Annotated in this window: 105 protein-coding genes and 4 pseudogenes (2 of these 109 running past the window's edge); 47 read left to right on the top strand and 62 right to left on the bottom strand. The window is 62.4% G+C overall.

The window, feature by feature from the left end; translation table 11 throughout:
• Positions 1–434, top strand: partial view of a transcriptional regulator gene (locus tag BB029_RS14375; protein WP_027603534.1) — the 3' portion only. 193 nt of this gene lie to the left of the window's left edge; 434 of the gene's 627 nt are visible here — the last part of the coding sequence; the start codon falls outside the window, past its left edge; the stop codon is at positions 432–434.
• A 221-nt stretch (positions 435–655) separates the two neighbouring features.
• Here BB029_RS14375 and BB029_RS14370 read toward each other — a convergent pair whose 3' ends face one another.
• Entirely contained in the window at positions 656–1,432 is a 777-nt protein-coding gene (locus tag BB029_RS14370; protein WP_065939684.1) for an ABC transporter substrate-binding protein, read from the bottom strand.
• A 264-nt stretch (positions 1,433–1,696) separates the two neighbouring features.
• Here BB029_RS14370 and BB029_RS14365 point away from each other — a divergent pair, with 264 nt between their 5' ends.
• Positions 1,697–3,379: an AMP-binding protein gene (locus tag BB029_RS14365; protein ID WP_065939683.1), complete on the top strand. Its 1,683-nt coding sequence runs from the start codon at positions 1,697–1,699 to the stop codon at positions 3,377–3,379.
• Between the two features lie 47 nt (positions 3,380–3,426).
• Here BB029_RS14365 and BB029_RS14360 read toward each other — a convergent pair whose 3' ends face one another.
• Both BB029_RS14360 and BB029_RS14355 read right to left on the bottom strand, forming a co-directional pair.
• Positions 3,427–4,701: a glucarate dehydratase family protein gene (locus BB029_RS14360; RefSeq protein ID WP_065939682.1), complete on the bottom strand. Its 1,275-nt coding sequence runs from the start codon at positions 4,699–4,701 to the stop codon at positions 3,427–3,429.
• On the bottom strand, positions 4,698–6,065 hold the full coding sequence (locus BB029_RS14355; protein WP_065939758.1) for an MFS transporter: 1,368 nt from the start codon (positions 6,063–6,065) through the stop codon (positions 4,698–4,700). Before BB029_RS14355 ends, BB029_RS14360 begins: the two co-directional genes overlap by 4 nt.
• A 106-nt stretch (positions 6,066–6,171) precedes the next feature.
• Here BB029_RS14355 and BB029_RS14350 point away from each other — a divergent pair, with 106 nt between their 5' ends.
• On the top strand, positions 6,172–7,074 hold the full coding sequence (locus BB029_RS14350) for a LysR family transcriptional regulator (RefSeq protein ID WP_065939681.1): 903 nt from the start codon (positions 6,172–6,174) through the stop codon (positions 7,072–7,074).
• Positions 7,075–7,222: 148 nt separating this feature from the next.
• Here BB029_RS14350 and BB029_RS14345 read toward each other — a convergent pair whose 3' ends face one another.
• A complete protein-coding gene (locus tag BB029_RS14345) occupies positions 7,223–9,052 on the bottom strand; it encodes a methyl-accepting chemotaxis protein (protein ID WP_371914622.1) in 1,830 nt (609 codons plus the stop codon).
• Between the two features lie 489 nt (positions 9,053–9,541).
• Here BB029_RS14345 and BB029_RS14340 point away from each other — a divergent pair, with 489 nt between their 5' ends.
• The 5 genes from BB029_RS14340 (at position 9,542) to BB029_RS14320 (ending at position 14,560) form a co-directional block, all read left to right on the top strand.
• Positions 9,542–10,000 carry a (2Fe-2S)-binding protein gene (locus tag BB029_RS14340; RefSeq protein WP_065939679.1) on the top strand — a complete coding sequence of 153 codons (459 nt, stop codon included), beginning with the start codon at positions 9,542–9,544 and terminating at the stop codon, positions 9,998–10,000.
• On the top strand, positions 10,000–12,231 hold the full coding sequence (locus tag BB029_RS14335) for a molybdopterin cofactor-binding domain-containing protein (protein ID WP_065939678.1): 2,232 nt from the start codon (positions 10,000–10,002) through the stop codon (positions 12,229–12,231). Before BB029_RS14340 ends, BB029_RS14335 begins: the two co-directional genes overlap by 1 nt.
• A 16-nt stretch (positions 12,232–12,247) precedes the next feature.
• On the top strand, positions 12,248–13,588 hold the full coding sequence (locus tag BB029_RS14330; protein ID WP_065939677.1) for a cytochrome c: 1,341 nt from the start codon (positions 12,248–12,250) through the stop codon (positions 13,586–13,588).
• Between the two features lie 339 nt (positions 13,589–13,927).
• The gene (locus BB029_RS14325) at positions 13,928–14,209 is read left to right on the top strand and encodes a BrnT family toxin (RefSeq protein ID WP_027603524.1); all 282 of its coding nucleotides are present in this window, start codon (positions 13,928–13,930) and stop codon (positions 14,207–14,209) included.
• 3 nt (positions 14,210–14,212) lie between these two features.
• The gene (locus BB029_RS14320; protein WP_027603523.1) at positions 14,213–14,560 is read left to right on the top strand and encodes a BrnA antitoxin family protein; all 348 of its coding nucleotides are present in this window, start codon (positions 14,213–14,215) and stop codon (positions 14,558–14,560) included.
• Between the two features lie 41 nt (positions 14,561–14,601).
• Here BB029_RS14320 and BB029_RS14315 read toward each other — a convergent pair.
• Positions 14,602–14,760 (bottom strand): annotated as a pseudogene (locus BB029_RS14315) (C4-dicarboxylate transporter DctA); the annotation flags it as partial.
• A 170-nt stretch (positions 14,761–14,930) separates the two neighbouring features.
• On the opposite strand from BB029_RS14315, the gene BB029_RS14310 reads away from it, so the two are divergent.
• Positions 14,931–15,182: a hypothetical protein gene (locus BB029_RS14310; RefSeq protein WP_065939757.1), complete on the top strand. Its 252-nt coding sequence runs from the start codon at positions 14,931–14,933 to the stop codon at positions 15,180–15,182.
• A 72-nt stretch (positions 15,183–15,254) separates the two neighbouring features.
• On the opposite strand, the gene BB029_RS14305 is transcribed toward BB029_RS14310, so the two are convergent.
• The 6 genes from BB029_RS14305 to pstS form a co-directional block, all read right to left on the bottom strand.
• Positions 15,255–15,863 carry a hypothetical protein gene (locus tag BB029_RS14305; RefSeq protein ID WP_065939675.1) on the bottom strand — a complete coding sequence of 203 codons (609 nt, stop codon included), beginning with the start codon at positions 15,861–15,863 and terminating at the stop codon, positions 15,255–15,257.
• Complete coding sequence (locus BB029_RS14300; protein WP_065939674.1) at positions 15,863–16,561, bottom strand: hypothetical protein; 699 nt, start codon at positions 16,559–16,561, stop codon at positions 15,863–15,865. The genes BB029_RS14305 and BB029_RS14300 overlap by 1 nt, the downstream gene beginning before the upstream one ends.
• A gap of 55 nt (positions 16,562–16,616) precedes the next feature.
• On the bottom strand, positions 16,617–17,378 hold the full coding sequence (gene pstB / locus BB029_RS14295) for a phosphate ABC transporter ATP-binding protein PstB (protein ID WP_010210300.1): 762 nt from the start codon (positions 17,376–17,378) through the stop codon (positions 16,617–16,619).
• Between the two features lie 76 nt (positions 17,379–17,454).
• Positions 17,455–18,366, bottom strand: coding sequence for a phosphate ABC transporter permease PstA (pstA, locus tag BB029_RS14290; protein ID WP_027603518.1), 912 nt, complete (start codon positions 18,364–18,366; stop codon positions 17,455–17,457).
• The gene (pstC, locus tag BB029_RS14285; RefSeq protein WP_027603517.1) at positions 18,366–19,331 is read right to left on the bottom strand and encodes a phosphate ABC transporter permease subunit PstC; all 966 of its coding nucleotides are present in this window, start codon (positions 19,329–19,331) and stop codon (positions 18,366–18,368) included. Before pstC ends, pstA begins: the two co-directional genes overlap by 1 nt.
• A gap of 74 nt (positions 19,332–19,405) precedes the next feature.
• Entirely contained in the window at positions 19,406–20,434 is a 1,029-nt protein-coding gene (pstS, locus tag BB029_RS14280; protein WP_027603516.1) for a phosphate ABC transporter substrate-binding protein PstS, read from the bottom strand.
• Between the two features lie 188 nt (positions 20,435–20,622).
• On the opposite strand from pstS, the gene ppk2 reads away from it, so the two are divergent.
• Entirely contained in the window at positions 20,623–21,540 is a 918-nt protein-coding gene (gene ppk2, locus BB029_RS14275; protein ID WP_065939673.1) for a polyphosphate kinase 2, read from the top strand.
• Between the two features lie 210 nt (positions 21,541–21,750).
• Here the strand turns inward: ppk2 and BB029_RS14270 are convergent, their stop codons facing one another.
• The 9 genes from BB029_RS14270 to BB029_RS14230 form a co-directional block, all read right to left on the bottom strand.
• Positions 21,751–23,550, bottom strand: a complete 1,800-nt coding sequence (locus BB029_RS14270) for a glycosyl hydrolase family 28 protein (RefSeq protein WP_065939672.1) — start codon at positions 23,548–23,550, stop codon at positions 21,751–21,753.
• A gap of 192 nt (positions 23,551–23,742) precedes the next feature.
• Positions 23,743–24,654, bottom strand: a complete 912-nt coding sequence (gene kdgD / locus BB029_RS14265; RefSeq protein ID WP_065939671.1) for a 5-dehydro-4-deoxyglucarate dehydratase — start codon at positions 24,652–24,654, stop codon at positions 23,743–23,745.
• A gap of 197 nt (positions 24,655–24,851) precedes the next feature.
• Positions 24,852–25,628 (bottom strand): ABC transporter ATP-binding protein, encoded by a 777-nt coding sequence (locus BB029_RS14260; protein WP_065939670.1) that lies wholly within the window; start codon positions 25,626–25,628, stop codon positions 24,852–24,854.
• An 11-nt stretch (positions 25,629–25,639) separates the two neighbouring features.
• Positions 25,640–26,479 carry an ABC transporter ATP-binding protein gene (locus tag BB029_RS14255; protein WP_027603511.1) on the bottom strand — a complete coding sequence of 280 codons (840 nt, stop codon included), beginning with the start codon at positions 26,477–26,479 and terminating at the stop codon, positions 25,640–25,642.
• A 14-nt stretch (positions 26,480–26,493) separates the two neighbouring features.
• Positions 26,494–27,411: an ABC transporter permease gene (locus tag BB029_RS14250; RefSeq protein ID WP_027603510.1), complete on the bottom strand. Its 918-nt coding sequence runs from the start codon at positions 27,409–27,411 to the stop codon at positions 26,494–26,496.
• A 42-nt stretch (positions 27,412–27,453) separates the two neighbouring features.
• Positions 27,454–29,064: an ABC transporter substrate-binding protein gene (locus BB029_RS14245; RefSeq protein ID WP_065939669.1), complete on the bottom strand. Its 1,611-nt coding sequence runs from the start codon at positions 29,062–29,064 to the stop codon at positions 27,454–27,456.
• 45 nt (positions 29,065–29,109) lie between these two features.
• Positions 29,110–30,147, bottom strand: coding sequence for an ABC transporter permease (locus BB029_RS14240; RefSeq protein ID WP_027603508.1), 1,038 nt, complete (start codon positions 30,145–30,147; stop codon positions 29,110–29,112).
• 20 nt (positions 30,148–30,167) lie between these two features.
• The gene (locus tag BB029_RS14235) at positions 30,168–31,778 is read right to left on the bottom strand and encodes an ABC transporter substrate-binding protein (protein WP_065939668.1); all 1,611 of its coding nucleotides are present in this window, start codon (positions 31,776–31,778) and stop codon (positions 30,168–30,170) included.
• 72 nt (positions 31,779–31,850) lie between these two features.
• Positions 31,851–33,005: a mandelate racemase family protein gene (locus tag BB029_RS14230; protein WP_065939667.1), complete on the bottom strand. Its 1,155-nt coding sequence runs from the start codon at positions 33,003–33,005 to the stop codon at positions 31,851–31,853.
• Positions 33,006–33,364: 359 nt separating this feature from the next.
• Between BB029_RS14230 and BB029_RS14225 the strand changes: the two genes are divergently transcribed.
• Both BB029_RS14225 and BB029_RS14220 read left to right on the top strand, forming a co-directional pair.
• Positions 33,365–34,090 carry an oligogalacturonate-specific porin KdgM family protein gene (locus tag BB029_RS14225; protein ID WP_065939666.1) on the top strand — a complete coding sequence of 242 codons (726 nt, stop codon included), beginning with the start codon at positions 33,365–33,367 and terminating at the stop codon, positions 34,088–34,090.
• Positions 34,091–34,171: 81 nt separating this feature from the next.
• Positions 34,172–35,005 (top strand): NAD(P)-dependent oxidoreductase, encoded by an 834-nt coding sequence (locus BB029_RS14220; RefSeq protein ID WP_065939756.1) that lies wholly within the window; start codon positions 34,172–34,174, stop codon positions 35,003–35,005.
• On the opposite strand, the gene BB029_RS14215 is transcribed toward BB029_RS14220, so the two are convergent.
• Positions 34,945–35,724 (bottom strand): FadR/GntR family transcriptional regulator, encoded by a 780-nt coding sequence (locus BB029_RS14215; RefSeq protein WP_065939665.1) that lies wholly within the window; start codon positions 35,722–35,724, stop codon positions 34,945–34,947. The genes BB029_RS14220 and BB029_RS14215 overlap by 61 nt on opposite strands.
• 220 nt (positions 35,725–35,944) lie before the next feature.
• Between BB029_RS14215 and BB029_RS14210 the strand changes: the two genes are divergently transcribed.
• Positions 35,945–36,808, top strand: a complete 864-nt coding sequence (locus BB029_RS14210) for a sensor domain-containing diguanylate cyclase (protein WP_065939755.1) — start codon at positions 35,945–35,947, stop codon at positions 36,806–36,808.
• A 62-nt stretch (positions 36,809–36,870) separates the two neighbouring features.
• Here BB029_RS14210 and BB029_RS14205 read toward each other — a convergent pair whose 3' ends face one another.
• The 6 genes from BB029_RS14205 to hpaA form a co-directional block, all read right to left on the bottom strand.
• On the bottom strand, positions 36,871–38,319 hold the full coding sequence (locus tag BB029_RS14205) for an amidase (RefSeq protein WP_065939664.1): 1,449 nt from the start codon (positions 38,317–38,319) through the stop codon (positions 36,871–36,873).
• Positions 38,320–38,321: 2 nt separating this feature from the next.
• Entirely contained in the window at positions 38,322–39,554 is a 1,233-nt protein-coding gene (locus BB029_RS14200) for an MFS transporter (protein ID WP_065939663.1), read from the bottom strand.
• 10 nt (positions 39,555–39,564) lie between these two features.
• Positions 39,565–40,497 (bottom strand): transporter, encoded by a 933-nt coding sequence (locus BB029_RS14195; RefSeq protein ID WP_065939662.1) that lies wholly within the window; start codon positions 40,495–40,497, stop codon positions 39,565–39,567.
• A gap of 68 nt (positions 40,498–40,565) precedes the next feature.
• Positions 40,566–41,546, bottom strand: coding sequence for a helix-turn-helix domain-containing protein (locus tag BB029_RS14190; protein ID WP_065939661.1), 981 nt, complete (start codon positions 41,544–41,546; stop codon positions 40,566–40,568).
• Between the two features lie 167 nt (positions 41,547–41,713).
• Positions 41,714–42,136 (bottom strand): homoprotocatechuate degradation operon regulator HpaR, encoded by a 423-nt coding sequence (hpaR, locus tag BB029_RS14185; protein WP_027603497.1) that lies wholly within the window; start codon positions 42,134–42,136, stop codon positions 41,714–41,716.
• 173 nt (positions 42,137–42,309) lie between these two features.
• Entirely contained in the window at positions 42,310–43,215 is a 906-nt protein-coding gene (gene hpaA / locus BB029_RS14180) for a 4-hydroxyphenylacetate catabolism regulatory protein HpaA (protein ID WP_065939660.1), read from the bottom strand.
• A 161-nt stretch (positions 43,216–43,376) separates the two neighbouring features.
• Here hpaA and BB029_RS14175 point away from each other — a divergent pair, with 161 nt between their 5' ends.
• The 8 genes from BB029_RS14175 (at position 43,377) to hpaI (ending at position 50,711) form a co-directional block, all read left to right on the top strand.
• Positions 43,377–44,045, top strand: a complete 669-nt coding sequence (locus BB029_RS14175; protein WP_065939659.1) for a fumarylacetoacetate hydrolase family protein — start codon at positions 43,377–43,379, stop codon at positions 44,043–44,045.
• The gene (locus BB029_RS14170) at positions 44,042–44,812 is read left to right on the top strand and encodes a fumarylacetoacetate hydrolase family protein (protein ID WP_065939658.1); all 771 of its coding nucleotides are present in this window, start codon (positions 44,042–44,044) and stop codon (positions 44,810–44,812) included. The genes BB029_RS14175 and BB029_RS14170 overlap by 4 nt, the downstream gene beginning before the upstream one ends.
• A 5-nt stretch (positions 44,813–44,817) precedes the next feature.
• Entirely contained in the window at positions 44,818–46,278 is a 1,461-nt protein-coding gene (hpaE, locus tag BB029_RS14165; protein ID WP_065939657.1) for a 5-carboxymethyl-2-hydroxymuconate semialdehyde dehydrogenase, read from the top strand.
• A 148-nt stretch (positions 46,279–46,426) separates the two neighbouring features.
• On the top strand, positions 46,427–47,284 hold the full coding sequence (gene hpaD / locus BB029_RS14160) for a 3,4-dihydroxyphenylacetate 2,3-dioxygenase (protein ID WP_065939656.1): 858 nt from the start codon (positions 46,427–46,429) through the stop codon (positions 47,282–47,284).
• A 45-nt stretch (positions 47,285–47,329) separates the two neighbouring features.
• Entirely contained in the window at positions 47,330–47,722 is a 393-nt protein-coding gene (locus tag BB029_RS14155) for a 5-carboxymethyl-2-hydroxymuconate Delta-isomerase (protein WP_065939655.1), read from the top strand.
• Positions 47,723–47,773: 51 nt separating this feature from the next.
• Entirely contained in the window at positions 47,774–49,078 is a 1,305-nt protein-coding gene (locus tag BB029_RS14150; protein WP_065939654.1) for an MFS transporter, read from the top strand.
• Between the two features lie 12 nt (positions 49,079–49,090).
• The gene (gene hpaH / locus BB029_RS14145) at positions 49,091–49,894 is read left to right on the top strand and encodes a 2-oxo-hept-4-ene-1,7-dioate hydratase (protein ID WP_053139661.1); all 804 of its coding nucleotides are present in this window, start codon (positions 49,091–49,093) and stop codon (positions 49,892–49,894) included.
• Positions 49,895–49,907: 13 nt separating this feature from the next.
• Positions 49,908–50,711 (top strand): 4-hydroxy-2-oxoheptanedioate aldolase, encoded by an 804-nt coding sequence (gene hpaI, locus BB029_RS14140; protein WP_065939653.1) that lies wholly within the window; start codon positions 49,908–49,910, stop codon positions 50,709–50,711.
• A gap of 41 nt (positions 50,712–50,752) precedes the next feature.
• Here the strand turns inward: hpaI and hpaR (BB029_RS14135) are convergent, their stop codons facing one another.
• On the bottom strand, positions 50,753–51,175 hold the full coding sequence (gene hpaR, locus BB029_RS14135; RefSeq protein ID WP_027603487.1) for a homoprotocatechuate degradation operon regulator HpaR: 423 nt from the start codon (positions 51,173–51,175) through the stop codon (positions 50,753–50,755).
• Positions 51,176–51,414: 239 nt separating this feature from the next.
• On the opposite strand from hpaR (BB029_RS14135), the gene BB029_RS14130 reads away from it, so the two are divergent.
• From BB029_RS14130 to BB029_RS14105, 6 genes are all read left to right on the top strand, one after another.
• Positions 51,415–52,713: an FAD-binding oxidoreductase gene (locus BB029_RS14130; RefSeq protein ID WP_027603486.1), complete on the top strand. Its 1,299-nt coding sequence runs from the start codon at positions 51,415–51,417 to the stop codon at positions 52,711–52,713.
• 31 nt (positions 52,714–52,744) lie between these two features.
• Positions 52,745–53,110 carry a cupin domain-containing protein gene (locus BB029_RS14125; RefSeq protein ID WP_027603485.1) on the top strand — a complete coding sequence of 122 codons (366 nt, stop codon included), beginning with the start codon at positions 52,745–52,747 and terminating at the stop codon, positions 53,108–53,110.
• Positions 53,111–53,167: 57 nt separating this feature from the next.
• Positions 53,168–53,827 carry a LuxR C-terminal-related transcriptional regulator gene (locus tag BB029_RS14120; protein WP_065939652.1) on the top strand — a complete coding sequence of 220 codons (660 nt, stop codon included), beginning with the start codon at positions 53,168–53,170 and terminating at the stop codon, positions 53,825–53,827.
• 85 nt (positions 53,828–53,912) lie between these two features.
• Complete coding sequence (locus tag BB029_RS14115) at positions 53,913–54,734, top strand: molybdenum cofactor biosynthesis F family protein (protein ID WP_065923951.1); 822 nt, start codon at positions 53,913–53,915, stop codon at positions 54,732–54,734.
• Positions 54,727–55,527, top strand: coding sequence for an SDR family NAD(P)-dependent oxidoreductase (locus BB029_RS14110; RefSeq protein WP_065939651.1), 801 nt, complete (start codon positions 54,727–54,729; stop codon positions 55,525–55,527). Before BB029_RS14115 ends, BB029_RS14110 begins: the two co-directional genes overlap by 8 nt.
• Complete coding sequence (locus tag BB029_RS14105) at positions 55,520–56,290, top strand: SDR family oxidoreductase (protein WP_065939650.1); 771 nt, start codon at positions 55,520–55,522, stop codon at positions 56,288–56,290. The genes BB029_RS14110 and BB029_RS14105 overlap by 8 nt, the downstream gene beginning before the upstream one ends.
• Positions 56,291–56,313: 23 nt before the next feature.
• On the opposite strand, the gene BB029_RS14100 is transcribed toward BB029_RS14105, so the two are convergent.
• From BB029_RS14100 to BB029_RS14085, 4 genes are all read right to left on the bottom strand, one after another.
• A complete protein-coding gene (locus tag BB029_RS14100) occupies positions 56,314–56,943 on the bottom strand; it encodes a TetR/AcrR family transcriptional regulator (RefSeq protein WP_065939649.1) in 630 nt (209 codons plus the stop codon).
• A gap of 15 nt (positions 56,944–56,958) precedes the next feature.
• On the bottom strand, positions 56,959–57,921 hold the full coding sequence (gene feaR, locus BB029_RS14095; RefSeq protein WP_065939648.1) for a transcriptional regulator FeaR: 963 nt from the start codon (positions 57,919–57,921) through the stop codon (positions 56,959–56,961).
• Positions 57,922–58,037: 116 nt separating this feature from the next.
• On the bottom strand, positions 58,038–58,658 hold the full coding sequence (locus BB029_RS14090) for a DUF3156 family protein (protein ID WP_065939647.1): 621 nt from the start codon (positions 58,656–58,658) through the stop codon (positions 58,038–58,040).
• Positions 58,603–60,102, bottom strand: a complete 1,500-nt coding sequence (locus BB029_RS14085) for an APC family permease (RefSeq protein WP_065939646.1) — start codon at positions 60,100–60,102, stop codon at positions 58,603–58,605. The genes BB029_RS14090 and BB029_RS14085 overlap by 56 nt, the downstream gene beginning before the upstream one ends.
• Positions 60,103–60,393: 291 nt before the next feature.
• Here BB029_RS14085 and BB029_RS14080 point away from each other — a divergent pair, with 291 nt between their 5' ends.
• Complete coding sequence (locus BB029_RS14080; protein WP_065939645.1) at positions 60,394–61,722, top strand: hypothetical protein; 1,329 nt, start codon at positions 60,394–60,396, stop codon at positions 61,720–61,722.
• Positions 61,723–61,767: 45 nt separating this feature from the next.
• Here the strand turns inward: BB029_RS14080 and BB029_RS34255 are convergent.
• Both BB029_RS34255 and BB029_RS34250 read right to left on the bottom strand, forming a co-directional pair.
• A pseudogene (locus BB029_RS34255) lies at positions 61,768–62,055 on the bottom strand (methyl-accepting chemotaxis protein); the annotation flags it as partial.
• A gap of 9 nt (positions 62,056–62,064) precedes the next feature.
• Positions 62,065–62,307 (bottom strand): annotated as a pseudogene (locus BB029_RS34250) (PAS domain-containing protein); the annotation flags it as partial.
• Between the two features lie 684 nt (positions 62,308–62,991).
• Between BB029_RS34250 and BB029_RS14070 the strand changes: the two are divergent.
• The 4 genes from BB029_RS14070 (at position 62,992) to BB029_RS14055 (ending at position 67,310) form a co-directional block, all read left to right on the top strand.
• A complete protein-coding gene (locus BB029_RS14070; RefSeq protein WP_065939643.1) occupies positions 62,992–63,969 on the top strand; it encodes a helix-turn-helix transcriptional regulator in 978 nt (325 codons plus the stop codon).
• Positions 63,970–64,101: 132 nt separating this feature from the next.
• A complete protein-coding gene (locus tag BB029_RS14065) occupies positions 64,102–64,983 on the top strand; it encodes a transporter (protein WP_141696544.1) in 882 nt (293 codons plus the stop codon).
• Positions 64,984–65,005: 22 nt separating this feature from the next.
• Positions 65,006–66,169, top strand: a complete 1,164-nt coding sequence (locus tag BB029_RS14060) for an MFS transporter (RefSeq protein ID WP_065939642.1) — start codon at positions 65,006–65,008, stop codon at positions 66,167–66,169.
• 34 nt (positions 66,170–66,203) lie between these two features.
• Positions 66,204–67,310, top strand: coding sequence for a class II histone deacetylase (locus BB029_RS14055; protein ID WP_065939641.1), 1,107 nt, complete (start codon positions 66,204–66,206; stop codon positions 67,308–67,310).
• Positions 67,311–67,360: 50 nt separating this feature from the next.
• Here the strand turns inward: BB029_RS14055 and BB029_RS14050 are convergent, their stop codons facing one another.
• Positions 67,361–68,293 (bottom strand): p-hydroxyphenylacetate 3-hydroxylase reductase component, encoded by a 933-nt coding sequence (locus BB029_RS14050; RefSeq protein WP_065939640.1) that lies wholly within the window; start codon positions 68,291–68,293, stop codon positions 67,361–67,363.
• Between the two features lie 56 nt (positions 68,294–68,349).
• A complete protein-coding gene (locus BB029_RS14045) occupies positions 68,350–69,519 on the bottom strand; it encodes a p-hydroxyphenylacetate 3-hydroxylase oxygenase component (protein WP_065939639.1) in 1,170 nt (389 codons plus the stop codon).
• Positions 69,520–69,782: 263 nt separating this feature from the next.
• Between BB029_RS14045 and BB029_RS14040 the strand changes: the two genes are divergently transcribed.
• The 3 genes from BB029_RS14040 (at position 69,783) to BB029_RS14030 (ending at position 73,449) form a co-directional block, all read left to right on the top strand.
• Positions 69,783–71,270 carry an aldehyde dehydrogenase family protein gene (locus BB029_RS14040; RefSeq protein WP_065939638.1) on the top strand — a complete coding sequence of 496 codons (1,488 nt, stop codon included), beginning with the start codon at positions 69,783–69,785 and terminating at the stop codon, positions 71,268–71,270.
• A gap of 137 nt (positions 71,271–71,407) precedes the next feature.
• Entirely contained in the window at positions 71,408–72,469 is a 1,062-nt protein-coding gene (locus BB029_RS14035) for an aromatic ring-hydroxylating dioxygenase subunit alpha (RefSeq protein ID WP_065939637.1), read from the top strand.
• A gap of 29 nt (positions 72,470–72,498) precedes the next feature.
• Positions 72,499–73,449 (top strand): PDR/VanB family oxidoreductase, encoded by a 951-nt coding sequence (locus BB029_RS14030; RefSeq protein WP_065939636.1) that lies wholly within the window; start codon positions 72,499–72,501, stop codon positions 73,447–73,449.
• 6 nt (positions 73,450–73,455) lie between these two features.
• Here BB029_RS14030 and BB029_RS14025 read toward each other — a convergent pair whose 3' ends face one another.
• The 6 genes from BB029_RS14025 to BB029_RS14000 all read right to left on the bottom strand — a co-directional run bounded on the left by BB029_RS14025 (position 73,456) and on the right by BB029_RS14000 (position 81,545).
• A complete protein-coding gene (locus tag BB029_RS14025; RefSeq protein ID WP_065939635.1) occupies positions 73,456–74,169 on the bottom strand; it encodes a GntR family transcriptional regulator in 714 nt (237 codons plus the stop codon).
• Positions 74,170–74,236: 67 nt separating this feature from the next.
• On the bottom strand, positions 74,237–75,979 hold the full coding sequence (locus BB029_RS14020) for an acyl-CoA dehydrogenase (protein ID WP_065939634.1): 1,743 nt from the start codon (positions 75,977–75,979) through the stop codon (positions 74,237–74,239).
• Between the two features lie 35 nt (positions 75,980–76,014).
• On the bottom strand, positions 76,015–77,256 hold the full coding sequence (locus BB029_RS14015; protein WP_065939633.1) for a thiolase family protein: 1,242 nt from the start codon (positions 77,254–77,256) through the stop codon (positions 76,015–76,017).
• Positions 77,253–79,127: a feruloyl-CoA synthase gene (locus BB029_RS14010; protein WP_065939632.1), complete on the bottom strand. Its 1,875-nt coding sequence runs from the start codon at positions 79,125–79,127 to the stop codon at positions 77,253–77,255. Before BB029_RS14010 ends, BB029_RS14015 begins: the two co-directional genes overlap by 4 nt.
• A 62-nt stretch (positions 79,128–79,189) precedes the next feature.
• Positions 79,190–80,638 carry an aldehyde dehydrogenase gene (locus BB029_RS14005; protein WP_053139707.1) on the bottom strand — a complete coding sequence of 483 codons (1,449 nt, stop codon included), beginning with the start codon at positions 80,636–80,638 and terminating at the stop codon, positions 79,190–79,192.
• 76 nt (positions 80,639–80,714) lie between these two features.
• Positions 80,715–81,545, bottom strand: a complete 831-nt coding sequence (locus tag BB029_RS14000) for a p-hydroxycinnamoyl CoA hydratase/lyase (RefSeq protein ID WP_010567568.1) — start codon at positions 81,543–81,545, stop codon at positions 80,715–80,717.
• A 213-nt stretch (positions 81,546–81,758) separates the two neighbouring features.
• Here BB029_RS14000 and BB029_RS13995 point away from each other — a divergent pair, with 213 nt between their 5' ends.
• The gene (locus tag BB029_RS13995) at positions 81,759–82,247 is read left to right on the top strand and encodes a MarR family winged helix-turn-helix transcriptional regulator (RefSeq protein WP_065939631.1); all 489 of its coding nucleotides are present in this window, start codon (positions 81,759–81,761) and stop codon (positions 82,245–82,247) included.
• Positions 82,248–82,252: 5 nt separating this feature from the next.
• On the opposite strand, the gene BB029_RS13990 is transcribed toward BB029_RS13995, so the two are convergent.
• The gene (locus tag BB029_RS13990; RefSeq protein ID WP_065939630.1) at positions 82,253–83,578 is read right to left on the bottom strand and encodes an OprD family porin; all 1,326 of its coding nucleotides are present in this window, start codon (positions 83,576–83,578) and stop codon (positions 82,253–82,255) included.
• On the opposite strand from BB029_RS13990, the gene BB029_RS33790 reads away from it, so the two are divergent.
• On the top strand, positions 83,577–83,705 hold the full coding sequence (locus tag BB029_RS33790; protein ID WP_256558265.1) for a hypothetical protein: 129 nt from the start codon (positions 83,577–83,579) through the stop codon (positions 83,703–83,705). The genes BB029_RS13990 and BB029_RS33790 overlap by 2 nt on opposite strands.
• Before the next feature lie 181 nt (positions 83,706–83,886).
• Positions 83,887–85,095 (top strand): 3-(3-hydroxy-phenyl)propionate transporter MhpT, encoded by a 1,209-nt coding sequence (gene mhpT, locus BB029_RS13985; protein WP_065939629.1) that lies wholly within the window; start codon positions 83,887–83,889, stop codon positions 85,093–85,095.
• On the opposite strand, the gene BB029_RS13980 is transcribed toward mhpT, so the two are convergent.
• From BB029_RS13980 to BB029_RS13970, 3 genes are all read right to left on the bottom strand, one after another.
• A complete protein-coding gene (locus BB029_RS13980; RefSeq protein ID WP_065939628.1) occupies positions 85,073–86,020 on the bottom strand; it encodes a transporter in 948 nt (315 codons plus the stop codon). The two genes, mhpT and BB029_RS13980, sit on opposite strands and share 23 nt — an antisense overlap.
• 81 nt (positions 86,021–86,101) lie before the next feature.
• Positions 86,102–86,869 (bottom strand): coniferyl-alcohol dehydrogenase, encoded by a 768-nt coding sequence (locus BB029_RS13975; RefSeq protein WP_065939627.1) that lies wholly within the window; start codon positions 86,867–86,869, stop codon positions 86,102–86,104.
• A gap of 37 nt (positions 86,870–86,906) precedes the next feature.
• On the bottom strand, positions 86,907–88,382 hold the full coding sequence (locus tag BB029_RS13970; RefSeq protein WP_065939626.1) for a benzaldehyde dehydrogenase: 1,476 nt from the start codon (positions 88,380–88,382) through the stop codon (positions 86,907–86,909).
• Positions 88,383–88,652: 270 nt separating this feature from the next.
• Between BB029_RS13970 and BB029_RS13965 the strand changes: the two genes are divergently transcribed.
• Positions 88,653–90,407: a sigma-54-dependent Fis family transcriptional regulator gene (locus tag BB029_RS13965; RefSeq protein ID WP_065939625.1), complete on the top strand. Its 1,755-nt coding sequence runs from the start codon at positions 88,653–88,655 to the stop codon at positions 90,405–90,407.
• A gap of 98 nt (positions 90,408–90,505) precedes the next feature.
• A complete protein-coding gene (locus tag BB029_RS13960) occupies positions 90,506–91,117 on the top strand; it encodes a TetR/AcrR family transcriptional regulator (RefSeq protein ID WP_065939624.1) in 612 nt (203 codons plus the stop codon).
• A 26-nt stretch (positions 91,118–91,143) separates the two neighbouring features.
• Here the strand turns inward: BB029_RS13960 and BB029_RS13955 are convergent, their stop codons facing one another.
• The 4 genes and pseudogenes from BB029_RS13955 to BB029_RS13945 all read right to left on the bottom strand — a co-directional run.
• Positions 91,144–92,247: a polyamine ABC transporter substrate-binding protein gene (locus tag BB029_RS13955; RefSeq protein WP_065939623.1), complete on the bottom strand. Its 1,104-nt coding sequence runs from the start codon at positions 92,245–92,247 to the stop codon at positions 91,144–91,146.
• A 40-nt stretch (positions 92,248–92,287) separates the two neighbouring features.
• A complete protein-coding gene (locus BB029_RS13950; RefSeq protein ID WP_065939622.1) occupies positions 92,288–93,625 on the bottom strand; it encodes an alginate export family protein in 1,338 nt (445 codons plus the stop codon).
• Positions 93,626–93,724: 99 nt separating this feature from the next.
• A complete protein-coding gene (locus tag BB029_RS34245) occupies positions 93,725–93,826 on the bottom strand; it encodes a hypothetical protein (RefSeq protein ID WP_371914621.1) in 102 nt (33 codons plus the stop codon).
• Positions 93,820–94,866, bottom strand: a pseudogene (locus BB029_RS13945) (serine hydrolase domain-containing protein); the annotation flags it as partial. The gene BB029_RS34245 and the pseudogene BB029_RS13945, both read right to left, overlap by 7 nt.
• 390 nt (positions 94,867–95,256) lie before the next feature.
• On the opposite strand from BB029_RS13945, the gene BB029_RS13940 reads away from it, so the two are divergent.
• The gene (locus tag BB029_RS13940; protein WP_065926271.1) at positions 95,257–96,399 is read left to right on the top strand and encodes a polysaccharide lyase family 1 protein; all 1,143 of its coding nucleotides are present in this window, start codon (positions 95,257–95,259) and stop codon (positions 96,397–96,399) included.
• 52 nt (positions 96,400–96,451) lie between these two features.
• Here the strand turns inward: BB029_RS13940 and gspF are convergent, their stop codons facing one another.
• The 7 genes from gspF to gspG form a co-directional block, all read right to left on the bottom strand.
• Entirely contained in the window at positions 96,452–97,663 is a 1,212-nt protein-coding gene (gspF, locus tag BB029_RS13935; RefSeq protein ID WP_065939620.1) for a type II secretion system inner membrane protein GspF, read from the bottom strand.
• Positions 97,663–99,081: a type II secretion system ATPase GspE gene (gene gspE / locus BB029_RS13930; protein ID WP_065939619.1), complete on the bottom strand. Its 1,419-nt coding sequence runs from the start codon at positions 99,079–99,081 to the stop codon at positions 97,663–97,665. Before gspE ends, gspF begins: the two co-directional genes overlap by 1 nt.
• A gap of 139 nt (positions 99,082–99,220) precedes the next feature.
• Positions 99,221–101,551, bottom strand: coding sequence for a type II secretion system secretin GspD (gene gspD / locus BB029_RS13925; RefSeq protein WP_065939618.1), 2,331 nt, complete (start codon positions 101,549–101,551; stop codon positions 99,221–99,223).
• Positions 101,548–102,057 carry a type II secretion system protein GspM gene (gspM, locus tag BB029_RS13920; RefSeq protein WP_065939617.1) on the bottom strand — a complete coding sequence of 170 codons (510 nt, stop codon included), beginning with the start codon at positions 102,055–102,057 and terminating at the stop codon, positions 101,548–101,550. The genes gspD and gspM overlap by 4 nt, the downstream gene beginning before the upstream one ends.
• Positions 102,050–103,189, bottom strand: a complete 1,140-nt coding sequence (gene gspL / locus BB029_RS13915; RefSeq protein ID WP_065939616.1) for a type II secretion system protein GspL — start codon at positions 103,187–103,189, stop codon at positions 102,050–102,052. Before gspL ends, gspM begins: the two co-directional genes overlap by 8 nt.
• Positions 103,186–104,109 (bottom strand): type II secretion system minor pseudopilin GspK, encoded by a 924-nt coding sequence (gene gspK, locus BB029_RS13910; protein WP_065939615.1) that lies wholly within the window; start codon positions 104,107–104,109, stop codon positions 103,186–103,188. The genes gspL and gspK overlap by 4 nt, the downstream gene beginning before the upstream one ends.
• 8 nt (positions 104,110–104,117) lie before the next feature.
• Positions 104,118–104,567: a type II secretion system major pseudopilin GspG gene (gene gspG / locus BB029_RS13905; RefSeq protein WP_027603442.1), complete on the bottom strand. Its 450-nt coding sequence runs from the start codon at positions 104,565–104,567 to the stop codon at positions 104,118–104,120.
• A gap of 138 nt (positions 104,568–104,705) precedes the next feature.
• Here gspG and gspI point away from each other — a divergent pair, with 138 nt between their 5' ends.
• Positions 104,706–105,092, top strand: coding sequence for a type II secretion system minor pseudopilin GspI (gene gspI / locus BB029_RS13900; RefSeq protein WP_065939614.1), 387 nt, complete (start codon positions 104,706–104,708; stop codon positions 105,090–105,092).
• 4 nt (positions 105,093–105,096) lie between these two features.
• Here gspI and BB029_RS13895 read toward each other — a convergent pair whose 3' ends face one another.
• Positions 105,097–105,528 carry a type II secretion system protein N gene (locus tag BB029_RS13895; RefSeq protein ID WP_065939613.1) on the bottom strand — a complete coding sequence of 144 codons (432 nt, stop codon included), beginning with the start codon at positions 105,526–105,528 and terminating at the stop codon, positions 105,097–105,099.
• A gap of 68 nt (positions 105,529–105,596) precedes the next feature.
• On the opposite strand from BB029_RS13895, the gene gspH reads away from it, so the two are divergent.
• Both gspH and gspJ read left to right on the top strand, forming a co-directional pair.
• A complete protein-coding gene (gene gspH, locus BB029_RS13890; RefSeq protein ID WP_065939612.1) occupies positions 105,597–106,058 on the top strand; it encodes a type II secretion system minor pseudopilin GspH in 462 nt (153 codons plus the stop codon).
• Positions 106,055–106,660: a type II secretion system minor pseudopilin GspJ gene (gene gspJ, locus BB029_RS13885; RefSeq protein WP_065939611.1), complete on the top strand. Its 606-nt coding sequence runs from the start codon at positions 106,055–106,057 to the stop codon at positions 106,658–106,660. Before gspH ends, gspJ begins: the two co-directional genes overlap by 4 nt.
• Before the next feature lie 63 nt (positions 106,661–106,723).
• Here the strand turns inward: gspJ and BB029_RS13880 are convergent, their stop codons facing one another.
• Both BB029_RS13880 and BB029_RS13875 read right to left on the bottom strand, forming a co-directional pair.
• Entirely contained in the window at positions 106,724–107,467 is a 744-nt protein-coding gene (locus tag BB029_RS13880) for a YkgJ family cysteine cluster protein (protein ID WP_065939753.1), read from the bottom strand.
• A 275-nt stretch (positions 107,468–107,742) separates the two neighbouring features.
• Entirely contained in the window at positions 107,743–108,861 is a 1,119-nt protein-coding gene (locus BB029_RS13875) for an NADH:flavin oxidoreductase (RefSeq protein ID WP_065939610.1), read from the bottom strand.
• 102 nt (positions 108,862–108,963) lie between these two features.
• Between BB029_RS13875 and BB029_RS13870 the strand changes: the two genes are divergently transcribed.
• Positions 108,964–109,347 carry a helix-turn-helix domain-containing protein gene (locus BB029_RS13870; RefSeq protein ID WP_065939609.1) on the top strand — a complete coding sequence of 128 codons (384 nt, stop codon included), beginning with the start codon at positions 108,964–108,966 and terminating at the stop codon, positions 109,345–109,347.
• A gap of 254 nt (positions 109,348–109,601) precedes the next feature.
• Positions 109,602–111,029 (top strand): aldehyde dehydrogenase family protein, encoded by a 1,428-nt coding sequence (locus BB029_RS13865; RefSeq protein WP_065939752.1) that lies wholly within the window; start codon positions 109,602–109,604, stop codon positions 111,027–111,029.
• A 221-nt stretch (positions 111,030–111,250) separates the two neighbouring features.
• On the opposite strand, the gene BB029_RS13860 is transcribed toward BB029_RS13865, so the two are convergent.
• A complete protein-coding gene (locus tag BB029_RS13860) occupies positions 111,251–111,859 on the bottom strand; it encodes a TetR/AcrR family transcriptional regulator (RefSeq protein WP_065939608.1) in 609 nt (202 codons plus the stop codon).
• A gap of 78 nt (positions 111,860–111,937) precedes the next feature.
• On the opposite strand from BB029_RS13860, the gene BB029_RS13855 reads away from it, so the two are divergent.
• Complete coding sequence (locus BB029_RS13855) at positions 111,938–112,822, top strand: NmrA family NAD(P)-binding protein (protein ID WP_065939607.1); 885 nt, start codon at positions 111,938–111,940, stop codon at positions 112,820–112,822.
• A gap of 198 nt (positions 112,823–113,020) precedes the next feature.
• Here BB029_RS13855 and BB029_RS13850 read toward each other — a convergent pair whose 3' ends face one another.
• On the bottom strand, positions 113,021–113,772 hold the 3' portion of the coding sequence (locus tag BB029_RS13850) for a LysR substrate-binding domain-containing protein (RefSeq protein ID WP_065939606.1). Its footprint extends 166 nt past the window's final position; only the last 752 of its 918 coding nucleotides appear in the window; its start codon lies beyond the right edge, outside the window; its stop codon occupies positions 113,021–113,023.

Genomic DNA, 113,772 nt, shown 5'->3' with positions numbered 1-113,772 from the left:
ACGTCAGCGACGTGAATATCGGCCCCTACGAAAAGCTCAATTGGGACGGCCAGAAAATCCGCAGCCTGAGCACCGTGCTGCATGACCACACAGGGCGCCGGCTGGCGGTGCTGTGCATCAACCTGAATATCTCACTGTTCGAAAACGCCAAGGCCGCGCTGGACCTGTTCCTGTCGCCGAGCAAGCTGATCCCGCAACCGGACTCGCTGTTTCGCGATGACTGGCAGGAGCGCATCAACACGTTCCTGCATGCCTGGATGCGCGAGCGCCAGCTGAGCCTGAACCTGCTCACCCGTGACCACAAGCGTGAGCTGGTGCTGGCGCTGCATGCCGAAGGCGCGTTCAAGGGCAAGAGCGCCTCGAACTATGTGGCCAATGTGCTGGGCATGGGGCGGGCCACGGTCTACAAGCATTTGAAGGAGCTCAAGGGCTGATCAAATGTGAGAGGGGGCTTGCCTCAATGCCAGTCAGTTAAGGCTTTTTGTAGGAGCGAGCTTGCTCGCGAAAAACTCACAGGCGCCGCGTTCATTCAGGAAGCACGCGTTATCGTTGACGTTTTTCGCGAGCAAGCTCGCTCCTACAGGAGGCGATGTACGCTTAACTGACTGGCATTAGGGCTTGCCCTCTCCCACCACATTTTGCCCGCGTATGACGCTCAATCGCCGTAGATATCGGCCTTGAAGTACTGCTGTGAAATCTTCTGGTATTCCCCACTGGCGCGAATGCCGTCGATGGCGCTGTTCAGTTCGCTGACCAGCGCGGTATTGCCCTTGCGCACCGCGATCCCGGCGCCCTCGCCCACGTATTTCGGGTCCTTGAGTTCCGGGCCGACAAACCCATAGCCCTTGCCCCGAGGCATCTGCAAAAAGTCATTCAAGGGAATGGTGTCGGCAAAGATCGCATCCAGCCGGCCTGCCGCCAGGTCCATGTAGATCTCTTCGTTATTGCTGTAGCGCTTGACGTTGATGCCCTTGGGTTCGAACACCTCGGTGGCGTAACGGTCGGTGGTGGTGGCGCGCTGCACACCCACGGTCTTGCCCTTGAGGCTGGCGTACTGGTCATCCACCACGGCCCCGTCCCTCATCACCAGGCGCGAGGAGGTGAAGTAGTACTTATGGGAAAAATCCACCGACTTCTTGCGATCGTCATTGATGGTCATGGACGACAACGCCATGTCGATTTTCTTCACCTTGAGGGAAGGAATCAGGCCGTCGAACTCACCTTCGACCCACACACACTTGACCTTCATCTGCGCACACAGCGCATTGCCGATGTCGTAGTCGAAGCCGACGATCTTGCCCTCTTCGGTCTTGGACGCAAACGGTGGGTAAGCCGCTTCGATACCGATGCGCAGGGTTTTCTCGGCGGCCAGCAGCTGGCTGGAGGCGATCAGGCCCAAGGCCAGGGCGGTGATGAGGGAGAGTTTCTTCATGGTCGTGTCTCGCGAGTTGTTATTGGTTTTGGCAAGCGTGAAGAAAAAGCTGGAGCGGGATCTTTTGTACTTATAATTCCATACTGGACTTTTACGTATAACCCGTCAATCACTCCTCGCCAGCCCTTATCGCCCATGACTTTTTTGCACAACGCTCCGGTGTTTTTGAGCGTTTTGCTCTTATTTATGCGTGCCTATACTCGGTCCAGCCTCTCGATGCACCCGAGGGGTCAGTCCCCACAACAATAATTAAGGACACCGACCATGACCCAGTCCTTCCTGGCTGCCCGGGATTTCCTGCTCGCGCACCGCACCGACTACGCCACCGCCGCCCGCGACTTCCGCTGGCCGCAACTGGACGCCTTCAACTGGGCCCTGGATTACTTCGATGCCATGGCCGAGGGCAATGCCGCCGACGCGCTGTGGATCGTCGAAGAGGACGGCAGCGAGCAGCGCTACAGCTTCCAGCAACTGGCCGCGCGTTCCAACCAGGTCGCCAACCACCTGCGCGCCCTCGGTGTGCGGCGTGGCGAACGCGTGCTGCTGATGCTCGGCAACGATGTGGCGCTGTGGGAAACCATGCTGGCGGCCTTCAAGCTCGGCGCGGTGGTGATCCCCGCCACCGCCCTGCTCAACCCCGTAGACCTGCACGACCGCATCGAGCGGGGCCAGGTCCGCCACCTGGTGGTCGGCGCGGCGCATGTCGGCAAGTTCGAGAGCCTGGGCGAGGGTTGCAGCCGCGTATGCGTGGGGGCGGCGCCGACTGGCTGGGTCGCGCACAGCGCCGCCTTCGAATACCCCGAGCGGTTCGAGGTCGAGGGCCGTACCTTGGCCACCGACCCAATGCTGCTGTATTTCACCTCCGGCACCACTTCAAAACCGAAGATGGTGCTGCACAGCCACCAGAGCTACCCGGTCGGCCATCTGTCGACCATGTACTGGATCGGCCTGCAACCCGGCGACCTGCACCTGAACATCTCCTCGCCGGGCTGGGCCAAGCATGCCTGGAGCTGCCTGTTCGCGCCGTGGAATGCCGGCGCCTGCATCTTTATCCATAACGTCGCGCGGTTCAGTGCCCAGGCGTTGCTCGGCGCACTGGAGAAGTACCGGGTGACCAGCCTGTGCGCCCCGCCCACGGTGTGGCGCATGTTGATCCAGGAAGACCTGGCCAGCTACAAATCGCGCCTGAACCTGCGCGAACTGGTGGGCGCCGGTGAACCGCTGAACCCGGAGATCATCGAGCAGATCCAACAGGCCTGGGGCCTGCCGCTGCGCGACGGCTTCGGCCAGTCGGAAACCACCGCCCTGGTCGGCAATACGCCGGGCCAGTTGCTCAAGCCAGGCTCCATGGGCCGCCCGTTGCCGGGCTACCAGGTGGCTCTGCTGGACGCCGACGGCGTGCCGGGCACCGAGGGTGAAGTCGCCCTGCCTCTGGATATACGCCCACTGGGCCTGATGCTCTGCTACGAAGACAGCCCGGAGAAAACCGCCGAGGTGATGCGCGACGGTTACTACCGCACCGGCGACACGGCGCAGATCGACGCCGACGGCTACATCACCTTCGTGGGGCGCGCCGACGATGTGTTCAAGGCCTCCGACTACCGCATCAGCCCCTTCGAGCTGGAAAGCGCACTGATCGAACACCCGGCAGTGATGGAAGTGGCCGTGGTACCCAGCCCAGATCCGTTGCGCCTGGCGGTGCCCAAGGCGTTCCTGATCCTGGCCCATGACGCCCCGGGCAGTGCCGCGCTGGCACGCCACATCCTTGAGTTCGCCCGCGAGCATCTGGCGCCCTACAAGCGGGTGCGGCGGATCGAGTTTGTCAGCGAATTGCCCAAGACCATTTCCGGCAAAATCCGCCGGGTGGAGTTGCGACAGATGGAGGTGGTGCGGCGCCAGAGCGGCACACGGGGTGAACAGGAGCACTTCGAAGAAGATTTCAGCTAAAAAAAGCCCGGTGACGCAAATCACCGGGCAAAACGAAGCGACCAGCTTCAGAAACGCGGTTTGACGGTCTTCCAATCCGGTTGGTAGCGCTGCATCTGCTTCACGTCGTCGCGCTGGCGAATGCCGCAGCTGAGGTATTGGTCATGCAGCTTGCCCAGTTGATCAGGGTCCAGCTCCAGGCCCAGCCCCGGTGCGCGGGTGATCTTCACGCAGCCGTCGACAATTGGCAGTTTGCCGCCCTTGATCACTTCTTCGTCCGGTTCTTGCCAGGGGTAGTGGGTATCGCAGGCGTAGTCGAGATTGGGCACCGACGCGGCCACGTGGGCCATGGCCATCAGGCTGATGCCCAGGTGTGAGTTGGAGTGCATCGACACGCCCAGGCCAAAGGTCTGGCACATCTTCGCCAATACCTGGGTGTCGCGCAGGCCGCCCCAGTAATGATGGTCGGCGAGCACGATCTGCACGCTGTTCAGGGCCACGCTGCGGCGGAACTCGTCAAAATCGGTGACCACCATGTTGGTCGCCAGGGGCAGGCCGGTGCGTGTGTGCAACTCGGCCATGCCTTCCAGGCCGGGGGTCGGGTCTTCGTAATACTGCAGGTCGTCGCCGAGTAGTTCGGCCATGCGGATCGAGGTTTCCAGGGACCAGTTGCCATTCGGGTCAATGCGCAGCGGCACACCGGGGAAGGCCTTTTTCAAGGCCTTGATGCATGCCACTTCATGCTCAGGGTCCAGCGCACCGGCCTTGAGCTTGATGCTTTTGAAGCCATAGGTGTCGATCATCCGCCGCGCCTGGGCGACGATCTGTACTTCGTTGAGGGCTTCGCCCCAGCTGTCGGGTTTATAGGGCGAATCGATGTGCTCGGCGTACTTAAAGAACAGGTAGGCGCTGAACGGGATCCGGTCGCGGATCGCGCCGCCCAGCAGGTCCACCAGCGGCACATTCAATGAGTGCGCCTGCAGGTCGAGAAACGCCACCTCAAACGCCGAATAGGCATTGCTCACCGCCTTGCTCGCATGGGAACCGGGGGCCAGTTCGGCGCCGGCAATGCTTGCGGGTTTGTGCGCCGCCACGGTGGCCTGCACGATGGCGCGCAGGTGGTTGAGGTTGAACGGATCGAGGCCGATCAGTTGGTCCTTGACCTGTTGCTGGATCGCCAGCGCCGGGGCATCGCCGTAGCTCTCGCCAAGGCCGATGTAGCCGGTGTCGCTCTCGATTTCGATGATCGAGCGCAGCGCAAAGGCTTCGTGGATACCGCTGGCGTTGAGCAGCGGCGGGTCGCGAAACGCGATGGGGGTGACGGTGACGCGGACGATTTTCAAGAGGCGGCTCCCTGTGGGCCTGGACGCAAGGCGTGATGATGAGTAGTCGGTTTGGAGGTGGGCGGCACACCGGGCCGTGGTGCGGTGCGCGCAAAGAACACCACCACCGCGGCCACCAGCGAGGTCGCGGCCAGGCCGTACAGCCCGCCTTCAATCGAACCGGTGGTCTGCTCCAGCAGGCCGAAGGTGGTGGGTGCAACAAAACCGCCGAGGTTGCCGACCGAATTGATCAAGGCAATCACCGCCGCGGCGATGCGCGCATCCAGGTAACCCTGGGGGATCGGCCAGAACAGCGCCGAGGCGGCCTTGAAGCCAATCGCGGCAAAACAGATGGCGACAAACGCAAACACCGGCCCGCCGGTGGTGGACATGAACATGCCGACGGCGGCGATCACCAGCATCAGCGCCACCCACGCCTGCTGGTGTTTCCACTTGCTCGCCAGGGCAGCGAACCCATACATGGCGACGATGGAAATCAACCACGGGATCGAGTTGAACAACCCCACCTGGAAGTCGCCCAGGTTGCCCATTTTCTTGATCATGCTCGGCAGCCAGAACGTGGCGCCGTAGATGGTCAGGGCGATGGAAAAGTAGATAAAGCAGAACAGCGCGATCTGTTTGTCGGCCAGCAGCTTGAACATCGACGGCCGCACGCTCCGGGTGGCTTCGCGGGCCGTTTGCTCAAGCGCGATGGCCGTCACCAGCGCGTGTTTTTCTTCGGCGCTGAGCCACTTGGCCTGATGGGGATGGGACTGCAACCAGAACCACACAAACCCGCACAACAGGATGGAGGCAAAGCCCTCGATCAGGAACATCCACTGCCAGCCATGCAGGCTCAAGCCGCTGACGTTGAGCAACGCCCCCGACACCGGCCCGGAAATCACCGAGGCGATGGCCGAACCGCTGAGGAAAATCGCCATCGCCTTGCCGCGCTCGGCGGCCGGCAACCATTGGGTGAAGTAGTAGATGATGCCGGGGAAAAAACCGGCTTCGGCCGCGCCGAGCACGAAGCGCAGGATATAGAAGCTGGTTTCGCCTTGGACAAAGGCCATGGCCATCGCGGCCGCGCCCCAGGTGAACATGATGCGCGTCAACCAGGCCCGTGCGCCGTAGCGCTGCAGCAACAGGTTGGACGGTACTTCGAAGATCGCGTAACCGATGAAGAACAGCCCGGCGCCCAAACCATAGGCGGCGGCGCCAATGCCCAGGTCGGTCTCCATATGGCTGCGCACAAAGCCGATATTGACCCGGTCGATGTAATTGACGATGAACATCACCACGAACAACGGCAGTACATGACGCTTGACCTTGGCGGCTGCGCGGGCGAGCACGCTCGGGTCGGGCGGATTCTGGACGGTATCCAAGGGCAACTCCCACTCATTGTTTTTTTAGGGACGCACCGATGATGGACGCCGGGGATTGTTCCCGTCTAATCTAACTTGGCATTCGATTGATACCTGGATTAGATCAATGTTCGAACTGACACAACTGCGCTGCTTCACCACCGTGGCCACCGAGCTGAATTTTCGCCGCGCCGCCGAACGGCTGAACATGACCCAGCCGCCCCTCAGCCGGCAGATCCAATTGCTCGAACATCACCTGGGCGTGGAGCTGTTTACCCGCACCACCCGCAGCGTGGCCCTCACCGCCGCCGGGCGCGCATTTTTCATCGAGGCCCAGAACCTGCTGGAGCGCGCCCAGCAGGCAGCCGTGACCGCACGGCGTTTTGCCGAGGGCGATATCGGCACGGTGAATATCAGCTTCGTCGGCAGCGCGGTGTATGAGTTTTTGCCCAGGGTCATCGCCGAGGCACGGCTCAAGCAGCCCCAGGTCAGGATCGACCTCTCGGAGATGAACACCTACCAGCAATACGAAGCCCTGCGTGCGCGGCGCATCGACCTGGGTATCGTCCGCGCGCCCTTGCTGGAACCCGGTTATGCCACCGAATGCCTGGTGCGCGAGCCCTTTGTGCTGGCGGTACCGAGCAGCCATCGACTGGCCAATGCCGACAGCGTCAGCGTCCACGACCTCGACGCCCAGCCGTTCCTGATGTATGCCCATGCGGCCTACCCGCCGTTCAATGAACTGCTCACCGGCCTGCTGCGCTCGGCCCGTGTCGCCCCCGAATACGTACAGTGGCTGGGCTCGTCCCTGACCATCCTGGCCCTGGTCAATGCCGGCATGGGCTTGGCGCTGGTACCGCGCTGCGCCAGCAGCGTGGTGTTCAAGAACGTGGTGTTTCGCGATATCGACCTGGGCGAAGGCGCGCAAAGTGAACTGCACCTGATCTGGCGCGAGAACAATGACAACCCGGCATTCGCGATGTTGCTGGAGGGGATTCGCAGTGCGGTGCGTGACGGGTGGGCGGACTAATGGAACAGGCTTCGTCGAAATCAAAGCCTCGCCACAATCCATCCAACACCGCTAAACAACTGTGAGAGGGGGCTTGCTCCCGATAGCGGAGTGTCAGTCCCTGTAGAGGTCGACTGACCCACCGCCGTCGGAGCGGGCCGCCCTCGCCTCACGCCACTTTGAAACGATTGACCAGATCCTGCTGGTGCTCGGCCAAACGCGCCAATTCCTGGCTGGTGATTGCGGTTTGCTCGGCGCCGGCACTGACCTGGATGACCAGGTCGTTGATCTCGTTGACGTTACGGTTGATGTCTTCTGAAACCGCACTCTGCTCTTCGGCCGCCGAAGCGATCTGCAGGTTGCGATCACTGATACTGGCCACGCCTTCGGCGATCTCCAACAACAATTCACCCGCACGCTCGACCTTGCGCGCGCCGTCCTGGGCCTTGCCCAAGGTCTCCTGCATGGACGAACTCGCCCGATCGGAACCACTTTGCAGATTGCTGATCATCTGCTGAATATTCCCCGTGGACTCCTGGGTCTTCTGCGCAAGTACCCGCACCTCGGACGCCACCACGGCAAATCCGCGCCCATGATCCCCTGCCCGCGCCGCTTCGATGGCCGCGTTCAAGGCCAGCAGGTTGGTTTGCTCGGCAATGCCGCGAATGACGTCGAGCACGGAGGAGATCCCATCGCTCTCCTGTTTGAGCTCGCCAATGATCAGCGCGGTGTCCTCGGCCTGCCCGGAGAGCTGGCGGATCAGGGTGATGGTGCCTTCGATCTCGGCACGTCCTTGGGTGGTGCTGGTATTGACCCGTTGCGACAGTTGCGCCGCATCGTTGGTGCTGTGGGCCACCTCGCGCACGGTGGCGCTCATCTGGTTGATCGCCGTGGCCACCAGTTCAGTGCTTTGGCGCTGCTGCTCGACGCTTTGGCTGGTCTGCATCGTCACCGTGGAAGACTCCTCCGCCGCCGTTGCAACCTGTGCGGTGGCGTTGCCGATTTCCTGCACCACGCCACTGATCTCTTGCGCCATGCGGTTGAGGTTGCGCGAGATCTGACCGAATTCATCCTTGCTGTCATAAGTCGCCCGCGCGCTGAGATCGCGCTGTGCCAGGTCATTGAGCACGCGGTTGAGGTCGCGCACCGCCGAATCGATCATGCGGATGATCAGCCAGGACAACACCGCCACCGCCAGCAGGGACACGATCACCGCGCCAACTGTCAGCCACAGGGCGCGGCGGGCGTCATCCCGCTCGTGCATCGCCAGGCTGCTGACACTTTGGCCCAGGGCTTCCTCCACCTGGCTCATCAGGTCAATGCGTTGGGTAGAGGTTTCAAACCAGGCTTCGGGTTTGATCCCCAGCGCCTGCCCCATCGGCACCTCAAACGCCAGGCGCTGCAACTTGGCGACTTCGACGGCGGCAGGTTGCTGCATTTGCGTATCGAACTGCGCAAGCGACGCCGCGGGTGCCTTGCGCCGGAATGCATCGTAATAGGCGCCGAACTCGCCCAGGTTGCGGCTGAAGCGCGACAACAGCGCTTCATCGAAATGCCCCTGGGCGAAGACCAGGCCCAGCACCACGCGCTCGCGCCCGGCCCGCTCTTTCATTTCGATAAATTGATTGAGGGCCCCCAGGGCGTAGACGATGGTCGCGTTGTTGACGCTCGCTTCCAGGGAATGGGTGTAACCGGTCAGCACTTGAATGATCTCGGTATACCGTGCGCCGGATTCGGTGCTGTTGATGCTCAGTTTATCGACCTGCCCACGCATCGCCGGCAACTGGTCCAGGGCCCGCAGGACGTTGTCCAGGTTCGCACCGCCGGAGGTGGACAAACCGCGCACCACCTCGACGGCCGCGCTGGAGTCCCTGCGCATCTGCACCATCCGCTCGCCCATGGACTTGCCGCCACTGCCGAGGAACACGCCACTGGCACCACGCTCACGCTGCAAGGTGGTAATCAACTGGCTCAACTTCTGGGCGGTGGCGCTGGCCATCACCGTGGTGTTCATGTCGCGCAGCGTTTTGTAGTTGTCCACCACAAACACGCCGGCCAGGGTCAGGAACCCGAGCATGGGCAGCAGCAGAATCAACAACAGTTTCAGACGCAGCGGAGCGTTCTTAAGCATTTCCCTAAAGCCTCATGTCCATGGATCAGACTGGCGCCTGTCACGCCAAGATAGTGGCGCCATAATATCACCCATGAAAACGGCGCTACCGCTCTCGGACGGTCATCTGGAGCCAATAGGGGGTTGTACTGACCCAGATCAATAAACCCTCACAAACCAATCGGCTGCCGGCCCCTGTGTTGATCGAGCACCTTGCTTGACTGACTCAATCCTCTCGAATACTTGCCTGATCCTCCGAATGTTCGGTTTTTTCGTAGATGGCCCTTGTGCCCTGATCTAGAGTTCGACAATGGGCGCCCATCGCCTTTCTTATAAGAAACACGCCATCCCGACCGATGATCAGCAGGTGAGCCAGCCATGGAATTACGCATCAACCAAAAAACCTATCAGGTCGACGCCGACGCCGACACGCCGCTGCTGTGGGTGATCCGCGATGACCTGGGGCTGACCGGCACCAAGTACGGCTGCGGCCTGGCCCAATGCGGCGCCTGCTCGGTGCTGGTGGACGGCAATGTCGTGCGTTCGTGCGTCACGCCGGTGGCCGGGGTGGTCGGGCGTGAGATCACCACCATCGAGGCCATCGAAGCCGATGAAGTGGGCAAGCGGGTGGTCAGTGCCTGGGTCGAGCATCAGGTGGCGCAATGCGGTTACTGCCAGTCCGGGCAGGTGGTGGCAGCCACCGCGCTGCTCAAGCACACCCCCGCGCCGACCACTGCGCAGATCGACGCGGCCATGGTCAACCTGTGCCGCTGCGGCACCTACAACGCCATCCATGCCGCCATGCATGACCTGGCCGCCGGGAAGGAGAGCGCCTGATGAACACGCCATCCGTCATCCCCGGCCTCACCCTGGGCGAGCCGATCAACCTGTCGCGTCGACGCTTCCTGGCCAGCACGGCCGTGGGTGCGCTGGTCATCGGTTTTGGCCTGCCGCTGGGCTCGGCCCGAGTCCAGGCCGCTGCCGCCACAGAACGCGGCACCCAGGTGCCGGCGTTCCTGGAGATTCGCCCGGACGGTACGGTGCGCCTGCTCAGCCCCTTTATGGAAGGCGGCCAAGGTACCCACACCGCCATGGCGCAGATCGTCGGCGAAGAGCTGGATGCCGACCCCGCCACCTTTATCGTCGAAGCCGCACCACCCGGTGAGGCCTACGTGGTGATGGAGAACGGCATGCGCATCACCGGCGGCAGCATGTCGGTGCGCATGAGCTACCCGGTCATGCGCCGCCTGGGCGCCCTCGCCCGCGCCATGCTGTTGCAGGCCGGCGCCGAGCAGCTCGGTGTGCCGGTGGCCCAACTGACCACCCAACCCGGCCGCGTGGTGCACACCGCCTCCGGGCGCTCCCTGGGCTACGGCGAGTTGGCCGGCCGCGCCCTGGACATGCCGGTGCCCGACCCGGCCGGCATCACCCTGCGCGACCCGAGCCAGTTCCGCTGGATCGGCAAACCGGTCAAGCGCCTGGATGCCTACGACAAATCCACCGGCAAGGCGCAGTACAGCATCGACATGAAGGTAGATGGCATGCTCCACGCCGCCGTGCAGCACGCGCCGCGCCTGGGCATGACCGTGGGCAGCCTGCGCAACCAATCCCAGGTCGAAGCCATGAAAGGCGTGCACTCCGTGCACGTGCTGCCCGGCGCTGTGGCCGTGGTGGCCGAACGCTGGTGGCACGCCAAGCGCGCGGTGGAGGCGATCCAGGTCGACTGGCAGGAACCGACGGCCGACTCAAAAGTGCGCGGCATGCCCGCGGATTTCTCCAGCGACGGCTTTCGCGATTTCCTCGCGGCCCAGCAAGGCCCGGCGCGTGACGACGAGAACGAAGGCGATGTGGCCGGCGCGTTGAAAAACGCCAAGACCCAGGTCGAAGCCACCTACCACAACCAGTACCTCAACCATGGGCAACTGGAGCCACCGTCAGCCCTGGCGCGCTTCAACCCCGACGGCTCGCTGGAGATCTGGCTGCCCAACCAGGCGCCCGATCTGTTCCGCGCCGACATCGCCAAGCGCGCCGGGCTCGACCCCGCGCAGGTGACCCTGCACTCGCCGCTGCTGGGCGGTTTTTTCGGCCGGCACTTCCTGTATGACTCGGCCAGCCCCTACCCCCAGGCGATTGCATTGGCCAAGGCGGTGGGCCGTCCGGTCAAGCTGATCTGGAGCCGTGAGGAAGAGTTCCTGCGCGACGTGTTGCGCCCGGTGGCGGTGGTCAAGTTCCGCGCCGCGCTGGACGCCGACGGCCTGCCGGTGGCGATCGAAGCGGTGAGCGCCACCGAAGGCCCTACCGAGGCCATCGCCGGCAAGCAGGGCGAAAAACTCGACCCCACCGCCCTCGAAGGGTTGTCGGGCAAGAGCTACGCCATCCCCAACAAACGCATCGCGCAGATCTACGTCAAGGGCCCGGCCATGCTCGGCTACTGGCGTTCTGTGGGCAATTCGCTGAATGACTTCTTCTACGAAGCGTTCCTTGATGAGCTGGCGGACAAAGGCGGCCGCGATCCCTATGAGCTGCGCCTGCACCTGCTGCGCGACAACCCACGGCTGACCACCTTGCTCAAGGCCGTGGGCGAGTTGTCCGGTGGCTGGAAACGGGGCCCCTACACTGCCGAAGACGGCACTCGGCGCGCCCGTGGCGTGGCCATGGCTTCGCCGTTCGGCTCCCACGCGGCAGTGATCGCCGAAGTGTCGCTTGAAAACGGCCAGGTCAAGGTGCACCACATATGGGAAGCCATCGACCCCGGCAGCATCGTCAACCCGGCGATTGTGCAAGCCCAGGTTAATGGCGCGGTGGCCTTGGGCTTATCGCAGACATTGCTGGAGGAAGCGGTGTATGTGGACGGTAAGCCACGGGCACGCAACTACGACCTTTACCCGATCCTGCCGCCCTCACGGATGGCGCAGGTGCACGTAAAGATCGTCGAGAGTGGCGAGAAGATGGGCGGCATCGGTGAGCCTCCGCTCCCCGCTGTGGCGCCAGCCGTGGTCAATGCGGTAGCGCAGTTGACCGGCCAGCGTGTTCGCAGCCTGCCATTAAGCCGACACACCTTCAGCTAACCGAGCGAGACCGCCCATGAACAACCGTCGATTCGCAAGAACCGCAGGCTGGCTGGTGCTGCCCTGCCTGGTCGCCGCCGGCCTGCTGGCCTGGTACGTCACCCGCCAGCCCGCCACACCGTTTGAGCAGGAACAGGCCGCCAGCGTCGACCCCGCACAGGTCAGTCGCGGCGAGTATGTCGCCCGCCTCAGTGACTGCGTCGCCTGCCACAGCCTGCCGGGCAAGGCGCCCTTCGCCGGGGGCCTGGAAATGGCCACGCCGCTGGGCGCCATCCACGCCACCAACATCACCCCGGACCGCACCCACGGCATCGGCACCTACAGCCTCGCCGACTTCGACCGTGCAGTGCGCCACGGCGTCGCACCGGGGGGTCGCCGGCTCTACCCGGCGATGCCCTACCCGTCTTACGCCAAGCTCAGCGACGACGATATCCGCGCGATGTATGCGTTCTTCACGCAAGGCGTACAACCGGCCAACGAGCCCAACATCCCCAGCGATATTCCCTGGCCGCTCAATCTGCGCTGGCCCATCGCCTTGTGGAACGGCCTCTTCGCGCCGACCGCCACTTACGCCGCCAAACCCGACCAGGACGCACTGTGGAACCGTGGCGCCTACATCGTCCAAGGCCCTGGTCACTGCGGCAGCTGCCACACGCCGCGCGGCCTGGCCTTCAACGAAAAAGCCCTGGACGAATCCGGCAAGCCGTTCCTCGCCGGCGCCCTGCTCGACGGCTGGTACGCTCCGAGCCTGCGCCAGGACCCGAACACCGGCCTGGGGCGCTGGAGCGAGGCGCAGATCGTGCAATTCCTCAAGACCGGGCGCAACGCCCATGCGGTGGTCTACGGTTCGATGACCGAAGCCTTCAACAACTCCACGCAGTTCATGGAAGACGCCGACCTGGCCGCCATCGCCCGTTACCTCAAGTCACTGCCCGGCGACCCACAGCGTGACGGCACGCCCTGGCAATACGTAGCCGCCGATACACGCCAGGACGTCCCCGGCGCCCACACCTACGCGACCCGCTGTGCCTCCTGCCATGGCCCGGACGGCAAGGGCCAGCCCGAATGGATGCCACCCCTGGCCGGCGCCACCTCGGCATTGGCCAAGGAAAGCGCCTCGGCGATCAACATCACCCTCAACGGCTCACAGCGGGTAGTCGCCGCCGGCGTACCGGACGCCTACCGCATGCCGGCGTTTCGTGAGCAACTGTCCGATGAGGAAATCGCCCAGGTGCTGACCTACGTGCGCAGCACCTGGGGCAACCACGCTGACGCGGTCGACGCCACGGCAGTCGGCAAGCTGCGCGGGCATACCGACCCGGCGAGCAGCAGTCCGATTATTTTGCATATGCGTTAAAAGTCGCTGTCCTGATCTTTTCCCCGGCGTGGGCAGTGAAATGAGCATGCCGGGGAATAAGGGTTGATGTGAACAAACTTAGTATTGATCCGGTCCCGCGAACGTTGATCTGTCCGATTACTCACCTGTTCAAGCTCGCCTCTTCCGACAATCAAAACAGAATCCTTCTACGTAACGGATTAACCATTACGCACGGGAATATGTTGGCAACCTCAGCAAGATCGAGACCCAACTGACCGAGCGGAACATGGCAAATTCACACTACCGCTATTTATGGCTGGCCATCTTCCTGACTGACGGTTCCTTCAACCGCTTTTTCATACATATAAAGTATGCATAATGAAGACGTTCAGGATTCAATACGATGAGGCAAAAAACATCGCCAATCAGCAGAAGCACAAGGGCATAAGCCTGGCGGAGGCAGAGCCGGTGTTCAACGATGAGATCGCCCTGACGATACAAGACCACGATCACGATGAAGAGCGCTGGGTGACCATGGGCACTGACGCGAGGGGACGAATTTTGGTAGTGACATACACTTACCGCGATCCGAATTTCGTACGCGTTATCAGCGCCAGGCTCGCATCAAAAAATGAACGGCGCCGTTATCTGGAGGCTTGAACAATGAAAGACGAATACGATTTCACCCACAGCAAACGCGGTGCTGTCGCCAGCAACAAAGGCAAGACCCGCATCACCATCATGCTTGACGATGCGGTTATCGATGCCGCCCGTGAACGCGCAGAAAGCGCCGGTACGGGCTATCAAACCGTGATCAACAATCTGTTGCGTCAGGCGTTGATTTCGCAACAAGCACACAATCTGGCGCCCGCCCCAAAGAAGCGGGCTAAAACCCTGCAAGTTATCAACAATGGCATTAGCCTCTCTGAAGTTGAAGCACTGGAACAACAACTCATCGCCGTCGCTGGCGAGTTGAATCGCGTGCTGGGCACAGCCAAACCGGCCGATTGACCAAGGTTTTCTGCGACCTACCCCAACTCCCGCTTGAGTGGCTAACGGTCCAGCGCCCCATCCCAGCGGGCAATGAACAGAGTGGCCACGCCTTTGCCGATCACATTGATCAGTGCGCCGCCTTCGGAGATAAACCGGTAGACGCCCAGTACCAGCACCAGGCCTGCTGCCGGTATCACATAGATCGAGCCGAGGGTGCGGCCCGCACCCCGAACTAATTTGAACGAACCCCCACGTTTATCCATCAACATTGAAGGACCTATCAGACACGAGAACGGCTTGTGTCGCTCCTACGCGAGCAACGAACCCGGCGGCCTCGACCAGGCCCCTGCTCTCTTCGCTCGCACATGACGACCTTGGGGTGAAGGCCATGGCAGCGAATATGCGTGACGTGTCGAAACAAGCCGGCTGGGAAATTGAGCTGGCCACAAACACCGAACTGTTCTACGAGGCCGACCGCCTGGAAACACAGGCCTACGCCATCATAGGCAGCAGCCTGGCCGACGCCGGTGACTGGCTGCGTTTTACCGAAGCGAAACAGATAGCCGATGCAAAGCGCACCGAGGCGTATCAGGACCTGATGCGGATCCGGCGCGGCATGGAGGCTGCGCGCTCCGACTGAGGCCGCTCGGGGCGCTGCGGCAAGACAAAAAAACTACTCGTTCGAGTGGCTTTTCTGGATTTTCACAGCGCCTCAGGAAGAAAAAACCTCCGCGCGCTGCCGTGTTGTCTTTTTGTACCGGAGCGGCTGCTGCCAAGCCAACTGCGCCTGGACCTGTGCTACGGCCTCCAACACCCGCTGCGCCCAGTTTTCGTCCTGAGGGTCCACCACTACCACGCGAAAACCATGGTCATGGCCTTCACTGCGCACACCTTCGGAGTCATCCACATGCAGGTCGATGTCGAAGGCCGGGGGGAATTTCGAGGGTGCGTTCGACAGCCCGCGTGCCGTCAGGGCATGGTTGTGCAGCACGCTGTTGACCACGCCATCGACGCGGATGCCGTAGAGCATCAGCCAGCGGCGGATATACGACGGCGTGCGACCGGACGAGGTGTAGACCCAGATGCTGCAGCCCTGGCGGCGTAGTTCGCGGGTCAGGGAGCGTGTGCCGATCCGCAAGGGCTCACCCAGCCAACGGTGTACGCAGGCCGGCAGCCGGCTCGGCTCGACGTCGCAGTGGTGGAGCTGGCAGGCCAGGGTGTCGTCGATATCGAAGGAAATGCGGATGCGCGGACGCTGCTGCATCGGCAGGAGGCGCTGGAGGACCCGCCCTGCCCTGGCGAATACCGGAGAACCGCTCATCAATGGCCTCCTTGAGAAACGGGCTGGCGCGGGTCCTTGAGAAAAAACTTGTGCGGATCCGGCGCCTGTTCTTCCAGGAAGGCGGCGTATTTTTTCTTGATCTTGGGCAATTCGTACAACGCCTTGACTCCATGTTTGGCTGAGTTGCGGATCACCGACGAAGGGTTGAAGTAGCCCTCGGCGTTCTCCAGCGTCAGCACGAACGGCGGCAGGCCTGCACGCATCAGCAAGTAGCTGACGATCAGCGAACCGCTGCGGTTGTTGCCTTCAATGAACAGCTGCGGCTTGCTGAGGATGCGTACATACACCCCGGCGGCGCGCTTCCAGACTGATTCACTGCGGTACGCGCAGTACCAGTTGTACAAGTCCTTGATGCCACCTTCGACATTGTTGAAGAAGTGTTCTTCGGTCGCCGCCAGGTGGTGTGCGTATTCCAGGCGCCGTGCCGGGTCGCTGCCACAGAGCACGGTGGCGTTGATCTCCAGCATCAGGTCCAGTTGCTGCAAGTCGAACAGGTCGACGCCCCGCGCCACATAGTCGTCAATCAGCGCGTAGCCTTCAAGCACGTTGTGCAGCACTTCGTCGGTCAACGGGTCGCGCGGCTCGGTAAAGTCCCGGCTGAGCTCGGCAAAGCGCTGTTGCACCTCACGCAGTGCGCGTTCAATCGCGGGCAAATCAAGGCGTCGTGTTGCAGGCATCGGCATTCCCATAAGCAGTGGAAAATACGGGAGCATCCCAGCTCCCGCAGGGGCATCAGCTGAACTTGCCGCTGATGTAGTCCCCGGTCATTTGTTCACGCGGGTTCTCGAAGATCTGCGCCGTCGGGCCCATCTCCACCAGGTAGCCGGTGCGCGTGCCCTGGGAAATATCCACCGAGAAAAACGCCGTGGTGTCGGCCACGCGGATGGCCTGCTGCATGTTGTGGGTCACCAGGGCGATGGTGTAGTCCTTCTTCAACTCGACCATCAGCTCCTCGACCCGGCGGGTGGCGATCGGGTCCAGCGCCGAGCACGGCTCGTCGAGCAACAGCACTTCCGGCTCGGTGGCGATGGCGCGGGCGATGCACAGGCGTTGCTGCTGGCCACCGGACAGCGACAGGCCGCTGACCTTGAGCTTGTCCTTGACCTCATCCCACAGCGCGGCGCCTTGCAGGGCGTGCTTGACGCGGTCGCCCAGGTCGCCCTTGTAGCGGTTCAGGCGCAGGCCGAAGGCGACGTTGTCGAAGATGCTCATCGAGAACGGGTTCGGCTGCTGGAACACCATGCCGATGTAGCGGCGCACGACCACCGGGTCCACGCCCTTGCCGTAGACGTCCTGGCCGAGGAAGTGCACATGGCCCTCGAAACGGAAGCCCTTGACCAGGTCGTTCATGCGGTTGAGGCTACGCAGCACGGTACTTTTACCGCAGCCGGAAGGGCCGATGAAGCCGGTGATCTTGTTCTTTTCGATCGGCACATGGCTGTCACGCACGGCCATGAAGTTGCCGTAGAAGATCTTGTCCAGCTTGCAGTCCATGACCACAGGCGCCTGGGTGACAAACGGAGCGGCTATTTGCGCAGTTGATACGTTCAAGATTCAGATGCTCCCGTTTTCAATACTTTGGCTTGCCGAAGATACGGCTCACGATATTCACGACCAGCACGATCATTACCAGTACCAGCGACGCCGCCCATGCGAGTTCAAGCTGGTTGTCGAAGGGCATGCCGGAGAAGTTGTAGATCAGCACGGCCAGGGAGGCCGTCGGGTTCATCACCGCCAGGCTGCCGTCGTGGTAGATCCAGTAGTTGCTGAACAGCGCGGTAAACAACAGCGGCGCGGTTTCGCCGGCGGCGCGGGCCACGGCGAGCATCACGCCGGTAAGGATTGCCGGCAGGCCGGTGGGCAGGACGATTTTCCAGATCACCTGGGAGCGGGTGCAACCCATGCCGTAGGCGGCGTCCTTCATGATCTTGGGCACCATGCGCATCGACTCTTCAGCCGTCAGCACCACGATCGGCAGCATCAGCACCGCCAGTGCCACGCCACCGGCCGGGGCCGAGTAGGTGCCGGTGGTCATCACCACCAGGGCGTAGGCAAACACACCGGCCAGAATCGACGGCAGGCCGGTGAGCATCTTCGCGGCAAAACGCGCGGCGTTCGCCAGCTTGCTGTCCGGGCCCAGTTCGGCGAGGAAGATTGCTGCCATGATGCCGACTGGCACGGCGATGGCAGCGGCAATGCCGACCATCACGAAGGTACCGGCCATCGCGTTGCCGAAACCGCCGCCGGTCTCGAAACCGGTGGGTGGCAGCTCAGTGAACACTTCAAGGCTCAGGCGCGCACCGCCGCGGGTGATGAGCATGTAGAGCACGGAAATCAGCGGTACGCTGGCCAGCAGCGCGCCCGCCCAGACCAGGGTGGTCAACACCAGGCTGCGCAGGGCACGGCCTTCGAACCGGCGCTGCAGGCTGGGCATTGCGCCTGCGGGGGACGTCAGGTCGGTTGCAGCAGTGAGGTCAGTCATCACTTATTACCCCGTTGGGCGTACATCATGATCATGGAGCCGAAGATGTTGACGATCAGCGTGATCAACATCAGCACCAGTGCGGCGTACATCAATACTTCGATCTCGTTCGGCCCGGCTTCGGGGAAGTTCAGCGCCAGCAAGGCTGCCAGGGTGTTGGCCGGGGCGAACAGCGACAGCGAGATGTTGTTGGCGTTGCCCACCAGCATGGCCAGGGCCATGGTTTCACCGAGTGCGCGGCCCAGGCCCAAGACCAGGGAACCGAAGATGCCGGTGGCGGCGGACGGCACCATCACCTTGAGAATCGCTTCCCAGTGGGTGGTCCCCATGCCGTAGGCGGCCTGCTTGGTTTTCATCGGCACGGCGGTGAGCGCATCCTGCGACACGGCGGCGATGGTCGGCAAAATCATGATGGCCAGTACCAGCGCCGCCGGGAGCAACCCCGGGCCGCTCAGGGACGTGCCGAAAAAGGGGATCCAGCCAAGTTCAGTGTTCAACCATGCGGTCAACGGCCGGATCGCCGGGATGACCACGTAAATGCCCCAGAGGCCGTAAACGACGCTGGGGATGGCCGCGAGCAGTTCGACGATGGTACGAAACACCGCCGCCAGCTTCGCCGGCAAAAAATCCTGGGTGAGGAAAATCGCCATGCTGACGCCGAAAACACCTGCGATCAGCAACGCGATAAAGGCACTGTAGAGCGTGCCCCAGATGGCCGGCAGAATGCCGTACTTGCCTTGGTTGACATCCCAGACGCTGCCCAGCAGCACGTCAAAGCCGTGCTTTTCCATGCCTGGAAGGGCCTTGCGCCCGACTTCGAACACCAGGGCAAACACCAACGCCAGCACCAGAACCACGCCTATTCGTGCAAGCGCACGGAAGGTGCGGTCAACCAGGAAATCCTTCGCAGAAGGTGGCTGGCAGGCAGAATCCGGGTTACCCGGTACGACAAACGGTGTGTTCATTGGCTGATTCCGGAACAGGGGGGTAACCCTCCCGGCCGGGCTGACTGCGCCCGCCGAGAGAGGCCTCACAAGCGTTACTGGATGTTGGCGGACGCTTTACGAACCTGATCGACCACCGACTTCGGCAGCGGGATATAGCCCATCGAATCGGCGATTTTCTGCCCTTCGGTCAGGCTGTACTCGACCATTTCACGCATGGCCTTGGCCTTGGCCGGGTTGCCGTTGTCCTTGCGGAAGATCATCCAGGTGTAGGACGTGATCGGGTAGGACTTGGCGCCGTCCGGGTCCGGCAGCCAGGCCACCAGGCTTTCCGGCATTTTCACCGCCGCCAGGGCTTCGGCACCGCTTTCGGCGTTAGGTACCACGTACTTGCCGGCCTTGTTCTGCAACTGGGCAAAGTCAACCTTGGCCAGCTTGGCGAAACCGTATTCGATGTAGCCAATCGCGCCTGGGGTCTGGCGTACGGTGGCGGTCACACCATCGTTCTTAGGCGACTTGATGAATTTGTCGCTGGCTGGCCAGTTGACGGTGTTGCCTTCACCCAAGTCCTTCTGGAACTGCGGGTTGATGGCCGCCAAGTGCTTGGTGAATACGGCCGTGGTGCCGCTGGAGTCTGCACGCACGACCACGGTGATCGGCATGTCCGGCAGTTTCAGGCCAGGGTTGGCGGCGACGATCTGCGGATCGTTCCACTTGGTGATCTTGCCCAGGAAGATGTTGGAGTACACATCCCGTGGCAACTTCAGCTCTTTAGGATTGCCCGGCAGGTTGAACGCCAGGACGATTTCGCCTGCGGTCATCGGCAGCAACTGCACGCCTTCGGCGACCTTGGCGATGTCTTCGTCCTTCATGGCCGAGTCACTGGCGGCGAAGTCCACGGTTTTGTTCAGGAAGTCCTGTACACCCGCGCCACTGCCTTTGGACTGGTAGTCAACCGTGACGCCTTCGGTCTTCTTGCTGAAATCCTTGAACCAGGTGAGGTAGATCGGCGCTGGGAAACTGGCGCCAGAACCTGTCAGACGGACGTTCTCGGCAGCAAATACCGAGGTGGCACTTAGAGAAACCGCAACGGCGAGTGCAGCTGACTTCATCAGACGTTTCATTCAGGGAAATCCTTGTGATTACGGGCTCCCGGAACTTTGCAGCAGCTTTGTTACGCTTTTATGAAAATTGGGTGGCAAACCGCTATTTCGTCCCGTCTTTCCGCCACAGCCACGTATTTCGATGTAATTGGTTGGTAACAAAATGCGACTAAGACTTTGCCATCTCCCCCACGACGCGAGTGCCTCCCATGTCTGCAGTAGACGACGCCTTGATCCAGCGCATCCACCGAGAGCTCCTGGATCACAGTGACGAAGAGCTGGAACTGGAATTATCCGAAGACGGGCACGATCTCAACGCACTGTTCGACGAGCACGTCGAGGAAAGCCCCGAGAAGGCCGCGCGCAGGATTTACTTCAGCGAACTGTTCCGCCTGCAAGGTGAACTGGTGAAGCTGCAAAGCTGGGTGGTCAAGACCGGCGCCAAGGTGGTGATCCTGTTCGAGGGGCGCGATGCCGCCGGCAAAGGCGGTGTGATCAAGCGCATTACCCAGCGCCTCAACCCGCGGGTCTGCCGCGTCGCCGCCCTGCCCGCCCCCAACGACCGCGAACAGACGCAGTGGTACTTCCAGCGTTATGTCTCGCACCTGCCGGCCGCGGGTGAAATCGTGCTGTTCGACCGCAGCTGGTACAACCGCGCCGGCGTCGAACAAGTCATGGGCTTTTGCAACGAAGACCAGTACGAGGAATTCTTCCGCACCGTACCGGAGTTCGAACGCATGCTCGCCCGCTCCGGCATCCAGTTGATCAAATACTGGTTCTCCATTTCCGATCAGGAACAGCACCTGCGCTTTCTCAGCCGCATTCACGATCCGCTCAAACAGTGGAAACTCAGCCCCATGGACCTGGAGTCGCGCCGGCGCTGGGAGGCGTACACCAAGGCCAAGGAAGTCATGCTCGAACGCACCCACATCGCCGAAGCGCCATGGTGGGTGGTGCAGGCCGACGACAAAAAGAAAGCCCGCCTCAACTGCATCCACCACCTGCTCGGGCAGATGCCTTATGAGGAAGTGGAACTGCCGGTGATCGAGCTGCCGCAACGGGTCCGCCAGGAGGACTACTCGCGCAATCCGACGCCGGTGGACATCATCGTGCCGCAGGTCTATTAACGCAGGACGCAATAGATTCCCCAGGGGAGTTAAGAGCGAACACCGTACTTGTGGTGAGCGGGCTTGCCCCGCGCTGGGCTGCGTAGCAGCCCCAATAAGAACGCTGCAGTGTGCCAGACAGTTCCGGGGGCTGTGTTTTGGGGCTGCTGCGCAGCCCAGCGCGGGGCAAGCCCGCTCACTACGAGGGTCCATTCGCCATAACGTTTGCGCTTACGGTGCCGGCTCCACCTCCTTGAACACCAACCCTTGGCTATCGCTGACCTGCCATGGGTTGGCAGCGCCGGTCTGGCTGAAGACCACGTGGTCGAAGCGTGAGTCTTTCAGTCCATCGATACGCGCCTTGGCCGCGCCGCGAAAGCGCACGCGCTCGAACACCAGGCCCTGATGGTAGGCGTTGTGCGCTGCATCACCCTTGACCTCGATCGCCGCCCCCTGGGCATTCTCGACGCTCACGTCGCTCACGCGGATATCCTTGAACTGCCCCGCGATGGTTGAGCGCTGATAGTCGAGCTTGGCGTTCGGGTCGTTGTAGTCGAGGGTAAAAATGAACGCTTGCTTGACGGTGTTGCGGATCGCCGAGTCGCGGAATGTGACGTTGCGCGCGCCGCCGCCCATGAAGTTGGTGCTTTTCATGCGCAGTCCGGCATCGGTGCCGTCCGACACGTTGTCTTCGGCCAGGATGTTCTGGATCCAGGCGCCGGTGTGGCTGCCGGCGACCACCATGCCATGGCCCTTGCGGAAGTAGTTGTTGAAGATCCACGCGTCCTCCTGCGGCGGCTGGTGCACGGCCTCGGCACCGGTGCCGGCCGCGAAATTCACGCAGTCATCGCCGGTGTCGAAGAAGTTGTTGAACACCATCGCGCCCTTGCTGTTGGCAAACTCGATGCCGTCGCCGTTGTTGGCGTCGTAGGTCGTGTGGGTGGTGTTGGCCAGCACCACGTTTTCGGTCTCCAGGTTCATGATGCCGTGGAACGCCGGGTTCACCACGGTGAAGCCGCCGTAGAAGACGTTCTTCACATTGCGCAAGGTAATCAGCGAGGAGCGCATCTGCCCGTAGGCATCCTTGACGTTCATGCCGCGTGCCACGGCCTGTTCCACCTGCGCCTTGGCGAGGATGCCGTCCCGGGCATAGCGGGTATTGTCACTGGGCAGGTAGAACGGCAGTGCCTGGCCACGTTCGTCGACGACATCGGCGTTGCGCTTCCAGCCATTGCCATCGAGGGTGCCCTGGCCGACGATGCGGATGTTTTCGAATGACTGATGCTGGCGTGGATCGCGGGGCAACGCGTTGATCAGCGAGGCCGGGCGCACGGTGGTGGAATACGGATACTGGATATAGCCGGCCAGCGGGTAATCTTCGGCGCGCTCGGAGCCGAGCAGGGTCGCGCCTTCGGCGATCTCCAGGGTCATGTTGCTCTTGAGGTAGAGCGCGCCGCTTTTGTAGGTGCCTTCAGGCAACAAGACTTTGCAACCGACGGTGCAGGCATCGATGGCGTTCTGGATCGCCAGGGTATCGAGATGGCTGCCGTCGCCTTTGGCGCCGTATTTTTTCACGTCAAATACCGCCGCAACCGGGGTGGTGCGTTGCAGCACTGGAGCACTGTCGGCGGATTCCTTGCCGTTACCGTCCACCGAACGCACGGTGAAACGGTACGCCGTGTCGGGCTTCAAGCCTTGGGCAGTAAAGCTGTGAATGCCGATGCGATGGTGGAAGTTGGCGGTGTCTTGCCGATAAAACTGGTCGATGTAGGGTTTGGCCGGTGACACCTGATCATTGTTGGCATTCGCGCTGCCCAGCAGCGTGCCGTTGGCGTAGACCCGGTAATCCTTGATGCCGGCATGCTCGGCAGGCTTTTCCCATACCAGGATGATTTGCCGGTCATCAAAGGCCAGCGTCGGTACCTGCAGGTTTGACGGGGCTTGCAGCGCCCATGACAGCGGGCTGCAGCCGAGGACCACCAGGGCCAGCGCGCAACGCGCCGGTCTTTTTTTCGAAGGTTGATACGGCATGTTGTTCTCCTTGTTTTTGCCGGTATTCACACCGAGGGGCGCTACATCTGCCGCCCGGTTTTTTCGAGGTAGTTGATAAGGCGGTTGCAGGAGCGGGCTTGCCCGCGAAACGCGTCAACGAACACACAGCGTTACCGGGTGGCCCGAGTCGTAGGTGGTTTTTTCGCGAGCAAGCTCGCTCCTACAAGGGGCTTACTGGGCGCCCAATGCCTTGATCAGCACGTCCAACTGCTCCACTTCTTCAGGCAGCAAGTCGGTCAACGGCGCGCGCACCGGGCCGGCGTCGTGGCCGACCAGGCGTGCACCGGCCTTGACGATACTCACGCCATAGCCTTCGCAGCGGTTGCGGATCGCCAGGTACGGCAGGAAGAAATCATCGATCAAGCGGCCCACGGTGGCGTGGTCGTCGGCGGCCACGGCGCGGTAGAAATCCATCGCGGTTTTCGGGATGAAGTTGAACACCGCCGAGGAATACACCGGCACGCCCAGGGCCTTGTAGGCCGCGGCATAGACTTCGGCGGTCGGCAGCCCGCCGAGGTAGGTCAGGCGGTCGCCGAGGCGACGGCGGATCGACACCATCGATTCGACTTCACCGATGCCGTCCTTGAAACCGATCAGGTTCGGGCAGCGCTCGGCCAGCTGCTCGAGGCTGTCGGCATTGAGACGGCACAGGTTGCGGTTGTACACCACCACGCCGAAATCCACCGAATTGCACACCTGCTCAACGTGGGCCACCAGGCCTTTCTGGCTGGCTTCAGTGAGGTAGTGAGGCATCAGCAGAATACCGGCGGCACCGAGGCGCTCGGCCTCCTGGGCATAGGCGATGGCCTGACGAGTCGGGCCCCCTGCCCCGGCGAGGATGGGCACCTGGCCTTTGCAGGTGTCCACGGCAGTCTTGATGATCTGGGTGTATTCCTTGGTTTCCAGGGAGAAGAATTCCCCGGTGCCCCCGGCCGCGAACAACGCGCTGGCGCCGTAGGGTGCCAGCCATTCCAGGCGGCGGGCATAGGTGTCGGCACGGAAGTCACCGGCCGCGTCAAAGTCGGTAACCGGGAACGAGAGCAAGCCGGAAGACAGGACTGTTTTTAGTTCTTGTGGCGTCATGTTCACAAACCTCAAATCAAAAAATAAAGGGATACCTTAAGAGGTACGTCATCGTACAACTACAAATGATTGTTAGCTAGTCCTAAGCGCCTTTGTTCGCACCTTTAGATTTAATTCAATAAAAACAGCATATTAATCGCACTTCATAGTAATTAGCGCATTACCAATCAAGCATAGTCATACGATGACTACAGAAATCAACCGACCCGCCGTCGTTCAGACTCCTGGCTGAAGTCACGACTGGCTTGCACCAGCATGCGCGTGTAGTCGTGCACGGCCTGGTCCTGGCTCAAAGCCTGGCAGTCGAGCAATTCGACGATCCGGCCGTGCTGCATCACCGCCACCCGGTCGCACAAGTGAGTGACCACCCCCAGGTCATGGGTGACCAGCAGATAGGTGAGTTTCTCGCGCTGGCGCAGGTCCGCCAGCAAGTTGAGGATCTCGGCCTGGACCGACACATCCAGGGCCGAGGTCGGTTCATCCAGCAACAGCACGCGGGGTTCAAGGATCAACGCGCGCGCAATCGCCACCCGTTGGCGCTGCCCACCGGACAACTGATGGGGATAGCGAAAGCGGAAGCTGTCGTTGAGGCCGACCTTGAGCAGGATCTCGTTGATCCGGTCGTCCTTGTCCCCTACCCCGTGGATAATCAGCGGTTCGCGCAGGGCGGTGTCGATGGTGTGCCTGGGGTGCAGGGAGCCGTAGGGGTCCTGGAAGACCATCTGCACTTTGCGAAAGTGCTCCTTGGGAATCTTGTGCTGCAACGGCGCACCGGCGATGCTCAGCTCGCCATTCCAATGCCGGTATTGCCCGGCCAGGCAGCGCAGTACGGTGGTCTTGCCCGAACCGGACTCCCCCACCAGGCCGAACGATTCGCCGTCGGCGACACTCAGGCTCACATCGTGCAGCACCTGGTTGATGGCAGCGCCGGTGCCGAAACTCAGGTTCAAGGCGTGCGCTTGGATCATGGGCATGGTCAGGTTCCTTATTGAGTCAGCCATAGTGGATCGCGCTTGAGCACCGGCAGGTGCACGCGACGGTTATCCATGCTCGGCAGCGCGGCCAGCAGGCCACGGGTGTAGGGATGCTCGGCGTATTGCAGGTCGCAGGCAGCCAGGGATTCGACCACGCGCCCGGCGTACATCACCAGCACGCGGTCACAGTAGTTGCGCACCAGGTTGAGGTCGTGACTGACAAAAATCAGCCCCATCTGCTGCTGGTCGACCAGTTCTTCCAGCACGCTGAGCACTTGCTGGCGCACCGAGACATCCAGCGCCGACGTAGGCTCATCGGCAATGATCACTTCCGGACGCGTGATCACCATCATCGCGATCATGATGCGCTGGCCCATACCGCCGGACACCTCGTGGGGGTACAGGTTGTAGACCCGCTTCGGATCGCGGATATGCACCTGCTCGAGCATCTGCATGACTCGTTCGCGCGCATCACTGCGACTGGCCTTGTGGTGGGCCAGGTAGGCTTCGGCAATCTGGTCGCCCACCTTGACCACCGGGTTCAGCGAGTACTTGGGGTCTTGCATGATCATCGAGATGCGCTGGCCGCGAATCTTCTGCATCGCTTTTTCACTGGCCGAGAGCAGGTCGACCTCGCCAAACGCCATGGCCTTGGCGGTGATTCTGGCGCTGGGCGGATGCAGCTTGAGCAGGCTGCGCCCGACGGTGGACTTGCCTGAGCCGGACTCACCGACAATCGCCAGCTTCTCCCGCCCCAAGGTAAAGGACACGTCGCGCACGGCGTGGGTTTCTTTCTGGCCACTGACGAAGCGCACATTCAGCCCTTCGACATTCAGCTTGATGGCAGACATAAGGTGTTCTCCGATTATTCGCTGCGCGGATCAAGGATGTCCCGCAGGCCATCGCCCAACAGGTTGAAGGCCAGGCTGACCAACATGATCGCCGCCCCGGGAACCGCCACCAGCCACCAGCACTCGAGCATGTAGCGGCGCCCGGTGGAAATCATCGCGCCCCACTCCGGCAGCGGCGCCTGGGCACCCAGGCCGAGAAAGCCCAAAGCAGCGGCGGTGAGGATGATCCCGGCCATGTTCATGGTCAGGCGGATGATCACCGAGGACAGGCACATCGGCACGATATGGCGCAGGATAATCCGCGCCGGCGACGCGCCTTGCAGCTCCACGGCGACGACAAAGTCGGCGTTGCGCAGGGACAGGGTTTCAGCCCGCGCGAGCCGCGCAATCGGTGGCCATGAGGTCAAGGCAATCGCCACCACCGCATGCTCCAGGCCAGGGCCCAGGGCGGCGATAAAGGCCAGCGCCAGGACCAGGCTGGGAAAGGAAATAAAGATATCGGTCAGGCGCATGAACACGGTGTCGACCGCCCCGCCGAAGTAGCCCGAGACGGTGCCGATAAACAGCCCGATGGGACCGACGATCACGGTTACCAGGGCAATGATGTACAGCGTGATCCGCGAGCCATAGACCAGCCGACTGAAAATATCCCGGCCGTATTCGTCGGTGCCGAACCAGTGCGCCGAGCCCGGCGCCTGCAAGGCTGTGGCAAGGTTTTGCGCGACCGGGTCATGGGTGGCGATCCACGGCGCAAAGGCCGCGACCACCACCAACAGCAGGGCAACCAGCAGGCCCGCCAGGGTCATGGGGTTGCGCAACAGGTGACGCAGCACCCGCAGGCCGCTCTTGCAGAAGGCATCGAAGCTGGAGCCCGGCGAGCGATCCACCGGCCGCTTCGCCGCCGTGTCGATGGAAGACAGATTGGCATTCATAAGCATCTTCTCTGTGTGAATTCTGAAGGGCCGCAGCCCGACTCAACGCTGCTTGTAGACACCCAGGTAACGGGTGGCCTCGGCATCGTCACCACTGAAACCCTTGACGTCGGCAGCGCTGACCACGGTGTCGGTCATCTGCGAGATCATCAGGATCGGCCCCACCTGCTGGTCATAGAGCGTCTGCGCCTGGTGATACAGGCTGACCCGCTGTGCCGAATCGCGCGTCACGCCCGCCTGGTCGATCAGGCTGTTGAGCTGCGGATTGAAGAATGAAGCGCGCCAGCCCTGGAAGTTCGGCAAGCCGGCGTCATCGCTGTTGTCGGGGTTGTAGGCGAAGGTGCGCAGGCTGAAATACGGATGGGGATAGCGCTCGGCGCCACGAGCCACGATGATCTCGAAATTGCGCGCGCGCATGGCGCCGTAGACCTGGTTGCCGGTGCCGGTGACGATGCTGGCCTTGATCCCGCCTTCGGCCAGGGTCGCTTGCAGGCGCGCGGCGATGTCAATGAACGGCGGCTCCGACAATGTACGAATGGTGGTGTTGAAACCGTCGGGGTAACCCGCCTCGGCCAGCAGCTTTTTCGCCTTGGCCACGTCCATGTGATAACCCGGATCCGGCAAGCGCGCTTCCAGCCCCAACTGCATCGGCTGCTGATTGAGCTTGCCGTAATACGGCATCACCTGTTCATCCAGACCCTTGTAGTCGATCAGGTTGCGCACGGCTTCACGCACCTGAGGCTTGGCAAACTCGGGTTGCTTCATGCTCATCGCCACGTAGTACATGGTGCCGCGTGGCAATGACTGCACCTGGATCTTGTCCGAGCCGTCGATGGCGCGAATGTCCGGTGCCGCCATGCCGTAGGCCAGGTCGAGGTCGCCGCGTTCGAGCATCAGGCGCAAGGATTGGGATTCGGTCATGTGCCGCACCACCACGCGCTTGAGCTTGGCCGCGCCGCCCCAGTAGCCGTCGAAACGGGTCAGCAGCAGCGAATCGTTGGCGCTCCATTTGCTCAGCACGAAGGGGCCACTGCCGGCCTCGTTGGTCACCAGCCAGCCGGCGCCGAGGTCGCCGTTTTTCTCATGGGCCAGGGCCGTCTTGCGGTCCACTACCACAGCGCTCGGCGAGATCGCCAGGGAGTCCACCAACAGCAGCGGGTCCATGGTCTGCGGCAGGTCGACGACCAGGGTGTGGGCGTCCGTGGCGCGGATCAGCGATTGGATATTCTCGACGCTGTAGCCGTAGGCCTTCCAGGTGGTGGCCAGGCCGAAATTGAGCTTCATCACCCGGTACAGCGACCACGCCACGTCCTCGGCGGTCAGCGGGTTGCCCGAATGGAATTTCACATCCTGGCGCAGATGAAAGGTCACCTGCTTGCCGTCTTCGCTGATGTCCCAGCGTTCGGCCAATTGCGGCAGGTGTTTTTCCGGGTTGCCCTGGTCACGCTTGATCAGGGTGTCGTAGAGGTTGGCGTTGACGCCGGAGGCATCCAGGCCGGGCGCATTGGCCGGGTCGATGGAAAACAGGTTGACCATGCTCATGCCGACGATCAATTGATCGGCGGGGGTCTTGGCGCTGGCCGTTGTCATCGGCCCAAGGGCGAGCATCGCCGTCAACAGGCCAAGGTGCAGTGTTGAAAATACCGTCTTCATGCAAAATTCCTTCTTTTTATAGTTTTATCGGTACTGCGCCGTGCGTTAACGGGTACGGGGGTCGAACACCTTGTACAAGGCGTCGCTGATCAGGTTGAGCGCAACGAAAATCAAGCCGATCACCAACACGCAGCCCATCACCGCGTTCATGTCGCCGAGCATCAGGCTGCTGGTCAGGTACTGGCCGAACCCCGGCCAGGCAAACACGGTTTCGATCAGCACCGCGCCCTCCAGCAACGAGCCGTAGGCCAGCGCAACCACCGTCAGCAACTGCACGAGGATGTTGCGAAACGCATGCCCCCACACCACCTGGCGCCGGGAAAGGCCCTTGACCCGCGCGGTGATGATGTACTCCTGGGACAGCTGCTCGAGCATGAAGCTGCGGGTCATGCGGCTGATATACGCCACCGAGTTCAGGCCGAGGATCAGCGCCGGCAACACGATGTGGCGCAGGGCGCTGGCGAAGGCATCCCAGTCACGTGCCAAGGTCGAGTCGATCAGCAGCAGGCCGGTGACCTCGGGCACCATGCCGTCATAGGCCAGGTCGATGCGCCCCGCTCCACCGGCCCAGCCGAGCCAGGCGTAGAACACCAGCAACCCCATCATGCCCAGCCAGAAAATCGGCGTGGAGTAGCCGAACAAAGTGATCACCCGCGCCACGTGATCGCCGAGGCGCCCCTGGTTGCTGGCGGCACAGACGCCCAGGGGCAAACCGATCAGCACGCCGAACAGGATCGCCAGGGTGGCCAGTTCAATCGTCGCGGGGAAGACGCGCAGGATGTCGTCCAGTACCGGGTGGCCGGTCAACAGCGCATTGCCGAAGTCACCGTGGAGCAGGTCATTGAGGTAAAGACCGAATTGGGTCCAGATCGGCTTGTCCAGGCCCATCGACCGGTACACCTGATCGTAGGTGGAACTGTCGGCATCCGGCCCGACGACCGCCAGCACGGGGTCGAGCGGCATGACCCGGCCGATGATGAACGTCAGGGCCAGCAGGCCGAGCAAGGTCACCAGCACCGTACCCGCGCGCCGGGCCGTGTTGGACGCGCGAGCGCCCATGACAGAGGCAGTCATAACAAACATAGTGAGCTCCTGATAATCGGTCAGCGCTTCTTGTAGACGTCTTTGTAGCGCGTGGTCGCGGCGGTATGGCCCTGGAAGTCGGCCACGTCTTCGTACACCACCACGGTGTCGGTCATTTGCGAGACCGGCAAAATGGCCCCGACCTGCCGGTCGACCTGCTCCTGGATGTCGCGGTATTGGGCCAGTTGCTTGCCTGTGTCAGGCTCGACTTCCGCGCGCTCGATCAGCTGGTTCAGCTCAGGGCTGTAGAAGGATGTGCGCCAGCCCTGGAAATTGGTGAGCTTGGCCTCATCGCGGTTATCCGGGTTGTACACCAGCGTACGCAGGCTGGAGTGCGGATGCCGTTCCGCCCCGCCACCGCCGCGGCCGACGATGATGTCGAAGCTGCGCTCACGCATCGCACCGTAGATCTGGTTGCCCGTGCCGGTGATGATACTGGCGTCGATACCGGCCTGGGCCAGGGTCGACTGCAGGTTGGAGGCAATGTTGATAAACGGCGGTTCGGCGAGCACGCGAATGGTGGTCTTGAAACCGTTCGGGTAACCGGCCTCGGCCAGCCAGGCCTTGGCCTGCTCGACGTTGAGCGTGTAGCCGGGATCCGGCAGGCGCGCGGCCAGGCCCAGGGGCAGCGGCCGTTGATTGATCACGCCGTAATGGGGCATGACGGTCTGGTTGATGCCCTGGTAATCGATCAGCGCACGCACGGCCTTGCGCACACGCGCATCGGCGAACATCGGTTGCTTCACACTCAGGGCGACGTAGTAGAGGGTGCCGCGCTGCAAGGTCTGGGTGCGGACCTTGGCGCTTTTCTGCAGGGCTTCGATGTCCGGCGCAGACATGCCTTTGGCGATGTCCAGGTCGCCGCGCTCGATCATCAGGCGCAACGACTGCGACTCGGTCATGTTGCGCATGACGATGCGCTTGAGCTTGGCCGGGCCGCCCCAGTACCCGTCGAAGCGGCTCATCAGGATCACGTCGTTGGCGCGCCAGTCATTGAGCACAAACGCACCGCTGCCGGCGGCGTGAGTCACCAGCCAGGCGGCGCCCATGTCGTTGTTCTTCTGGTGTTCGAGGACTTTCTTGCGATCGAGGATAAAGGCACTCGGCGAGGTCGCCAGGGTGTTGAGCACCAGCAGCGGGTCGGTGGGCCGGGGCAGCTCGATCACAAAGGTCGAGGCATCCGTGGCACGCATGTAGCGCTCGACGTTCTCGGCGGTAAAGCCGTAGGCCTTCCAGGTGGAGGCCAGTGCGAGGTTGAGCTTGAGCACGCGCTGCAACGACCAGGCAACGTCTTCGGCACTCAGGTCATTGCCGGACTGGAACTTCACGCCGGTGCGCAGGTTGAAGGTCAGGGTCTTGCGGTCATCACTGACCTGCCAGCGCTCGGCCAGCGCCGGTACCAGGCGATCCGGCTGGGCGACATCCTGCACCAGCAACATGTCATAGAGGTTGGCGTTGATCTCCGACACGTCCAGGCCGGTGGCCGCCGCCGGGTCGAGGGACAGCAGGTTGATCATGCTCATGCCGACGATCAATTGATCGGCCGGGGTTTTTGCGAAGCTTGCAGGTACAGCGGTGACAGCCAGCGCGGCGACGAACACCCGCGCCCACAGCGAAGGGAAAATGCTCATAACAAGAGTGCCTTTTTTATATTTATAGGGCTCTTGATCAGCCCGACGGATGCCGGACTGACCCTGTACACGTCAGAAGCTTTTAAGCGTATGGGTCTCGATGAAGTTGAAATCGATGTCTTCACCCAGGCCCGGCAAGTCGGACAGGTGCACAAAACCGTCGTTGTCCATCGGGTCTACCAGACGCTTGAGGTAGGCCGGCACTTCGTCGTAATCCAGGTACGGGTGCAACAGGCCACGCTCATACCAGGTGCAGTTCTTGATCGCGCCGACCACGGCAAGGTTGGCCGCACCGTTGCCATGAATCTCGCAATCCATGCCGAAGGATTCAGCCAGGTGCGCAACCTTCAGGCACGGCGCAATGCCGCCGACGCCCGCCACACCGGCGCGCAAGATATCGCACACATCATGCTTGACCCAACTGGCGCGGCTCAGGTGTTTGCCGGACAGGGTTTCCGGGCCCAGCACCGGAATGTCCAACTGCCCCGCCAGCCAGGCATAGGACTCGGCGGACTCTTCCATCATCGGCTCTTCGAACCAGGCGAAGTCGAGCTTCTCCAGCTCACGCCCGATGTACAGCGCTTCGGTGCGGCTGTACCAGTGATAACCGTCGAGCATCAGGGCGATGTCCGGGCCGACCGCTTCGCGTACCGCCGCACAAGCCTGCACGTCGATGCGCGGGCTCGGGGCGAAGGACACCGGCGGCATCCAGGTGTGCAGCTTGATGGCCTTGTAGCCGCGCTGCACCAGGGTCTCGGCAAAACGCCCGTAGTCTTCCGGGGTCGCCAGGCCTCCGGGCAGTTCGTCGCCACACATGGTGGAGCCGTAGGCCGGCACCTTGTCGCGGAAACCGCCAATCAACTTGTGCACCGGCACACCCAGTTTGCGCCCGGCCCAATCCCACAGGGCCTGCTCCACCAGCGCCAGGGCGCGGTCGGTCAACTGACTGGCACTGCCGCGCTGCCAGTGCGCGAGGTCGTGCCAGATCTTTTCGCGATCGAAAGCGTTCTGCCCCACCAGCACTTTGCGCACGAAACCATCGAGTACATACGGGCGGATCAGCTCCGGGGCGCCGAAGGCATAACCCTCCTGGCCGTCTTCGGTCTGGATGCGCAGCAAAGCCATCTGCGCCTGGGTGACATCACCGGGGTGCGCATGGCCGGCACTGTCCACTGCGCGGCGGGTCGGGTAGGAAAATACCTGGACGTTGACTGCTGTGATTCTCATGGACGTCGTAAGCCTTCTTATTGGATTTGTGACGGAAGTGTCGTCTGTTGCGACCGATCATAGGTCATCGTACAACACTTGAAAAGACCCAATAACCCGCCCCTCTTCTGCATGCATTTTCAATAAATCCCGACAAAACCCTTATTTTTAAAGACAACCAAGGAATAACCTGGATTGCTGTAAAGCCCTATTCACTGGGCACATATATTTCAAGATGTTTCAAAACCACCGATAAGCCATAGACGAGTCATCTTGTCGTACGATAACGTATATCGGCACCTTAGATGAGAGCCATACGCAACAACCCACTGCCGTAGCAACCGTCAAACGACCCTAACAAAAACAAAAAAGAAGACCGTATGAACACCACCCTACGCACGCTCGTTACTGCCCTGACCCTCGGCCTGCCGCTGTATGTCAGCGCTGACTCTGCCAGCATCAACTACCGCCACCAGTTCACCGAGGAGGACAGCGCCCACGCTGACCGAATCAAGCTCAACTACCGCCTGGACAGTGGCCTGGGATTTGAAGCGGAAATGAAATACCGCACCGCCGGCGACCGTGAAGACGTCGCCTACGACAACATGGTCAACAACGGGCACGAGTTCACCGTGAGCTACAACTACAAACTCAGCGCGCAATCGACGTTGACCCCGGCGTTCCAGATGGACAGCTCGAAAGACTCGACCACCTACAAGTTCGGCCTCAAGTACAACTACAAGATCAACGACGCCTTCTACGCCGCCACGCGCTATCGCCTGGACGCCAAGAAGCTGGACCGCGACCAGGTCGACGAGGACTTGCCCGACCACATCAAGGATGACCAGACCACCCATCGTTTCGAGGGCTGGCTCGGCTACACGCCGGCCAGTAAGTGGGCGTACGAATATCAGTTCATCTACTTCAAGACTGACTACATCCGCTACGACAACAAGAAGAGCGATTACGAACAGAACCTGATCGTCAAATACAAGCTCACCAAGGAATGGGCCCCGTTCATGGAGATTGGCGATGTGAAGGTCAACGCCACGTCCGAAGACCGCCAGGCGCGGTGGCGCCTGGGCATCCAGTACAACTTCATGTAAAGCACCCACGACTTGCCTGGCGAGTGCGCATCGCTCGACAGGCAAGCCACCTGCATTCAGCGTTCAATGGAAGACCTGACCATGACCACACCACCCAAACCCTTCACGCGCATCTTGCTCACCGGCGCTGCCGGCGGCCTGGGGCAAATCCTGCGGAACACCTTGCAGGCCCATGCCGACAGCGTCCGCGCATCGGACATCAGCCCCATGACCCCCAGCCGGGGTGAGCACGACGAAGTGATCACCTGCAACCTGGCCGACAGGGCCGCCGTGGCGGCGCTGGTCAACGGAGTCGACGCCATCGTTCACCTGGGCGGGATTTCCGTGGAGCGGCCGTTCGAGGAGATTCTCGACGCCAATATTCGCGGCACGTTCCACATTTATGAGGCGGCGCGACAGCAGGGGGTCAAGCGGATTGTGTTTGCCAGTTCCAACCACGTCACCGGTTTCTATCCCCAGGACGTTGAACTGGACGTGCACTCACCACGCCGTCCGGATGGCTACTACGCCCTCTCCAAGGCCTACGGCGAAGACCTGGCGGCGTTCTACTTTCACCGCTATGGGATTGAAACCGTGAGCTTGCGCATCGGCTCGTCGTTCCCCGAGCCGCGCAACCGGCGGATGCTGTCGACCTGGCTGAGTTACGCCGACCTGGACCACCTGGTGACGCGCGCCCTGCTGGCCAAGGATGTGGGACACAGTGTGGTGTATGGCGTCTCGGCCAATCGCGATCGCTGGTGGAGCACCCGGCACACCGAGCACCTGGGCTTTGCGCCCAAGGACAGTTCGGAAGCGTTTCGCGCCAAGGTCGAGCAGCAACCGCCAGCGGCGGCCGATGAACCGGGCAGCCGGCTTCAGGGCGGCGCGTTCACCGCGGCCGGGCCGTTCGACAACTCGGCGGCGGCGGCTTCATAGGCCCGGCGCATACGCTCGCGGCTGTTGGACAGGTGCAGGCGCATCGCCGCCCGAGCCGCATCGGCGTCACGGCGCAGGATGGCTTTGTAGATGTCCTCATGCTCACGACTCAAGCGCTCCAGGAAGGGCTCCTTGTTATCGTTGGCCAGGCGTTTGGAGTGCAGGCGTGTACGCGGCAGGATGTTGAGTCCCAGGTGCAACATGATGTCGGTGAAATAGCGATTGCCCGTGGCCAGCGCGATCTGCTGGTGGAACTGAAAGTCTGCCGACACCGCGTAGTCGGCACTCACCGCCCGTGAGTTGAGCGCATCCAGCGAGTCGCGCATCACCTGCAATTGCTCGTCGGTGCGCCCCACGCACGCCAGGCCGGCAGCCTCCACCTCCAGGCTGATGCGCAACTCCAGCACGGCCAGCACATCCTGCAAGGTCACGATGCTGTCCGGGTCGATGCGAAACCCGCTGGGGCTCGGGATATCCTTCACAAAGGTGCCGACGCCGTGCCGGGTTTCCACCAGGCCCGAGGCCTGCAGGCGCGAAATGGCCTCGCGCACCACCGTGCGGCTCACCCCATGTTCGGCCATCACTTCGGATTCGGTGGGCAGCTTGGTGGCACGCGGCAGCTCACCGGAACAGATACGCCGGGAAAGCTCGGTGACCAGTTCTTCGGCCAGGCTGCGGTGCCGGCGGCGAACGGTGGGCTGGACGTTCGGGTTGTCCATCAAGAACGGGTATCTCGGTTGGCGGAGGAACGCGCATCATAGCGCATTCGGTTGTACGACAACCCTCCCTGTGGCTCCCAGCGCCTCCCACTACGCGAAAAGCCTCTGCCAGGCCGCTCTCAGCGGCTGCCGAGCGGACTAAAAATGTGCAGGATTGCTCGACGCCCCTGCTCATGATCGGGCTATGATCGACCGATATGAACCGGACGCCCGATACCCCATGCCCGTTGACCTGCAAGCGCTGTACCCGAAACTGATCCACCTGATGCTGGATACGGTATTTGTCGTCGACGGCGACAGCCAGATTGTCTTCGTCAGCGATGGCTGCGAGGCCCTGCTCGGCTACCGGGCCGACGAACTGGTCGGCACCCTGATCACCCACTACATGCACCCGGAAGACCTGGCGCGCACCCGAGCCTCGATTGTGCGGGTCATGAATGGCCAATCCCATGTCGACTTCCGCAACCGCTATCTACGCAAGGACGGCAGTGTGGTGCACATCCTGTGGGCGGCCTTCTGGTCCAAAGAGGTGGGCGCACGAATCGGCGTCGCACGGGACGTGACGGCGCTTACCCAGGCCGAAGAAGAACTGCGCTTCCTTGCCCACCATGATCCGCTGACGGGCCTGACCAACCGCTCACTGTTCAATGATCGGCTGGACCAGGCCCTGCACAGTGCGCAGTCCCACAACCGCGGCCTGGCGTTGCTGTTCCTGGACATCAATGACTTCAAGGGCATCAACGATGTACATGGCCATGCCATGGGCGATCGCGTGCTGTGTGCGATCGCCCGACGCCTGGAACGCTGCGTACTCGACAGCGACCTGGTGGCGCGGATGGGCGGTGATGAGTTCACGGTGCTGTTGACCGACATCCCGTCGCGGGAGGCTATTTCTGTCAGGGTGGTGCAGATACTCGCGGTCATGGCCGAGCCGCTGGGGCCCGAGTTTGGTGGGGTGAAGATGCCGTCCTGCAGCATCGGCGTGGCGGTTTATCCCCAGGACGGAGAGGATGCCGACACCCTGCTCAGCCATGCGGACGGTGATATGTACCGGATAAAAAGGCAGCGATTGGCGGCTGAATGACCAGAAGGCGTTTTGCATCAGGCAGGTCGGTCCACCCGCCCGATGCAGAAGCCCTCAGAGGCTCACAACCGACAGGCGTTGACCGGCGGAACCCGACCGCGCCAGGGCTGGGCCCGCTCCAACTGCCCCGCAAGGGCCAGCAGGGTACTTTCTTCGCCAAAGCGCGCGGCGAAGTGGGCGCCCATCGGCAGGCCGGCAGCGCTCCAGTACAACGGTACCGACATCGCCGGTTGCCCGCTGGCATTGAACAGCGCCGTGAACGGTGAGTAGCTGTGGAACCGTTCGATCAGTTCCTCCAGGCTCAAGCGGTCGTCTTGCAGGTCCAGCTCCCCGATCGGTACCGGCTCGCGGGCCAGGGTCGGCGTGAGGATCAGGTCGTAATCCTGCATGAATACCGCCAACTGCCGGCCCAAGGCATGAATCCATTCCACGGCACCGGCGTACTGCGCACCGCTGACAGCCCCTTTGCAGCGCAGGATAATGCGGGTGCGGGCTTCCAGCTCCTCAGGCTGCACGGCGGAACCGCGCATCTGCCCCAACACATCGACGTAGTGACGCGTGCTCGCACCGATGATGGTGAAGACCTGATCGAGAAATGCCGGCAGCGCCACCGGCAAATTGACCGGTTCAACGCGGTGGCCCAGGGATTCGCACAACCTGGCGGCCTGGCGTACGGCTTGCACACTTTCGCCGGAGGTCGGCCAAGGCCCGAGCTGCTCGACCAGGGCGATCCGCAGCGGCCGAGGGTCCTGCTGCAGCGCGGTGACATAGGGCTGCGCCTGCAGCGGCGCGGCATAGGGTGCGCCCAGGTCGATCCCGGCCGTGGCATCCAGCAGCGCGGCGCTGTCACGTACCGACAAGGTAATCGCATGGGGGCTGCCCATGCCGGCCCAGCCCTCGCCGATCATCGGCCCGGAAGGCAACAGCCCGCGGCTGGGCTTGAGGCCGAACACCCCACAGCAGGACGCCGGCACACGCAAGGAACCGCCGCCATCGTTGCCATGGGCAAACGGTACGACGCGCGCCGCCACCAAGGCTGCCGCGCCGCCACTGGAGCCGCCGGCACTGTGGGCGATGTTCCAGGGGTTGCGCGTGGCGCCAAAGCGGTTGGACTCGGTGGAATACGAGGTGCCGAATTCGGGTGAGGTGCTGGTACCGACAATCACGCACCCGGCACGGCGGATACGGCTGACGTGTTCGGCTTCAACGTCAGCGCGAGCGCCTCCCAACGCCTGCGAGCCATTGGTCATCGCCGCGCCGTTGACCGGCGAAAACAGGTCCTTGATCAGGGTCGGCACCCCGGCAAACACAGCGTGGCCGGGGCGCGACGCGCGCACCGAGTGGCGGGCCGAATCATAAAGCCGTTCGGCCACCGCATTCAGCTGCGGTTCGACCCGTTCGATACGCTCGATCACCGCTTCCAGCAGCTCGCCGGGCTGCACCTCACCGCGCCTGACCCATTCGGCCAAACCGGTGGCGTCTTCGCTGTCCAGCAGGTTGTGGATGTCCATGCTTATCTCCTCTTGATTACGAATGACTGGGTCAGCGCTTTGCGCCGTGCTTGCAGGCCTGCCAGTGCCCAGGCCAGGGCCGAGGCAAAACTGGCGCAGGCCAGCCACAGGATTGAACGACGCACGTCACCCGAGTAAACGCTGAGCACGGCCACCACCAGCGGGCTGACAAATTGACCGAAATACAGAAACGCCGTGAACCCACCCAAGCCGCGCCCGCGGGTTTTCGCGCTCAGGGCATTCATCACCGGCGCCATCGCGTTGGGCACCAGCAGCCCGGCGCCCAGGCCATGGATCAGCACGGCCACCAGCACCATGCTGTAGCTCGGTGCGCGCATCAGCAGCCACAACCCCAGGCCCAGCAGGCTCAGCAACAGCGCATTGCAACCGGGGATGCCGATGCGCCGGCGCAGCAGCGGCCAGGCTAACGAACCGCCCAAGGTCGCCAGCAGACTGCCCCCCGCCGACAGCCCGATCATCGTGCTTGAAGTGATGCCGAGGCTGACAAGTAAAACCGGCGCCTGGATCGGCACGATAAAACTCAGCACCATCCCACTGAGGATCAGCAGATAACCGAGCACCAACGGCAGCACGGCCACCCTGCCCTGTTCAGCCACCTCGACGGGCTGGCGGGCGGCGGCGGGTTCCCACAGCACCTTGATCATCATCGGTATCAACAGCAGTGGCAGCAGGTACAGCAGGAATGGCAGGCGCCAGGAGTGTTCGCCCAACGCGCCGCCCACGACATAGAACAGCGAGCCGACCAAACCGATGGTGACCACTTGCCGATTGATGTAGCGCAGCCGTTCCTCGCCGTGCCAATAGTCGGCAATCAGCGTCGCGCAACAGGTCATCACCGCCGCCTCCGCCGCGCCGAACAGCAGGCGTACACCGACGATGGCGGGCAAGTTATCCAGCAGCGCCGGGATGGCCCCGAGCACGGCATACAACAGCGTGGCGATTACCAGCAACGCCTTGCGCCCGACCCGGTCGGCCAACCAGCCGGCCAGGGGGGCGCACAGCGCAATCGCGAGTGCCGGCCCGGTGACCGCCAAGGGCACCAGCAGGGCGGCGCGCGGTTCCAGCGCACCGAACTCGGCTCCCAGCTTGGGCAGGATCGGCGCGACCATGGCCGCGCCCATGATGGTCAGGCTGCTGCCCAGCATCAGCACCAGCCCTTCACGGCGCCCGGTGGCTTGCCGCGGCGAGGGGGAATCGGAATGTGATGAGTTCATGGCCAGCCCCTTAGAAACTTTGAGAAATGCGCAGTGCCACGGTGTAACCCTCGGCACGGTTGCGGGCATCGGTTTCCTTGTAGGCGTGCAGCCAAATGGGCGGCAGACCGGGCTTGAAGTAACTCACGGCCGGCCCGACAGCCAGCACCCGCGCCCGGTTGCCCGATTGCAGCCCCGGCGCGTCGTCATCGCTGAACTGACGGTAGTAGTAACCGCCCAGGCCCAGGGTCCACGGCCCTACATGCTGGCCCACGGCAAATTCGTGGCGGTACTCGACACCGTTCTTGTAGTCGGTCGCGGGGTTGCGGGTATTGACGTCCACCTCAACGCTTGAGGAAACCTCGAAGCCACCGTCGGTGATGTAGGTGGCGTTGACGATCGGCGAGAACGTCCAGTGATTGAGCCCTGGGGAGATCAAACGATTCTTGTCGTAGTCACCGGTGGGCGCCTGGATCTGCAGTTGCGTGTTGATAAACAGGTTCGGCGACAGGTTCCACTGCAGGATCACCGGCAGAAACTGCATGTCGGCCATTCGAAACGGATCGGCCTCCAGGCTCAGCGGGCCGGCCGGGGTCGGTACCTTGACGGAAGCGTCCATCTTGAAGAACGGTACCACCACGCCGAAACCATAGTTGGCGCCCAGCACCGTGTGATCGGTCATGCGCATGTAGGCGACGCCGATGGACAACACATCCAGTGAGAAGCGGTTGTCGACGGAGCGACCGTTACGGTCCTTCTGCACATTGGCCGAGTAAAACGCCGTGCGCAGCCCCACGGTCCCGAACGGCGTGGCCGGCGGCATCATCCCCGCGCCGAAATCGTACACACCGACAGCGGTGGTCGGCGCACCGTTCTCGGTGGCCTGGACACTGGCGCAGCAACCCAGCAGCCCCAGGGTGAACAGCGTCATGCGTGTGGCGCTTGCATTATTGTGGTGAATCATCGAATGCCCCTCCCATCAAGTGGTGTGGGCCATCCTAGTAACGCGCAGAGTGCGGCGGTTATCCGTTTTCAGCAGAGTTGCGTGCGACGCAGGGTCTGGGAAGGGCTTTCGCCAAACATGGTGCGGTAATCGCTTGCGAACCGGCTCAAATGCCAGAAGCCCCAGCGCGCCGCGACTTCCTGTACGCCGTGGGCTTGGGTGCTGGTTCGCAGTTCGCGGCGCACCGCATTGAGGCGCAGTGCCCGCAGATAGGCCACCGGGTTGATGCCCAGGGTCTCCTGAAAACAGTACTGGAGTTTGCGCCGGCTGGCGCCGATGTGGTTGCACAGGTCGAGGATCGACAGCGGCTCGTCGAGGTGACTCAACGCATATTCGCGGGCGCGATCGACCATCCTTTTGCGCGCCGTGGGGTTGAGGGGTGGCGCCTGGTCCGGGGCGATCAACTCCAGCATATGCAGCATCACCGCATCGCGGATGCCGCGGCGGATCGAGTCATGCCCGAGCACGGCATCGCAGCCCGCCAGCTCGTCGAACAACGCCGCGAGGTCACGTTGCACGGATGAATCACCCAAGCGGTAACACCTGGGAAGATCGGTAATTCGAAATTGAATGCCCTGGCACTCCAGCACATGTTCCAGGGCGTGCTCTTCGATGGCCACGCCGAGCAGGTCCAGGTGCTGTGGAGTGTGCAGCTCGGGCAGGTTTTCACCGTGGGCCACCAACAGGCTGGGCTCGTGGATCGGATGCCCCGAGCAATACACCGGGCCGTCGGCACTCAAGGGAATGCTGAAGGTGATCGCACCTTTCCAGGCCACACCACTCTTGACCATGGCCTGATTAGAGCGGTCGCGCACCAGTTGCATCCAGTCCGAGCGGAACTCCAGCAACTCACCGGCAAAGGAGCCGGGTGACAACTGATCGTAGCGAACCTGCCAGCCGCCCATATTGCGAGCGTGCTCATCGATGTCGCTGGTCAGGAAACGCTGGAGGGGTAACGCCGGTGGAAGCACCACCGAGGCCGCAGGCATCTGCACATTATTATTGTTCATTGACCTAACCTTTTTCAGTTGCAAGGCTTACAGGTCGTATCGCACGCAAGTTCCATTCCGAACCCGGGGCAGCGCGTGCATGTGTGCCGAAAATGGATAGTGAGGATGTGCGCACGCGATGCCAGCCTCGGGCAAACACGTTCACCTGTTAATGATTTTTTTCACCTTCAAGGCTTGATGTTTTTCAGCTCATTGAGCAAGTCCAGCAGCTGCTGCATTTTCTCCGCGCCAAACTGCGCTTCGATTTTCTGGTAGTTGCTTTCCATGCCCTCGCTCATGGAGACGAAACACTGCTGGCCGCGCTCGGTGAGGCCCACGAACACCCGGCGCTGATCCTGGCTGGACTTCTGCCGGCGCACCAGGCCGTCGCGCTCCAGGCGCGTCAACACTCCGGTCATGCTCGGTTTCAGGATGCAGGCCTGCTGGGCGAGTTGATGGCTTTCGAGTTCGCCCTGCTGGCGCAGGATCCGAATGACCCGCCACTGTTGCTCGGTCAGTGCATGCTTGTTCAGCGCCGGGCGGAAGAACGCCATTGCGGCTTCACGGGCTTGCAGCAGGGTCAGGGTCAGCGAAGGTCTGGGGTTGGCCATATCGGCACCAATTGGATGGGCGAGTCGGCAGCTTAGTGTCGCCGGCCAACCGCTGCAAGCGGCCTGGGGGCTGTGAAAAGTACAATCGGTTCGGCGTAAAAGCCATTCTGTTGCACCACGGCGATGCTCATGATGATCCGCACAAGATCAACAAGACCTCCCTTATGCCTGGCTCAACGCAATCCCGATTGGCGCTGGCGGTACTCCCCCGGAGTGAGCTGGGCGTAACGCTGGAAAAAACGACTGAAATAGGCCGGGTCCTTGAACCCCAGCTGATAGCAGATCTCGTTGGCCGAGCTGCCGGTAAACAACAGCAGGCGCTTGGCTTCCTGCATCAGGCGCTCCAGGATCAGGCGCTTGGACGGCAAGTCGGCAATGCGCCGGCACACATCATTGAGCCGCGCCTCTGTCACGCCGATGCCCTGGGCATAGCGCGACAACGGCCAGTGTTGCTGGTAGTGCGCTTCGATCAGCTCGTTGAAGCGGTGGAAGATTTTCAAGTCTTCGTGACGGGCGGGCGTGGCTTTCAACGAGTTCGAACACAGCCGCAACAGGCTGATCATGATCAACCGCGTCAGGCTGTCCAGGGCTGCGCTGCGCCCGGAACGCTGGGCTTTTACCTCTTCGCGCAGTTCCTCGAACAGATAATCCAGGCGGCGGATATCGCCCGCGTATTGCGGCGCCAACTGCGTCAGGGCGACACACGCGGCCGGCAATTGCACACCGGCCGGCGCCAGGCTGGCGTCGGCTTCGATCAGTTGCCACACCAATTGCTGACGCACCGTGAGCACATGCCCATCACTGTCGGCCTCGGTCACAAACGAGTGCGGCACCGTGGGTGGCGTGAGGAAGAACATCGGCGCGGACTCGACGTATTGCTGGTCGTCCAGGTACACGCGCACGGTGCCGCTTTTTACGTAGTGAACCTGGAAGAACCGGTCATGCCGGTGAACGGGCATGTTGCGCCCGAAGAAATCCGCCAGGTTGGCCAGCTTGTCGTAATGGACTTCGGCGTCGCTGTAGCGCTGGTCGTACACCTGGCCAATGTTGATGTTCGGGATGGGTTGACGGTCGCTCATCGCACGCTACTCGTTTTTATTGTGATTGCCCTGATGCAGCGGTGCTCACCCTGCAAGCACCCCGTGGACAGTCTACACCCTTGACGATAGTTAACATCTTAATTATAACTGTTAACACATTAACTAAATGCAAGGCCGCCATGGCCCTGCCAGGAGAACCCATGAGCCGTGCCTTGCATGACATCGCGACCGGCACCCTTTTCGGTGTCGCGCTGAACTACCAGGGGTTGCTCAAGCAGCGCCTCGCCGAATTCGAACAGCCGCCGTACCAGAAACCGCCGGTCAAGCCGGTGCTGTTCATCAAGACGCCCAACACCCGCAACCAGCACGGCGCCGAGGTGGTGCATCCCGGCCAGGGCGAGCGCCTGCAACCTGGGCCGGCATTGGGGGTGGTGATGGGCAAGAGCGCCAGTCGCGTCAGCGCGGCCGAAGCCCTCGACTACGTGGCCGGCTACACCCTGGTCAATGAGTTCAGCCTGCCGGAAGACAGCTACTACCGCCCCGCCGTCAAAGCCAAATGCCGCGATGGGTTCTGTGCCATCGGGCCCGAGCTGATCCCCACCGCACAGGTCTCGAACCCGCACAATCTCGCGATCACGCTGTACGTCAACGGCGAGGTTCGCCAGCACAACACCACGGCCAACTTCGTGCGCAACATTCCATTGTTGATCGCCGAGATCAGCGAATTCATGACCCTGCACGCAGGCGACGTGCTGATCACCGGCACGCCTGAAGGCCGGGTGGATGTGCAGCCCGGCGACACCGTGGAGGTCGAGATCAGCGGCCTCGGCCGCCTGGTCAACCACATCAAGGCAGAGGAGCTCCCATGAAACACGCCCGTATTCGCTTTGAAGGTGAAGTCCATTCGGTACAGGTCGAAGCTGAAAACGCCGTGCGCCTGGCCGACGGTCGCCTGTTGGCCGAAGACCAGGTGCAATGGCTGCCACCGGCCACCGGCAGCATGTTCGCCCTGGGCCTGAACTATGCCGACCACGCCGCTGAACTGGCGTTCAAGCCGCCGACCGAACCCCTGGCGTTTATCAAGTCCGTGGGCACCTACACCGGCCACAACCAGGTGACCTGGCGCCCGGATAACGTCGCCTACATGCACTACGAGTGCGAGCTGGTGGCCGTCATCGGCAAGCCGGCGCGCAACGTCAAGCGCGAAGACGCCCTGGATTACCTGGCGGGCTACACGGTGTGCAACGACTACGCGATTCGCGACTACCTGGAAAACTACTACCGCCCCAACCTGCGCGTGAAGAACCGTGACACCACCACGCCCGTCGGCCCATGGATCGTCGATGTGGCCGATGTGCCGGACCCGAGCAACCTGAAACTGCGCACCTGGATCAACGGCGAGTTGCGCCAGGAAGGCAGCACCAGGGACATGATTTTCGACATTCCCTACCTGATCGAATACCTGTCCAGCTTCATGACCCTGCAACCCGGCGACATGATCGCCACCGGCACCCCCGAAGGCCTGGCCGACGTCGTGCCTGGCGATGAAGTGATTGTGGAAGTCGAAGGCGTAGGTCGCCTGGTTAACCGAATTGTCAGCGAAGCGGCGTTCTTCAGCGCCCGTAAAGAGGCTTGAGCAGCATGATCAAACATTGGATCAACGGCCGTGAGGTCGAAAGCAAAGACGTGTTCGTCAACTACAACCCGGCCACTGGCGAAGCCATCGGTGAAGTCGCCAGCGGCGGCGCCGAGGAAGTCGCGCAAGCCGTGGCGGCGGCCAAGGAAGCCTTCCCGAAATGGGCGGGCACCCCGGCCAAGGAACGGGCGCGCTTGATGCGCAAGCTGGGTGAACTGATCGAACAGAACGTGCCGCACCTGGCCGAACTGGAAACCCTCGACACCGGCCTGCCGATTCACCAGACCAAAAACGTATTGATTCCCCGCGCCTCGCACAACTTCGACTTTTTCGCCGAAGTCTGCACGCGCATGGACGGCCACAGCTACCCGGTCGATGACCAGATGCTCAACTACACCCTGTACCAGCCGGTGGGTGTCTGCGCGCTGGTATCGCCGTGGAACGTGCCGTTCATGACCGCCACCTGGAAAACCGCGCCGTGCCTGGCCCTGGGCAATACCGCGGTGCTGAAAATGTCCGAGCTGTCGCCGCTGACCGCCAACGAACTGGGGCGCCTGGCGGTGGAGGCCGGAATTCCAAAAGGCGTGCTCAATGTCATCCAGGGTTACGGCGCCACCGCCGGCGATGCCCTGGTGCGTCACCCCGATGTCCGCGCGATTTCCTTCACTGGCGGCACTGCCACCGGCAAGAAAATCATGCAGACCGCCGGGCTGAAAAAGTACTCCATGGAACTGGGCGGCAAGTCGCCGGTGCTGATCTTCGAAGACGCCGACCTGGAACGTGCCCTCGACGCCGCGCTGTTCACCATCTTCTCGCTCAACGGCGAACGCTGCACCGCCGGCAGCCGGATCTTTATCCAGGAAAGCGTGTACCCGCAGTTCGTCGCTGAGTTTGCCGCGCGCGCCAAGCGCCTGATCGTCGGCGACCCACAAGACCCGAAAACCCAGGTCGGCTCGATGATCACCCAGGCCCACTACGACAAGGTCACCGGCTACATCAAGATCGGTATGGAAGAAGGCGCCACCCTCCTCGCCGGTGGCCTGGAGCGCCCGGCCAACCTGGCGGCGCACCTGAGCAAAGGCCAGTTCATCCAGCCCACGGTGTTCGCTGACGTGAACAACAATATGCGTATCGCCCAGGAAGAAATCTTCGGCCCGGTGGTGTGCCTGATTCCGTTCAAGGACGAAGCCGAAGCCTTGCAACTGGCCAACGATACCGAATACGGCCTGGCGTCTTACATCTGGACCCAGGACATCGGCAAGGCGCATCGTCTGGCCTATGGCATCGAAGCGGGCATGGTGTTCATCAACAGCCAGAACGTGCGCGACCTGCGCCAACCGTTCGGTGGCGTGAAGGGCTCCGGCACCGGCCGTGAAGGCGGCCAGTACAGCTTCGAAGTGTTCGCCGAGATCAAGAACGTGTGCATTTCCATGGGAAGTCATCACATCCCGCGCTGGGGCGTGTAAGCCGGACACAACAACGCGTCCTGTAGGAGCGAGCTTGCTCGCGAAGAATCCGCAGGCGCCGCCGGCTAACGGAAGTGCTGCGTTATCGTTGATGTTTTTCGCGAGCAAGCTCGCTCCTACAAAAGAATAAATACTCAGGAGAATGATCATGGGCGAAGTAGTTCTGGCAGCAAAGATCTGCCACGTACCCTCGATGTACTTGTCGGAGCTGCCTGGCAAGCACCACGGCTGCCGCGATGCGGCGATTGCCGGGCACAAGGAAATCGGTCGGCGCGCCCGCGAGCTGGGCGCCGATACCGCCGTGGTGTTCGACGTGCACTGGCTGGTCAACAGCGCCTATCACGTCAACAGCGGCGAGCACTTCAAGGGCATCTACACCAGTAACGAACTGCCGCACTTCATCAAGAACATGGCCTACGAATACCCCGGCTGCCCGGAGCTGGGCGAGCTGATCGCCGCCGAGGCCAACGCCGCCGACGTGCGCACCCTGGCCCACAACATCCCGAGCCTGGAGCTGGAGTACGGCACCCTGGTGCCGATGCGCTACATGCACATGGGCGTACCGGACGAGCAGACCTTCAACGTCGTTTCGATTGCCGCCTGGTGTGCCTGGCATCGCCTGCAAGACAGCTTCACCTTCGGCGCCGCCGTGCGCCGGGCCATCGAGAAGAGCGATCGCAAAGTCGTGGTGCTGGCCTCGGGGTCGCTGTCGCACCGCTTCTCCGACGACCGCAATGCCGAAGCCAATATTCATAACTGGACCCGTGAATTCGACAAGCAGGTCGACCTGCATGTGGTGGAACTGTGGCGCCAGGGCCGCTGGAAAGAGTTCTGCGCCATGCTCCCGGACTACGCCGAGCATTGCTTTGGCGAAGGCAAGATGCACGACACCGCCATGCTTCTCGGTTTGCTCGGCGGGCCGGACTACGACAAGCCGGCCGAGATCATCACCGAACCCTTCGGCAGCTCGGGCACCGGGCAGATCAACGCCATTTTCCCTGTTTGACCGCATGGCCGCGCGGCATCCCCGCGCGGCCTGAAGGAGCCATTCATGCCTCACTTCATTGCTGAATACACCGACAACATCGAACAGCAGGCAGACCTGCCGGGCCTGTTTGAAAAAGTCCACGCCAGCCTGGGCGCCAGCGGCGTGTTTCCCCTGGGCGGCATCCGCAGCCGTGGCGTGCGCCTGGACACCTGGCGCATGGCCGACGGCAAGCATGACTACGCGTTCGTGCACATGACGTTGAAGGTCGGCCATGGCCGCGACCTGGCGACACGGCAGCACGTCGCCGAGCGCCTGTTCGAGGTCATCACCCAGCACTTCGCCGCGCTTCAGGCCCGGCGCCTGCTGGCCTTGTCGTTTGAAATGCTCGAACTGCACGAGCAGCTCAATTTCAAGCAGAACAACGTGCATGCGTTCCTCAAGGCGCAGGTCGGCTAAAGCACCCTGCCCGTTCACACCCTCGGCCTCTCAGATAAAAAGTATAAAACCATGAGCACAGCCCATACCGCCGACAACCTCGGCCAGGTCGCAAGCGACCGTACCCACAGCACCATCACCTGGCGGCTGATGCCGTTGTTGCTGATCTGCTACCTCTTCGCCCATCTCGACCGCATCAACATCGGCTTCGCCAAGATGCAGATGAGCGCGGACTTGAACTTCAGCGACACGGTCTATGGCTTCGGCGCCGGCCTGTTCTTCGTGGCCTACGCGCTGTTCGGCGTGCCCAGCAACATGGCCCTGGACCGTGTCGGCCCAAGACGTTGGATTGCCACGCTGATGGTGGTGTGGGGCGTGCTGTCGACCTGCATGTTCCTGATCGACAGCGCCATGGGCTTCTATGTGCTGCGCTTTTTGCTGGGGGTGGCCGAGGCCGGTTTCTTCCCGGGCATCCTGGTGTTTCTGAACCGCTGGTACCCGGCCGGGCGTCGCGCGCAAGTCACCGCCCTGTTTGCCATCGCAGTGCCGATGGCCGGGGTGATCGGCGGCCCGCTTTCCGGCGGCATCCTTGAACACTTCCACGACCTGGGCGGCCTGCGCGGCTGGCAATGGATGTTCGTCATCGAAGGCGCCCCCGTGATTCTGCTCGGGCTGGTGGTGCTCAAGTGCCTGCCGGACAGCTTCGAGACGGTCGAATGGCTGGCGCCGGAACAGAAGCAACACCTGCGCGAGCAACTGCACCGGGAAGAACACCGCAAATCCATCACCTCGTTTTCCGCCATTCTCAGCAACCCACAGGTGTGGCTGCTGGTGGCGGTGTACTTCGCGGTGATGCTGGCGGTCAACACCCTGGCGTTCTGGATGCCGACGCTGATCCACGGCGCCGGCATCGGCAGCGACGGCAAGGTCGGCCTGCTCAGTGCGGTGCCGTACCTGGCCGGGTGTTTTTTCATGATCGGCTGCGGGCGTTCGTCCGACCGCCAGCGTGAACGCCGCTGGCACCTGTGCGTGCCCTTGCTGATGTCGGCCGCCGGCATTGCCATCGCCGGGCTCGCCCCCGCCAACCCGGCCGTGGTGCTGGGCGGCCTGATCGTCGCCGGCATGGGCGCCAGCGCGGCGTTGCCGATGTTCTGGCAACTGCCTCCCGCGTTCCTCTCCAATAACACCCAGGCCGCCGGGATCGCCCTGATCAGCTCGTTCGGCAGCATCGCGTCATTCTTCGCGCCCTACCTGATCGGCTGGATGCGCGACACCACCCAGAGCGCCAGCCTGGCCCTGTACGTCCTGGCGCTGCTGATTGCTCTCGGTGGCCTGCTGGTGCTGCGCACCCGGGCAGCCATCGTCAACCCTCAATAAGAGACTCTTGCCATGCTTGATCAATCGCTCATTTTGCAAGCCGCCGCGCGCCTCGACCAGGCCGAACGTTCACGCGAACAGGTGCGTCAGTTTTCCCTCGATCACCCGGCGATCACCCTCGACGACGCCTATGCCATCCAGCGCGCCTGGGTCGCGCAAAAAATCAAGGACGGGCGCAAGCTGGTCGGCCACAAGATCGGCCTGACCTCCCGGGCCATGCAGGTCTCGTCCAATATCACCGAGCCGGATTACGGCGCGTTGCTGGACGACATGTTCTTCGATGAAGGCACCGACATCCCCTTCGAGCGCTTTATCGTGCCGCGCGTCGAGGTGGAGCTGGCGTTTATCCTGGGCAAACCGCTGAAAGGCCCGAACGTGACGGTGTTCGACGTACTCGACGCCACCGAATGGGTGATCCCGGCGCTGGAGATCATCGATGCGCGCATCCAGCAGGTCGACCCGCACACCAAGGCGACCCGCAAGGTGTTCGACACCATCTCCGACAACGCCGCCAACGCCGGCGTGGTCATGGGCGGGCGGGCCGTGCGGCCCACCGAGATCGACTTGCGCAAGGTGCCGGCGGTGCTTTACCGCAATGGTGTGATCGAAGAGTCCGGCGTCTCCGCCGCCGTGCTCAATCACCCGGCCAAGGGCGTGGCCTGGCTCGCGAATAAACTGGCCGCCTATGACGTCACCCTGCAACCCGGGCAAATCATCCTGGGTGGCTCCTTCACCCGCCCGGTGGCGGCCAACCCTGGCGATACCTTCCATGTCGACTACGACATGCTGGGTTCGATTGCCTGCCGATTCGTTTAACGGGAGAGTGCTCATGGACATGCCTGTCAACACCTTCAAACATCGCCTGCGCAGCGGTGAAACCCAGATCGGCCTGTGGCTGGGCCTGGCCGATGCCTATTGCGCGGAACTGGCCGCCAACGCCGGTTTCGATTGGCTGCTGATCGACGGCGAACATGCGCCCAACGACCTGCGCGGCCTGCTCGGCCAGCTCCAGGCCGTGGCGCCCTACCCCAGCCAACCGGTGATTCGCCCGGTGATCGGCGACACCGCGTTGATCAAGCAAGTCCTCGACATTGGCGTACAGACCTTGCTGGTGCCCATGGTGGAGAGCGCAGAACAGGCGCGTACGCTGGTGAAAGCCATCCATTATCCGCCCAAGGGCGTGCGCGGCGTCGGCAGTGCGCTGGCCAGGGCTTCACGCTGGAACAGCATTGCCGGTTACCTCGACCACGCCGATGAGCAGATGTGCCTGCTGGTGCAGATCGAAAACCGCGAGGGCCTGGCCAACCTGGAGGCGATTGCGGCGGTGGAAGGCGTCGACGGGGTGTTTATCGGGCCGGCGGACCTGAGCGCGTCGATGGGCCATCGCGGCAACCCCGGCCACCCCGAGGTGCAGGCCGCCATCGAAGACGCCATCGCGCGCATCCGCAACGCCGGCAAAGCCGCCGGCATTCTCAGCGCCGACCAGGCACTGGCGCGGCGCTACATCGAACTGGGCGCGGCGTTCGTGGCGGTGGGTGTCGACACCACGGTGCTGATGCGCGGGCTGCAAAGCCTGGCGGCGGCCTTTAAGGACTCACCGGCGCCTGCCGTCACGGCCGGCGGCGTCTACTAACGCAGCCTCGCTTGCGCTCGGCAGCTGTGGGGCTAGCTTAACTAGCGCTTGAGGGTTTTCAGTTCGTTGAGCAAGGTCAGCAAGGTCTGCAACTTCTCTTCGCCAAACCCCGCCTGCAAGCGCTGGTAATTGGCTTCCATGCTCTGGCTCATCGAGTCGAAACAGGCTTGGCCCTTCTCGGCCAGCCGCACCAGCACGCGGCGTTGGTCCTGTTGCGCCTTGCGCCGCTCAACCATGCCTGCCGCTTCCATGCGCACCAGCACTCCGGTCATGCTCGGCTTGAGGATGCACGCCAGCTCGGCCAGGCGATTGATCTCAAGCTCCTCATGCTGGCTGAGGATCCGAATGACCCGCCATTGCTGCTCGGTCAGTCCGTGTTGATTGAGCGAAGGGCGAAAAAACCCCATGGCGGCTTCACGCGCATGGAGCAAAGTGAGGGTCAGGGATTGGCGCGGTTTGGACATGGATGGCGGCGTCGCAATTGGTTAACAGATTAACAACATTCTAGCATTGGCGATTGTTGCCCGTGTGCGGCTTTACCGCGCGGCCGGATTCAAGGTTGATGATTGGCAGCCACGGTCAAGAGCGGCGGCACACAGAATCAAGACACCTACCGCTCGGAAGGCACCTAATACACCCCAACAGGCACAGAGCTTCGTGTCGGCTCTGCAGTGAGTTTCCCTTCACTTTTCCAGGCTGCGCCATGATCAATATCGAAACGCCGACCTACTACTCGGCAACCAAGAAATACAACCTCAGTTTCCCCACCCTCGAACAGGACGTGGAAGCCGATGTGGTGGTGATTGGCGGCGGTTTCTCCGGCATCAACACCGCACTGGAACTGGCCGAAAAAGGCATCACCAACATTGTGGTGCTCGAAGCGCGCTACTTGGGCTTCGGCGGCACGGGTCGCAATGGTGGGCAGATCATGGCGGGGATCGGCCATGACCTGGAGAAAATCAAGAACCAGGTCGGCGACGAAGGCCTGCGCCAGATCTTTGAAATCAGCGAGCTGGGCGCCGGCATCATCAAGGATCGCATCGCCAAGTACGCGATCGACGCCGACTTCTGCCACGGCTACGGCTACATGGGCTTCAACGCCCGCCAGGAAAAAACCCTGCGCGCCTGGGAGAAGGACTTCAAGTCAATCAACACCAAGGACGAAATCCGCTTTATGGCGGGGTCCGAGGTCAAGCAGATCATCGGTTCCGATGCCTACACCAGCGCGCTGCTGCACATGGGCGGCGGGCACGTGCACTCGCTGAACCTGCTGCTGGGCGAAGCCAAGGCCCTGGCCGGCCACGGCGTGCGCATTTTTGAGCACAGCCCGGCCCTGGAAGTCAGTTATGGCGAACGCATCACCGTGCGCACCGGCCGAGGCTCGGTCAAAGCCTCCAAGTTGCTGTGGGCCTGCGACAGCTTCCTCAACAAGCTGGAACCGGAACTGCACAAGACCACGGTCAATACCTACGCCTTCCAGTTGATGACCGAACCGCTATCCGACGAGCTGATCAACCGCATCAGCCCGATTCGCGGCGCCTACAGCGATATCCGCCCGGTGATCGACTACTACCGGGTCACCAACGAAAACCGTTTGCTGTTCGGTGCCGCCACGCCTTTCGTCGAGCACATCCCGCTGGACCTCAAGGCCTGGAACCGCAACCTGATGCTGAAGATTTTCCCCTACCTCAAGGACGTGAAGATCGACCTGGCGTGGGGCGGGCCGATGGCGACCGGGGCCAACCTGTTCCCGCAGATCGGCACGCTCAGCGGGCGCCCGAATGCCTTTTATGTGCAGGGCTACGCCGGCTTCGGGGTCACGCCCAGCCACATCATCTGCAAGGTCCTGGCCGAAGGCATGAGCGAAGGCTCGTCGCGCTACGACCTGATCAGCGCGGTCAAGCATGCGCAGATCCTGGGCAAGGACCATATCCGCCCGCTGCTGCTCACGGCCGGCAAAAGCCTTCATCAACTTTCGGGCTACTTCAACGGTCGCCGTTGAGCCCCGCTGTTTCATTCACAGGAGAACTGCCATGCCCGTTACCCCCCTGAAGAAAGACATCCAATTATCCGACCTCGATGCCTGGGGCACCGTTGCCGACCTCGGCTCCGAGATCCTCGAAGGCGAAGTCAAAGCCTTTGGCAAAATGACCTTCGGCGCCCCGACCGACGCCGTCAGCAGCGCCTATTTCGGCACCACCCAAGGCAAGTTCCGCATGGTCTACCCGTTCGCCGAACAAGCCACGGTGGTCACCGGCGAAGTGGTGCTGACCGACGAAAGTACTGGCCAGAGTACCCGCTACAAAGCCGGCGACAGCTGGTTCGTGACCCAGGGCACGCCGGTGCTGTGGGAGGTGGTAAGCGAGAGTTTTGTGAAGCACTATTTCGCGGTAGTCTGATCGCTCCCCTCTGCCGGCTTCGGCCGGCAGCGTTTGTTCCGGCGCAGGTGACTGACCATGCACGCCATCCCCGCTCAGGAAGTCGCCGGCCATTGCCTGCAGGCTTTCACTCAACTGGTGCCCGCCAGCCAGGCAGCGTTCTATTGTGTCGACCGCCAGTTGCAGGCCCGTGATTTCAGGCTGCAAGGCATGAGCGGTGAGATGCACCGCGACTACCTCGACAACTACCGCCAATTCGACCCGTTGCAACCGCGCAATTGCCTGTCCAGCGGGCTGGCGGTGGTGCCGCTGGGGTTCGCCATGGCCCGCCAGCCCCTGCGTGACAGCCGCCGCTATCAAGACTTCCTGCAACGCTACGGTGTGGTCGATGTGGTGGAGATCGTCGCCCATCGCGCCGACCAGCCCCAGGCGGCCATCTCCTTGCTGCGCACGGCGGAGCAAGGGGTGTTTACCCCCGACCAACTGGCTCAGCTCAATGCCTTGCAGGCATTGCTGCAAATGGCGGTGGCCAATATGCAGCCCTGCGACGATGCATTGGCCGGGCTCACGCCCAGGGAACGCCAGATTGCATGGTTATTGCGTCAGGGTGCGAGCAACAAGCAACTGGCCCTGGAGCTGGATGTCGGCCTGCCGACCATCAAGACGCACTTGATCCACCTGTTTCGCAAAACGGGTGTGAGCAGTCGTACCGAACTGGTCGCCGCGCTGTTTCTGTAAGCCGCCTCAACCCTTTGGTTGATAGGCGCGCCAAGTTGCCAACCGCATGATCCGGGGTGTCCATTCCCTCAACCGGAGCCATGCAATGACCACTTCATCCGACTGGATCACCGTAGGCGCCCTCGCCGATGGTTTTGCCCCCGACGCGTTTATCCTGCCCAACCTTGCCGACCTCAACGGCAAGGCCTTCACCCTGCACTTCGCCAACGGCTGGCAGATCGAGCATCGCTTCGACACCGAGCAGTTGCACTGGCACGCCGCCGACGGTCACTCCAGCGGTTCGGCCGCCTACCGCGCCACCTCGGTCCGCCCGGGCCTGTACCTGGTCGACTTCATCAAGCATGAAGCCGGCCAGGCTTGGTCGATCAGCCTGGTGCTGGACACCACCACGTCGTCGTTCACCGCCGTGATCGGGCGCATGCCGGACCGCGAACAAACCGAGCAAGGCCTCTACAGCCGCGCCCTGGCCGGCAAGGCCCTGACCTCGGTGGACGTGGACTTCCTGCACGGCAGCCTGGATCAACCCTGGCAGCCGGGCCAATGCCCGCACGCGCCCACCCAGGAACTGACCGGCCTGCGCAACCTGTATCGCTACAGCCCCAGCGAAGTCTACGAGCACATCTACCTGAACGATCAGTTCTATGCCTGGCAATGCCTCAAGGGCGTGGAGCAAGGCCTGTGCGATACCGATCGCTGCCACTACTACAAGATTGCCGATCAGCTGTACCTGTTCGTCTGGCGCGAAAAAATCATCCCGACCCTCGGCCTGGTGCTGATCGACCTGCAACAGCACCGCAGCGACGGCAAGATCTTCGGCTATGCCGGCGCGTCGTTCGATGAGCTGTCGAACTTTCCGGTCAGCTCCTACTGCCAAGTGCTCAACCGCACGGAGTATCCCGATGCCTGATCCACGTACCGTTGTCATCACCGGTGCCGGCACGGGCATCGGTGCCGCCTGCGCGCGCTTGTACGCCGCCGAAGGCGCCAACCTGGTGCTCATCGGCCGCCGCCGCGAGCCGCTGGAGCAGGTTGCGCAAGACACCGGCGGCCTGATGCTGGTCGGCGATGCGGCCTGCCCGGCCACCTGGGAGGGTTTCGTTGCGCAGATCGGTGAGCGCTACGGCCGCCTCGATGTGCTGCTGGCCTGCGCCGGCGGGCATGGCGTGGGCAGCGCCACCCAGACCAGCCCGCACACCTGGGAGGCGGCCTTGCGCAGCAATCTGGACAGTGCGTTCTACAGCGCCCGCGCCTGCCTGCCGCTGCTGATCGAAAGCGCCGGCAATATCGTGCTGCTCGGCTCCATCGCCTCGCTGGCCGCCGGGCCCGACGTATGCGGCTACACCACCGCCAAGCATGCGCTGCTCGGGCTCAATCGCTCCCTGGCGCGGGATTACGGCCCACGCGGCGTGCGGGTGAACGCGGTGTGTCCCGGCTGGGTTACCACGCCCATGGCCGACGTGGAAATGCAGCCGTTGATGAGCTTCCATGGCGACACCCTGCAGCAAGCCTATGCCCGCGTATGCGCCGACGTGCCGTTACGGCGCCCCGCCAGCGCCGAGGAAATCGCCAAGGTGTGCCGCTTCCTGGCCAGCCCGGATGCCGCGATCATCACCGGCGCCAGCGTGGTCGCCGATGGCGGTTCGAGCATCGTCGATGTACCCACGCTGGCTTACGTCCATATGGAGCGTGCACATGCCTGAAGACTTGGATTTCAGCGGCAAGACCGTGCTGGTCACCGGCGGCGCCCAGGGTATCGGCCAGGCCATCGTCGAGGCGTTCGCCTGGCGTGGCGCCCGCGTCATGATCGCCGACCTGCGCCTGGCACAAGCCCAGGCATTGGCCGAGGGCTTGCGTGCGCGCGGCTGCCGGGTCGAGGCCATCGCGCTGGACCTGGCCGAGGCGACGGCGGTGTTCGAAGGCATCAAGGGCATAGAGCTGGCCTGGGGCCGCCTGGATATCCTGGTGCACAACGCCGGCTACTTTCCGTTGACAGCGTTCGCGCAGATCACCCCGGCCATGCTTGAACGCACGCTGGCGGTGAATCTCTCGGCCCTATTCTGGCTGACCCAGGCCGCCTTGCCGATGTTTCAACGCCAAGGCAGTGGCTGCGTGCTGGTCACCTCATCGGTCACCGGGCCACGGGTCGCCTATGCGGGGCTCAGCCACTACGCGGCGTCCAAGGCCGGGGTCAACGGTTTTATCCGCAATGCCGCGCTGGAGCTGGCGACTTACCAGGTGCGCGTCAACGGCGTCGAGCCAGGGATGATTGCCACGCCGGCCATGGATAACCTGGGCGACAGCCAGGTCAATGCCGACATCGCCAGCCGCGTGCCCCTGGGACGCCTCGGTGCCGCTCAGGATATTGCCGGGGCCATGCTGTTCCTGGCCTCCGATCTGGCGACCTACATCACCGGGCAGACCATCGTGGTGGACGGCGGGTCGACGCTGCCTGAGGTGAAATGACCTCTGTCGGGATGTAAACCGGATCAAATCTGGGAGGGGCGGTGTATCCGTTGAATAGCGCTCGCCCCTTCAAGCAGCGACAGTGAATCACTGAACACCCGCGACAACGCTGCAAGCCGTTTGACGTAACCCTGGGGCGTCGAATAGATCAGCTCCACATGCAGGCTGTCGACGATACCCAGGTAAGCGTCACAAAACACCTCAAGCGCCTCGGGCCGTACCATCCTGTACCGCCCTTGCGCGGCACGCTGGAAATCCTCGCGAATGCTCGCCAGGTACCCCTCAAATCCTGCCGTAATGACCCTGCGAATATCCGCCGGCGGAAAGTAGGCCGTGCGCAACAGGAAGCGCAGGTGCGCCGACCCTGCATAGCGCCCGCGCAATCGCTCAAGGTGTAATTGCCCAGGCACGCCGGGGTGCCCGGCCTCTTCCTTGAAGCACTGCGCGATGTACTGGTGTTCATGGGCCAGGGCAATCTCGAAGACTGTCTGAAACAGCGCGTCCTTACTGACAAAGTGCGCGTACAGCGAGGCCTTGCGCATGCCCGCCCCGACCGCGATTTCGTTCAGCGATGAAGCGTCGTAGCCATAAGCGGCAAAGTGTTCGACCGCGACTGCGCAAATGTTATGGGCCGACAGGGTGAGCGGTTTCATTGATCCATCGATACCCTACGCCGCACCGACCGCTTGCTGCAGATGAGTGGAACGAAAATCCTTGGGCGACAGTTCGAATTGCTTCTTGAACGAGCGGCTGAAGTGCGCGGAATCGGTGAAGCCCCACTTGTAGGCAATCGAGGTGATCGACTCGCTCTTGAGGAACGGGTTGGTCAGATCGTCCGCGCTGCGCTTAAGCCGCGCACGCTGGATGTAGCGGCAGACGCTGTCGTCCTGCTCTTCAAACAAGCGGTACAAATGCCGCACCGAGATGTTCAGGCGGCTGGCCAGGCCCACCGGGCTCAGGCCGGGTTGGGTCAGGGACTCGTCGATGACTTTCTGCACATAACTGCGCAGGTTGCTGCCGTGCAAGGATGTGGCGCTGTCGCCTGGGGCGTCATGCAGTTCAAAGGCTGAACCGAGCAGGGAAACAAACGCCGCTTGCAGCGCCTCGGCCTCTTCAATCGAATCCTGACCCTCCAGGCCCTCGCGGCACAGCTGGTCCATCAACACGTGGAGCATGCGCCCGCAGGCCTTGCTCGAAGAGATCTTGCCGAAGGTTTTCGAGGCGCTGCCCAGCTGCTTGCACACTTCATTGCGCGAGAGTGACAGCGAGGCATGTTCGATAAGGCCAAAGGGGCTGATCTCGATCGAACCCGTGGAGTCCATCAGCAGCATATCGCCGGGGGCCAATTGAATGACCTGGCCGTTCTGGGTGATCTGGCAATAGCCACTGCGCTGGCTGACCAGGAAGCAATGCTGGTCCATATCGTGATCGGCATTGGGCCGCTCGCGTTTGATCAGGCCGGCGTTGGTGCGCAGGTTGGCCAGTGACAGGCCGCCCCGGGAGTGCTTGGACACTTCACCGATGAACAGTGAGCGGTTGAAGGCCAGTTCCGTGTCGAAATGGCCGCAGGCCGCTCGCAGATCCCGAGTCCAGGTTTCCAACCCATAGTGCGCAGACTGATAGGTGCTCATGGCATCTCCACAATGGTTTCTTGTTTTTGTTGGCTAATAGTTAACATGTTATCTATATAGGCGCAACAAGTCCGTGATACCGACTGTAGAAGCACTAATGATGCCAATTCCTCGACTCAGAGCGCGCCCAATACCCGCTGCAAACACGCCAGCACCGTCAACAGCCCAGCACGTTGCGCGCCGCTCAAGGGGATGTAGCGCCGGAACGCCGGCATGCGGTTGACCACCTCGCTGCCGCCCATGTGTTCAAGCCGTACCTGCCATTGCTGCTCGCTCAAATCGAGGTGCAGGCGCTTGAAGTCCAGCCCCATCAACGCTTGATGCAGGTCGGGGTCATCGTTCAAGGCCGCCTGGAGCCTGGCCCGTAAATCCGGCGCGCCCGCCCGTTGCCGGCAGGCCAGTCCCGTGCGCCGGATCGACCCGCTGTGGTGCAGTTCGAAGCGCGCACTGCCCTGCTCTGAGGCAGGCACCGTGAACCTGAATTCGGTCATGACCAGGTGCATCAGCAATTGCGCTTCGGTGCGCTCGGCCACGTCCACCTGAAGGCCGATATCATCCAGGCAAAATCTTGCCTGGGCGGGCCCCGTCGAGGTGAAACTCGCCAGCCCGAGATTGCGCCGCACGTACTCAAGCGTGACCCCAGGCCGGTAACCGGACGGGGCCCGTTGGGCGCTGAACAGCTCAGACAGCTTTTGCAGCCTGCTCGAGATAAGGGTTGTGAGGGTTGCCAGGCTCATGGGAAAACTCCTTGGCCAGCACTTCTTCTACCGAAGCCGGCTTGAATGGATTGACCTTCTGTACCACCAGTGTCCAGAACAGCGCGTATGAAGCCGTGATCCCGAGCATCACCCCGAACGGCACATAAATGTCCGCAGGGTTCATGCCCGGCGGGGTAATGAACCACATGCCCAGCAAGATGCCGACGCTGGAAAGAATCTGTGGCAACGGGAAGAACGGCGAGCGATAGGCCCGTGGCAGGTCCGGACGACGAATGCGCAGGATCACCACCGACAGCGTCACCAGCAGGTAAGAGAAACTCCACGCACACACCGCCGCCAGCACCAGATGCATGATGTTGTCGGTGTTACCGCCCAACCACAGGGCATACAGGCACGGAATCAGCATCGCCACCAGGATGCACAGCAGCGGCGTCTTGAAGCGCGGGTGCAAATAAGTGAAGACCTTGGGCAACGCGCCGTCCACCGCCATGCCGTAGAGAATCCTCGGCACGCCCGCCATCAGCGTATTGATGGTGGCGGCACCAGCGAACAGGAAGCCGATCCCCAGCCACAGCGGGCCAATATCCCCCATGACCTGCTGGGCAAAGCGTGGGATTGCCATGGGCGTGTCGAGCAGGTGCACGCCCGTGGCGGCATCCAGCACCACGTTTTCCACCTGGCGCTTCATCGCCGCGCCGTAGATAAACATGCAGGTCGCCACGCTCATCAAGCCGAAAATCATGGCCTTGGGCATGACCTTGGCCGAATTGCGCAGGTCCGGGGCCAGCGGCGTGACGAACTCGCAACCGACGAACATGAACATGGCCATGCCCACCAGCGACAGAATGGTGACCAGGTCGGTACCCACCAGCGACACGCCGAACCAGCCCTCCAGCTGCACCGCCGGTGCGGCGATCAGGCCGAGCACGCCGAACACCATCAGGGTGGTCCACATGCCGAAAGTCAGGATGATCTCGGCCCTGCCGAAGGCGCTGACGCCAAAGGCGTTGAGAATGCCGAACACCACGACAAACCCCACCCCCAGCAACCAGGAGCCACCGGCGGACTCCGCCAGGGTGTTGAGGTGTTCGAAGTTCACCAGGGCCATGACCCCGGACAGAATCGTCTCGGCCGTGCCGGCGAACACGTGCACGATCAGGTACGCCGACAGGGTGCCGGTGATCGCAAAGAAACGGCCCATGCCGCAATTGATGTAGTCGTAGACCGAGCCGGTGGTCGGCAGGATCGAGGCGGCCTCGGCGAAGGTGGTCGCCTGGGCCAGCATCATTACCACCGCAATCAGCATGGCCACCGCGAAGGCGCTGCCGCCGATACCGAAGCCCATGGTCGCGGTGAGAATCACCGGGCTGGCCATGATCAGGCCAATGGTGCTGGCCAGCGCGGTCGGAAACCCGACGCTGCCGCGTTTCAAATGCTGTGTGAGCCGGTCATTGATCGACATGGTGCGGATCCTCGAAAGCGGATTTCTGAGTGGATGCATCGAGCCGTTCAAGGAGCCGGCGATAAAGCCCTCCCCAGCCAGTCCCTGATCGAAACGGCATCGTGCGCAAAATCACTGTGCACTTCCCGAGCACCGAGCGTCTTGCCCATGTCTGCCGTGGCTTTTGTTGCTGCCTGCCAAGGCATGCGGCTTGGCGGGCAGGATCAATTGCGTGGCACGCAGGTGAAAGACTTCCTCCGCCTGGGGTCATCTTAATGCGCCCTCGACTTAACCAAGCTGGGGACTATAACAATGGAGCACACCTTGAAAATACGCACGCAATCCTTGGCCGTCGGCCTGGGTATCGCGCTGTTGATCGGCCATTCACCGGCCCAGGCCTATGAGCTGTACGCCGACGAGGACACCCACCTGAATGCGGACTTCCTGGCGGTGTACGGCCTGTTCAACAGCCGTCACAACTACGACGGCACAGCGGGCGGCTCGACCTGGCGCGAGGGTTTCATCAAGTACGGGGTGAGCGGCGACCAGGGCCTGGCCGGGCACGGCACCGCGTATGGCGCGCTCAATTGGGTCAGCTCCGGCACCTGGGGCGACGGCGATGCGGCGGGCAACACCGATGGCAGCGAACGCACCACCAAAATCGAAGACGCCTACCTGGGATGGCGCTCGGCCGACCTGTTCCCGGCGCTGGGCAAGGACGGTGTGGATTTTTCCGTCGGGCGCCAGGTGGTGAAGATCGGCCGGGGTTTCCTGATCAACGACGACGGCCCCAACCTCGGCAAGGGCCCGGCTGACGGCGCGCTGAACCGTGGCGGCGCCTATTACCTGGCGGCACGCCACGCGTTCGACCGCACGGCGGTGCTGCGCCTGGGCGGGCAAGAGGGCCTGCACGGCTCGGTGCTGTGGCTCAAGTCGGACAACCGCGCCCAGGCCGAAACCGAACTGGCGGCGGGCACCCTCGACTACACGGCCGCCGCCGGCACGCTGGGGCTGACCTGGGTCCACGGCATGAACGTCACCGACCAGTGGGCCAGCGACTTCCAGAAACAGCGCGAGGGCCTGGACACTTACAGTGTGCGCGGCGAAGGCAGCGCCGGTATCGACAACGCCAGCTTCGCCTTCGAATACGCCTGGCAAGACAAGGACGCGGGGCCGGAAAAAGCCTGGTACGCCGAGGCCGGCTACACCTTTGCCGATGTCGGTTGGTCGCCAAAAGTGACCTACCGCTACACGCGCTACTCGCAAAAATGGGACCCGCTGTTCACCGGGCTCAGCACCAGCTACGGCACCTGGTTCCAGGGTGAAGTCGCCTCCAACTATGCCGGCCCGTTCAACAGCAATACCGGCATCCATCACGTCGGCCTCAAGGCGACGCCCCTGGAGAACCTGACGGTCGGCGCGCTGTACTTCGACTTCAATACCCTGCGCAAACACGACGCGCTGAACCTCGATGCTCGGGAGCTGGACCTGTACGCCGAATGGGCGGTCAACAGCCACCTGATCATCAGCCCGCTGGTGGGCATCTACCAACCCAAGAAGGATGCCGACTCCGGCGGTAACCAGGTGGGTGGCAACGGCACCAACCTCTACAGCCAGTTGACGGTGGCCGTGCCCTTCTGACCGGCCTCAGGAGCTGCGCAACGCAGCTCCCTCCTAGCGTTCGTGCTGATGCAGCATCGTCTGGATCTGATGGGTCGCCTGACGGGTGCTTTCCGCCAGCTTGCGCACCTCATCGGCCACCACCGAAAACCCACGCCCGACCTCGCCGGCCCTGGCCGCTTCAATGGCGGCATTCAAGGCCAGCAGGTTGGTCTGGTCGGCAATGCCCTTGATCACACTCACCACCGTGGCGATCTGGCCGTAGGTGGCCTGATTGTGTGCGAGCAGCTGTTGATGGGTGGTCTTCGCCGACTGCTCATCGCTGATGTCACGCACCGCGCCGACCACCCGCATCAAACGACCTTGCGCGTCACGCAGCGCTCGCCCGCGCTCCCTGCACCAGATGTAGTCACGGGTCTTGTGGCGCATCCGGTATTCAAACACGTACTCACCGCTGCCCTGGGGCGCAAGGATTTCCCGATCGAAGATCGCCATGATCTTCGGCAGGTCATCGGGGTGGGTGATGCTGACCTGCGCGTCCCAGCCATCGGGCAGCTCATGGGGCGCGTAGCCCAGGAGCAGACGGAACTGATTGAAAATCCGCATGCGGCTGGCGGGATCCTGCACGTCACCGTTGACCACGGTGATGTCCCAGCAGCCTTCGGTCATGGTGCAGAGCAGCAGCTCCCAGATCTGCGTCTCGTGTTGATGCGCAAGGGCGCGCTGCGCATGCTCGCGCAACTCGGCTTCCAGCGCCTGTTCACGCTGCCCGGCCTGCTCCAATTGCTGGCGAAGCACGGCAAGTGCCTGTTCGCTGCGCGCCCCTTCGGCAGCCTGATCGTGGGCTGATTCCTCGAGCAACAGCAACTGCCGCGCAGCCTGCGCACGTTGTGTGGCGAGTTGCTCCAGGTCGGCCTGCACCGACGGATAAGCGTGCAGTGCCTGGGTTCCCAACACCTCCCCCGCCAGCAGTTGCTTGAGGACGGCGGCAAGGTCCTGCATCGGCTGTTTTTTCTTGAAGAACATCGGCCTGGCCCTTTCTGATCGAGTCGAAACCCCGGATCTGATCGCAAACCGAGCGTGATTGCTTGTACGAGCCTGCAAGGCCTTTGCGCGTGGCTGCCATCCAAAAAAGCCCTGCGTCGGGCGCTATCGTGCATCTGTAGGATGGTGATCGGCTTTCAACCCGTCGATACTTGTCCCCAGGCCCTGCCCACGTCCAAACGACGTTCCGGCCCTTAATGACTTCGTGACGAAAACAATAAGAATGTCGCACAGAGGTACATACGAATGAGCCGTCATGATCATGGTCACGCCAGCCTCCTGGAGGCATTCAGCGCGATGACACTGGAGCTCCAACGCCTGGCGCAGGACAAAGACATAGAACACTTCCACGAAGCGGCGCTGAGCTGCATCCGCCAGTTGCTGCCCTTCGACAGCGCCTGGTGGGGCCGGGCTGCGCTGATTGACGGCCTGCCGGAAGAACACAGCTCGTACCTCTACAACCTGCCCCGCAGCTACCTGGCCGATTGGCAATCGATTCGCCATATCGATGTGACCATCGCCAGGGTCCACGACGTGCCGGGGCAGGCGGTCATCGTCGACATGCGCAATCCCGCCAACGGGCCCGGGCTCAACTGGCTCGGCACGTGCTACGCGATTGGTGAATTGCTGTGCGTGGTGTACATCGACCCGCAAACCCACCTCAGCGATCACCTCGCGCTCTACCGTGCGCCCGACGCCCCACGCTTTACCGAGCAGGACTGCCTGCTGCTGAACAACCTCATGCGGCACCTGGTGGCGGCGGTCTCAGCCAATCAGATTCGTACCCTGGTGGCCATGCGCGAAGCGCTGACCCACCCGCGCAATCTCGCGCTTGCCGTGTGCGACCAGCGCGGCACCCTGCACTGCGCGGAACGTGGCTTCGTCGACTTGCTGCTGAGCGAATGGCCGGACTGGAGCGGCCCTTGCCTGCCGGTCGCGATGGACGCCGGGGGCTATGACGGCAAGCACCTGCAGGTCGAGGCCTCGACGGTCGGCGACCTGCTCCTGCTGGCTGCCCGCAGCCGTACGGTGCTGATGCAACTGAGCCCTCGGGAGAATGCGGTGGCCCAGGGTTTCGGCGAAGGCAAGACCTACAAGGAAGTCGCCCGCGACCTGGGCATGTCGCCCAATACCGTGCGCCATCACATCCGCGCCATCTACAGCAAACTCGGGGTCAAGGACAAAGCCCGAATCGCCCACCTGCTGCACGCCCCGCCTGATTGATCGGCACCACTGACCCGCGCTGACTTTTTCGCTGTCGTTTTGACGGCCACGGGACACCTTTGCGCTTTTTTTGTCCCCTCTGCCACCCACGGGCGAGCCGTTCGCCACACAACACCTCAAAGAAGAGATGCCATGCCCATGATCCACACCTTCACCCGCACCACCACACTGGCCCTGCTCGGCGGCCTGTCGAGCCTGCACGCCAGTGCGGCCGACCTCAACGCCCGGGACTTTTTCGGCGCCCCCTCGGGTACCAGCCTGGGCGTGCTGTACCTGCCGGCAAGCCGCGCCAGTGACTTCCACGGCCCGGCCGACAGCACCGGCAAGGCCGACCTGAAGGTCAACGCCGTGGCGTACCGCCAAGTGTTCTTCACCGACCTCTGCGGCACCCTCTGCACCCCACAGTTCATCGTACCTTTCGCCGACATCAACGCCCGCCTGCCGGGTGCCGGCCAACGCAGCGCAGAAAGCGGTTTCGGTGATCCCCAGGTCGGCGGCACGGTGTTTTTCATCAACGACCCCGCCTCGCGCACCTACAGCGGCCTACTGACCCTGATCACCCTGCCTGTGGGCGAATACCACGGTAACAATCCCGATGTATCGCCCGGTGCCAATCGCTGGGGCACCACCTTTGTCTACAACTACACCCAGGGCATCGGCGAAAAGTGGGTGCTGGAAGCCAACCTCGAAGCCCAGCTCTACGGCAAGAACGACAACTACTTCGGCAGCGACCTGAAACAGGACCCGCTGTACCGCCTGCAAGCCTTTGCCTCCTACGACTTCACATCCAGCACCTACGGCGCACTGCGACTGATCCACGCCGATGGCGGCGAATTGCGGATCAATGACCAGCGCATCGACAACACCCACAAGCGCTACACCCAAGTGGGCTTCGAGGTTGGTCACTGGCTGGATAAACAGAACCAGTTGATGTTCGGCCTCTCGCAGAACGTCGCCACCGACAACGGCTATCACGGTACCGACGCGCTGCTGCGCCTGGTCCATGTGTTCTGAATCCCCTCATCGGAGCTTGCCCATGAACACCCAGACCCAACCGCTGACCGATGAACGCGCCCACGCCTCATCCCCATTGGCATTGCTGGCCGCCATCGTGCTGTTCGCTGCCATCACCCCGACCATTCTCATGACCGCACCGGCCGTGGCTGCGCAACTGGCGACGCAATGGCAGTTGAGCCCGTCACAGATCGGGGACCTGTTCTCCACCGAACTCGGCGCCATGAGCCTGGCCACCCTGCCCGCACTGTGGTGGCTCAAGCGTGTCGACTGGCGCCGCGCCGCCTTACTGGCCGGGTTGCTGTTCATCGCCGCCAACCTGCTTTCAATGCTGGCCCACGACTACCCGATACTCCTGGCACTGCGCTTTTGCAGCGCCCTGGCCGGTGGCTCGTTGATGATCATCTGCCTGTCCAGTGCGGCCTCCACGGCCAATCCCGGGCGTGTCTACGGGTTATGGGTGATGGGGCAACTGGTGGTCGGGGCGATCGGTCTGAGCATCCTGCCCCGGCTGTTCGAGCACTACGGGCTGTCAGCCTGCTACCTGATCCTCGCCGCCTTGATGACGCTCTTTCTGCCCCTGGCACGGCACTTTCCCCAGGGCAGCCCGGCGCCTGAAAAAGCCGCCGAGCGCATCGCCCTCGCCTCCCGGTGGAAAGCCGCACTGGGCATTCTGGGCCTGCTGAGTTTCTACGTCAGCCTGAGCGGTGTCTGGACCTTTATCGGTTCCATCAGCAGCCATGCCGGCCTTTCTGCCGAGGCCAGTGGCGAGATTCTGGCGCTCGCCACGGTGATGGGCATCGTCGGGGCCGGTTGTACCTCGCTGATCGGCGACCGTCTGCCACGCCTGTTGCTGTTACTGCTGGGGTACGCGTTGATGGCAGGCGCCGTGCTGTTGCTGCTGGGCCAGCCCGACATGCTGCGTTTTGCCTTGGCGGCGCTGCTTTTCAAGTTCACCTGGACCTTCATCCTGCCGCTGGTCCTGGCCTGCCTGGCCGACCTCGACCGCTCCGGAAAATTGATGAACACCTCCAACCTGGTGATCGGTGGCGGCCTGGCCATCGGCCCGACCGTGGCTGGCCGGATGATCGAAGCCAGCGGCGGTTTGCAATCACTGCTGATCGCAGGGGCGTGCGTCACCGTGCTGTCCCTGGCGTTGATGCTGAGCAGCCGCCCAAATGCCTGACGGGCCCTTTTACCCCAACGAAAATGGAAAGACGATGAGCCGAAAAAGTGCATTTTTCTTCGACGAACTCAGCCTCTGGCACAGCGCCGGGTTGCACGCCTTGACCTTACCGGTGGGCGGGTGGGTGCAGCCGCCTGCCGCCGCCGGCCACGCCGAGTCACCGGAAACCAAGCGTCGCTTGAAGAGCCTGCTGGACGTTTCCGGCCTGACCCGCCACTTACAGGTGCGCAGTGCCAACGCGGCCACCGCTGAAGACCTGCTGCGGGTGCACACGCCCAACTACCTGCAACGCTTCAAGGCGATGAGCGATGCCGGGGGCGGCGAATTGGGGCCCCACGCGCCCATCGGGCCAGGCAGTTATGAAATAGCCAGGCTCTCCGCCGGGCTGGCCATGGCGGCAGTGGATGCGGTGCTGTGCGGCGAAGTCGACAATGCCTATTCTCTGTCACGTCCACCCGGCCACCACTGCCTCGCCGACAACGCCATGGGCTTCTGCTTCCTGGCCAACATCGCCATCGCCATCGAAGCCGCAAAAGCACGGCGTGGCCTGGGCAACGTCGCGGTGATCGACTGGGACGTGCACCACGGCAACGGCACCCAATCGATCTTCGAAGAGCGCGGCGACGTGCTGACGATTTCCCTGCATCAGGACGGCTGTTTCCCGGCAGGTTACAGCGGTGAAGCGGATCGCGGGCGCGGCGTGGGGCTGGGCGCGAATATCAATATCCCGCTGCCTCCCGGCAGCGGTCATGAGGCGTATCTGCACGCGATGGAGCGTATCGTGATTCCGGCGCTGGAGCGCTTCGAGCCGGAATTGATCATTGTTGCCTGCGGCTACGACGCCAACGCGGTCGACCCACTGGCGCGAATGCTGTTGCACAGTGACTCGTTCCGGCACATGACCCGTCTTGTACGCCAAGCAGCCGAACGCCTGTGCCAGGGCCGTCTGGTGCTGGTGCACGAAGGCGGCTACTCCGAAGCCTATGTACCGTTTTGCGGGCTGGCGACCATTGAGGAATTGGTGGGTGTGAGGACACAGGTCGGCGACCCGATGCTGGAGTTTGTGCAGTTGCAGCAACCGAACGCGGCGCTGGCGGCGTTTCAGTTGCGCTTGATTGATGAGTTGGCCGAAGCCCGCTGAGCGTGACGCAAAAAAATCCGATGCCGTTGCCGGCATCGGATCTTGGCCAGTCAGCAGTGGCTGATCAGTCGCTGCAACACCGTCTTGAAGGTGTCGATCTGGTCCTGGCTGAACTCGGCGAACACCTTGTCCTGCTGTTCCCGTGCAATGGCCCAGAGGTCTTCGGTCTGTTCGATACCCGCCGCGGTCAGGCGCACGCCGTGCTCGTCGTCATCGACCAGCCCCTTGCGCTTGAGGTTGGCCACGGCGTCGTCGATTTCCCGCACCGGCATCGCCACTTCACGCAGCAGGTCGCTGGTACTGAGGCGAGCGTCGTTCTCCAGCACCATCAGCATCCGCGCCTCGTTGGTACGCAGGCCGGTGGACAGTTGCCGGGGCTGGTAGCTGGACTGGTAGGCGCGAACCGCCTGGGTCATCAGGTAATACAGGTTATGGCTCAGGCGCCCCTGGAAGTGGCTGCTCGGCGGTTGGCTTTCGTCGCGCCTGGTCATGCGCGTATGGGGCAGGACCATGGAGTAGGCGCCCTGGTGGTAGAGCAGCGGCGAGCGTCCGAAATCGTCGAAGGCCACCACCTTGCCGATCATGATCCAGTGATCGCCGCCATCCACCTGCTGGTATTTCTCGCAGTGAAAACGTGCCGCACAATCGGCGAACACCGGCGCCCCGCCCTCCCCCGGTGCATAGGCGATCTCGGCGAAGCGGTCGTCCTTGGGCCGGGCAAAATTGTTCGACAGGTCGATCTGGTCCGCCGCCAGCACGTTGACCGCGAAGTGGCTGGCCTCCTCGAACACCCCGTGGCTGCTGGAGCGTTTGTCGATGCTCCACAGCACCAGCGGTGGGTCCAGGGACACCGAGTTGAAGCTATTGGCGGTAACGCCCACCTTGCGGCCGGAGGCGTCGGCGGCGGTGACCACGGTCACGCCCGTGGCAAAGTTGCCCAGGGCCCGGCGAAAGGCGCGTGGGTCGAAGGTCGATTCAGACATGCAAGACTCCCGGGCTGCGTCAGGCGCAGCCCTGATTGTTGTTTTCAAAAGCAGCTTCAGATCATGCTCGGATCGGGCTCCAGGCCCATCAACTCGCGGCCGAGGATCTGTGCACAGACGTCGTAGTCGGTGTAGGCATGGGCGCCGGTCATGTGCGAGTCGCGGAACAGGCGCTGCATCTCGTTGTGCTCGAACCAGGCGTTGCCGCCGGCGGCTTCGAACAGACGGTCCACCGCCTGGATGCACATCTTGGTCGCGTAGGCCTGGTTGGTGCGCCAGAACGCCAGGGTCTCGCGGCTGGGGTAGCGCTGCTGCTCACTGTGTTCGGCGTGTTCGTCCCAGGTTTTCTCGAGGAAGGCGCGCGCGGCGGCCACCTGGTGCGTCGATTCGGCCAGGCGCATCAACGCCGGGGTCGCGGCACCGACTGCCGCGCCGGTGTAGGCGCGCACGCGGGTCTTGGTCTTTTCGCGGAACACCTCCAGCATCCGCTCGGCGACGCCCAGGCTGACGGTGGAAAAACCGCTGGCAAAATACGGTCGGTACGGTGAGTAGAAAATCTTGCTGTCGGGGTACAGCCCGAAGCCGGCGGACTTGCCTTCCATCATGTCCTTGGCTTTCTGGATGCGGTGTTCCGGCACCCAGGCCTTGTCGATGATCAAGGTCTTGGTGCCGCTGCCCTTCATGCCGGCGGCAAACCAGTCATCGCGGATCTGGTAGTCACTGCGCGGCAGCACCGCGAAGCAGTAATCCTGGGTGCCCTGGGGGTTGTTGCGGCGGAAACCCACGATCGCCCACTCGGCGTGATCACAGCCGCTGCTCCAGCCCATTTCCCCGCTGAACAGCACGCCGCCCTCGACTTCCTCGGTGCGCCCGAACGGCGCGATGCTGCTGCTCGCAGTGGCATCCGGGTCAGTGCCCCAGACCTCCTGCTGCAGTTGGGCCGAGAACAGTGCCAATTGATGGCTGTGGGTACACAACAGGCTCATGGCCCAGGCCGTGCTGGCGCAGGCCCCGGCGAGCAAGGCGATGCAGTCGGCAAACTGCGGCAGCGACAACTCCATGCCGCCGAACACTTTCGGCTGAAACACACGGTGCATGCCGATGCTCTTGAGCAGCGCAATATTCTCGGCGGGCACTTGGCGGTCCCGCTCGGCCACGAAGGCATTGGCGGCGATGGTCGGCAGGATGGACTTGAGGTCTTCAAGGAGCGGGTTTGGCTTTTTCATGGATGGCCCTGCTTATTATTGGATATCCGGGCAACGCCAGAAATCAAGGCGCGGCGCCGGATGCAGGGCCAGTATGGAGCGAGCCTTCCTGGCAGGACATGCACCTTCCAGAGTCAAGATTGTACTTTTCAAAGGCTCAGGCTGATCCGCCGTGTACAGGCGCTGGCAGCCACAGACATGCCACTGGGCAGCCACAGTCAAGCCCGTTCCGGCCACTGGGATTAACCTCGGGCTTTTCAATCTCTGCCACCAGGAAAAACCCCATGAGCGATATTCCACTGCTGCCCCAGGTTGAAGCCTTCCTCCGTCGAACCCATGGGTTGTTCATTGACGGTGGCTACGTCGAGAGCCATTCCAGCCAGCGGTTGGAGGTGATCAACCCGGCCACCGGCCAGGTCATCGCCGATGTCGCCGACGCCGACCCGGCCGACATTGACGCGGCCGTGGCGTCGGCGAGCCGCGGCTTCAAGCAGTGGTCACAGGTCGCACCAGCGGTGCGCGGCAACGTGCTGCTCAAACTGGCCGACTTGCTGGAGCAACACCGCGAAGAACTGGCACAGATCGAAACCTGCCAGTCGGGCAAGATCATCCAGATTTCCCGCGCCTTCGAAGTCGACCAGGCCGCGCACTTCCTGCGTTACTACGCCGGCTGGGCCACCAAGATCAGCGGCCAGACCATCACCCCATCGTTGCCCTCCTTCGCCGGCGAGCGCTACACCGCGTTCACCCTGCGCGAGCCGGTCGGAGTGGTGGTCGGCATCGTGCCGTGGAATTTCTCGACCATGATCGCCATCTGGAAACTCGCCTCGGCGCTGGTGACCGGTTGCAGCATCATCATCAAGCCCAGCGAGTTCACGCCGCTGACCATCCTGCGCATCGCCGAACTGGCGATTGCCGCCGGCCTTCCCGCCGGTGCGCTGAACGTCTTGACCGGCGGCGGCAGCGTCGGCAAAGGCCTGATCGAACACCCCGGCACCGACAAGGTGTCGTTCACCGGCTCCGTGCCGACCGGGATTGCGGTGGGCCAGAGTGCCATGGGCGCCGGGCTGACCCGGGCCACCCTTGAGCTGGGCGGGAAAAACTCGGCCGGGTTCCTGCCCGATGTGGACCTGGACAAGGCCGTCAACGGCATCATCGAAGCGGGCTTTTTGCACTCCGGGCAAATCTGCGCCGCCGCCGAACGCTTCTTTGTGCATCGTTCGCAGATCGAAACGGTGATGGGCAAACTGGCCCAGCGCCTGAGCACGCTGAACATCGGCTCGCCCCTGGATGAGCGCACCGAATTCGGCCCGGTCACCAACCGCCAGCACCAGCTCAAACTCGGCGAGTTCTTCGCCAAGGCCCGTGCCGAAAACAACCGCATCATTCACGGTGGCAACCTGATCGACCGGCCGGGCTGTTACGTCGAGCCGACGATCATCCTCGCCAACAGCGTCAACGACACCTTGCTCAACGAAGAGACCTTCGGCCCCATTGCCACGTTCTTGCCGTACGACAGCGAAGAAGAACTGCTGGCCTTGATGAACAACACCCCCTACGGCTTGAGCGCCAGCCTGTGGACCAACGACCTGGGCAAGGCCCTGCGCATGGTGCCCGCCATCCAGGCCGGCACAGTGTGGGTGAACATGCACACGATGCTGGACCCGGCGGTGCCGTTTGGCGGCAACAAGTCCTCGGGGATAGGCCGGGAGTTCGGCAGCGCCTTCATCGAGGACTACACCGAGTTGAAGTCAGTGATGGTTCGCTACTGAACCCAATCAGTGGATCCATTGATATGTAATCGTTCGATAATCGCCCAATAAAAAAGCCGTACAAGATTGACTCTCCATCAGTCCAGCCATTTAATGGATCCATTAAATAAAAACAATCCGCCGCCTGGAGAGTCATCATGTACCCCAAGAACACCTGGTATGTCGCCTGTACCCCCGATGAAATCGCACACAAGCCCCTGGGTCGACAGATCTGCGGCGAAAAGATGGTGTTTTATCGTGGCCAGGAAGGCGCCGTGGTGGCGGTCGAGGACTTCTGCCCCCATCGCGGCGCGCCGCTTTCACTGGGGTATGTCGAGAACGGCAACCTGGTCTGCGGCTACCACGGCCTGGTCATGGGCGGCGACGGCAAGACCGTGGAAATGCCCGGCCAGCGGGTACGCGGCTTTCCGTGCAACAAGACCTTTGCCGCGGTTGAACGCTACGGCTTCATCTGGGTGTGGCCCGGCGATCAGGCCCAGGCCGACCCGGCGCTGATCCATCACCTGGAATGGGCCGTGAGTGACCAGTGGGCCTATGGCGGCGGGCTGTTCGATATCCAGTGCGACTACCGCCTGATGATCGACAACCTGATGGACCTGACCCACGAAACCTACGTGCACGCCTCCAGCATCGGCCAGAAGGAAATCGACGAAGCGCCGCCCGTGACCACGGTGGACGGCGATGAAGTGGTCACCGCCCGGCACATGGAAAACATCATGGCCCCGCCGTTCTGGCGCATGGCCCTGCGCGGCAATAACCTCGCCGATGACGTGCCGGTGGACCGCTGGCAGATCTGCCGCTTCACCCCGCCCAGCCATGTATTGATCGAAGTCGGCGTGGCCCACGCCGGCAAAGGTGGCTATAACGCCGCCCCCGAACACAAGGCCGCGAGCATCGTGGTCGACTTCATCACCCCGCAAACCGACACCTCGATCTGGTACTTCTGGGGCATGGCGCGCAACTTCAACCCCCATGATGAGGCACTGACCGCAAGCATTCGCGAGGGCCAGGGCAAGATTTTCAGCGAAGACCTGGAGATGCTCGAACGCCAGCAACAGAACCTGCTGGCCCATCCGCAGCGCAACCTGCTCAAGTTGAATATCGACGCGGGTGGCGTGCAATCGCGCAAGATCCTGGAGCGACTGATTGCCAAGGAACGCGCCCTCGAACCGCAACTGATCGCCACCACCACCGCCTGAACAGCGCGACAACTTTGCGAGGACTGAACATGATCGATGTGGTGGTGGTATCCCGTAACAACGAAGCCCAGGATATTTGCAGCTATGAACTGGCCAGTGTCGATGGCCAGCCGCTGCCGGCCTTCAGTGCCGGCGCGCATATCGATGTGCACCTGCCCGATGGGGTGATCCGGCAATATTCCCTGTGCAATCACCCCGAGGAACGTCATCGCTACCTGATCGGCGTGCTCAAGGACCCGGCGTCCCGGGGCGGCTCGCGCAGCCTGCACGAGCAGGTCCACGAGGGCGCCCGCCTGACCATCAGCGCACCGCGCAACCTGTTTCCCCTGGCCGCCAACGCGCGACGCAGCCTGCTGTTTGCCGGCGGCATCGGCATCACCCCGATCCTGTGCATGGCCGAGCGCCTGGCCCATGCGGGTGCCGACTTCGAGCTACATTACTGCGCCCGTGCCAGTGAGCGTGCGGCGTTTGTGCAGCGGCTCGAGGCGTCGCCGTTTGCCGCGCGGGTGTTCCTGCATTTCGACGAGCAGCCCCACACCGCGCTGAACATCGCCGAAGTGCTGGCAGCGCCCGCCGATGACGTGCACCTGTATGTCTGCGGCCCCGGCGGGTTCATGCAGCATGTGCTCGACAGCGCACGCGCGCAGGGCTGGCAGGAAGACTGCCTGCACCGCGAATACTTCAGCGCGGCACCGGTGGACAGCAGCCGCGACGGCGGCTTTTCGGTGAAGCTCGGCAGCAGCGGCCAGGTCTTCGAAATCCCCGCCGACAAGACCGTGGTCCAGGTCCTGGAAAGCCATGGCATCGAGATTGCCGTGTCCTGCGAACAAGGGATTTGCGGCACCTGCCTGACCCGCGTGCTGGAGGGCATACCGGAGCACCGCGACCTGTTCCTCACCGAGCAGGAACAGGCCCTGAATGACCAGTTCACGCCCTGCTGTTCACGCGCGAAGACCCCGTTGCTGGTGCTCGATATCTGACAGGTGTCACGACGCGGGCAAAATCACCTTCATGCGCGCGGCGGCGGTGGCTGAGCTGAAGATCTCGGCATAGCGCAACGTCGCGTTGGCGTGTTCGCGCATGATGGCTTCGGCCCGCGCGCCCTGGCGATTGACCAGGGCATCGAAAACCGAATGATGCTGCATGTGGGCATAGTTGAAGCGTCGGTACTCGCGGGCCATGTCCTCGCGATCCACCGCCAGCGCCGTCACCGAGGCGAACGGCAGGTGATCATTGCGGGCCAGCGCGTCGGCGATCGCCGGGTTGTGGCTGCCTTCGACGATGACCTGGTGAAAGCGCATGTTCAGGTCGTGATAGACCTCAAGGTCATCCTCGGTCACGTAGCCCTTTTCGAACAGTTGATCGCCTTCCACCAGGCAGCGCTCCAGCGCCGCACGTGCCGCATCGGATAAACCAAGCTCGGCGGTCTGACGCGCTGCCAGGCCCTCAAGCACGCCGCGCACTTCGACGGCGCCGGCAATGTCGCTGGGGCTGACCGAGCGCACCTGATAGCCGCGCCCGCCAAACGGCACCAGCAGTCCTTCCTGCTCAAGGGTACGAAAGGCCATGCGCACCGGCATGCGCGACACGCCGAACAGCTGCGCCGTGGGAATCTCCATCAGCCGCTCGCCCGCCGCCAACTCCCCGCTGGCAATCATCTTGCGCAGTGCAACCAGCACCAATTGACCGGGTTTACTCATCCAGGCAACTTCCAGAAAACGTGAGCCGCCATGGTACCGCAAGTAGTACCGCAAGCACCTGGCCGCGTCAGATGAACGCCAGCGCTGCCCGTGCCCCGTCTATGGCGCCCAGGTGCTGCGCCAGCCGCGACGGCAGGTAATCGAAAAAGAACCCGGCGCTTTGCAGCTTGGCGGCACGCAGCGGATCGTCTTCGCGCAGTGCCCTGGAGACCCGCGCGGCCCGCGCCCAGGCAAAGGCCAGCAACGCGACGCCACAGAGCTGGAGGAAATCCGGCGCCGCCCGATAGGGGTATTCACTGTCTTCGTGCGCGCGTTCACGGATGGCGTGCACCACACTGGCCAACGCGTCGCAGAGGTTGGACAACGCGCCGGAAAAGCCTGCGCATTCCTCATACTGCGCGCCCTGCCCGGCCTCGGCGCGCAACTCGGCCAGCAGCAGGCCAAAGGCTCGGCCGTCATCCCCCAGCACCTTGCGCAGCAACAGGTCATTGGCCTGGATCTCGTTACTGCCCTCGTAGATCATCGCGATACGGCTGTCGCGCAGGGTTTGTTCGATGGCGAACTCGGTGACGTAGCCGTAACCGCCGAACACCTGCAGCCCATGGCTGGCCTGGCGAAAGCCCTGTTCGGTGAAAAACGCCTTGATGATGGGCGTCAGCAACGGCGCCAAGCGGGCCGCCGACGAGTCCTGGTCATGCTCGGCCTGATCAAGCAGGTGCGCCGCCCAATAGCCGATGGCACGCATGCCCTCGCTGGTGGTACGCAGCTCCAGCAACACGCGGCGCATGGCCGGGTGATAACGGATCGGGTCAGCCGCCTGGGCCACCACCTCTTCCGGCCTTGACGGCGCACGCATCTGCAAGCGCTCGGCGGCGTACTGGCGGGCGTTCTGCCAGGCCGCCTCGACATGCCCCAGGCCTTGCAGGCCCACATGCAGGCGCGCCGAATTCATCATCACGAACATCGCCGCCAGGCCGCGATTGGGCTCGCCGACCAGCCAGCCCTGGGCGGCGTCGAACACCAGGGAGCAGGTGGCGCTGCCCTTGATGCCCATCTTGTGCTCGATGCCGTCGCAGTGCACGCCATTGGCCTGGCCATCGTCCAGGTGCTTGGGCACCAGGAACAGTGAAATGCCACGGCTGCCCGGCGGCGCATCGGGCAGGCGCGCCAGCACCAGGTGCAGGATATTCGCCGTGAGGTCGTGCTCGCCGCCGGAGATAAACAGCTTGCTGCCGCTGAGGCGATAACTGCCATCCGCCTGGGGCTGCGCGCGACAACGCAGCAAGCCGACATCGCTGCCGGCCTGGGACTCGGTGAGGCACATGGTGGGCAAGGCCCGGCCACTGACGATGTCGGGCAGGTAGCGTGCCTGCAACCATGGAGCGGCGTGGGTCTTGAGGCACAGGTAGGCGCCGTGGGCGATCCCGGTGTACATGGCCCAGGCGTGGTTGCTGGCGTAAAGCATCTCTTGCAGCGCCGCATCGAGCAGTTGCGGCAAGCCCTGCCCGCCCTGCTCCTCGGCACACGCCAGCGCCGGCCAGCCCCCTTCGACATAAGCGCGATAGGCCTCGACAAAGCCGTCCGGGGTGCTGACCCGGCCCGCCTGCCAGCGGCAGCCCTGGCGATCACCGCTGCCGTTCAACGGCGCCAGCACGCCCTGGCTGAAGCGTGCCGCCTCCTCCAGCACCTGTAGCGCCAGCGGCAGGTCCAGGGCCGCGAAAGCCGGTTGGCGCTGCCAGGTGTCGGGCGCCTGCAACCAGTGTTCCAGGACAAATTGCATATCGCCCAGGGGCGCCTCATAGCTCCACATCGGAACACCTCATCGACAAAAAAGAATCATGCGCTTCAAGCCGGGTAGGCAGGGTTCTCGATCAGCAACGCCATGCCCTGCCCGCCACCCACACACGCCGCGGCAATCCCGTAGCGCAGGTTGTGCTGGCGCAGTTGTCGGGCCAGGGTCATCACCAGGCGCAGGCCGGTGGCGGCCAACGGATGCCCCAGCGCAAGGGAGCCGCCCTCGACGTTGAGGCGGCTGTTGTCCAGCTCCAGTTCATGGGCCACGGCGAGTACCTGGGCGGCCTGGGCTTCGTTGATCTCGAAGCGGCCGATGTCGCCCAGGTCCAAGCCGCTGCGTTGCAGCAGCAGGCGAATCGCCGGTGCCGGGCCGATGCCCATGAACTCGGGGGCCACGCCAACCACCGCGCTGGCCAGCAGCCGCGCCAGGGCCGGACGCGTGCAGGCCGAGGCACGTCCCACCAAAGCCGCCGCCGCACCATCGACCACCGCACAACTGTTGCCGGCGGTTTGCACGCCGCCTGGATGCACGGCGCGCAAGCGCGTCAGGGCTTCAAGATCAGTGGGTCGTGGGTGGCTGTCGGCGCTGACGGCACTGGCCCGGCGCGCAAGGCTGATGCCTCTGGGCTGATACCCCTCAAGCTCGAACACCTGGTTATCGACCGTGACGATTTCTTCCGCCCACGCGCCCTCACGTTGCGCCTGCAAGGCACGCTGGTGGCTGTCGCAGGCGTAGCGGTCCACGGCCTTGCGGCTCAGGCCATAACGGCGCGCCAGGTTGTCGGCGGTGGCGATCATGTCCATTCCCGGGGCCGGGTCGTACAGGGCCTCCCAGAGAAAATCCTTGAATTGCACCTCGCCGCCGAGGCGAAACCCATCCCGATGGGTGTAGGCCGCAATCGGGTTGCGCGACATGGATTCACTGGCCACGCACAGCGCCAGTTGCACCTCGTCGCGCAGTTGTTCAGCGGCCTGGCGCAGCAGCTCGAAACCGGTGGCGCAGATGCGCTGCACCCCCAGTGCCGGGACCGCTTGCGCCACCCCGCTGTACAGGCCGATATGCCGGGGCAGCAAGTACGCATCGAAACTGGCCTGGGCCATGGAGCCGGCCAGCACGCTGTCCACCGCCAGGGGGTCGATGCCGGCCCGGGCCAGCACTTCGCGGCCGACCTTGATCCCCAAATCGATAGGCGACACCTGGGACAGTGCGCCGCCAAGGTCGACCCACGGCGTGCGCACCGCCGCGAAAATCGCCGCATCGGCAAACGCCGAGTACTGCCCGGCGCTGTTCAAGGCTTGGGCCCGGCGCGCAGGATCGCAGGATCTTCACCGCGATACAGCGCCTCGACCTTGGCCGCACGCCATTGCAGCACGGCGCGCTGGTTGATCGAACCCTTGTCGGTGATTTCCCCGCGATCGATAGACGCTGGCTCGTCGAGCAGAGCAATCCATTCCAGGCGACTGGCATTGCCGGTGGCCTCGCGGTTGAGGCGCTGCAACCAGTCGCCGAACCACTGGCGTACCGGCGCGCTGGCCAGCACCTCGGCGTCGCTGGCGTCGGCGCTCAAGCCGGCCAACCGACGGCACTCGTAGAGCCGGGGGAACACCAGCGCTCCCAGGCATTCACGGTCCGGCGCGGCAATCACCAGGTCCTGCACATAGGGGGAGCCGTCGAGCACCGCGCGATTGCGCAACGGGCCGACACTGACAAACACCCCGGAAGACAACTTGAAATCCTCGGCAATCCGCCCGTCGAACATCAGCCCCAGTTGCGGCTGGTGCGGGTCAGCGAGCTTGATCGCGTCACCTGAACAGTAGAAACCCTGGTCGTCGAACACCTCGGCGGTTTGCTCGGGCGCCCGCCAGTACCCCGGCATGATGTGCGGCCCGCGGAAGCGCCCTTCGAACTTGCCGTCCAACGGCACCAGGCGCACCTCGCAGCCGGGCGCAGGCAAGCCGATATAGCCGGCCATGGACAACGGCCCGGTGGTGAAGGTGCAGGACGGCGCGGCTTCGGTCATGCCCAGCCCGGCCATCATGCGGATGCGTTCACCGCAGTGCTGTTCGGCCACGCGGTCGAGGCGATCCCAGATACTTTGCGACAGGCCGGCGGCGGCGAAGAAGAACAGTTTCATCCGCGCAAAAAACCGTTCGCGCAACGCGGCGTCCTGTTCCAGGGCGTTGACCAGCTCTTCCCAGCCCTTGGGCACCGTCAGGTAGGCCGTGGGCGAGATGTCATTGAGGTTGCGCAGGGTCTCGGCAAAGCCCTGGGCGGTCGGCTTGCCATCGTCGAGGTAAAAGGTGCCGCCGTTGTAGAGCACGATGCCGACGTTATGGCTACCGCCAAACGTATGGTTCCACGGCAGCCAGTCCACCAGTACCGGCGGTTCCTCACCGAACACCGGAAATGTCTGCAACAGCATTTGCTGGTTGGCGCAGAGCATGCGCTGGGTGGTGATCACCGCCTTGGGCAACTTGGTCGAGCCCGAAGTGAACAGGAACTTGGCGATGCTGTCGGGGCCGGTGGCCTGGAACGCCGCGTCGGCCTCGGCGGCGCCCGGCGTTTGCAGCAGGCTGGCGAAGCTGACCTGAGTGCGTCCAGGCACGTGGCCGCGCACGCTGATCAGCGGGGTCTCGGCCGGCAGGACGGCGTCGATGGCGCGCTGGTAAGCCGCCGCATCGCTGACGAACACCAGCCCCGGTTGCAGCAGGTCGCACACATGCCGCAGCTTGGCGAAATCCTGGGACAACAACGAATACGCCGGCGATACCGGGCAGTAAGGAATACCGGCGTACATCGCGCCGAGGGCGACCTGCAAATGCTCGATGTCGTTGCCCGACAGCAAGGCCAGCGGCTTATCCGCCGAGAGCCCGTAACGCAACAGGCCCTGGGCAATCGCACGCACGCTGTCGAGCATCTCGCGGTAGCTGACCCGGCGCCAATCACCACCGGCCTGGCGTGCCGCGATAAACGTCTGCTCGGGCCGCACCCGGGCCCAATGCACCAGGCGATCGAGCAGGCGCGTCGGCAACTCGGCCAGGGGCTCCAGGGAGCGCATATGCAGCACGCCGTGTTCTTCAGTGACCGCCACCGCTGCGTGGCCAATGGAGACCTCGCGGTATCGCGGTGCGGGCTGGGGTTGCGGTCTGAATTCGGAACTCACAAGGGTGTCCTCCAGCAAGGCGGATCAACGCCGCCTTGTTATTGTTATGTCGCGACGTCTGCTCAGATCGGGTAGTGCCGTGGCCCGTTCTGCAAGGTCACCCAGCGCAATTGCGTGAAGTGCTCGATCGAGGCCTTGCCGCCGAAGCTGCCGTAGCCGCTGGACTTGACCCCGCCAAACGGCATCTGCGCCTCGTCATGCACGGTCGGGCCGTTGATATGGCAAATGCCCGACTCGACACGCTGGGCCAGGGCCAGTGCACGCCCGGTGTCACGGCTGAAGATCGCCGCCGAGAGGCCGAACTCGGAGTCGTTGGCCAGGCGCAACAAGGCTTCATCCCCGTCACCGCGCAGCAGTACCGCCACCGGACCGAAGGACTCTTCGCGGTACAGGCGCATATGCTCGGTAACGCCATCGATCAGGGTCGGCTGCAGGATGCTGCCGTCCAGTTGGCCACCCACCACCAGCCGCGCGCCCTTGGCGAGGGCATCGTCGATCAGGGCCTTGATGCGCGTGCCGGCGCCGGCGTCCACCAGGGAACCCAGGACCGAATCCGCCGCCACGGGATCGCCCGCTCGCAGGGTCGCGACCTTGGCCGCCAGCTTGGCGGTGAAGGCATCGGCGACCTTGGCATCGACAATCAGGCGCTCGGTGGACATGCAAATCTGGCCCTGGTTGAAATAGGCGCCAAAGGCCGCCGCTGCCACCGCCGCGTCGAGGTCGGCGTCGTCGAGCACCAGCAACGGCGCCTTGCCGCCCAGTTCCAGCAAGGCCGGCTTGAGGTGACGCGCCGAGAGCTCGCCGACAATCCGCCCCACGTGGGTGGAGCCGGTGAAGTTGACCCGGCGCACGGCCGGGTTGGCGATCAGCCGCTCGACAATCGCAGCGGCATCCGCCGGGGCATTGCTGATGACATTGACCACGCCATCGCCCAGGCCGGCGTCCTGCAAGACCTGGCCAATCAGGCGGTGCACCGCCGGGCTCAACTCCGAGGCCTTGAGCACCACGGTATTGCCGCAGGCCAGCGGCATGGCGATGGCGCGGGTGGCGAGGATCACCGGGGCATTCCACGGCGCGATGCCCAGTACCACGCCGCAAGGCTGACGCAAGGCCATGGCGAAACTGCCGGGAACATCGGAGGGGATCACTTCACCGGTGATCTGGGTGGTCATCGACGCCGCTTCGCGCAGCATATTGGCCGCCAGGCGCACGTTGAAGCCATACCAGTTGGCCATGGCGCCGGTCTCGCCGGCGGCGGCAATGAATTCGGCGCTGCGCGCCTGCAATTGCTCGGCAGCCTTGAGCAAGCGGGTACGGCGTTCGTTGGGCGCCAGCGCCGCCCATGCGGGGAACGCGGCGTGGGCGGCCGCTACGGCGGCGTCGGCATCTTCCAGGGTGGCGGCGGCCACCCGCGAGACCACTTCACCGGTCACCGGGTTGCGACGTTCGAAGGTTCGACCGTCACGGGCGGGGCACGACTGGCCGCCGATCAACAGGGGCACGTCCAGCATGGTGATTCCTCTTTATTGTCTTTATCGGGAATACGTTCAAGCAGGGTACAACGGCGCGGCCAGGCGGCCGCGCCCTTCAGCGTTTATACGCCTGCAGGCCAGGCTTGATGCTCTTGTCGTCGAGGAACTGTTTCATGCCCTGCTCGCGACCGCCTTCGGTGTCGAGCAGGCGCGACTGATCGAGCTTGGCGTAGAGGTAATCCTCGTTCTGCTCCCAGGTCAATTCGCGGCAGCGCTTGAAGCCATGCTTGGCGGCACGCAGCACCACCGGGTTTTTCTCCAGCAGGTTGCGCGCCAGTTCGATGGTCACTTCGCGCAGTTGAGCCAGCGGCACGCTTTCGTTGACCAGGCCCATTTCGGCGGCTTTCTGCCCGCCAAAGGTCTTGCCGGTCATGATGTAGTACAGCGATTGGCGATGGCCCACGGTGTCGGCCATGGCCTTGCTCACCAGGTTGCCCGGCGGGATGCCCCAGTTGATTTCCGAGAGGCCGAAGGTGGCTTCGTCCGCACAGATCGCCAGGTCGCAGGCCACCAATGGGCTGAAACCACCGCCGAAGCACCAGCCATTGACCATGGCGATGGTCGGCTTGGCGTACATGCGCAGCAGTTTCCATTGCCATTGCGAGGCTTCGCGGCGGATTTTTTCCTGGAGGATTTCCGGGCCGGCGTCCACCTCGCGGAAGTATTCCTTGAGGTCCATGCCGGCGGTCCAGGCTTCGCCGGCGCCGGTCAGCACCAGCACGCCGGCGGCAGGGTCCTGCTCGAGGGTTTCGAGGACGTCGATCATTTCCCGGTTCAGGGTCGGGCTCATGGCGTTGCGTTTTTCCGGACGATTGAGAATGACCCAGGCGATGCCTTCTTCGATCTCAACCTTGACGGTGGTCCAACGGCCTTCGTAATTGCTCATGGCGGTACGCTCTTGTTCTGGGTTTGAAGATGAGTCGAAATTAAACCGCAAATATAGTTATGTCAATTAACTATTAATTCGGATAACCAATATTTTTACGCGATGAAACCTGTGTTTTCCAGGCGTTGTGAAAAGCCGGCATAGCCATGACGCGCCAACCCCGGCAAACTAGATAGACTTCTTAACCTCCACCTTCTGAGGATTGCACTGCCAATGGCCAAGCCTTCCACCATCGCCGCCGCCAGCCAGGCCCTGCCCGACAACGACGAGGTACGGCCGCCGCTGGATTCAGCCCTGGACGATCTGATCGGCTACGCCATGCGCCGCGCCCAGCTCAAGTTGTTCCAGAACCTGATCGGCCGGCTGTCGGACCACGACCTGCGCCCCGCACAGTTCTCGGCCCTGGCAATCATCGAGCAGAACCCCGGGCTGATGCAGGCCGACCTGGCCCGCGCACTGGCCATCGAGCCGCCCCAGGTAGTGCCGTTGCTGAACAAGCTGGAAAGCCGCGCCCTCGCCGTGCGGGTGCGCTGCAAGCCGGACAAGCGCTCCTATGGGATCTTCCTCAGCAAGAGCGGCGAAACCCTGCTCAAGGAGCTCAAGGCGATCGCCGCCCAGAGTGACCTGGACGCCACGGCCGCCCTTGACGCCCAGGAACGCGAAGAGCTGCTGCGCCTGCTGAAGAAGGTCTACCAGGACTGAGCGGCCTACCAGAGCGCCACGGTGTAGAGCACCAGGAAACGGGTCTGGTTTTCATCGCGAAACGCCGCGCCGCTCGGGAAGTCATTGCGGTAGATCGACTTGCGCGCCATGAACCCGACGTTCTTCAGCGGGCCGTCCTGGATCACATACCCCAACTCCATCTGGAACTCGCGCTCCTTGCGGTCCTCGGCATTGAAAGCGGCCAGTTCGATGTTGTCGCCGCGCACATAGCGCAGCCGAGTCTTCAACCCCGGCACACCCGCCGCAGCGAAGTCATAGTCGTAGATGGCCTGCCAGGTGCGCTCCTTGGCGTTGAGAAAGTCCGAGCTCATGGTCAGTTCGCTCATGCCCATCAACTCGGTGCCGGAGATATAGGGTGTGGCCGTCTCCCCGCTTGAGTGCATATAGCCAAGGCTTACGCGATGACCGCCGAGGCGGTAGCCGAACAGCGCCGAGAGGTTGCGGTTATCCACCTTGCCCGCCTTGGCACTGCCGTCCTCGCGGCTGAAAAAACTGCGCAGGTCGCTGGTGAACACACCCTCGCCCAGCGGCAGGTTGTGCAGCAGCGCCAGGGTGTCCTGCTGGTAGAGGTCGGCGACCTGGGAGTGATAGAGGCGCAGGCTGAGGTCTTTGTTGACCTGATAGTCACCGCCCACATACGCCAGGTGCGACGTGGTGGCGGTGGCGTTGAAACGCCGGTTGGGCGAGGCGATGGTCATGGCCTGGTAGTCGGTGGAGTCGCGCTTGTTGATGCGGTCGATGTAGCCGGTGTTGAAGGTCAGGCCATCGATGTCCTTGGAGCTCAAGGTGGTGCCGCGAAAGGTTTGCGGCAACAGGCGCGACGGGCTGGCAAAGGCGAACGGCAGGAAGATCGACACATCGCCGGCCTTCACCGTGGTTTGCGCAAACCGCAGCTTGGCAGTCGGGGCCAGGCGCGAGTACTCATCGGCGGCGCGCTTGTCGCTGGCCGACACCGGCAGCAACTCGGTGCCGCTGCGGTCCGGCGACGAGTCGAGCTTGACCCCCATCAACCCGCGCACATCCAGGCCGAAGCCCACCGGGCCCGGGGTGTAGCCCGATTCCAGGTTGAGGATGAACGCCTGGGCCCACTCCCGCGCGGCGGTCTTCGCCCCGTCGTCCTTGTAGTCGCGGTCCAGGTAGTAATTGCGCAAGGTCAAGGTGCCGTGGCTGTCGTCGATAAAGCCTGCGGCCCATAGCGAAGTGGGCAGCACGCTCAAGGCCAGGCATGCCATGAGCAGGCGTGGGGTATTGTTCGACACACAGGCGACGGGCGCCGCTGCAACGGCGTGCTCCATAGGGAGTTCTGGCATGTTCGATGTCCATTTTTTGTTGTTGTTTTTGGGGTGGCACACGCTCGGCCTCGTCGGCTTCGCGAGCCAAGAATGGAAACAGCCGGCGGTGCCCGTCAACCGCAACCGAGCGATAATCGAACATTAATAAAGCTATCTATTTTTTAGTTGCATATGGATCAACATAGCAAGCCAATGAATTACATGGATTTATTCATGTTTTATGGGCGGATTAATCCACGATTCATTTTTTAGTTATCTTTGTTATCTTAATCACCAGCAGCCACTCGCGCTCGTCACTACAACAAAAACAACAATGAGGTTTGCCCATGGACAGTCCATCGCGTCGTTCGACGCTGACTATTGCGTTGTGCTTTATCGTTGCGCTGATCGAAGGGTTCGATCTGCAGGCCGCCGGCACTGCCGCCGCCGGGTTACGTCAAACGTTCGCCCTGGATCCGAAGATGCTCGGCTGGGTGTTCAGCGTCGGCATCATCGGCCTGCTGCCGGGGGCGTTCTTCGGCGGCTGGGTCGCCGACCGCATCGGGCGCAAGAAAATCCTGGTGGGTGCCGTGCTGCTGTTCGGGCTGTTTTCCCTGAGCACCGCGTTTGTCGACAGCTACGCCAGCCTGTTGCTGGTGCGCTTTCTCACCGGCCTGGGCCTGGGCGCCGCGTTGCCCAACCTGATCGCGCTGTGCGCCGAAGCGGTGAGCGAACGCAACCGGGGCACGGCCATCAGCGTGATGTACTGCGGGGTGCCGCTGGGTGGCGCATTGGCCGCGGTGGTGGCGATGTTTTCCAGTGAGCACTGGCAGACCACCTTTATCGTCGGTGGCCTGGCGCCGTTGCTCGCCGTGCCGTTGATGATCCTGCTGCTGCCGGAGTCCAGCGCCTTTCGCCAACAGCGCGACACTACGCACGGCGCCCGCCCTTCTACCGGCCAGGCGCTGTTCGGCGAAGGTCGCGCCCGCGCCACGTTGGCGTTGTGGCTCAGCTATTTCTTCACCCTGACCGTGATGTACATGCTGCTTAACTGGCTGCCGTCGCTGTTGCTGGAGCAAGGTTTCAGCAAGCCCCAGGCGGGCATGGTGCAGATGCTCTTCAATATCGGCGGCGCCCTCGGCTCGCTGCTCGGCGGCGTGCTGCTGGATCGCTGCAATGCCGTCAAAGTGGTCCTGGGTGTGTATGCCGGATTGCTGGCGGCATTGGCCGGAGTCGGGTTGTCGGTAGGCATCGTGCCCATGGCCATTGCCGGTTTTGCCGCCGGCCTGTTCGTGATGGCCGCGCAGTTGGTGCTGTATGCATCGGCACCGCCCTCCTACCCGACCTCGGTGCGCGCCACCGGTGTCGGTGCTGCGGTGGCCGTCGGCCGCCTGGGTTCGGTGGCCGGGCCGCTGGCGGCCGGGCAACTGCTCGCCGCCGGCGCCGGCACCGCCGGGGTACTGCTGGCGACCTCCCCCGGGGTGGTGATTGCCGCACTGACCATCATCAGCGTGATGGTGCGTACGGCGCCCACTAGAACTTATGCAGCCAATTGAGCACCAGTTTGTTGCCCTGCGTGCGGTTCTCCGCCTGCTGCTCGAAATAGGCATTTACCGATAGCACGTCTTCCTTGCTGAACCCGTAGACCAGGCCTGGGCCAATGGCCCAGACCTTCTCCCGACGCCCGCTCACGGCGTGCCCATCGACCTGGGTGTCGGTGATCTGCTTCAACCAGTAGCCGTTAACCCCCACGCTCAGTTGCTGGCTCACGGCATATTGCAGGGTCAGGTTGGCATGCAACGCCTGCCCGGCCTGGGTATCGGAAACATCCCCGAAGCCTGCCTGCGGATCATCGTTCTTGCCATTCCACAGGTACATGAACCGCCCGCTCGTCGACCACGTCGGGCTGAACCAGTACGTCGCCGCGTAATACGGGTTGAATGACCAGAAGTTGCTGCCTGGGTTGATCGAGCGCTTGCGGTCATAGGCGCCCACCGGCACCGAGATATCGGCTTCGATACGTTGGGTCAACAGCGGGCTGCCATCGGCGCGGCTCAGAGTCGGCAGTTGCAGGAAGGGCCCCACAATCACATCACCAAAGCCGGCGCGAGAACTCAAGGCCGCATTGTTCAACCCGTCGTCGACATCCACATGGGCCAGGGAGGTGTTGATCAGGGTGAATCCGGGCATCGCGCCATTCGCCAAGGGTTGGCCGAGGTAGATGATCTGTGTGGTAGGCGCCACCACTTCCACGTCCTGGTTGGGCAGTGCCAGCTTGTGGCCGTTGGCATCATTGAAGCGGCTGGCCCGGGAATACGTCAGGTATTCCTCCAGGTACCAGCCAGGGCCGGCGGGTGCCGGTGAGCCGTCGTAGAAACTGGTGCTGCCCAGGTTGAGGCCGGGCAAGTCGTAAGCATGTGCAGTCGATGACAGTGCGATAAAGGTCCCGGCCGCAGCCGCCCGCAAGATAGGCTTGAGCATCTTGTATGTCCTGTATTTTTGTTGTTGTTCAAGACCCCCGGCACGGTGGATCCGCACCGGGGTTTACCGCTGGAGCAACCCCTACACGTAGGTCGCCGCCAACCCACCGTCCACCGGCAGATTGACCCCGTTGACCCAGCGCGCGGCGTCGGAGCAAAGGAAGGCGATCACCGCCGCCACCTCATCGGCCAGGGCCGGACGGGTCATGCGCTGGCTGTCCGCAGCCACCCGCTCAGGCCCGAGCATGCTGACAAAATCGTCGAGAATCGGGGTAAACACCGGCCCCGGCGCCACGCAGTTGATACGCACCGCGTGATCACGAAACCAGGCCTGGGATTGCTGGAAGCTCCACACGATCAGCGCTTCCTTGAAGTACTGATAACAGCTGGCCTGCTCCACCGGATTGGCCGCCAGCCATTGCTGCCCAGCCTCGAAGCCTTGGGTGGCAGCCAGGGCCTTGTGCAGCTCCAGGCGTTGCGGCCATTGCGCACCGAGCACCGAGGCGACATTGACGATGCTGCCGCCCGCCGCCATACGTGGCAGCAGTGCTTGAGTCAGGTGCCGCAACCCCAGGTAGTTGACCGTGGCCACCGCTTGCACGGGCGCGGTACCGGGCACGCCGGCGATGTTGCACAGCCCGTCGACCCGCGCCGGCAGGCGTGCCACCAGGGCATCGATGCTGGCCGGGTCGCCCAGGTCAGCCTGGAAGAAGCCATCCAGGGTCAGTTGCGGTGCATGGCGATCAACGCCGATCACCGTGGCGCCCTGGAAGCGCGCGAGCCGCGCCAGCTCGGCGCCAATGCCGGAGGCGACGCCGGTGACGACCAGGGTTTTGTTGTGCAGGTTCATGTTCAAGCCCTCTTGTTTTTGTATAGGCATAGGTGGATCAAAACGGATAGGCAGGCGCAGTGTTCTTCACCGTGACCCATTGCCACTGGCTGTACTCGTCCCAGTCGGCCGGCCCGCCTACGCTGCCGCCATTACCGGAAGCGCCGCGCCCACCAAAGGGGTTGATGCATTCGTCGGCGACGGTCTGGTCATTGATGTGCAGCAGGCCGCAGTCAAGCCGCTCGCCGATAGCCATGGCACGCCCGACCGAAGGCGAGATGATCGCGGCCGAGAGGCCGTACTCGGTGCGGTTGGCCAGTTCGATGGCCTCCTCGTCCGTGGCAAAACTGACCACCGTGGCCACCGGGCCGAAGATTTCATCCTCAAACGCACGCATCCCAGGCCGCACACCGCTGAGCACGGTGGGCTGGTAGAACAACTGGTCGTATTCGCCCCCCGCCTCCAACCGTGCGCCCGCTTGCAGGCTGTCGCTGACGATCTCGTGCACGCGCTGCAATTGCCGTTGGTTGATCAATGGGCCGAGCGCGGCTTCACCGCGGGCGGCATTGCCCACCGTCAACACCCGGGCCTTGTCCACCAACTTGCGCGTGAGGCGTTCGGCGATGGATTCATGGGCGAGAATCAAGCCGGTGGCCATGCAGATTTGCCCCTGGTGCAGCCAGGCGCCCCAGGCGGCATTGCTCGCGGCCAGGTCGAGGTCGGCGTCTTCGAGAATGATCAGCGGGTTCTTGCCGCCCAGTTCCAGCGCGACTTTTTTCAGGTGGCGTCCGGCCACTTCGGCGACTTTGCGCCCTGCCGCCGTCGACCCGGTGAACGCAATCATCTGCACATTCGGATCGCGGCACAGCGCCTCACCCGCCGGCGCGGCACCGGGCAATACCTGCAGCAGGCCCTTGGGCAAGCCCGCCTCTTCGAACAGCCGGGCGATCAGAAAACCACCGCTGACCGGGGTCTGCGGGTCGGGCTTGAGCACCACCGCATTGCCCGCCGCCAGGGCCGGGGCCACCGAGCGCAGTGAGAGCACCAGCGGAAAATTGAACGGTGAAATCACCCCGACCACGCCATGGGGCTGACGCCGGGCATAGGACAGGCGACCTGCCGCACTGGGCAGCACCAGCCCGTGAGGTTGGGACAACAGCCCCGCCGCCTGATGCAGCAGCACAATCGCCTCGCGCACTTCGTGCTCGCCCTTGAACAACGCGCCGCCGGTTTCCCGCGCGACGTACAGCGCCAGTTCGGCAAAGGACTGCTGGGCCAGGTCCGCCGCCTTGCGAAACACCTCGGCGCGCTCCCGTGGGCCGAGTGCTGCCCAGGCCGGCTGCGCCAGGGCCGCGCTGCGGCAGGCCACGGCGATGTCGGCCGGGTTGGCCATGGCGCAGCGCATCAGGGGTTCGCCGGTGGCGGGTTCGATCACCGCGATCACGGACCCCGAGGCAGGTATCCAGTCGCCGTTGAACAGGCATTCGGACGCAATGGCCCGCTGTAGCAAGTGGGTGGTTTCAGGTACTGACATGGCAACTCCCGGTTCTTGTAATTGTCATCGCCTGCACAGGGTGCAAGCGCCGCATCAAGCCTTGAGCAAAGGCTGTGCCGCTTGCACCCAACGACGCAGACATAAAGGACCGAGGGCTCTGGGACGAGGCCTGCCACGCGGCGCCCATGCCTCACTGCCCCATCGGCTGCAAAAACCGCGGCACCGCCACTTGTTCAATTGATAAGGTTATGTTTAATAACTATCTGAGTAGTTACTCATATCGATCACTCGCTTTGCAGGGGCATAACAATGACTAATCCCCACAGCGCGCTGCCCGACGACCGGGTGGCCAGCGCGCCCTACCATCCGCGCGGCGACAGCCGTCAACTCAGTGAGAGCAGTTCGCCCACCCCGGCGGAACTGACCGATTGCCTGTTCTTCTCGCCCGAAGACGGGCGTATCTGGCTCAACGATCAACGCATGGTGTTGCTGCACGGTTCGTCGTTCGGTGCCCTGCGCGCGGAGGTCATCGAACGCCTGGGGCTGGAGCAGGCGCGTGGCCTGTTCACCCGCACCGGTTATGTCTCCGGCGCGCGGGACGCGCGGTTGATCCGCGAGCGCTGGCCACAGGCCGATGCCGCCGCCGTGTTTCGCGCCGGGACCCACCTGCACACCCTGGAAGGCATGACCAAGGTCGAACCGCTGCACTTCAAGTTCGATGCCGACTCGGGGTTCTATGAAGGCGAGTTCCTCTGGCACCACTCCTGCGAGGCCGATGAACACGTGGGTGCCTACGGCATCGGCCAGGACCCGGTGTGCTGGACTGAAACCGGCTATGCCATCGGTTTTGTCAGTGGCCTGTTCGGGCAAATGGTGATTTTCCGCGAGGTGGAATGCCGGGGCATGGGCCACCGCTGTTGCCGGGTGATCGGCAAGACCGCGGAGCAATGGGGTGACGTCGAGCAGGACCTGCGTTACCTGAATGTGTCCCAGGCCGTCGCCGGCCCTGTCGCCCCCACGCCCGCCAGCCCGCTGCGCAGCAATGGCGGAGTCACTCAGCCGCAACCGTTGGTGGGCGCCAGCGCAGCCTTCAACGCCGCGATGCAAGCTTTGCAACGGGTCGCATTGACGCCCGCGACCGTGCTGATCAGCGGCGAGTCCGGGGTCGGCAAGGAGATGTTTGCGCGCCAGTTGCACCAGCTCAGCCGCCGCCAGGACAGCCCGTTCGTGGCGCTCAATTGCGCTGCCATTCCGGACAACCTGATCGAGGCCGAGCTGTTCGGTGTCGAACGCGGCGCCTATACCGGCGCGACCCACTCGCGGCCTGGACGTTTCGAACGGGCCCAGGGCGGCACGCTGTTTCTGGATGAAATCACCAGCCTCAGCCTGGCCGGGCAAAGCAAGTTGCTGAGGGCCTTGCAGGAACGGGAAATCGAACGGGTCGGCGGAGTGCGCGGTATCAAGGTGGATGTGCGCGTGGTGGCCGCCACCAATATCGACCTGCGTAAAGCCGTGGCTGACGGCAGCTTTCGTGAAGACCTGTTCTACCGCCTGAATGTCTACCCCATCGCCCTGCCCCCGCTGCGCGAACGCCGGGACGACATCCCGCTGTTGATCAATGCGTTCCTCACGCGCTTCTGCCAGGAATACGCGCGAACACCGGCGGGCCTGACCATGCGCGCCCTGAAGGTGTTGCTGCGCTATGACTTCGCGGGCAATGTGCGCGAGCTGCAAAACCTGATCGAACGCGGCCTGATCGCCAGCGACGAAGGCCAACCCATTGACCTGGTGCACCTGTTTCGCAACGAACCGATGCCGGCCGATCCCTACGGCCTCGACGACCACGGCAGCCTGTCCAACAGCGCACCGCCGCCGTGCCTGGCACTGTTCGACACCCTTGGCCAACTGGAACCGGGGTTTTCCATCGAAGGCCTTGAGTCGCGCCTGCTCAACGAAGCCCTGCAACGCAACGCCGGCAACCTGGCCGCCGCCGCCAGGCTTGTGGGGCTCAGCCGCGCTCAATTTGCCTACCGGTTGAAGAAGCATCAGCGGCAAAGCCCTTGATGGGCAATTAGTGCTTTAAAAGCTTTACCCAATTAAGTATTTTGCAGGGATACCGGGGCGATAAGCGCCCCTCTTTTTACTCGTGACAAGGATCTCCTGTGAGCGGACTGCGTGAACGTCAGAAAGCCGAACGCCGGCAAGCTATCAGCCAGGCCGCGATCGAGCTGTTTGAGCGCCAGGGTTTCCAGAACACCACCATCGAGCAGATCGCCAGCCAGGCCGGGGTGTCGCCGCCGACGGTGTTCAAGTACTTCGGCAACAAGCAGGAAATCATCCTGGAAATCCTGCATCACGCCGATCAGCGCGCAATCAGCGACACCCGCCGCGAGATCCACACAATGGACGATCCGGTCGAAGCGCTGTGCCACCTGGAAAGCCTGCTCACCGGCTATGCCCTGGAAGTCATGCACCCCAGCCTGTGGCGTGAACTGCTGCCGCTGATCCTGTTCGGCGGCAACAATGAACTGCCGGCCGGTTATCGCGCCATGAACGATGCGCTCAGGGCGGAAATCAGCGAACTGCTGCGGGAACTGCAACGGGCCGGCAAGCTGCGCCCGCAACTCGATGTGGAATTGGCCGCGTTCCTGTTGAACGACTATTCGCACCTGCAACTGTTCAGGCTGGTGAACCAGGAACAGCCGGATCTCGACGCGCACTCGACCCAGGTCAGGCGTATCACCGAGCTGCTGTTCTACGGCATGCAGGCCTGACCCGTTGCAGGGTCAGGCCACACTGATCAGCGGTTGCTCTTGATGGCCGTCCAGGTGCGGGTACGGATGCGCTCCACGGCGGCCGGAATCGGTTCCAGGGCGAACAGGGTCTTGCGCGCTTCCTCCGGCACATACATGTTGGGGTCGTTGCGGATGCTGGCGTCCACCAGCGCAGTGGCGTCCTTGTTCGGGTTGGGGTAGCCGATCTTGTTGCTGATGCGCGCAATCACGTCCGGGCGCAGGATGTAATTGATGAACGCATGGGCCTCCGCCAGATCGGGTGCCTTGGCCGGGATCATCATCACGTCCGCCCACATCGGCGCGCCTTCCTTGGGCAGTGCCATCTCGACCTTGACGCCCTTGCCGGCGGCATCCGCCAGTCGCGTGGCCAATGCGACACCGCCGGACCAGCCCACGCCCACACAGATATCACCGTTGGCCAGGTCCATGCCGTAGCGCGACGAGTTGAAGTAAGTGACGTAAGGGCGAATCTTCATCATCACGGCCTGGGCTTGCACATAGTCCTCACGCTTCTGGCTATTGGGGTCGAGGCCCTTGTAGTGCAAGGCAATCGGCAGGATCTCGTTGCCGGCGTCGAGGAAACCCACGCCACAACTGGCGAGCTTGGCGAGGTTTTCTTCCTTGAAGATGATGTCCCAGCTGTTCATCTGCACGTCGGGCCCCAGGGCCTTGCGCACCTTGTCGACGTTGTAGCCGATCAATGTGGTGCCCCATAGGTAAGGCACGGCGTAGCGGTTGCCGGTGTCACCCACGGCTTCAAGGGATTGCATGAACTGCGGGTCCAGGTGCTGCCAGTTCGGCAACTGCTGGCGGTCCAGCGGCTGCACGGCTCCGGCCGTGATCAAGTGCCCCAGGTTGGCGGTGCCGGGGAACACCACGTCATACCCGGAGTTGCCCGTCAGCAGCTTGGACTCCATGGTTTCGGCGCTGTCGAACACATCGTAAATCGGGCGAATGCCGGTTTCTTCCTGGAAACTCTTGAGCACTTCGGGTGGCAGGTATTCGATCCAGTTGTAGATCCGTACGGTGCGTTCTTCAGCCAGGCAAAAACCACTGATGAGCAACGAGGCGATAGTGCCCAGCACGGTGTTACGCAAAAATCTGTTCATGATCAAAACACTCCAGCGCGGCCGCGATGGCTCGCAGCACTTAATAGCGGTAGGTGAAATACAGTTCCAGCGCACTGAACATCTGGTCGTTACCGAACACCTGTTTGGCGGCGGCCAGCGGCTTGACCCAGTTGTAGGACAGCGACGTATAGAACGACGGCGTGGGTGTCCAGTCGAGGAAAACCACACTTTCGTCAGCAAAGCGCCGATCGCTGACCGGCGCGCCCATGTAGTTTTTCTCGTCCAGCCAGAACTGGTAGTGAATCGCGCCGAGGGTCAGGGTGTCGTTGAGGTGGGTCTTGAGGGAAAACTGCTGGACGTTTTCGTTGCTGTTGAACAGCAGGTAGTTGCCGACCACATCCCCGACCAGCCATGTGCTCCAGTCGACAAAGCCTTTGCTCAGTGAATCCCAGGCTTTCTGGCGGTTGTCGGTGAGGTTGTCGTCGCCGGAAAAGCTCGCGTAGCGGTAGCCGAGGACCGGCGTCAGCGGCAAGGTAGCGAAGGCATAGTCGGCCTGGGCATACCAGGCGTTGGCATCGTAGTCGACACCCTCGCCGCTGCCGCGCTCCAGCGCGTACTCGGCATTCAGCGTCAGCGCCTGTACGCCGGGCACCTTGGCGTTGAGCGCCCTGACGTTGTACACCTGCATCCCGTCCCGACGGCGTGGCAGCGTGCTGCCCCTGGGGCCGAGGGCATTGACCTTCATGGCCATGGCACCGAGCGTCACCTGGTCATCGAGGTTGTAATCGAGGTTGACGCCGGTCATGCGGAAGTCGCCCAAGTCATCATCGGTGCGCAAGGTGAAGGCCTGGGACTTCAGCGCGCCATGATCCCAGGCGAGGATCGCCGAATCCTTGAACGCGGTTCGCGGGCCGAGCCAGTAGGCGCCATCCTTGTACTGGTCGAGGTTACCGTCCATGACGATGAACCCCGTACCGATCATGTAGTTCTGGCGGCCGGCGGTGAACTTCCACTCGCCGGCGCGAAAACCGCCGTAGAGTTCTTCGGCTGCGACCTTGCCGTCGGAGCTGCGGGTGAAGCCTCCCGCATCGCCATCGCCGAAGGTGCTCGCCGCCACCAGGGAACCGCCGGCCAGCAGGCTGAAATCCGGTTGCAACGCATACTCGAGCTTGACCCCCGGCTTTACGTAGACCTCTTGCCAGTTGATGCGGGCGCCGCCGTTTTTACCGTTGCGTGCATCGACCTGGCCGCTGCCGAAGTTGACGCCACGGGTAAACAGCGTCGCCCCGCCCACGGTGAGATTGACTTCACCCTTGAGATCGCCGTCCTCAAAGGTGTAGCCCGCCAGCGCGACGTGGGTGGTCAAGGGTAAGCCGAGCGCTAACAGCGCTCGAGAGAAACGCTTGGTGAAAACCATAAGAAGCTCCTGTGGAATTATTGTTGTTACAGGGCAGTCAATGGCGACGCAGGGCGCCGCCAACACCTGGGCAAGCCAGGTGAATAGAACGCAAGACTCTTATTGTTTGGCGTGGATCAGCGACTCAGGTGGGCGGCGATTGCGCGCAGCATGCGCACGCTGTCGGTATCGAACGGGCTGACCGCATCGGTGAGTGACGATTGCTTGACGATCACCACGCCGGACGGTTTGTCGATGAACAGGTATTGGCCGTGGATCCCTCCGGCCATCAGGGCTTGGCTGTGGTCGTTGAACACGTACCACTGGCTGCGATAGGACGCACCCGGCGTCCAGCTGGAGAACTCGGCATTTTGCGCGTAGATCGCCGGATCAGAACCGGCGGCGATACGGGCTACGGTCTCGGGCGACAGCAGCTCGACCCCGTCCTGGCGACCGTCGTTGGCCAGCAGGCGACCGAAGCGCGCCATGTCTCTCAAGGTGGCACTGAAGCCCGCCCCGGCAACGTTACGGCCCCAGGGATCGGCCATGAAATAACCGTCGCGTTCGCACCCCAAGCGCCCCCAGATCTGTTCCAGCATCTGACTGCACGCCTGGCCCGAGGCCCGTTCCATGACCCATGCCAGGACTTCGGTGGTGGCGGTCACGTAATGGAAAAAGCCGCCGTGTGCGCCACGCTTTTTCAGTGACGGCAGGTACTGGTACAGCGATTCAAACTGGGCGTATTGCGCCGGTGCCGGCTGGAAACCGCAGGCATAACCGTACTGCGAACTCTCGGAGGCGGGATCGTCATACACCTCGTTGTAGTCGATGCCCACCGCCATATCGAACAACTGGCGCACGGTGGCATCGCCAAACGCACTGCCCACCAGTTCAGGCACGTAGTACGCGGCAGACAGCTCGGGCTTGAGCATGCCGTTGGAAACCAGTTGTTCGCCAAGGGTGCCGATCAGCGACTTGGTCACCGAGAACATGATGTGCCGGTCATCCGCGCGCTGGCCGTTGAAGTAGCGCTCGAACAACACCGTGTCGCCCTGCATCACTAAAAAAGCGTCGGTCTGGCTGGCCACAAGGTGTTCGATCACGCTGATGCTGAGCCCGCATTCGCTGTCGAAACACAGTTGGTCCAGCGCTGTGGGCGCTTCCTTGAGCTGACCGGCAGGCCTTGAACCCGCCGCCACGTCAATCGTGGGACGCAGCCGCGCCAGATGACGGAACCCCCACTGGCTGAAGGGCGCGCGCATCCAGTTGTGCCACGTTACCCGGTGTTTCGGCTCGGCCGGGAAGCCCTGCATCAGCGCAGGTGCCACGGGGGTTGCAAAGCACGACTCATTGGCCTCGACGTAAAGAGTCGCCAGTACAGACGGGGTTTTAACACTCATCGGGATAACCCTGAAAATGACTCTGCATGGGAGCAGATGCACAGGAATAATTATCCGATATTTTATTTTAGTCAATAAAACTTTTTACTCATTAACCTAGAAATCAGTTGTACGACAACGCAATTCCATATGATAGGATTTCTCATGCAGCGGACGTTCGATTCGCTGCACCAGTGGCAAGGACGTCCGCTCGAGAAACGCGCATGCCTGTGCGCGTTTAAACACTCAAGTTAATCAAGGATCTGATTACTCATGACAACCCCCTCAACCTTCACTGCCTCAAAACTGGCCAGTGCCGTTATCGGTGCCCTGCTGTTTTCCAGCGTTCCTGCGCATGCCGCGGACATCTGGCTGGATTCGGCCACCACCGGTTGGGCCACTCAGAACGGCGGCACCAAGGGTGGCTCGCGAGCTGCGGCGAATAATATCTACACGGCAAAAAACGCGGCGGAGCTGAAAACCGCACTGAGCGCGTCGGTGGGCACCAATGGTCGCATCATCAAGATCACCGGCATCATCGATATCAGCGAAGGCAAGGCTTATACGACGACTGCTGATATGAAGGTACGCGGTCGCCTGGATATTCCTGGCAAAACCACCATCGTCGGTACCACCAGCAATGCCGAGATCCGTGAGGGTTTCTTCTATGCCAAGGAAAACGACGTCATCATCCGCAACATCACCATCGAAAACCCTTGGGATCCCGAGCCGAAGTGGGACCCCACGGACGGCAGCGCCGGCAACTGGAACTCGGAATACGATGGCCTGACCATCGAGGGCGCCAATAACGTGTGGGTCGATCACGTGACCTTTACCGATGGCCGCCGTACCGATGACCAGAACGGCAGCGCCAACGGCCGTCCGAAGCAGCATCACGACGGCGCGCTGGATGTTAAAAACGGCGCCAACTACGTGACCATCTCGTACTCGGCATTCAAGTCGCACGAGAAGAACAACCTGATCGGTTCCAGCGACAGCCGCACCACCGACGACGGCAAGCTCAAGGTCACCATCCACAACAGCCTGTTTGAGAATATCTCTGCCCGTGCGCCGCGCGTGCGTTTCGGCCAGGTGCATCTGTACAACAACTACCATGTGGGCAGCACCAGCCATAAGGTGTACCCGTTCTCGTACGCTCACGGTGTGGGCAAGAACTCGAAGATCTTCTCCGAGCGTAACGCCTTCGAAATCGCCGGTATCAGCGGTTGCGACAAGATCGCCGGCGACTACGGTGGCAGCGTCTACCGCGACACCGGCTCGACCCTCAACGGCAGCGCATTGAGCTGCTCGTGGAGTTCGAGCATCGGCTGGACCCCGCCGTACAGCTACACTCCGCTGGCTGCCGATAAGGTCGCCGCCGACGTCAAGGCCAAGGCCGGCGCCGGTAAGCTCTAAGCAACACTGTCACCTGTGAAATGAAAAGCCCTCGGTGACGAGGGCTTTTTTGCTACTGCACCAGTTGGTTGATCTCGATGATCGGCAACAGCACCGCCATCACGATCACCAGCACCACCGCGCCCATCACCACGATCATCAGTGGCTCCAGCAGTGCGGTCATGCCCATCGCCCGGCGCTCGATATCGCGGGACAGTGTCTGCGCGGCGCGATCGAGCATCGGCGGCAGCGAGCCAGTCTTTTCGCCGCTGGCGATCAGGTGGATCAGCAGGGGCGGAAATACTTTCTCCGCCGCCAGCGCCGTGGCCAGGCTGACGCCTTCGCGCACCTTGGCCGTGGCATCGTTGACGCACTGGCTCAGGCGCTCGTTGGACAGGGTTTGCCGCGCCGCTTCCAGGGCTCGTAGCAGCGGCACGCCGGCACCGCCGAGAATCGCCAGGGTCGAGGCAAACCGTGCGGTATTGAGCCCGAGTACAAAACGCCCGATCAGCGGCAGGCGCAACACGCGACGATGCCAACCCAGACGCGCCAGCGGGTTGCGCAGGTACACACGCCAGCCCCAGAAACCCGCGATCAAAGCACTGAGGCACAGCCAACCCCAACCGCGAATGAAATCACTGGCATTGAGCATCGCCAATGTCAGCCCGGGCAAGTCCTGGCGCGCCTGGGAAAACGCACTGACCACCTGGGGCACCACGTAGCTGAGCAGGAAGATCACGATGGCGATCGAGACCAGCCCTACCACCCCAGGATAGATAAACGCGGTGAGGATTTTACTGCGCAGGTTATTGCGTTCTTCGATGTAGTCGGCCAACCGCTCCATCACCTGGGCGAGGTCGCCGGACTCCTCCCCCGCCGCAATCAGCGCGCGGTAGATCTCCGGAAAGTCCCGTGGCCGTGCAGCCAAGGCATCCGCCAGGCGCATGCCGCTGCGTACATCGGCACGCACCGCACTCAGGGCCTGGACGATGTGTTTACGCTCGGCCTGCTCCACCGTGGCACTCAACGCGGCCTCCAGCGGCAGGCTGGCGCTGAGCAGGCTGGCCAGTTGCCGCGTGGCCCAGGCCAGGTCGTTGTCCGACAGCTTGGCGCTGAACAGGCCCGCGCCAGCCCCCGAGGCCGTATTTTGCTCAAGGTGCACCGACAAGGCTGTCAAGCCACGCCGGCGCAGAATCCCGAACGCCTCGCGCTGACTGTCGGCTTCCAGGTGTCCACTCTCGATCTTGCCCATGGCGTCGGCGGCTTCAAAACGGTAGCGATTCATCAGGCGTCCCGTGTCACGCGGAGCACTTCTTGGGGTGCCGTCACGCCGCTGTTGACCCAGCGTTCGCCATCCTCACGCATGCTGCACATACCGGCGCTGCGGGCTGCGGCCCTGAGCGCCTGCTCACCGGCGCCCTGGTGAATCAGCGCGCGAATCGCGTCGTCAATGCAGAACAGTTCATGAATGCCGGTGCGACCGCTATAGCCGGTGTGGTTACACGCCAAACACCCCAGTGGACGCCAGGTGCCCGGGCTGGCCGGGTCTTCTTCCTTGCATTGCGGGCAGAGACGACGCACGAGGCGTTGCGCCAGAACCCCAAGCATTGAAGACGCCAGCAAAAACGGCTCGACGCCCATGTCCAGCAGGCGGTTGACGGCGGAGACCGCGTCGTTGGTGTGCAACGTAGCGAGTACCAAATGCCCCGTGAGCGAGGCCTGCACCGCGATTTGCGCGGTCTCCAGGTCGCGGATTTCACCGATCATGATGACGTCCGGGTCCTGGCGCAGGATCGCTCGCAGGGCCAGGCCGAAGGTCATGTCGATCTTGGCGTTGACCTGGATCTGGCTGATGCCCGGCAGGTCGTATTCCACCGGGTCTTCCACGGTGAGGATATTGCTGGTACTCGCATCCAGCCGCGCCAGCGCCGCGTACAGGCTGGTGGTCTTGCCGCTGCCGGTAGGCCCGGTGACCAGCACAATGCCATGGGGCTGGCGGATCAACGTGTCGAGGCGCGCCAGCAGCTGCGGCTCCATGCCCAGGGTCTCCAGTTGCAAACGCCCGGCCTGCTTGTCGAGCAAGCGCATCACCACGCGCTCGCCATGCCCGGTGGGCACGGTCGACACACGAATATCAATCGGCCGACCCGCCACGCGCAAGGCGATACGACCGTCCTGGGGCAGGCGTTTTTCGGCGATGTCGAGCTGGGCCATGATCTTGATCCGCGACACCAGTGCGCCATGCAGCGCCTTGCGCGGCGACACCACATCCCGCAACGTGCCGTCGACGCGGTAGCGCACCACGGAGTGGGTTTCATAGGGCTCGATATGGATATCACTGGCCTCGTCCCGCGCCGCCTGGGTGAGCAAGGCGTTGATCATGCGGATCACCGGCGCGCCGTCCTGGGTGTCGAGCAGGTCGGTGATCTCGGGCATGTCCTGCATCAGGCGGTCGAGGTCGACCTCGTTCTCTGCCGCGCCCACCACGGCGGCGGCGCTGCCCGTATCGGCGTAGGCACTGGCGAGGAGGCCGTCGAGTTCGTCGTCGCGTACCTGCTCGAGGTGGGCCTGGCCGAACTGGCGCCGTACTTCGCTGATGGACCAGCCGGGGGTTGAGGGGCAGACGGTGAGCAGCATGCCGTCGGCGCCGGGACGCAGGAGGATGCGTTGGGATTTGGCCCAGGCATAAGGGAGAAGGCTCACAAGACATCTTCCTGACCGAGCGCGGTCCAAATGTGGGAGGGGGCTTGCCCCCGATGAGGATGTGTCAGCCACAGATGTACAAACTGACCCACCGCAATCGGGGGCAAGCCCCCTCCCACATTTGGATCTTCATTTGGATTCATGGCCGTGCGCCTACCGGTACGGCGCGAATCAACGCCCTCGGCCCCTGCTGCTGCCCGCCCGGAATCGCCTTCTCCACCGACGGCAATTGCGGCGCCTGCACATCCGGCATCGCCCAGCTGTGTTCCGGCTGGGAATGGCCCTGGGCACGGCGCATGTAGTCATAGCGGTTCAGGGTGATCGCGCGCCCGGCACCACTGTCGCGGATGATATACGGGCGCAGGAACACCATCAGGTTGGTCTTGGTGACCGCCCGGCGCTCATTGCGAAACAGCACACCCAGCCCCGGAATGCTCGACAGCCACGGCACGGCTTCATTGCTCTGGCTGTAACCGTCCTGGAGCAGGCCGCCGAGGACCATGATCTGCCCGTCGTCGAGCAAAATACTGGTGTCGATCGCGCGCTTGTTGGTAACGATGCCGGCCGACGCGGCGCTGCTGGACGCGCGCTCATCGATGCTGCTGACTTCCTGGTAGATATCGAGTTTGACCGTGCCACCCTCAGAGATTTGTGGGCGTACATTCAGCTTCAAGCCGACCTCTTCACGGGTGACCGTCTGGAACGGATTATTGCTGGTACCGCCGCCACCGGTCACGTAGCTGCCACTGACAAACGGAATAGTCTGGCCCACAAAAATACTGGCCGCCTCGTTATCCAGGGTCAGCAGGTTCGGCGTCGACAGGACGTTGCTGCCGCCTTTGCTTTTAAGCGCGCGGGCCAACACCTTGAGGTCCATGACCTTGCCAATGCCGGGCACATCCACGGTACCGTTGATGAAGCCGAGGCTGAGTCCGCCGGGCAGCACGTCAACGCTGGTCTTGCCATTCAGGTTGAACCCCGCACCACCCAGGTTAGTCCCGCCGATCACGCCTTTGCCGGCCAGGTCGCCGCTCTGCCACTGCACGCCGAACTCATTGGCATCGTCCTCGCCGACTTCAACGATAAGGCTTTCAATCACCACTTGGGCGCGGCGCTGGTCGAGCATGTCGATGACTTCACGCAGGTTGCGGTACAGCGGCTCCGGGGCAGAAATCAGCAAGGTGTTGGTGGTCGAGTCGGCCTGGAGGGTCACGCCACCGGCGGTGAAGGCAACGTTTTGCTCATTCGTTTGCCCGCCGGGCTGGCTGCTCGAGCTGCTGGTCGTCTGCGCCGACTCATTGGCGCTGGCGGTACTGCCTTGGCCACTGCCCTGCCCGGTCTGGCTGCCGGAGATATTGGCACCCATTGTGCTGAGGGCCGACCGCGCATTGTCACCGCCACCGCTGTCGCTTTCACCGGTCAGCAAACCGCGTAACGACTGCGCCAGTTTCGCGGCCTGGGCGTTGCGCAGGTACACCACGTGCAAATTGCTTGGGTTGGCTTGGGCGTTATCCAGCTTGTAGATCAAGTTACGCGCCAACTCGGTCCGCTCCGGGCTGCCGGCACGAATCACGATCGCGTTGGAGCGCGGGTCGCCCACCACCGTGATTTTCTGCGTCGGATCGCTGCCCGGCTGCTCCAGCAGTTGCGAGACCATTTCGGCGATATCCACGGCGATCCCGTTTTGAACCTGCACCACGTCGGTATCGATGGCGCTCGGGGTATCGATACCGTCGATAAGCTGCGCCACCCGCGCCAGGTTCTCGGCGTAGTCGGTGACAACGATGGTGTTGTTGCCCGGGTAGGCGTTGATCGGGTTGTTCGGCGAAACGATCGGGCGCAGCACCGGGATCAGGTTCACCGCATTTTCGTATTGCAGGCGGAAGGTGCGGGTGAGCATGCCGCTGCCGCCCGGCTTGTCGGCACTGTAGATCGGCCCGCCGAGCAGCTTGGCATCGGCCTCAGGCACCACGTGCGCGATACCGCCCACATCCACCACGCTGAAGCCCTGCATGCGCAATGCCGCCAGCAGCATATCGTAGGCCTGATGCGCCGGCACCTGCCCTTCGGAAACCAGCGTGAGGGAGCCCTTGACACGCGGGTCGACCAGGAACTGTTGCCCCGTCGCACGGGACAACGCCCGCACCACGGCTTGAATGTCGGCCTCGACGAAATTCAGCGTGACCGGTTGATCGCCCAAGGGTTTGTTCGGCGCCACGCCGCTGTGACCGGCACCGCCGCCACGTGCGGGGTTGGTAACCTTGTGCAAGGGCCGCGACTGCCGTTCGATCTGCACTTGCGCACGCTGCCGGTCTACCAGGGCATCGCCGCTGCGCTGGGTGGTGGCCAGGGGCAGCCCGAGCTCACTGTCCTGGGGTAAATCCGCAGTGGGCTGCGCGCTGCACGCACTCAGTGCGAGCAACAGAAACGGCGCAGCCGTGCGTACATAATGGGAACCTGACCACTTCATGATGCTTCCTTAGCGCCGTGCATCCGATCCATACGGACGGTTCCTGTGAGAGTGCCTGCCGTGTTGTCGGCCGAGGCTTCGCTGGCGCGTTGCAAACGGGCCTCCACCACGTCCAGCGAAAATTGCCTCGGGTCACTCAATAACCAGCCGAGCACCGCATCGGCGGGGGCCGCGTCCAGTGTCAGTTGCCAGGACGCATCCTGGGCCTGTAACCGGTAGTGCCCCGCCAGTCCGGCAGCGTCGAGGGATTGCCGCAAGGAGTGTTCAAGGTCCAGCCCGACAGGCGTGGTGACCTCGCGAAGCAACAGCGCCAGTGCCTGGCTCTGGGCGCGCAGCTTCGGGGTTTCGACTTGCCAATAGTCAATGCTCTTGAGCGCTGGCTGGATCAGCGACAGCCAGACCAACAGGCTGGCAAGAAACACCGCCGCACCGCTGAGCATGGTTTTTTCCCGCGGGGCCAGCGCTTTCCAGCGTCCTCTGAATGCCATCAACCTCGGATTATTCATCGTCGTTTTCCACGCTGGAATCACCCTCTCCCGACGCGGGTTCGGCCATCGCACTCAGCGTCCAGATGCGCTCGTTGCGGTGGGCGGAAAGTCCCGCCTGGCTCAGCGCAGCCTGTACAGCGCCGTCGGCAGCGGGAGTGGCTTCGGCGGTCATCTGCAGCTGCAACTGGCGCTCGCTGAAGGTCAGCTGCTGGACGCTGCCAGCCATGAACGGCAGCGCCATGGCGGCTTGCTGCACCAGGTAAGCAAAGTCGTGATTGAGCTGCGCGGGCCCGCCCCCTTGCCGGATCGCCAACTGCTGGCGGGCCTGTTGCAGAGGGTTGAGAATCACCGGCAGCTCGGGAAATGCGTGCTTCACGCGCTGGCTCATCTGCTGCTTGAGCTGCTGCCCTTGCGCAACCTCGCGGGCGGCGTAAAGGTTGAGCCCGGCCACCCAGACACCCACGGCCAACGCACAACAGCCCAACGCCCGCCCCCAACCGGCCGCCGGTGAAGTGCGCCGGCCGACCCCGGCGTGCAATCCCCAGCCAGGGGCAGCGCCGTTCCAGCGCTGATGGCCCACGGGCCACAGCACACTTTCGCCGGTGGCGGCGAGCGCTTCCAGACGGTCCTCAACCAACGGTTCCATCGCCCCATGGGAGAGGCTGAAACGCAGCAGCAACTGGCCCTCAACCACACACCCATTGACCTGCCCGGCCGCTGGCACGGCTAAGCGGTAAGGCGCTGGATACAGGCCGCTCAGCTTCAATCCGTGCAGGCCAAGCAACTGACCGAGGCGATCCAGTAAAGCCTTGGGCAGCCAGCTCAGGTGCACCTGTCCATCGGCATCTCGAGCGCTGTGCGCCACATGCATCTGCTCGCAGGGCCCCAGGATCAAGGCCTGCGCAGCGCAGGTAACGGCCGCATCGATACGGGACGCTGACAGAGGCGGAAGTTCAATGCGCGTAAGTACCGTGTCCATGGGGTGAAGGAAACACTCGACGGCCTGAGACTTGGCCTGTTGTCCCAGCTGGCCAAGGGTGCTGATGCCGGTATGGCTGACGTGCCCCTTGCGGTCCAGTTGCGCGAACTCAAGCTCGGTGTCCGACGTCAAGGACTCCAGCGGCGGCAAGGCAAGGCGCAGGCGCGTCATACGCCCAGCCTCGACCAGATCACCCTGGGCATTGCGTCTTCCGGACGATGTAGCAGCGCAGCCAGGTGAACACGGCGCTGGTTGCGACGGGCCTGCCCCTGGAGCAGGAACCACTCACTGGTGATCCCGACGTTGAGGTGATCCACGTTCAAGTTGGGCAATCGCGCACGGTTAACGAAGTCGCCGCGATTGATAAACCACTGGCCGCGATCGCGCTCGGCGACCAACGCCTTGGCCTGCGCCCAGGACAAACCCGGCACCACCGCGGCCAGCACCTCGGCGCTGGCCGTATTGCCGTTGACCCAGGTGTTGACCGGAAGAATGCTGACGTAACGCTCGAGCCGCGCCAGGACCCGCTCATTGAGGCCTTCGATACCGCGTAATTGATCAAGACTGCGCAGCATCGGCTGGGTGGCGGGTAATGGCGGGGGCGGCTGCCCCACTGTTGAGGCAACCGGCCTATGTGGGTAGGCCGCAATCACGCGTTGGCTGATGCGCTGCGCCAGGCGGGCCTCGACACCGATCATCTCGCACAACCGCTCAAAGCTGCGCATCTGCCCGAGATCAACAGACTCTTGGGCGATTAAATTGCGCAGGTTGAACTTGCCTTGCAGGTCCTCAAGGCGGCCTTCGAATTCGCCGTCCTGAGCGGTGTTGATCGGCCGGGCCCATGGCTGGTCAAGCCGCGTCAGCACATCCTGCTCGCGGGCGTCCCGGAGCAATCGTCGGCTGACTTCCAGGCCGCCCAGCAGTGATGCACTGCCCTGCACTCGCGCCTGCTCGGCCTCAAGCGAACGGGTAAAAACGCTCTGGCGGGTGAGCATGCCGGCGGCGAGCACGGCGACCACTGCCGCGATCAGCATCGCGCTGATAATCGCCATGCCGCGCTGTTTCGCCCCTGTGGGCGAGTGTGATTTCATGGCCGCGCTTAGAGCTGCCAGGATCCGATATCGGCATTCACACCGTCGCCATCAGGCTGTCCGTCGGCACCGAGGGAGAAGATGTCGACTTCGCCGTTCGCGCCGGGATTCAAGTAATGGTAAGGACGGCCCCAGGGGTCGTTGGGCAGGCGCTCCAGATAAGAACGCCAGTTGGTATTTTTTGCATCTGCCGGGCGCTCGACCAGTACCTTGAGGCCCTGGTTCATGTTGGGATAGGTGCCGTGGTCGAGGCGATAAAGCTTGAGCGCCTGCATCAGGCCGGCGACGTCCTGCTTGGCCGCAATCGCCCTGGCCTGGTCCGGACGGTCCAGCACTTTAGGCACGACAATCGCCGCCAGAATGCCGAGGATGACCACCACCACCATGATCTCGATCAGCGTGAACCCTTGCTGAGCGTGGCGGGCGCGAGGCCCATATTTGATACGCGCGAAATCCATATCCACCATCCTTGGCTCGATCCTAATTCGGCGCGCAGTGTAACAAAACTAACTATCTGGATAGCAAAAATAATTGGCCACTGCCCGCGGCTGTCTGAGTGCTACTCTACGGCGTATTTTTTACGCCAAGAGTGACCCATGGAGCTGTCGCGCAAGGAGCAGGGTTTTACATTGATCGAGGTGCTCGTGGCCTTGGCGATCATTGCCGTGGCGATGGCGGCGGCGGTCCGCGTTGCAGGCTTGATGACCCAGAGCAATGGGTTGCTGCGCGACCGCTCGATGGCGCTGCTGTCGGCCCAGGGCAGGCTCGCCGAACTGCGCCTGGAAGGACGCCTGCCCAGAGGGCACAAAGCGTTTGACTGTGATCAGGGGCGTTTGCAGTTGCGTTGCGAGCAGAGCATCGCACCGAGCGCCGATGGACGCCTGATGCGCGTCACCCTGCTGGTGTCGGAGCGCAAGCGCGAGGCGCCACCGTTGGCGCGGGTGGAAACGCTGCTCAACCCGCCGAAGACAACGCCCCAATGAGCGTTCAGGGTCGGGTCAAGCGCGGTAGCACCACCGAGTCCGGCAGCGTGCTGACCTTAATGCGGGTGTGCTGCGTGCCCCGCTCAATCACTACTGCATCGCCCTCGATCGCCGCCAGGCGCACCCCTTGGGCCAATGACTCGCCCACCCGAAAACTGCGCGGCGGCCCCTCGTTCAGGCTCAGGATCGCCACCGCCCCGCGCGCGCCGGCCATCAGGCCAGAGACCTTGATGTCCACCACTGCCGGCTGGTTGGAAAACCACTGCAACGCCGGTGTATCCGGGCGCGCGGCCAAAACCGGCGGCTCGACCGGCGGCACCTGGGACTCGGCCGATGTCAGCAACACGGAAGACCAGACCAGCACACCCGCGAGCGCCGTGGCCAATGCCACTGCCTGCACCACTCGCGGCGCGGTCAAACGAAGAATAGCGACCAAGACAAAACCTCCTTGTTGTCCTGCCGGGCAGTCTACAGGAGAGACCCACGACGAAGGAGCGTTGTGTCATGACCAAGGCCAATCAGCAAGGCTTCACCCTGATCGAATTAATGGTGGTGCTGGTGATCATCGGCATCGCCTCGGCGGCGATCAGCCTGAGCATCAAACCCGACCCGTTGCAATTGCTGCGCAAGGACGCCAACCGCGTGGTCCAGATGCTGCAGATCGCCCAGGCCGAAGCCCGGGCCGATGGCCGCCCCATCACGTGGCAGGCCGACAATAAAGGGTTTCGCTTCAGTCGGCGCAACGCGCCTGGCCAGGGTTGGGATCACTTCATGAGCGATCCGCAACTGCGTCCCCGTGCCTGGGAAACACCCTCGATGAGCGTTCGTGTAACCCCCAGGCAACCGGTGGTACTGAATGCCGAATGGTTTGCCTCGCCCTTGCAACTGCAGCTTTCGGATGGCCAGCACCGCCTCGACATTCAACGCACCGCGACAGGACAAATACGCGTGGCGAACCAACCATGAAAACAGACCAGCACGGTTTTACCCTCATTGAAGTCATGGTAGCAATCATGCTGATGGCCATTGTCAGCCTGATTGCCTGGCGCGGCCTCGACAGCGTGAGCCGTGCCGACAGCCATCTGCAGGCCAGCACCGAGCAAACCGAAGCGTTATTGCGCACACTCAACCAGTTGGACCGCGACCTGGCCCTGCGCGCCAGCGTTGAACTGAGAACGCCAGCCTTGAACGATGACGAACAGCCCGACGGGCTCGCCGCAATCAGCGTTCGCAGCTCCGACCAGCATGATTTTCAACTGAACGTGATTCGTAACGCAGCCCTTCCCGAAAACGGTCTGCAACGGGTGCGCTGGTGGCTGGAGGGTGACACGCTGTACCGCGCCACATCAGCGGCCAGTGATCGATACCCGTTACCTGCGCCCAAAAAAGCAGTGGCCGTCTTATCCGGTGTCAGCGACCTGCAAGTGCGCATCTGGGAAGCGGGCCAGGGCTGGCGTCAGCTGGCCGGCAACCGTAAGGCCGATCCCATCGGCCTGGAAATCAACCTGACCCGCCAGACGCCGCAGGGGGAAGAACGCTATCGGCAAGTGGTGGGGCCGCTGCAATAAGCGAGTCAGCGACGACCCAGGTATCCCCACGCCCTGGAGCGGGCAAAGCACTGAGCGCTCCGATTAAAGCGAGTGAAAGATGTATTCAGTCTGTGCGCGAAGATCCAGTTCAACACCTGCCCCCTGCAGACGAGTGTAAAGGTCAGCGTCATCGACGCGGACTTTCCAGGACACATTGGCCGGTACATCGCCTCCCGCGCGAACGAGACTGATGGCCTGCTGCAATTGCACACGGTCGGTTAAGTAAACAGCCAGCGCGTTGCCTTTCCAAGCGGCAACACTCATCCCCAGCGCCGCGCAGACTGAAACTTTTGCCTTGGCATCGTCGCGGTCAGCCTGCCGGGAGCGTTGAATCTGATCCTCCAGGACAGGATCAACTACACGGTCAGACCATAGCACCTCTCCCGACTCCCAGACTTCCGGCGGGCAGACCTTTTCTTCGGGGCGCAGGGTCAGAAATGGATTGATTTCCATCGGATAGATTCGACACACCAGCGGTCGATCTTCATAGATCGTGCAGCGGTTATCCTCGCCAAGACTTGGACACTGGGTCAGTGCGTTACCCGCAAAAATGGCTATTACCTGAATCCGTGCCTCTCCACTGGCTACATCTACCGCGCGTTGCACGCTGTGGTTGTAGTGCCCTGGCAACGGGAAGACTGACGTGTCGAAAGCTTCGAGTATGACTGCGACGTTACCGCCACGATTTAACCACTCCTCGGCCTCTTGAAGCGTCAGAGGGATAAGACGTTCTTTACAGCAAGTTCCACACCCGTTGCAGGTAAACCGCGTGACGTTGTTTTTCATGGGCGTCACTGATTGGCTTATAGGTGTCATGATCAATCCTGTTTCTCGCTTCCAAACTTCCAGTGGAGGCGATGGTTAAAGAAACCAATGATATAGGCTGTATACCTGGTTTCAATCAGGCACTGAATCCCTACCAGGTATACTTGAACACCCCCTTCCCATGACCGGTCGCCACCGCTTGACAGATCGCTCGGCATCATCCGTGGCGACGCCGTATCACCCGGACTCCGGGCCTCTACGACTCGCACGTAGATGCCCGGAATCCGGTCTAAGGCTTAAACCAATTCGGCTAAAGAGGCCGGATTGAAGCCCTTCAGATCTGCGTAATCGCCTTTTTCCACTTTGGCGACCCAATCCTTGTCACTCAGCAGAACACGCCCTACTGCGATCAGATCAAACTCTTCGCGCTCCATTCGCTCGACAAGCCGATCCAGGCTCGCAGGGGTCGATCCCTTGCCGGCGAATGCGTGAGTAACATCATTATCCAGCCCGACCGAACCGACGCTGATGGTCGTGGCGCCAGTGACTTTCTTCGCCCAGCCCGCGCAGTTCAGCCCGTTCTCACCATCAATTTCGGGGAACTCAGGGTCCCAGAAGCGTCGCTGCGAGCAATGCAGAACATCCACACCCGCTTCAACCAGCGGCAGCAGCCAGTCTTCCATCAGTGCAGGAGTCTCGGCGAGGCGCACCCCGAAGTCCTGCTGCTTCCATTGACTGACGCGCATGATGATGGGGAATTCGGGCCCGACCGCATGACGCACAGCAGACACGATCTCAGCGGCAAAACGGGAGCGCTCTTTGATCGTCGGTCCGCCATAACGATCGGTGCGCTGATTGGTGCCGGCCCAGAAGAACTGATCGATCAAATAACCATGCGCCCCATGGATCTCAACGGTGTCGAAACCCAGGCGCCTGGCATCCGCCGCCGCCTGGGCGAACGCGGCAACTGCGTCTGCAATATCCTCTTCGCTCATCGCCACACCGCGAGGGACGTTTGGCGAATCGAGGCCAGACGGGCTTTCAACCGGCGCATCAGGCTCCCAGCCGCTGACGTCACGCACTGCGCCGGTGTGCCAGAGTTGCGGCCCCATACGGCCCCCGGCAGCGTGAACAGAATCGATCACGTTCTTCCATCCGGCCAGCGCTGCTTCACCGTGAAAAAAAGGAATACCGGGACCGTTACGGGAAGCAGGACGATTAATGACGGTGCCTTCTGACAAAATCAATCCGACTCGACCCTCAGCCCGCCGCCGGTAGTAGGCAGCGCTACCTTCACCAGGGATGCCCTCTGGGGAAAATTGCCTGGTCATCGGCGACATGACAATCCGGTTTTTCAGTTCAAGCGAGCGGATGGAAAGAGGACGAAATAAAACGCTGGTATCTGGGTTTGACATTGGATGGACTCCATTTGCTTTTGGAAACCATATAAGTATATTTTGTAAACTAAATGTCAATTAGGCACCTAGAATCGCCTAGGTATACATGAGGAAACTTCGATGCTGGAATTAAAGCCGCAATGTTTTTCGTCGGAGTGCCCAAGCCGGGCGCTGTTCGACCAAATCGCAGACAAGTGGTCGATGATGGTTCTGGCGGTACTTGATGACGGGCCGCATCGCTTTAACGCCATCAAGCGTCGCCTCGAGGGCGTCACTCAGAAAGCCCTGACACAGTGCCTGCGGCGACTGGAACGAAATGGTCTTGTCTCGCGCCAGGTCATCTCGTTTTCGCCCGTGGCAGTCCAGTATGAGATCACCCAACTGGGTCGAACACTGCAGCAGCCATTTCGCGAATTGCATAAATGGACGCTCGACAAATTGCCTGAGGTTGAAACGGCCCGGTTGAAGTTTGACGAGGCCGCGCAGGTAAGCCCGGCGGAGTGAATGCATTCGCAGGTTTGCCCGCGGTATCCCTGAACCTACCAACGCTACTTTAAGTGCCTAATTGACTCCAGGTTTATCGCGTATACCTTGTAAGGGTCGCCCAAGATGGCCTCATTTCGATGCCTTATTGCGACCTTTGATCAACGCCTCTCTGCGACTCTCGACGATTGGCCAAGCGCCTTCGATATCGACGCGGCAGCGCTGATCCCAACGGCCTGACCTGTTTTGGAAAGCCCACTATGACGAGGACTAAAATGCGCGAAAATCTTCAGTTTTACATCGATGGTTCGTGGGTGGAACCCGCTGGCAATATCGTAATGGATGTCATTAATCCGGCTGACGAAACGGTTGCCGGCCAGGTTGCGCTCGGCGGTCCCCTCGATGTCGATAAAGCGGTCGCAGCGGCAAGAGCCGCCTTCCAGACGTTCTCGCAAATATCGGTTGAGGAGCGTCTTGCACTCTTTGATCGAATCATCGCGGCCTACCAGTTGCGCGCACAGGATCTTGCGACAGCAGTGTCCGACGAAATGGGCGCACCGCTATGGCTTGCCGAGCAATTGCAAGTCACGGCCGGCCTGGCCCACATTCAAATCGCTCGCGCCGCGTTAGCCAAATACAGTTTCGAACACGAGATGGGCACCACTGAGATCGTACGCGAGCCGATTGGCGTTTGTGCGTTGATCACGCCATGGAATTGGCCGCTCAACCAGTTGACCTGCAAGGTGGCCGCAGCGTTGGCGACAGGCTGCACGATGGTGGTGAAGCCTTCTGAAGTGTCGCCCTTCTCGGCGACGATCTTTACCGAAATCATGCATGATGCCGGTGTACCAGCCGGTGTTTTTAATCTGGTACATGGAGACGGCAAAGGTGTTGGCGACGCACTGACGGGCCATCCTGAAGTCGATCTCGTCTCGTTTACTGGATCCACCCCCGCCGGCATCCAGGTAGCGCGCAATGCTGCACTGACGGTGAAACGCGTACACCAGGAACTGGGTGGAAAGTCGCCGAACATTCTTTTGCCGAGTGCCGATTTTCCGTCAGCTGTGGCGGCGGGCGTGGCTCAAATGATGCTCAACAGCGGTCAATCATGTAATGCGCCGTCACGGATGCTTGTTCCATTTACACGAATGGATGAGGTCGCCGATCTCGCGCGCACGGCGGCAGCGCAGTGGGTTGTCGGACACCCGGCAAGTAACGCGAAAATGGGCCCGGTCGCCTCCGAGGCACAGTGGCGCAAGATCCAGAACCTGATCCAGGTCGGCATCGAAGAAGGTGCAACGCTGATAACAGGTGGTCTCGGCCGACCCGAAGGGCTCGACACCGGTTTCTATGTGCAGCCGACCGTCTTCTCCAACGTGACGAATGACATGACTATCGCCCGCGAGGAGATCTTCGGCCCGGTGCTTGTCATCATCGGTTATGCCGATGAAGCCGACGCCGTAGCGATCGCCAATGACACGGTCTTCGGCCTTGCCGCTTATGTTCAAGGCGAACATGCAGCCGCCGAGGCAGTGGCGCGTAAACTTCGGGCCGGACAAGTCACGCTCAATTATGCCGACATGGATTTGGCGGCCCCGTTCGGGGGATACAAGCAGTCGGGTAACGGTCGTGAATGGGGAGAAGTTGCGTTCGGCGATTTTCTCGAAACCAAAGCGATCGTCGGCTTTCGCCGGGCGGTGTGACATGCCTGCTGCCGGCCATGCGGCGATGGGCAGAGTAACCGTCAAACACCAACCAACCATGCCAGGACATTCGGTTACGCTTTATAAATCGGCACCTATGGCTTAGATGACGTAGCGGTATGATCACGTACCGCTACTCACCGCTGTTGAGCACGGGGCAGCCTTATCAGATGCCCAGGCGCTACTGCGGAAAAGATACCCCTACCATCGGGGTTGCTCACTCATATCGTTTCAGTACCCGAACTATCTTGGCTCTCAGGCCATGCCGACATCGCGACATCAATGAAGCCGCCAAGTACCTGGTTAGTCGCCCCGACTGAAGGCAGATTTACCACAGCCTGCAGTATTCCGAAGTAATACCAAGCCAGTAGATCCAAATCGACATGCTGCCCTATCTCACCCTCCAACCGGCCATGAGTCAAAATATCCACAAAAATCTGTCGCTGCTGGCAAGCCGCAAAATTCGCGGTTTTCTTTCCTGTGGCAGTGAGGTCTTCTTGCTCAGCGTTACTGCGAGATATCAGGCAACCAGGCGGACGCTCCACGCTAAATTCCTTCGGAAGAAACTCTCGTAGCAGCGCTTCTATGCTCGCCCTGGAGGTCTGTGCCCGGGTCGATCTCATTCGCGTTAATACACGGTCGGTATATAGCTGAAGCGACTCGTTGAAGAGCCCATCCTTATCATGGAACCGCTGGTACAGGCTTGATCGAGACAACCCCGTTGCTTCAGTCAGATCGCTGACCGATGCGTTTGCGTACCCATGCCGCCAGAAAACAGCCGTCGCCGCCTTCAGGACTGCACTTTCGTCATATTGCGGTTTACCGCTCATAAATCCTCCGTTGACAACATGGAACGATCAGACCAGGATACTTGGACTGATCGTTCCACCATATAGGAAGATTTCATCATGCTCAATCAATCGACCAATCGGACGCAACCACTGAGCATCGCCGTTGCCGGCGCGACGGGCCGCGTAGGCAGGCGATTGATCAGTCAGTTAGCGCAAGACCCAGTCACCCTACTGGCGCTCACACGGCAAAAATCAGCCACCACTTTTGCCCAAGGGGTGGTCGCTGCCGAGTTGGATTTTGATCAGCCGGCAACGCTCAGAAAAGCGCTTACCGGTGTCGAGAAACTGTTCATTGCTCACGGTACTTCACCCCAACAAGTCGCCAACGAGATTGCCCTTATTGACGCTGCCGTAGAAATGGGCGTGCAGCACATCGTAAAGCTTTCGGTTATGGGGCCATCGACCCCTATCAATCCATTTGCCTGGCATTCATTGATAGAAGCCCACCTGGGTCAACAACCTATCGCCTCTACCGTATTGAGACCTACCACGTTCATGGACGTGCTCAAGCGTGCTGGCAACGCTGTTGCAACGGGCACTTGGGCCGGCGCCGCAGGCAATGGACGTGTAAATCTTATAGACACTCGAGATGTAGCGGACTCGGCGCGCATAGCATTACTGGAGGAAGTAGCAGAAGGCTCACAACGTGCGTATCACCTGACAGGGCCGCGAAACTGGACAATGCCGCAAGTTGCCGAGGAATTATCCAGTCTGTTAGGCCACACAGTCGCCTATACCCATCGGTCTCCAGCCGCACAGCATTCAGCGCTAGTTGCCGATGGACTCTCCCCGTTTGTAGCCGAGATTCTCGTGGGGCTCGATCGCATCTTCCATGATTCCATACTGACAGAACGAACCTTTACGGTTGAAGACCTCACGGGTACTCCACCGCGTTCGCTGTCCGCCTGGCTCCGTGAAAACCTTGAGGCCTTCAAGAAATAGGCATTACCGAGCATTAGAACTCGATAGCAGACGCACACCTTTTAAATCTCAAACCATAGGTTGCTGTTCATGAGAGCATTCAAACATCCGGAAGCCAGGGAGTTCATCCTTGAGCGTGTTCTCTATGCGTTAAGCATCAGTCAGCACAGAAAAACTCGCTGATCTTCCAAGGTGGAAGATGGGAGTAACCTCATCTTTTCAAAGCCGCTTCGCCTTCGCCAGCTCAACGATCAGAAAATCCCGGAACGCCGAAACCGCCGCCGGTAGATTGCGCCCAGCCATGCTTTGCAGTTCGATGCGCCGCGCCTGCATGCCTTCATCAAGGATCGGCAAGCATTGCAACTGCTTGTCCGCCACCTGTTGGTGCAAGGTCATTTCGCTGGCCAGGCTGATGCCTCCCTCTTCACGGACGAAACTGTAGAGCGCGGCAACGTAATTGGTGGTCAATACCGGGTCGAACAACAACCCCTGGACGCCGCAACAGATGTCGAAGAGTTGCCGTATCGTAGTGTCGGCCTTGGGTAACGCAATGGGCCAGGGTTGCAACTCGGCGAGGTTGACAGACTCACGCCCGGCCAAGGGATGGGCATTGGAGACCACGGCAAAAATCGCCCCGCTCAGAACATGTTCGACCTTGATTTCCTTTTGCGGCGTCAGGCTGAACGTCATTGCCAGATCGGCTTCACCGGAGCGAACCTTCTCGGTCGCTTCAGCGGGCGCACAGACCTCCAGCGTAAAATGAATGCCCTGATACTCACGCCTGAACGCGCTGATGCTCCTGGGCATGTATTCCAGGGCAAATCCTTCCGAACAAGCAACATGCACATGGCCGCGTTGCAAGCCATGCAACTCGGTAATTTCCAGCACCACCTGCTCGGCCTCAAGCTGCGACTTGCGCGCATAAGCCGCCAGTCGCGCCCCCGCCTCGCTGAGCACCATGCCGCGGGCAC

Origin of the sequence: Pseudomonas sp. S3E12, assembly GCF_001702295.1 — a bacterium.
Taxonomy (GTDB): Bacteria; Pseudomonadota; Gammaproteobacteria; order Pseudomonadales; family Pseudomonadaceae; genus Aquipseudomonas; species Aquipseudomonas marginalis.
This window is presented reverse-complemented; position numbering and strand designations above follow the sequence as displayed.

Coding starts and splice junctions, on each gene's coding strand:
- pstA (WP_027603518.1), bottom strand. CDS start 18,366: ATGACTGACCTCACTGCTGCAACCGACCTGACGTCCCCCGCAGGCGCA.
- gspI (WP_065939614.1), top strand. CDS start 104,706: ATGGAGCTGTCGCGCAAGGAGCAGGGTTTTACATTGATCGAGGTGCTC.
- BB029_RS13955 (WP_065939623.1), bottom strand. CDS start 92,247: ATGAACAGATTTTTGCGTAACACCGTGCTGGGCACTATCGCCTCGTTG.
- BB029_RS13980 (WP_065939628.1), bottom strand. CDS start 86,020: ATGCTCAAGCCTATCTTGCGGGCGGCTGCGGCCGGGACCTTTATCGCA.
- hpaD (WP_065939656.1), top strand. CDS start 46,427: ATGGGCGAAGTAGTTCTGGCAGCAAAGATCTGCCACGTACCCTCGATG.
- BB029_RS13855 (WP_065939607.1), top strand. CDS start 111,938: ATGCTCAATCAATCGACCAATCGGACGCAACCACTGAGCATCGCCGTT.
- BB029_RS14200 (WP_065939663.1), bottom strand. CDS start 39,554: ATGAACTCATCACATTCCGATTCCCCCTCGCCGCGGCAAGCCACCGGG.
- BB029_RS14175 (WP_065939659.1), top strand. CDS start 43,377: ATGAGCCGTGCCTTGCATGACATCGCGACCGGCACCCTTTTCGGTGTC.
- BB029_RS13875 (WP_065939610.1), bottom strand. CDS start 108,861: ATGTCAAACCCAGATACCAGCGTTTTATTTCGTCCTCTTTCCATCCGC.
- BB029_RS14245 (WP_065939669.1), bottom strand. CDS start 29,064: ATGAAGACGGTATTTTCAACACTGCACCTTGGCCTGTTGACGGCGATG.
- BB029_RS14035 (WP_065939637.1), top strand. CDS start 71,408: ATGTACCCCAAGAACACCTGGTATGTCGCCTGTACCCCCGATGAAATC.
- BB029_RS14090 (WP_065939647.1), bottom strand. CDS start 58,658: ATGAGCCTGGCAACCCTCACAACCCTTATCTCGAGCAGGCTGCAAAAG.
- hpaR (WP_027603497.1), bottom strand. CDS start 42,136: ATGGCCAACCCCAGACCTTCGCTGACCCTGACCCTGCTGCAAGCCCGT.
- BB029_RS14240 (WP_027603508.1), bottom strand. CDS start 30,147: ATGTTTGTTATGACTGCCTCTGTCATGGGCGCTCGCGCGTCCAACACG.
- pstC (WP_027603517.1), bottom strand. CDS start 19,331: ATGAACACACCGTTTGTCGTACCGGGTAACCCGGATTCTGCCTGCCAG.
- BB029_RS14055 (WP_065939641.1), top strand. CDS start 66,204: ATGAGCCGAAAAAGTGCATTTTTCTTCGACGAACTCAGCCTCTGGCAC.
- BB029_RS14045 (WP_065939639.1), bottom strand. CDS start 69,519: ATGAAAAAGCCAAACCCGCTCCTTGAAGACCTCAAGTCCATCCTGCCG.
- BB029_RS14325 (WP_027603524.1), top strand. CDS start 13,928: ATGAAGACGTTCAGGATTCAATACGATGAGGCAAAAAACATCGCCAAT.
- BB029_RS14155 (WP_065939655.1), top strand. CDS start 47,330: ATGCCTCACTTCATTGCTGAATACACCGACAACATCGAACAGCAGGCA.
- BB029_RS13940 (WP_065926271.1), top strand. CDS start 95,257: ATGACAACCCCCTCAACCTTCACTGCCTCAAAACTGGCCAGTGCCGTT.
- BB029_RS14370 (WP_065939684.1), bottom strand. CDS start 1,432: ATGAAGAAACTCTCCCTCATCACCGCCCTGGCCTTGGGCCTGATCGCC.
- BB029_RS14020 (WP_065939634.1), bottom strand. CDS start 75,979: ATGTGGAGCTATGAGGCGCCCCTGGGCGATATGCAATTTGTCCTGGAA.
- BB029_RS14215 (WP_065939665.1), bottom strand. CDS start 35,724: ATGGACAACCCGAACGTCCAGCCCACCGTTCGCCGCCGGCACCGCAGC.
- BB029_RS14220 (WP_065939756.1), top strand. CDS start 34,172: ATGACCACACCACCCAAACCCTTCACGCGCATCTTGCTCACCGGCGCT.
- gspF (WP_065939620.1), bottom strand. CDS start 97,663: ATGAATCGCTACCGTTTTGAAGCCGCCGACGCCATGGGCAAGATCGAG.
- gspH (WP_065939612.1), top strand. CDS start 105,597: ATGACCAAGGCCAATCAGCAAGGCTTCACCCTGATCGAATTAATGGTG.
- BB029_RS13860 (WP_065939608.1), bottom strand. CDS start 111,859: ATGAGCGGTAAACCGCAATATGACGAAAGTGCAGTCCTGAAGGCGGCG.
- BB029_RS14115 (WP_065923951.1), top strand. CDS start 53,913: ATGACCACTTCATCCGACTGGATCACCGTAGGCGCCCTCGCCGATGGT.
- BB029_RS14340 (WP_065939679.1), top strand. CDS start 9,542: ATGGAATTACGCATCAACCAAAAAACCTATCAGGTCGACGCCGACGCC.
- BB029_RS14210 (WP_065939755.1), top strand. CDS start 35,945: ATGCCCGTTGACCTGCAAGCGCTGTACCCGAAACTGATCCACCTGATG.
- gspG (WP_027603442.1), bottom strand. CDS start 104,567: ATGGATTTCGCGCGTATCAAATATGGGCCTCGCGCCCGCCACGCTCAG.
- hpaE (WP_065939657.1), top strand. CDS start 44,818: ATGATCAAACATTGGATCAACGGCCGTGAGGTCGAAAGCAAAGACGTG.
- BB029_RS14310 (WP_065939757.1), top strand. CDS start 14,931: ATGGCAGCGAATATGCGTGACGTGTCGAAACAAGCCGGCTGGGAAATT.
- BB029_RS14025 (WP_065939635.1), bottom strand. CDS start 74,169: ATGAGTAAACCCGGTCAATTGGTGCTGGTTGCACTGCGCAAGATGATT.
- gspK (WP_065939615.1), bottom strand. CDS start 104,109: ATGAAATCACACTCGCCCACAGGGGCGAAACAGCGCGGCATGGCGATT.
- gspJ (WP_065939611.1), top strand. CDS start 106,055: ATGAAAACAGACCAGCACGGTTTTACCCTCATTGAAGTCATGGTAGCA.
- BB029_RS14350 (WP_065939681.1), top strand. CDS start 6,172: ATGTTCGAACTGACACAACTGCGCTGCTTCACCACCGTGGCCACCGAG.
- gspL (WP_065939616.1), bottom strand. CDS start 103,189: ATGACGCGCCTGCGCCTTGCCTTGCCGCCGCTGGAGTCCTTGACGTCG.
- BB029_RS14105 (WP_065939650.1), top strand. CDS start 55,520: ATGCCTGAAGACTTGGATTTCAGCGGCAAGACCGTGCTGGTCACCGGC.
- BB029_RS14205 (WP_065939664.1), bottom strand. CDS start 38,319: ATGGACATCCACAACCTGCTGGACAGCGAAGACGCCACCGGTTTGGCC.
- hpaA (WP_065939660.1), bottom strand. CDS start 43,215: ATGAGCGACCGTCAACCCATCCCGAACATCAACATTGGCCAGGTGTAC.
- BB029_RS13970 (WP_065939626.1), bottom strand. CDS start 88,382: ATGTCAGTACCTGAAACCACCCACTTGCTACAGCGGGCCATTGCGTCC.
- BB029_RS14065 (WP_141696544.1), top strand. CDS start 64,102: ATGCCCATGATCCACACCTTCACCCGCACCACCACACTGGCCCTGCTC.
- BB029_RS14085 (WP_065939646.1), bottom strand. CDS start 60,102: ATGTCGATCAATGACCGGCTCACACAGCATTTGAAACGCGGCAGCGTC.
- BB029_RS13870 (WP_065939609.1), top strand. CDS start 108,964: ATGCTGGAATTAAAGCCGCAATGTTTTTCGTCGGAGTGCCCAAGCCGG.
- BB029_RS14000 (WP_010567568.1), bottom strand. CDS start 81,545: ATGAGCAATTACGAAGGCCGTTGGACCACCGTCAAGGTTGAGATCGAA.
- BB029_RS14230 (WP_065939667.1), bottom strand. CDS start 33,005: ATGAGAATCACAGCAGTCAACGTCCAGGTATTTTCCTACCCGACCCGC.
- BB029_RS14050 (WP_065939640.1), bottom strand. CDS start 68,293: ATGTCTGAATCGACCTTCGACCCACGCGCCTTTCGCCGGGCCCTGGGC.
- hpaI (WP_065939653.1), top strand. CDS start 49,908: ATGGACATGCCTGTCAACACCTTCAAACATCGCCTGCGCAGCGGTGAA.
- BB029_RS14110 (WP_065939651.1), top strand. CDS start 54,727: ATGCCTGATCCACGTACCGTTGTCATCACCGGTGCCGGCACGGGCATC.
- BB029_RS13965 (WP_065939625.1), top strand. CDS start 88,653: ATGACTAATCCCCACAGCGCGCTGCCCGACGACCGGGTGGCCAGCGCG.
- BB029_RS33790 (WP_256558265.1), top strand. CDS start 83,577: ATGTTCGATGTCCATTTTTTGTTGTTGTTTTTGGGGTGGCACACGCTC.
- pstB (WP_010210300.1), bottom strand. CDS start 17,378: ATGGACTGCAAGCTGGACAAGATCTTCTACGGCAACTTCATGGCCGTG.
- BB029_RS14060 (WP_065939642.1), top strand. CDS start 65,006: ATGAACACCCAGACCCAACCGCTGACCGATGAACGCGCCCACGCCTCA.
- BB029_RS14260 (WP_065939670.1), bottom strand. CDS start 25,628: ATGCCCATGATCCAAGCGCACGCCTTGAACCTGAGTTTCGGCACCGGC.
- BB029_RS14305 (WP_065939675.1), bottom strand. CDS start 15,863: ATGAGCGGTTCTCCGGTATTCGCCAGGGCAGGGCGGGTCCTCCAGCGC.
- BB029_RS14365 (WP_065939683.1), top strand. CDS start 1,697: ATGACCCAGTCCTTCCTGGCTGCCCGGGATTTCCTGCTCGCGCACCGC.
- BB029_RS14320 (WP_027603523.1), top strand. CDS start 14,213: ATGAAAGACGAATACGATTTCACCCACAGCAAACGCGGTGCTGTCGCC.
- BB029_RS13865 (WP_065939752.1), top strand. CDS start 109,602: ATGCGCGAAAATCTTCAGTTTTACATCGATGGTTCGTGGGTGGAACCC.
- pstS (WP_027603516.1), bottom strand. CDS start 20,434: ATGAAACGTCTGATGAAGTCAGCTGCACTCGCCGTTGCGGTTTCTCTA.
- BB029_RS14335 (WP_065939678.1), top strand. CDS start 10,000: ATGAACACGCCATCCGTCATCCCCGGCCTCACCCTGGGCGAGCCGATC.
- BB029_RS14330 (WP_065939677.1), top strand. CDS start 12,248: ATGAACAACCGTCGATTCGCAAGAACCGCAGGCTGGCTGGTGCTGCCC.
- BB029_RS14235 (WP_065939668.1), bottom strand. CDS start 31,778: ATGAGCATTTTCCCTTCGCTGTGGGCGCGGGTGTTCGTCGCCGCGCTG.
- BB029_RS13950 (WP_065939622.1), bottom strand. CDS start 93,625: ATGGTTTTCACCAAGCGTTTCTCTCGAGCGCTGTTAGCGCTCGGCTTA.
- BB029_RS14270 (WP_065939672.1), bottom strand. CDS start 23,550: ATGCCGTATCAACCTTCGAAAAAAAGACCGGCGCGTTGCGCGCTGGCC.
- BB029_RS14170 (WP_065939658.1), top strand. CDS start 44,042: ATGAAACACGCCCGTATTCGCTTTGAAGGTGAAGTCCATTCGGTACAG.
- ppk2 (WP_065939673.1), top strand. CDS start 20,623: ATGTCTGCAGTAGACGACGCCTTGATCCAGCGCATCCACCGAGAGCTC.
- BB029_RS14300 (WP_065939674.1), bottom strand. CDS start 16,561: ATGCCTGCAACACGACGCCTTGATTTGCCCGCGATTGAACGCGCACTG.
- BB029_RS14120 (WP_065939652.1), top strand. CDS start 53,168: ATGCACGCCATCCCCGCTCAGGAAGTCGCCGGCCATTGCCTGCAGGCT.
- hpaH (WP_053139661.1), top strand. CDS start 49,091: ATGCTTGATCAATCGCTCATTTTGCAAGCCGCCGCGCGCCTCGACCAG.
- BB029_RS14040 (WP_065939638.1), top strand. CDS start 69,783: ATGAGCGATATTCCACTGCTGCCCCAGGTTGAAGCCTTCCTCCGTCGA.
- BB029_RS13975 (WP_065939627.1), bottom strand. CDS start 86,869: ATGAACCTGCACAACAAAACCCTGGTCGTCACCGGCGTCGCCTCCGGC.
- BB029_RS14345 (WP_371914622.1), bottom strand. CDS start 9,052: ATGGCCAGCGCCACCGCCCAGAAGTTGAGCCAGTTGATTACCACCTTG.
- BB029_RS14130 (WP_027603486.1), top strand. CDS start 51,415: ATGATCAATATCGAAACGCCGACCTACTACTCGGCAACCAAGAAATAC.
- BB029_RS14100 (WP_065939649.1), bottom strand. CDS start 56,943: ATGAAACCGCTCACCCTGTCGGCCCATAACATTTGCGCAGTCGCGGTC.
- BB029_RS14250 (WP_027603510.1), bottom strand. CDS start 27,411: ATGAATGCCAATCTGTCTTCCATCGACACGGCGGCGAAGCGGCCGGTG.
- gspD (WP_065939618.1), bottom strand. CDS start 101,551: ATGAAGTGGTCAGGTTCCCATTATGTACGCACGGCTGCGCCGTTTCTG.
- BB029_RS14030 (WP_065939636.1), top strand. CDS start 72,499: ATGATCGATGTGGTGGTGGTATCCCGTAACAACGAAGCCCAGGATATT.
- BB029_RS14080 (WP_065939645.1), top strand. CDS start 60,394: ATGGAGCACACCTTGAAAATACGCACGCAATCCTTGGCCGTCGGCCTG.
- BB029_RS14225 (WP_065939666.1), top strand. CDS start 33,365: ATGAACACCACCCTACGCACGCTCGTTACTGCCCTGACCCTCGGCCTG.
- hpaR (WP_027603487.1), bottom strand. CDS start 51,175: ATGTCCAAACCGCGCCAATCCCTGACCCTCACTTTGCTCCATGCGCGT.
- BB029_RS14190 (WP_065939661.1), bottom strand. CDS start 41,546: ATGAACAATAATAATGTGCAGATGCCTGCGGCCTCGGTGGTGCTTCCA.
- BB029_RS14125 (WP_027603485.1), top strand. CDS start 52,745: ATGCCCGTTACCCCCCTGAAGAAAGACATCCAATTATCCGACCTCGAT.
- feaR (WP_065939648.1), bottom strand. CDS start 57,921: ATGAGCACCTATCAGTCTGCGCACTATGGGTTGGAAACCTGGACTCGG.
- mhpT (WP_065939629.1), top strand. CDS start 83,887: ATGGACAGTCCATCGCGTCGTTCGACGCTGACTATTGCGTTGTGCTTT.
- BB029_RS13995 (WP_065939631.1), top strand. CDS start 81,759: ATGGCCAAGCCTTCCACCATCGCCGCCGCCAGCCAGGCCCTGCCCGAC.
- BB029_RS14255 (WP_027603511.1), bottom strand. CDS start 26,479: ATGTCTGCCATCAAGCTGAATGTCGAAGGGCTGAATGTGCGCTTCGTC.
- BB029_RS13990 (WP_065939630.1), bottom strand. CDS start 83,578: ATGCCAGAACTCCCTATGGAGCACGCCGTTGCAGCGGCGCCCGTCGCC.
- BB029_RS14195 (WP_065939662.1), bottom strand. CDS start 40,497: ATGATTCACCACAATAATGCAAGCGCCACACGCATGACGCTGTTCACC.
- BB029_RS14070 (WP_065939643.1), top strand. CDS start 62,992: ATGAGCCGTCATGATCATGGTCACGCCAGCCTCCTGGAGGCATTCAGC.
- BB029_RS14005 (WP_053139707.1), bottom strand. CDS start 80,638: ATGCTGGACGTGCCCCTGTTGATCGGCGGCCAGTCGTGCCCCGCCCGT.
- kdgD (WP_065939671.1), bottom strand. CDS start 24,654: ATGACGCCACAAGAACTAAAAACAGTCCTGTCTTCCGGCTTGCTCTCG.
- gspM (WP_065939617.1), bottom strand. CDS start 102,057: ATGAATAATCCGAGGTTGATGGCATTCAGAGGACGCTGGAAAGCGCTG.
- BB029_RS14150 (WP_065939654.1), top strand. CDS start 47,774: ATGAGCACAGCCCATACCGCCGACAACCTCGGCCAGGTCGCAAGCGAC.
- BB029_RS13880 (WP_065939753.1), bottom strand. CDS start 107,467: ATGAAAAACAACGTCACGCGGTTTACCTGCAACGGGTGTGGAACTTGC.